Source organism: Arthrobacter rhizophilus (assembly GCF_026241105.1).
Taxonomy (GTDB): domain Bacteria; phylum Actinomycetota; class Actinomycetes; order Actinomycetales; family Micrococcaceae; genus Arthrobacter.
Genome location: NZ_JAPFFT010000007.1, coordinates 1 through 114,669, shown reverse-complemented (window position 1 = coordinate 114,669; position 114,669 = coordinate 1). Strand labels below are relative to the sequence as shown.

At 63.0% G+C, this 114,669-nt stretch carries 112 protein-coding genes (1 of these 112 only partly in view); 49 read left to right on the top strand and 63 right to left on the bottom strand.

What is annotated here, in order from left to right:
• From OOZ51_RS08315 to OOZ51_RS08275, 9 genes are all read right to left on the bottom strand, one after another.
• Positions 1-947 carry the 5' portion of an iron-containing alcohol dehydrogenase family protein gene (locus OOZ51_RS08315; RefSeq protein ID WP_265978863.1) on the bottom strand. Its footprint begins 241 nt before the window's first position, so only the first 947 of its 1,188 coding nucleotides appear in the window; it begins with the start codon at positions 945-947; its stop codon lies beyond the left edge, outside the window.
• A 1-nt stretch (position 948) separates the two neighbouring features.
• On the bottom strand, positions 949-1,950 hold the full coding sequence (locus OOZ51_RS08310; RefSeq protein ID WP_265978862.1) for an NAD(P)-dependent oxidoreductase: 1,002 nt from the start codon (positions 1,948-1,950) through the stop codon (positions 949-951).
• A gap of 21 nt (positions 1,951-1,971) precedes the next feature.
• Entirely contained in the window at positions 1,972-3,492 is a 1,521-nt protein-coding gene (locus tag OOZ51_RS08305) for an aldehyde dehydrogenase (protein WP_265978861.1), read from the bottom strand.
• A gap of 10 nt (positions 3,493-3,502) precedes the next feature.
• Positions 3,503-4,606, bottom strand: a complete 1,104-nt coding sequence (locus tag OOZ51_RS08300; RefSeq protein WP_265978859.1) for a mandelate racemase/muconate lactonizing enzyme family protein — start codon at positions 4,604-4,606, stop codon at positions 3,503-3,505.
• Between the two features lie 5 nt (positions 4,607-4,611).
• On the bottom strand, positions 4,612-5,199 hold the full coding sequence (gene fae / locus OOZ51_RS08295) for a formaldehyde-activating enzyme (protein WP_265978857.1): 588 nt from the start codon (positions 5,197-5,199) through the stop codon (positions 4,612-4,614).
• Complete coding sequence (locus OOZ51_RS08290) at positions 5,196-6,137, bottom strand: glycine betaine ABC transporter substrate-binding protein (protein ID WP_265978856.1); 942 nt, start codon at positions 6,135-6,137, stop codon at positions 5,196-5,198. Before OOZ51_RS08290 ends, fae begins: the two co-directional genes overlap by 4 nt.
• A gap of 126 nt (positions 6,138-6,263) precedes the next feature.
• A complete protein-coding gene (locus OOZ51_RS08285; protein WP_265978854.1) occupies positions 6,264-7,049 on the bottom strand; it encodes an ABC transporter permease in 786 nt (261 codons plus the stop codon).
• Positions 7,046-8,080 (bottom strand): ABC transporter ATP-binding protein, encoded by a 1,035-nt coding sequence (locus OOZ51_RS08280; RefSeq protein WP_265978853.1) that lies wholly within the window; start codon positions 8,078-8,080, stop codon positions 7,046-7,048. Before OOZ51_RS08280 ends, OOZ51_RS08285 begins: the two co-directional genes overlap by 4 nt.
• A complete protein-coding gene (locus tag OOZ51_RS08275; protein WP_265978852.1) occupies positions 8,073-8,738 on the bottom strand; it encodes an ABC transporter permease in 666 nt (221 codons plus the stop codon). The genes OOZ51_RS08280 and OOZ51_RS08275 overlap by 8 nt, the downstream gene beginning before the upstream one ends.
• A gap of 140 nt (positions 8,739-8,878) precedes the next feature.
• Between OOZ51_RS08275 and OOZ51_RS08270 the strand changes: the two genes are divergently transcribed.
• The 4 genes from OOZ51_RS08270 to OOZ51_RS08255 all read left to right on the top strand — a co-directional run bounded on the left by OOZ51_RS08270 (position 8,879) and on the right by OOZ51_RS08255 (position 13,572).
• The gene (locus tag OOZ51_RS08270) at positions 8,879-9,742 is read left to right on the top strand and encodes an IclR family transcriptional regulator (protein ID WP_265978850.1); all 864 of its coding nucleotides are present in this window, start codon (positions 8,879-8,881) and stop codon (positions 9,740-9,742) included.
• 223 nt (positions 9,743-9,965) lie between these two features.
• The gene (locus OOZ51_RS08265) at positions 9,966-11,675 is read left to right on the top strand and encodes an alkaline phosphatase family protein (RefSeq protein WP_265978849.1); all 1,710 of its coding nucleotides are present in this window, start codon (positions 9,966-9,968) and stop codon (positions 11,673-11,675) included.
• 102 nt (positions 11,676-11,777) lie between these two features.
• Entirely contained in the window at positions 11,778-12,119 is a 342-nt protein-coding gene (locus OOZ51_RS08260; RefSeq protein WP_265978847.1) for a hypothetical protein, read from the top strand.
• A 76-nt stretch (positions 12,120-12,195) separates the two neighbouring features.
• Positions 12,196-13,572, top strand: a complete 1,377-nt coding sequence (locus OOZ51_RS08255) for an MFS transporter (RefSeq protein ID WP_265978845.1) — start codon at positions 12,196-12,198, stop codon at positions 13,570-13,572.
• Positions 13,573-13,913: 341 nt separating this feature from the next.
• Here OOZ51_RS08255 and OOZ51_RS08250 read toward each other — a convergent pair whose 3' ends face one another.
• On the bottom strand, positions 13,914-14,408 hold the full coding sequence (locus tag OOZ51_RS08250; protein ID WP_265978844.1) for an ester cyclase: 495 nt from the start codon (positions 14,406-14,408) through the stop codon (positions 13,914-13,916).
• A 293-nt stretch (positions 14,409-14,701) separates the two neighbouring features.
• Here OOZ51_RS08250 and OOZ51_RS08245 point away from each other — a divergent pair, with 293 nt between their 5' ends.
• Complete coding sequence (locus OOZ51_RS08245) at positions 14,702-16,240, top strand: CYTH and CHAD domain-containing protein (RefSeq protein WP_265978843.1); 1,539 nt, start codon at positions 14,702-14,704, stop codon at positions 16,238-16,240.
• A 40-nt stretch (positions 16,241-16,280) separates the two neighbouring features.
• On the opposite strand, the gene OOZ51_RS08240 is transcribed toward OOZ51_RS08245, so the two are convergent.
• Together OOZ51_RS08240 and OOZ51_RS08235 are read right to left on the bottom strand one after the other, a co-directional pair.
• Complete coding sequence (locus tag OOZ51_RS08240) at positions 16,281-16,583, bottom strand: DUF4193 domain-containing protein (protein WP_265978842.1); 303 nt, start codon at positions 16,581-16,583, stop codon at positions 16,281-16,283.
• 118 nt (positions 16,584-16,701) lie between these two features.
• Positions 16,702-17,214 (bottom strand): MarR family winged helix-turn-helix transcriptional regulator, encoded by a 513-nt coding sequence (locus OOZ51_RS08235; protein ID WP_265978841.1) that lies wholly within the window; start codon positions 17,212-17,214, stop codon positions 16,702-16,704.
• A gap of 64 nt (positions 17,215-17,278) precedes the next feature.
• Between OOZ51_RS08235 and OOZ51_RS08230 the strand changes: the two genes are divergently transcribed.
• From OOZ51_RS08230 to OOZ51_RS08210, 5 genes are all read left to right on the top strand, one after another.
• The gene (locus tag OOZ51_RS08230) at positions 17,279-18,022 is read left to right on the top strand and encodes a hypothetical protein (RefSeq protein ID WP_265978840.1); all 744 of its coding nucleotides are present in this window, start codon (positions 17,279-17,281) and stop codon (positions 18,020-18,022) included.
• Complete coding sequence (locus OOZ51_RS08225; protein ID WP_265978839.1) at positions 18,019-18,831, top strand: SDR family NAD(P)-dependent oxidoreductase; 813 nt, start codon at positions 18,019-18,021, stop codon at positions 18,829-18,831. Before OOZ51_RS08230 ends, OOZ51_RS08225 begins: the two co-directional genes overlap by 4 nt.
• Complete coding sequence (locus OOZ51_RS08220) at positions 18,828-19,220, top strand: nuclear transport factor 2 family protein (RefSeq protein ID WP_265978838.1); 393 nt, start codon at positions 18,828-18,830, stop codon at positions 19,218-19,220. Before OOZ51_RS08225 ends, OOZ51_RS08220 begins: the two co-directional genes overlap by 4 nt.
• A gap of 425 nt (positions 19,221-19,645) precedes the next feature.
• Positions 19,646-20,023 carry a hypothetical protein gene (locus OOZ51_RS08215; RefSeq protein ID WP_265978836.1) on the top strand — a complete coding sequence of 126 codons (378 nt, stop codon included), beginning with the start codon at positions 19,646-19,648 and terminating at the stop codon, positions 20,021-20,023.
• Positions 20,020-20,256 carry a hypothetical protein gene (locus OOZ51_RS08210; protein ID WP_265978834.1) on the top strand — a complete coding sequence of 79 codons (237 nt, stop codon included), beginning with the start codon at positions 20,020-20,022 and terminating at the stop codon, positions 20,254-20,256. The genes OOZ51_RS08215 and OOZ51_RS08210 overlap by 4 nt, the downstream gene beginning before the upstream one ends.
• 96 nt (positions 20,257-20,352) lie before the next feature.
• Here the strand turns inward: OOZ51_RS08210 and OOZ51_RS08205 are convergent, their stop codons facing one another.
• The gene (locus tag OOZ51_RS08205; RefSeq protein WP_265978833.1) at positions 20,353-20,970 is read right to left on the bottom strand and encodes a DnaJ family domain-containing protein; all 618 of its coding nucleotides are present in this window, start codon (positions 20,968-20,970) and stop codon (positions 20,353-20,355) included.
• Between the two features lie 160 nt (positions 20,971-21,130).
• On the opposite strand from OOZ51_RS08205, the gene OOZ51_RS08200 reads away from it, so the two are divergent.
• A complete protein-coding gene (locus OOZ51_RS08200; RefSeq protein WP_265978926.1) occupies positions 21,131-21,382 on the top strand; it encodes a DUF2630 family protein in 252 nt (83 codons plus the stop codon).
• 98 nt (positions 21,383-21,480) lie between these two features.
• Here the strand turns inward: OOZ51_RS08200 and OOZ51_RS08195 are convergent, their stop codons facing one another.
• The 4 genes from OOZ51_RS08195 to OOZ51_RS08180 form a co-directional block, all read right to left on the bottom strand.
• Positions 21,481-22,380 (bottom strand): NAD(P)-dependent oxidoreductase, encoded by a 900-nt coding sequence (locus OOZ51_RS08195; RefSeq protein WP_265978832.1) that lies wholly within the window; start codon positions 22,378-22,380, stop codon positions 21,481-21,483.
• A gap of 3 nt (positions 22,381-22,383) precedes the next feature.
• Positions 22,384-24,303, bottom strand: coding sequence for a TRAP transporter large permease (locus tag OOZ51_RS08190; RefSeq protein WP_265978830.1), 1,920 nt, complete (start codon positions 24,301-24,303; stop codon positions 22,384-22,386).
• Positions 24,304-24,401: 98 nt separating this feature from the next.
• A complete protein-coding gene (locus OOZ51_RS08185; RefSeq protein ID WP_265978828.1) occupies positions 24,402-25,439 on the bottom strand; it encodes a DctP family TRAP transporter solute-binding subunit in 1,038 nt (345 codons plus the stop codon).
• Between the two features lie 58 nt (positions 25,440-25,497).
• Complete coding sequence (locus OOZ51_RS08180; protein ID WP_265978826.1) at positions 25,498-26,853, bottom strand: NAD(P)H-dependent oxidoreductase; 1,356 nt, start codon at positions 26,851-26,853, stop codon at positions 25,498-25,500.
• A gap of 240 nt (positions 26,854-27,093) precedes the next feature.
• On the opposite strand from OOZ51_RS08180, the gene OOZ51_RS08175 reads away from it, so the two are divergent.
• Together OOZ51_RS08175 and OOZ51_RS08170 are read left to right on the top strand one after the other, a co-directional pair.
• The gene (locus tag OOZ51_RS08175) at positions 27,094-28,128 is read left to right on the top strand and encodes a LacI family DNA-binding transcriptional regulator (RefSeq protein WP_265978824.1); all 1,035 of its coding nucleotides are present in this window, start codon (positions 27,094-27,096) and stop codon (positions 28,126-28,128) included.
• Between the two features lie 9 nt (positions 28,129-28,137).
• Positions 28,138-28,449, top strand: a complete 312-nt coding sequence (locus OOZ51_RS08170) for a putative quinol monooxygenase (protein WP_265978822.1) — start codon at positions 28,138-28,140, stop codon at positions 28,447-28,449.
• A 97-nt stretch (positions 28,450-28,546) separates the two neighbouring features.
• On the opposite strand, the gene OOZ51_RS08165 is transcribed toward OOZ51_RS08170, so the two are convergent.
• The 3 genes from OOZ51_RS08165 to OOZ51_RS08155 all read right to left on the bottom strand — a co-directional run bounded on the left by OOZ51_RS08165 (position 28,547) and on the right by OOZ51_RS08155 (position 31,118).
• Positions 28,547-29,461, bottom strand: coding sequence for a nucleotidyl transferase AbiEii/AbiGii toxin family protein (locus OOZ51_RS08165; protein WP_265978820.1), 915 nt, complete (start codon positions 29,459-29,461; stop codon positions 28,547-28,549).
• Entirely contained in the window at positions 29,458-30,150 is a 693-nt protein-coding gene (locus OOZ51_RS08160) for a type IV toxin-antitoxin system AbiEi family antitoxin domain-containing protein (RefSeq protein ID WP_265978818.1), read from the bottom strand. Before OOZ51_RS08160 ends, OOZ51_RS08165 begins: the two co-directional genes overlap by 4 nt.
• 188 nt (positions 30,151-30,338) lie before the next feature.
• Positions 30,339-31,118, bottom strand: a complete 780-nt coding sequence (locus OOZ51_RS08155; protein WP_265978817.1) for an SDR family NAD(P)-dependent oxidoreductase — start codon at positions 31,116-31,118, stop codon at positions 30,339-30,341.
• Between the two features lie 81 nt (positions 31,119-31,199).
• Here OOZ51_RS08155 and OOZ51_RS08150 point away from each other — a divergent pair, with 81 nt between their 5' ends.
• Together OOZ51_RS08150 and OOZ51_RS08145 are read left to right on the top strand one after the other, a co-directional pair.
• Positions 31,200-31,832: a TetR family transcriptional regulator gene (locus OOZ51_RS08150; RefSeq protein WP_265978816.1), complete on the top strand. Its 633-nt coding sequence runs from the start codon at positions 31,200-31,202 to the stop codon at positions 31,830-31,832.
• 19 nt (positions 31,833-31,851) lie between these two features.
• Positions 31,852-32,322 carry an NUDIX hydrolase gene (locus tag OOZ51_RS08145; protein WP_265978815.1) on the top strand — a complete coding sequence of 157 codons (471 nt, stop codon included), beginning with the start codon at positions 31,852-31,854 and terminating at the stop codon, positions 32,320-32,322.
• Here OOZ51_RS08145 and OOZ51_RS08140 read toward each other — a convergent pair.
• Positions 32,319-32,750 carry a YybH family protein gene (locus OOZ51_RS08140; RefSeq protein WP_265978814.1) on the bottom strand — a complete coding sequence of 144 codons (432 nt, stop codon included), beginning with the start codon at positions 32,748-32,750 and terminating at the stop codon, positions 32,319-32,321. The two genes, OOZ51_RS08145 and OOZ51_RS08140, sit on opposite strands and share 4 nt — an antisense overlap.
• Before the next feature lie 216 nt (positions 32,751-32,966).
• Here OOZ51_RS08140 and OOZ51_RS08135 point away from each other — a divergent pair, with 216 nt between their 5' ends.
• Together OOZ51_RS08135 and OOZ51_RS08130 are read left to right on the top strand one after the other, a co-directional pair.
• Positions 32,967-33,323, top strand: a complete 357-nt coding sequence (locus OOZ51_RS08135) for a VOC family protein (protein ID WP_265978813.1) — start codon at positions 32,967-32,969, stop codon at positions 33,321-33,323.
• A gap of 127 nt (positions 33,324-33,450) precedes the next feature.
• Positions 33,451-35,841, top strand: coding sequence for an excinuclease ABC subunit UvrA (locus OOZ51_RS08130; protein ID WP_265978925.1), 2,391 nt, complete (start codon positions 33,451-33,453; stop codon positions 35,839-35,841).
• A gap of 9 nt (positions 35,842-35,850) precedes the next feature.
• Here the strand turns inward: OOZ51_RS08130 and OOZ51_RS08125 are convergent, their stop codons facing one another.
• The 5 genes from OOZ51_RS08125 to OOZ51_RS08105 all read right to left on the bottom strand — a co-directional run bounded on the left by OOZ51_RS08125 (position 35,851) and on the right by OOZ51_RS08105 (position 41,433).
• Entirely contained in the window at positions 35,851-37,251 is a 1,401-nt protein-coding gene (locus OOZ51_RS08125; protein WP_265978812.1) for an MFS transporter, read from the bottom strand.
• A gap of 143 nt (positions 37,252-37,394) precedes the next feature.
• On the bottom strand, positions 37,395-38,054 hold the full coding sequence (locus tag OOZ51_RS08120; protein ID WP_265978811.1) for a GntR family transcriptional regulator: 660 nt from the start codon (positions 38,052-38,054) through the stop codon (positions 37,395-37,397).
• A gap of 123 nt (positions 38,055-38,177) precedes the next feature.
• Positions 38,178-39,185, bottom strand: a complete 1,008-nt coding sequence (locus tag OOZ51_RS08115; RefSeq protein ID WP_265978810.1) for a transketolase family protein — start codon at positions 39,183-39,185, stop codon at positions 38,178-38,180.
• Positions 39,182-40,045, bottom strand: a complete 864-nt coding sequence (locus OOZ51_RS08110) for a transketolase (protein WP_265978924.1) — start codon at positions 40,043-40,045, stop codon at positions 39,182-39,184. The genes OOZ51_RS08115 and OOZ51_RS08110 overlap by 4 nt, the downstream gene beginning before the upstream one ends.
• 50 nt (positions 40,046-40,095) lie before the next feature.
• Entirely contained in the window at positions 40,096-41,433 is a 1,338-nt protein-coding gene (locus tag OOZ51_RS08105) for an MFS transporter (protein ID WP_265978809.1), read from the bottom strand.
• Positions 41,434-41,626: 193 nt separating this feature from the next.
• Here OOZ51_RS08105 and OOZ51_RS08100 point away from each other — a divergent pair, with 193 nt between their 5' ends.
• The 13 genes from OOZ51_RS08100 (at position 41,627) to OOZ51_RS08040 (ending at position 56,250) form a co-directional block, all read left to right on the top strand.
• Positions 41,627-42,451 carry a sugar phosphate isomerase/epimerase family protein gene (locus OOZ51_RS08100; protein WP_265978808.1) on the top strand — a complete coding sequence of 275 codons (825 nt, stop codon included), beginning with the start codon at positions 41,627-41,629 and terminating at the stop codon, positions 42,449-42,451.
• A gap of 29 nt (positions 42,452-42,480) precedes the next feature.
• Complete coding sequence (locus OOZ51_RS08095) at positions 42,481-43,257, top strand: SDR family NAD(P)-dependent oxidoreductase (protein WP_265978807.1); 777 nt, start codon at positions 42,481-42,483, stop codon at positions 43,255-43,257.
• A 32-nt stretch (positions 43,258-43,289) separates the two neighbouring features.
• Complete coding sequence (locus OOZ51_RS08090; protein WP_265978806.1) at positions 43,290-45,074, top strand: dihydroxyacetone kinase family protein; 1,785 nt, start codon at positions 43,290-43,292, stop codon at positions 45,072-45,074.
• A complete protein-coding gene (locus OOZ51_RS08085; RefSeq protein WP_323054711.1) occupies positions 45,071-45,562 on the top strand; it encodes an RpiB/LacA/LacB family sugar-phosphate isomerase in 492 nt (163 codons plus the stop codon). Before OOZ51_RS08090 ends, OOZ51_RS08085 begins: the two co-directional genes overlap by 4 nt.
• A gap of 363 nt (positions 45,563-45,925) precedes the next feature.
• Positions 45,926-46,951 carry a LacI family DNA-binding transcriptional regulator gene (locus OOZ51_RS08080; protein ID WP_265978804.1) on the top strand — a complete coding sequence of 342 codons (1,026 nt, stop codon included), beginning with the start codon at positions 45,926-45,928 and terminating at the stop codon, positions 46,949-46,951.
• A gap of 139 nt (positions 46,952-47,090) precedes the next feature.
• A complete protein-coding gene (locus OOZ51_RS08075; protein WP_265978803.1) occupies positions 47,091-48,401 on the top strand; it encodes an extracellular solute-binding protein in 1,311 nt (436 codons plus the stop codon).
• Between the two features lie 13 nt (positions 48,402-48,414).
• Positions 48,415-49,380 carry a carbohydrate ABC transporter permease gene (locus OOZ51_RS08070; RefSeq protein ID WP_265978802.1) on the top strand — a complete coding sequence of 322 codons (966 nt, stop codon included), beginning with the start codon at positions 48,415-48,417 and terminating at the stop codon, positions 49,378-49,380.
• 1 nt (position 49,381) lies between these two features.
• Positions 49,382-50,353, top strand: coding sequence for a carbohydrate ABC transporter permease (locus OOZ51_RS08065; protein WP_416346361.1), 972 nt, complete (start codon positions 49,382-49,384; stop codon positions 50,351-50,353).
• 5 nt (positions 50,354-50,358) lie between these two features.
• Complete coding sequence (locus OOZ51_RS08060; RefSeq protein ID WP_265978800.1) at positions 50,359-51,441, top strand: glycoside hydrolase family 130 protein; 1,083 nt, start codon at positions 50,359-50,361, stop codon at positions 51,439-51,441.
• Positions 51,442-51,532: 91 nt separating this feature from the next.
• Positions 51,533-53,608 (top strand): hypothetical protein, encoded by a 2,076-nt coding sequence (locus tag OOZ51_RS08055; RefSeq protein WP_265978799.1) that lies wholly within the window; start codon positions 51,533-51,535, stop codon positions 53,606-53,608.
• Between the two features lie 83 nt (positions 53,609-53,691).
• On the top strand, positions 53,692-54,789 hold the full coding sequence (locus OOZ51_RS08050) for a glycoside hydrolase family 130 protein (protein ID WP_265978798.1): 1,098 nt from the start codon (positions 53,692-53,694) through the stop codon (positions 54,787-54,789).
• A gap of 101 nt (positions 54,790-54,890) precedes the next feature.
• Complete coding sequence (locus OOZ51_RS08045) at positions 54,891-55,775, top strand: N-acetylglucosamine kinase (RefSeq protein WP_265978796.1); 885 nt, start codon at positions 54,891-54,893, stop codon at positions 55,773-55,775.
• A 262-nt stretch (positions 55,776-56,037) separates the two neighbouring features.
• A complete protein-coding gene (locus OOZ51_RS08040; protein ID WP_184741564.1) occupies positions 56,038-56,250 on the top strand; it encodes a hypothetical protein in 213 nt (70 codons plus the stop codon).
• 197 nt (positions 56,251-56,447) lie between these two features.
• Here the strand turns inward: OOZ51_RS08040 and OOZ51_RS08035 are convergent, their stop codons facing one another.
• From OOZ51_RS08035 to OOZ51_RS08020, 4 genes are all read right to left on the bottom strand, one after another.
• On the bottom strand, positions 56,448-57,281 hold the full coding sequence (locus tag OOZ51_RS08035) for a DUF559 domain-containing protein (RefSeq protein ID WP_265978794.1): 834 nt from the start codon (positions 57,279-57,281) through the stop codon (positions 56,448-56,450).
• A gap of 172 nt (positions 57,282-57,453) precedes the next feature.
• Positions 57,454-59,424 carry an ABC transporter ATP-binding protein gene (locus OOZ51_RS08030; RefSeq protein ID WP_323054710.1) on the bottom strand — a complete coding sequence of 657 codons (1,971 nt, stop codon included), beginning with the start codon at positions 59,422-59,424 and terminating at the stop codon, positions 57,454-57,456.
• On the bottom strand, positions 59,421-61,154 hold the full coding sequence (locus tag OOZ51_RS08025) for an ABC transporter ATP-binding protein (protein WP_265978793.1): 1,734 nt from the start codon (positions 61,152-61,154) through the stop codon (positions 59,421-59,423). The genes OOZ51_RS08030 and OOZ51_RS08025 overlap by 4 nt, the downstream gene beginning before the upstream one ends.
• A 190-nt stretch (positions 61,155-61,344) precedes the next feature.
• Positions 61,345-62,385: an LLM class flavin-dependent oxidoreductase gene (locus OOZ51_RS08020; RefSeq protein ID WP_265978791.1), complete on the bottom strand. Its 1,041-nt coding sequence runs from the start codon at positions 62,383-62,385 to the stop codon at positions 61,345-61,347.
• A 144-nt stretch (positions 62,386-62,529) separates the two neighbouring features.
• On the opposite strand from OOZ51_RS08020, the gene OOZ51_RS08015 reads away from it, so the two are divergent.
• Positions 62,530-63,366, top strand: coding sequence for an alpha/beta fold hydrolase (locus OOZ51_RS08015; RefSeq protein ID WP_265978790.1), 837 nt, complete (start codon positions 62,530-62,532; stop codon positions 63,364-63,366).
• Between the two features lie 156 nt (positions 63,367-63,522).
• On the top strand, positions 63,523-63,996 hold the full coding sequence (locus OOZ51_RS08010) for a sensor histidine kinase (RefSeq protein WP_265978789.1): 474 nt from the start codon (positions 63,523-63,525) through the stop codon (positions 63,994-63,996).
• Positions 63,997-64,058: 62 nt separating this feature from the next.
• Here OOZ51_RS08010 and OOZ51_RS08005 read toward each other — a convergent pair whose 3' ends face one another.
• The 5 genes from OOZ51_RS08005 to OOZ51_RS07985 all read right to left on the bottom strand — a co-directional run bounded on the left by OOZ51_RS08005 (position 64,059) and on the right by OOZ51_RS07985 (position 69,639).
• A complete protein-coding gene (locus OOZ51_RS08005; RefSeq protein WP_265978788.1) occupies positions 64,059-64,808 on the bottom strand; it encodes an HpcH/HpaI aldolase family protein in 750 nt (249 codons plus the stop codon).
• 143 nt (positions 64,809-64,951) lie between these two features.
• The gene (locus OOZ51_RS08000; RefSeq protein WP_265978786.1) at positions 64,952-66,304 is read right to left on the bottom strand and encodes a formimidoylglutamate deiminase; all 1,353 of its coding nucleotides are present in this window, start codon (positions 66,302-66,304) and stop codon (positions 64,952-64,954) included.
• The gene (locus tag OOZ51_RS07995) at positions 66,301-67,515 is read right to left on the bottom strand and encodes an allantoate amidohydrolase (protein WP_265978784.1); all 1,215 of its coding nucleotides are present in this window, start codon (positions 67,513-67,515) and stop codon (positions 66,301-66,303) included. Before OOZ51_RS07995 ends, OOZ51_RS08000 begins: the two co-directional genes overlap by 4 nt.
• 585 nt (positions 67,516-68,100) lie before the next feature.
• Positions 68,101-68,247 carry a hypothetical protein gene (locus tag OOZ51_RS07990; protein ID WP_265978783.1) on the bottom strand — a complete coding sequence of 49 codons (147 nt, stop codon included), beginning with the start codon at positions 68,245-68,247 and terminating at the stop codon, positions 68,101-68,103.
• A 705-nt stretch (positions 68,248-68,952) separates the two neighbouring features.
• The gene (locus OOZ51_RS07985; protein WP_265978781.1) at positions 68,953-69,639 is read right to left on the bottom strand and encodes a serine hydrolase; all 687 of its coding nucleotides are present in this window, start codon (positions 69,637-69,639) and stop codon (positions 68,953-68,955) included.
• On the opposite strand from OOZ51_RS07985, the gene OOZ51_RS07980 reads away from it, so the two are divergent.
• Positions 69,605-69,856: a hypothetical protein gene (locus OOZ51_RS07980; RefSeq protein ID WP_265978780.1), complete on the top strand. Its 252-nt coding sequence runs from the start codon at positions 69,605-69,607 to the stop codon at positions 69,854-69,856. The genes OOZ51_RS07985 and OOZ51_RS07980 overlap by 35 nt on opposite strands.
• 223 nt (positions 69,857-70,079) lie before the next feature.
• Here the strand turns inward: OOZ51_RS07980 and OOZ51_RS07975 are convergent, their stop codons facing one another.
• Positions 70,080-70,385, bottom strand: a complete 306-nt coding sequence (locus OOZ51_RS07975; RefSeq protein ID WP_265978779.1) for a putative quinol monooxygenase — start codon at positions 70,383-70,385, stop codon at positions 70,080-70,082.
• 28 nt (positions 70,386-70,413) lie between these two features.
• A complete protein-coding gene (locus tag OOZ51_RS07970; protein ID WP_265978777.1) occupies positions 70,414-71,151 on the bottom strand; it encodes a glutamine amidotransferase in 738 nt (245 codons plus the stop codon).
• A 384-nt stretch (positions 71,152-71,535) separates the two neighbouring features.
• Between OOZ51_RS07970 and OOZ51_RS07965 the strand changes: the two genes are divergently transcribed.
• The 4 genes from OOZ51_RS07965 (at position 71,536) to OOZ51_RS07950 (ending at position 74,898) form a co-directional block, all read left to right on the top strand.
• Positions 71,536-72,930, top strand: a complete 1,395-nt coding sequence (locus tag OOZ51_RS07965; RefSeq protein ID WP_265978776.1) for an ammonium transporter — start codon at positions 71,536-71,538, stop codon at positions 72,928-72,930.
• Positions 72,931-72,977: 47 nt separating this feature from the next.
• Entirely contained in the window at positions 72,978-73,301 is a 324-nt protein-coding gene (locus OOZ51_RS07960; protein ID WP_265978774.1) for a DUF6221 family protein, read from the top strand.
• Between the two features lie 203 nt (positions 73,302-73,504).
• Positions 73,505-73,702 (top strand): helix-turn-helix transcriptional regulator, encoded by a 198-nt coding sequence (locus OOZ51_RS07955; protein ID WP_265978772.1) that lies wholly within the window; start codon positions 73,505-73,507, stop codon positions 73,700-73,702.
• A complete protein-coding gene (locus OOZ51_RS07950) occupies positions 73,702-74,898 on the top strand; it encodes a type II toxin-antitoxin system HipA family toxin (protein WP_265978771.1) in 1,197 nt (398 codons plus the stop codon). Before OOZ51_RS07955 ends, OOZ51_RS07950 begins: the two co-directional genes overlap by 1 nt.
• 25 nt (positions 74,899-74,923) lie before the next feature.
• Here the strand turns inward: OOZ51_RS07950 and OOZ51_RS07945 are convergent, their stop codons facing one another.
• Positions 74,924-76,729: a molybdopterin-dependent oxidoreductase gene (locus OOZ51_RS07945; RefSeq protein WP_265978769.1), complete on the bottom strand. Its 1,806-nt coding sequence runs from the start codon at positions 76,727-76,729 to the stop codon at positions 74,924-74,926.
• Between the two features lie 159 nt (positions 76,730-76,888).
• On the opposite strand from OOZ51_RS07945, the gene OOZ51_RS07940 reads away from it, so the two are divergent.
• The 3 genes from OOZ51_RS07940 to mctP all read left to right on the top strand — a co-directional run bounded on the left by OOZ51_RS07940 (position 76,889) and on the right by mctP (position 81,595).
• Positions 76,889-79,402: an alkaline phosphatase family protein gene (locus OOZ51_RS07940; RefSeq protein ID WP_265978768.1), complete on the top strand. Its 2,514-nt coding sequence runs from the start codon at positions 76,889-76,891 to the stop codon at positions 79,400-79,402.
• Between the two features lie 217 nt (positions 79,403-79,619).
• A complete protein-coding gene (locus tag OOZ51_RS07935) occupies positions 79,620-79,901 on the top strand; it encodes a DUF3311 domain-containing protein (protein WP_265978767.1) in 282 nt (93 codons plus the stop codon).
• A complete protein-coding gene (gene mctP, locus OOZ51_RS07930) occupies positions 79,898-81,595 on the top strand; it encodes a monocarboxylate uptake permease MctP (RefSeq protein ID WP_265978766.1) in 1,698 nt (565 codons plus the stop codon). Before OOZ51_RS07935 ends, mctP begins: the two co-directional genes overlap by 4 nt.
• Before the next feature lie 60 nt (positions 81,596-81,655).
• On the opposite strand, the gene OOZ51_RS07925 is transcribed toward mctP, so the two are convergent.
• The 20 genes from OOZ51_RS07925 to OOZ51_RS07830 form a co-directional block, all read right to left on the bottom strand.
• Complete coding sequence (locus OOZ51_RS07925) at positions 81,656-81,853, bottom strand: hypothetical protein (RefSeq protein WP_265978765.1); 198 nt, start codon at positions 81,851-81,853, stop codon at positions 81,656-81,658.
• 28 nt (positions 81,854-81,881) lie between these two features.
• Positions 81,882-82,517, bottom strand: a complete 636-nt coding sequence (locus OOZ51_RS07920) for a hypothetical protein (RefSeq protein ID WP_265978764.1) — start codon at positions 82,515-82,517, stop codon at positions 81,882-81,884.
• Positions 82,518-82,598: 81 nt separating this feature from the next.
• Complete coding sequence (locus OOZ51_RS07915) at positions 82,599-83,348, bottom strand: hypothetical protein (RefSeq protein WP_265978763.1); 750 nt, start codon at positions 83,346-83,348, stop codon at positions 82,599-82,601.
• A complete protein-coding gene (locus OOZ51_RS07910; RefSeq protein WP_265978762.1) occupies positions 83,345-84,055 on the bottom strand; it encodes an ABC transporter ATP-binding protein in 711 nt (236 codons plus the stop codon). The genes OOZ51_RS07915 and OOZ51_RS07910 overlap by 4 nt, the downstream gene beginning before the upstream one ends.
• Positions 84,052-85,752 (bottom strand): daptide biosynthesis intramembrane metalloprotease, encoded by a 1,701-nt coding sequence (mpaP, locus tag OOZ51_RS07905; RefSeq protein WP_323054709.1) that lies wholly within the window; start codon positions 85,750-85,752, stop codon positions 84,052-84,054. Before mpaP ends, OOZ51_RS07910 begins: the two co-directional genes overlap by 4 nt.
• Complete coding sequence (locus tag OOZ51_RS07900; protein WP_265978921.1) at positions 85,749-87,005, bottom strand: YcaO-like family protein; 1,257 nt, start codon at positions 87,003-87,005, stop codon at positions 85,749-85,751. Before OOZ51_RS07900 ends, mpaP begins: the two co-directional genes overlap by 4 nt.
• Positions 86,993-87,817, bottom strand: a complete 825-nt coding sequence (gene mpaM / locus OOZ51_RS07895) for a daptide-type RiPP biosynthesis methyltransferase (RefSeq protein ID WP_265978760.1) — start codon at positions 87,815-87,817, stop codon at positions 86,993-86,995. Before mpaM ends, OOZ51_RS07900 begins: the two co-directional genes overlap by 13 nt.
• A gap of 85 nt (positions 87,818-87,902) precedes the next feature.
• Entirely contained in the window at positions 87,903-88,040 is a 138-nt protein-coding gene (locus OOZ51_RS07890; protein WP_265978759.1) for a daptide-type RiPP, read from the bottom strand.
• Between the two features lie 52 nt (positions 88,041-88,092).
• Positions 88,093-88,218, bottom strand: a complete 126-nt coding sequence (locus OOZ51_RS07885) for a daptide-type RiPP (RefSeq protein ID WP_265978757.1) — start codon at positions 88,216-88,218, stop codon at positions 88,093-88,095.
• 51 nt (positions 88,219-88,269) lie between these two features.
• Positions 88,270-88,413: a daptide-type RiPP gene (locus OOZ51_RS07880; RefSeq protein WP_265978756.1), complete on the bottom strand. Its 144-nt coding sequence runs from the start codon at positions 88,411-88,413 to the stop codon at positions 88,270-88,272.
• 4 nt (positions 88,414-88,417) lie between these two features.
• Complete coding sequence (mpaC, locus tag OOZ51_RS07875; RefSeq protein WP_265978755.1) at positions 88,418-89,581, bottom strand: daptide-type RiPP biosynthesis dehydogenase; 1,164 nt, start codon at positions 89,579-89,581, stop codon at positions 88,418-88,420.
• Between the two features lie 47 nt (positions 89,582-89,628).
• On the bottom strand, positions 89,629-90,918 hold the full coding sequence (mpaD, locus tag OOZ51_RS07870; RefSeq protein WP_265978754.1) for a daptide-type RiPP biosynthesis aminotransferase: 1,290 nt from the start codon (positions 90,916-90,918) through the stop codon (positions 89,629-89,631).
• Positions 90,919-90,972: 54 nt separating this feature from the next.
• Positions 90,973-91,995: a daptide biosynthesis RiPP recognition protein gene (gene mpaB, locus OOZ51_RS07865; protein ID WP_265978753.1), complete on the bottom strand. Its 1,023-nt coding sequence runs from the start codon at positions 91,993-91,995 to the stop codon at positions 90,973-90,975.
• A gap of 264 nt (positions 91,996-92,259) precedes the next feature.
• The gene (locus OOZ51_RS07860; RefSeq protein ID WP_265978752.1) at positions 92,260-93,039 is read right to left on the bottom strand and encodes a hypothetical protein; all 780 of its coding nucleotides are present in this window, start codon (positions 93,037-93,039) and stop codon (positions 92,260-92,262) included.
• The gene (locus OOZ51_RS07855; protein ID WP_265978751.1) at positions 93,036-93,959 is read right to left on the bottom strand and encodes an ABC transporter ATP-binding protein; all 924 of its coding nucleotides are present in this window, start codon (positions 93,957-93,959) and stop codon (positions 93,036-93,038) included. The genes OOZ51_RS07860 and OOZ51_RS07855 overlap by 4 nt, the downstream gene beginning before the upstream one ends.
• Positions 93,956-94,591, bottom strand: a complete 636-nt coding sequence (locus tag OOZ51_RS07850) for an ABC transporter ATP-binding protein (protein WP_265978750.1) — start codon at positions 94,589-94,591, stop codon at positions 93,956-93,958. The genes OOZ51_RS07855 and OOZ51_RS07850 overlap by 4 nt, the downstream gene beginning before the upstream one ends.
• Before the next feature lie 11 nt (positions 94,592-94,602).
• On the bottom strand, positions 94,603-96,123 hold the full coding sequence (locus tag OOZ51_RS07845) for a hypothetical protein (protein ID WP_265978749.1): 1,521 nt from the start codon (positions 96,121-96,123) through the stop codon (positions 94,603-94,605).
• Between the two features lie 9 nt (positions 96,124-96,132).
• The gene (locus tag OOZ51_RS07840) at positions 96,133-96,621 is read right to left on the bottom strand and encodes a hypothetical protein (protein ID WP_265978748.1); all 489 of its coding nucleotides are present in this window, start codon (positions 96,619-96,621) and stop codon (positions 96,133-96,135) included.
• 466 nt (positions 96,622-97,087) lie between these two features.
• Entirely contained in the window at positions 97,088-97,660 is a 573-nt protein-coding gene (locus OOZ51_RS07835) for a stage II sporulation protein M (RefSeq protein WP_265978747.1), read from the bottom strand.
• 29 nt (positions 97,661-97,689) lie between these two features.
• A complete protein-coding gene (locus tag OOZ51_RS07830) occupies positions 97,690-97,965 on the bottom strand; it encodes an uberolysin/carnocyclin family circular bacteriocin (RefSeq protein ID WP_265978745.1) in 276 nt (91 codons plus the stop codon).
• Positions 97,966-98,376: 411 nt separating this feature from the next.
• Here OOZ51_RS07830 and OOZ51_RS07825 point away from each other — a divergent pair, with 411 nt between their 5' ends.
• From OOZ51_RS07825 to bcp, 7 genes are all read left to right on the top strand, one after another.
• The gene (locus tag OOZ51_RS07825) at positions 98,377-99,180 is read left to right on the top strand and encodes a hydroxypyruvate isomerase family protein (RefSeq protein ID WP_265978743.1); all 804 of its coding nucleotides are present in this window, start codon (positions 98,377-98,379) and stop codon (positions 99,178-99,180) included.
• Positions 99,181-99,300: 120 nt separating this feature from the next.
• Positions 99,301-100,179, top strand: a complete 879-nt coding sequence (locus OOZ51_RS07820) for a 2-hydroxy-3-oxopropionate reductase (RefSeq protein ID WP_265978742.1) — start codon at positions 99,301-99,303, stop codon at positions 100,177-100,179.
• 129 nt (positions 100,180-100,308) lie between these two features.
• Complete coding sequence (gcl, locus tag OOZ51_RS07815; protein WP_265978741.1) at positions 100,309-102,087, top strand: glyoxylate carboligase; 1,779 nt, start codon at positions 100,309-100,311, stop codon at positions 102,085-102,087.
• Between the two features lie 22 nt (positions 102,088-102,109).
• Positions 102,110-103,333: a glycerate kinase gene (locus OOZ51_RS07810; protein WP_265978740.1), complete on the top strand. Its 1,224-nt coding sequence runs from the start codon at positions 102,110-102,112 to the stop codon at positions 103,331-103,333.
• Positions 103,326-104,687: an allantoinase AllB gene (allB, locus tag OOZ51_RS07805; protein WP_265978739.1), complete on the top strand. Its 1,362-nt coding sequence runs from the start codon at positions 103,326-103,328 to the stop codon at positions 104,685-104,687. Before OOZ51_RS07810 ends, allB begins: the two co-directional genes overlap by 8 nt.
• Positions 104,688-104,697: 10 nt before the next feature.
• Positions 104,698-105,411: a winged helix-turn-helix domain-containing protein gene (locus tag OOZ51_RS07800; protein WP_265978738.1), complete on the top strand. Its 714-nt coding sequence runs from the start codon at positions 104,698-104,700 to the stop codon at positions 105,409-105,411.
• Positions 105,412-105,478: 67 nt separating this feature from the next.
• On the top strand, positions 105,479-105,946 hold the full coding sequence (gene bcp, locus OOZ51_RS07795) for a thioredoxin-dependent thiol peroxidase (protein ID WP_265978736.1): 468 nt from the start codon (positions 105,479-105,481) through the stop codon (positions 105,944-105,946).
• Between the two features lie 197 nt (positions 105,947-106,143).
• Here bcp and OOZ51_RS07790 read toward each other — a convergent pair whose 3' ends face one another.
• From OOZ51_RS07790 to OOZ51_RS07770, 5 genes are all read right to left on the bottom strand, one after another.
• Complete coding sequence (locus OOZ51_RS07790) at positions 106,144-107,763, bottom strand: zinc-binding metallopeptidase family protein (RefSeq protein ID WP_265978735.1); 1,620 nt, start codon at positions 107,761-107,763, stop codon at positions 106,144-106,146.
• A gap of 184 nt (positions 107,764-107,947) precedes the next feature.
• Positions 107,948-109,546 carry a thiamine pyrophosphate-binding protein gene (locus OOZ51_RS07785; RefSeq protein ID WP_265978733.1) on the bottom strand — a complete coding sequence of 533 codons (1,599 nt, stop codon included), beginning with the start codon at positions 109,544-109,546 and terminating at the stop codon, positions 107,948-107,950.
• Positions 109,547-109,568: 22 nt separating this feature from the next.
• Positions 109,569-110,327 carry an amino acid ABC transporter ATP-binding protein gene (locus tag OOZ51_RS07780; RefSeq protein ID WP_265978732.1) on the bottom strand — a complete coding sequence of 253 codons (759 nt, stop codon included), beginning with the start codon at positions 110,325-110,327 and terminating at the stop codon, positions 109,569-109,571.
• A 5-nt stretch (positions 110,328-110,332) separates the two neighbouring features.
• On the bottom strand, positions 110,333-111,229 hold the full coding sequence (locus tag OOZ51_RS07775) for an amino acid ABC transporter permease (protein WP_265978731.1): 897 nt from the start codon (positions 111,227-111,229) through the stop codon (positions 110,333-110,335).
• Entirely contained in the window at positions 111,226-112,170 is a 945-nt protein-coding gene (locus OOZ51_RS07770; protein WP_265978730.1) for an ABC transporter substrate-binding protein, read from the bottom strand. Before OOZ51_RS07770 ends, OOZ51_RS07775 begins: the two co-directional genes overlap by 4 nt.
• Before the next feature lie 186 nt (positions 112,171-112,356).
• Here OOZ51_RS07770 and OOZ51_RS07765 point away from each other — a divergent pair, with 186 nt between their 5' ends.
• Together OOZ51_RS07765 and OOZ51_RS07760 are read left to right on the top strand one after the other, a co-directional pair.
• A complete protein-coding gene (locus OOZ51_RS07765) occupies positions 112,357-113,037 on the top strand; it encodes a TetR/AcrR family transcriptional regulator (RefSeq protein WP_265978729.1) in 681 nt (226 codons plus the stop codon).
• 58 nt (positions 113,038-113,095) lie between these two features.
• Positions 113,096-114,307 carry an aminotransferase-like domain-containing protein gene (locus OOZ51_RS07760; RefSeq protein WP_265978728.1) on the top strand — a complete coding sequence of 404 codons (1,212 nt, stop codon included), beginning with the start codon at positions 113,096-113,098 and terminating at the stop codon, positions 114,305-114,307.
• The last annotated feature ends 362 nt before the right edge of the window (positions 114,308-114,669 follow it).

Sequence of the window (114,669 nt, the reverse complement as noted above, 5' to 3'; positions counted from 1 at the left end):
GCCAAGCGGGCAGTGCGGTCCAGGCGGTTACGGAGGTTCAGCCGGAGCACGTCCTCGATCACCAGGCACAGCGCCAAGCCGTGCGGGATGTTGAAGCGGCCGCCCAGCGGGTGGGCGATGGCGTGGACCAAGCCGAGGCCGGTGTGCGAGAAGCCGACGCCGGCAATGTGCGAGGCCAGGAGCAGCTGAGAGCGGGCCTCAAGGTCCGATCCGTCAGCCACAGCGCGGGGCAGGAACTCGGCCACCATGGACACCACCTGGAGGGCGATGCCGTCCGAGTAGGGGTTCCGTCGGATGGAGGAGTAGGACTCGATCGCATGGGTGAGCGCATCCATTCCCGTGGCGGCGGTCGCCTTCGGCGGCAGTCCGAGCGTCAGCTCGGGGTCGAGGACGGCGGCCTTGGGCAGCGCGGATTCGTGGCCGACGTAGAACTTCCGGTGGGCCTCGACGTCGGTGACCACACCGAAAGCGTTGACTTCGGCGCCGGTGCCGGCCGTCGTCGGGACCGCCACGATCGGCAGCGCCGGGTTGGCGAAGTGGTTGCTGTAATCCAGCCCTGCACCGCGGGCCGGATTCACGGCGCCCAGCGAGATCCCCTTGGCCGCGTCCATGGACGAGCCGCCGCCAACAGCCACGAGGACGTCCACTCCGGAGGACGCGGCCAGGTCCGAGCCAGCATCGACGCAGGTGGTGGTCGGGTTGGGGGTGACGCCGCCGAATACGGCGACGCCCAGTCCGGCTGTCTCAAGCGAGGCCCGGACGGCTGCCACGACGTCGGTGGTCGCGAGGAACGGGTCCGTGACGATCAGCGCCGACTTGGCACCGAGCGCGGCCACGATCCCGCCCACCTCGGTGACCTTTCCGCGGCCGAAGTAGGCCGTTGGTTTGGGGTCCAGGGTCAGTTCGGTGGAGGCCAGCTCCGCATGGATCTGCATCCGAGTGTGCATATCAGGCTCCTTCTGCTGCAGTTGCGGGGACGGTTGTCGGGACGGTCCGCAGTTTTACGCCGATGGCGTCTTCGTAGAGTTTCACGGGGGTCATTTCGCCGGCTTTGTCGCCGTAGAGGGCCTTCGCCCGGCGGTAGAGCTGTTCCACGAGCGAAGACAGCTCCACGGGGACCCCCACGGAACGGGCCAGGTCCACGGAGAGGCCGAGGTCCTTGCAGGCCAGGGCTATCGCGAAACCTTCGTCGTAGTCGCCGTGGTTCAGGATGGACAGGACATCGTTCTGGACGAAGTTCGAGTTGGCCGGACTGGCAATGAGGGCCTGCCGCAGGACTTCCAAGTCCACGCCGGCCTTCACTCCGATGCTCAGGACCTCTGCGGTGGCTACGAGGTGGGAGAACCACAGCTGATTGATCATGAGCTTCACTGCGTAGCCTGCTCCGTGGCCGCCCACGTGCAGAATCCGCTCGGGATCGCCCATCGCTTGGAACACGGGGCGGAGGCGCTCGACGTCGGCAGCCTCGCCGCCGACGAAGATCTGCAACATGCCATTCGCGGCCCCCACGGACATACCGCTCACGGGCGCGTCCAGGACGCGGACGCCACGGGCCTCCCCGGCTTCGCGGACCCGGTTGGCCACCTCCGGAACAGAAGTGGACATGTCCACCCATGTCCCGCCGTCGGGCATTCCATCAAGGATGCCTTCCGGGCCCATGGCGACGGATTCAACGTGCTTTGGCGTGGGGAGCATTGTGATCACGACGTCGGAGCCGGCGGCGACTGCCGCTGCGGTATCCGCCCATTCGGCGCCATTGGCGAGGAGCTCGGTTGCGGATTCCTTGCGGACGTCGTTGACAACCAGGTGGAAGCCGGCGGCCTGGAGGTTGCGGGTCATGCCGGAGCCCATGTTGCCGAGCCCGATGAAGCCGATGCGGGCGGTTCCGGGGATGAAGGGCACTTCAGGCGAGGCCGCGCCAGCGGCACGGGCGTGGGTTGTTGCTGTCATATCAAGTCTCGATTCCGGGAGTCAGGCGTCATCCAGGGCTGCGTCGCCCAGGTTGATCCATGTTGTTTTCAGGGCGGAATAGGCGTCCAAAGCATGCAGGGAACGGTCCCTGCCGAAGCCGGATTCCTTGAAGCCGCCGAAGGGCGTGATGATGTCTGCGACGTCGAAGGTATTCACCCAAACCGTGCCGGCGCGCAATTCTCGGGCCACGGTGTGTGCCCTGGTGATGTCCTGCGTCCAAACGCTTGCGGCGAGCCCATACTTACTGTCGTTCGCCATCCGGACTCCCTCCGCGGCGCCGCGGAACGTGCTGACGGCCAGGACCGGCCCGAAGATTTCCTCCTGGCCGATGCGTCCGGAGTTGTTGACCCGGTCCAGGACCGTGGGCTCCAGGTAGTAGCCGTTTTCGACGCCGGCCGGACGGATCCGAGTGCCTCCGCTGGCGATGGTGATTCCCTCGGATTGAGCGATGCCGTAATAGCCCAGGATGCTCTCCAGCTGCCGGTCGTCGACGATGGCGCCGACCTGTGTTGCAGGGTCCAGTGGGTCCCCAAGCTGCAGGGAACGGCCTACCTTGATGACCTCTTCGAGCAGTTCGTCATGCACGCGCTCGTCCACGAGGAGGCGGGAGCCGCCGTGGCAGGTCTGGCCGGCGTTGTAGAAGATGCCCCATGCGACGGCGGACGCGCACGCTCCGATGTCGCCGACGTCGTGCAGCACTACTTGAGGCGACTTTCCGCCCAGCTCCAACGCCACCTGTTTGCCGTTGGATTCGGAGGCGTAACGCTGGAAATACCTGCCCACCTCCGGGGATCCGGTGAAGGTGATTTTGTCCACCAGCGGGTGGCGTCCCAGGGCGGCTCCGGCCACATGTCCCAGGCCGGGAACCACGTTGAACACACCGTCCGGGACGCCGGCCTCGGTGGCCAGCTCGGCCAAGCGCAGGGCGCTGAGGCTCGTCTGTTCGGAAGGCTTGAGGACCACGGAGTTGCCGGCCGCCAAGGCCGGGGCCACCTTCCAGGCGGAGATGATCAACGGGTAGTTCCAGGGAACCACCGCGCCGATCACGCCGAGCGGTTCCCGCGAGATGATGGCGAGCGCGTTGCGGGGTGTGGGCGCGACGTCGTCATACACCTTGTCGAGTGCTTCCGCGTACCAGCGGAAGGTCCGGGCGCAGCTTGGAACGTCGACGGCGAGCGCATCGCCGATCGGGTGGCCGCTATCCGTGGACTCCAACAGGGCGAGTTCCTCGAGGTTCTCCAGGATGAGTTCGGAGAGCCGCGTGAGGACCTGTTGGCGGTGGCGCCGGTCCGTCCTGGACCACACGCCGGCTTCGAAGGCGCGGTGGGCGCCCGCGACGGCGTCGTCAACGTCCTGCTCCCCCGCGGCCGCTACGTGGGCGCTCACCGAGCCATCTCGCGGCAAGACCGTGGGAAACGTTTCGCCACCGCGGGCGTCGCGGAAGCCGCCGTCGATGTACAAACCAGTTGATGGGCGCTGGGCGCCCGCCCGCTGGATCCAGTCGTTCTTTGTTGCTGTCATTGCGGGTTCCTTAGACCGAATACTTCTTGACGGCGTCGTAGTCGATAACGGCGCCCAGGCCCGGAAGGTCGGGCACCCGCAGCGCACCGTCGGCGTCGATGTCCAGCGGCTCCATGAAGAAGTCGCGGCGTTCGGGGGTCCAGCCCGGCGGATCGTACGGGAATTCCAAGTATGGCCCCGCGTCCACGCCCGCGGCCACGTGCAAGTTGGCCAACAGGCCGAGGCCGTTGCTCCACGTGTGCGGGGTGAAGAAACGGTGCTTGAGGTTGGCTGTCTCGGCTACCTGCCGGGCCCGGTACATCCCTACTGCCAGGGCGACATCCGGCTGGTAGATGTCGTAGGCATCGGCCTCAATGAGGGCCATCATCTCGGGCATGCTGCGGACCATTTCGCCACCAGAAACCTGGATGCCGGTCTGCTCGCGGACGCGCTGGGCACCCTTGATGTCAGCCTGCGGGAGCGGCTCTTCGAGCCAGCGGACGCCCAGTTCAGCCAGTTGTGTTGCGAGCTTGTGGACCTTGGCCAGCTCCAGCGCCGGTTCGATGTCCCCGCTCATGCGCCACATCTGGTTGAGGTCCACCATGAGGTCGAAATCGCTACCGACGGCTTCGCGGGCCGCACGGACGGATTCCACGCCTTCCTGGAGGTGGTCCCGGGCGATCCTGATCTTCATCGCCTTGAAGCCCCGGTCCTTGGCAGCGAGCGCGGATTCGGCCCGGGCTGCCGGGGCCTTCAGTTCGCCGGAAGAGGCGTAGGCCAGCAGCTTGTTGCGAGCTCCCCCGAAGAGTATGGCCACGGGCAGCTCGGCCACCTTGCCGATGATGTCCCAAAGCGCCGCTTCCAAGGGCCAGTAGCGGCCGCCATGGAAGTTGATGGTCTCGATGCGGCGGACCTGGTTGAGGATGGCCAGCGGGTCCGTGCCGATGAACAGGTGCTCGTAGGCCTCGAAGCCGTCCATAGTGTCGCCCGAGCCGACGCCGGTGATGCCCTCGTCCGTTTCCACTTCCACCAGCGTGGCCGGGAAGGAAGTGCGCGGTACCGGGTCCCACGCGGCGTTGAAGGGCGGGTCGAGGGGCAAAACCATGCGGGTCAGCCGGATGGCGGTGATCTTCATTGTGGTCAGCCTCGCGGAGTGAAGAAGGGATTGGACGGGGAGTTGCGTGCCTCGATCACGGCCGCTGTTGAAGGCAACTGTTGTGCCCCGTTTTCCAGGGCGGTGCGCGCGGACTCGCGGTTGTTGCGGTAGACGGCGTCCTCGCTGTCCGCGCCCGGGTTGACCCAGACGGCGGCGATCACCACATGGGAATCGGCCTGTTCTGCCGTGACGGTGCCGTTCGCCAAGGCATCCGCGACGCCGGCGGCGATGCCTGCCTGTGCGGCGCCCCAGATGAGGTTGCCGTGTTGTTCGTTGGCGGGCGCAGACTTGGTGACGAACAAGGTCAACGGCTTGACCGGCAGGGAGGGCCGGAGGACGGTGACGAAGGGGACATGCCCGGCGCTGGGTGTTGCCAGCGCCGTAGCCCAGGCGGTGCCGGCTGGGCCGGCCCTGTGACCGAGGACCGTGTTCACGTGGGCTGCGTTGACGCCGTCGCCGATGAACGATTCCCCGATCTGTACCGTGTGTGCCTGTACTGAGTGCGTCTCTGCCGCGTGCATCTCTACCGCTTGCACCGGCTGATCGTGCAGGTCGACGTGTTCGGCAGTCATTCCGAGATCAGTCCTTCCGACTTCAGCCATTCGGTGGCGATCTTGTCCGGATCGTCTCCGTCGACGTCGGCCTTGGCATTGAGCTTCTGCATGACCTCAGTGGTGAGCTTCGGGGACACCTTTGCCATGATGTCCGCGACGGCGGGGTACTTGGCGAGCATGTCTGCCTTGATGGTGAGGGCGCCCTGGTAGATCGGGAAGAACTGCTTGTCGTCCTGCATGACCTGGAGCTTCAGCGCCGAGATGCGGCCGTCCGTTTCGAAGACTTCACCGAAATTGCAGTCCTGGCCCTTCTGGGTGGCGGTGTAGATGACGCCGGTGTCCAGCATGGAAACTTTCGCGTCGGGGCTCAGGCCGTAGGCCTTCTTCAGTCCGGGCCAGCCGTCGTCGCGGGTGGAGAATTCACTCTCCATGCAGAAGGTCTGCTCTTTTGCCGGGAGTTTGGCGATGTCGGAGAGGGACTTGATGTTCAGTTCTTTGGCCTTGTCCTCGCGGATGGCGAAGGCGTAGGTGTTGTTCAGCGGGGCCGGGTCCAGCCACGCGATGCCCTTCTTGGCATCGGCGGCCTTCACGGCGTCGAACATTTCTTTTTTGTCCTTGATCGGCTTGGTCTGCTTGTTGTAGGTGATCCAGGACGTACCCGTATATTCCCAGTAGCCCGCGAACTGGCCGGTTTCGAAAGCGGTGCGGACGTTGGCGGAGCCAACCACCTTGGTATTGGTGGTGGTTTTGGCGCCGTGGGCGTTGAGCACCTGGCTGGTGATGTTTGACAGGATGAATTGCTCGGAGAAGTCCTTGGCGCCGAAGACTCCTGTCAGTCCGTCGAGCTCTTTGCCCTTGGCCGTGTCCGTGGACGAGCTGGCGGAGCCACCACATGCGGTGAGGCTCAGGGCGGCAACGACGCCGGTGGCCAGGAGTGCGAGTACTGGTTTCTTCATGTTGGGTCCTTTTGCTGAAGTGGGCAGGCGCCACTGGGGGAACGCTTGGAGGGTTTGGGGTGTGGTTCTTGATGGGGGACTCGGATGCCTGGAGGCTCAGGGCCCCGCGGTTCACGGCGTGGAGGCTCAGAGGCCTTTCGGCTTGAGTAGGTCTTCGGCCAGCCCCGCGATCCAGTCGATGGCCAGCGCGATGCAGGAGACCACCACGGCTCCGGTGATCAGCACTGGCCAGCGCTGGAGTTTGAGGCCGTTGACGATCATGTCGCCCAGTCCGCCGGCGTTGATGAAGGTGGCAACCGTGGCCACGCCGATGCAGAACACCAAGGCGGTGCGCAGGCCGGCCACGATCACCGGGATTGCCAAGGGAAGTTCGATCCGGGTGAGGACTTGGAGGGGGTGCATGCCCATTCCCCTGGCTGCTTCAGTGAGGCTCGAATCCACTTGTTCCAGTCCCACCAAGGTGTTCCGTAGAACCGGTAGGACCGAGTAGGCCACCAAGCCCACCAGGGCCACTTCGAAGCCGAGCTTCCAGACAATGGCCAACAGGATCACAAGGCCGATTGCCGGAGTGGACTGGCCAATGTTGGCGATGCCGAAAACCACCGCATGGACGGTCCTTGAGTGGATGCGGCTCAGCGCGATGCCAGCCGGGATGGCAATGACTGCAACGATCGCTGACGCCACAACGGTCAACCGCAAGTGCTCGAAAGTCCGGTCCTGGAGGTATTGCCAGTTCAAGGTCCGTTGTTCGATCGAGTCCAAGGAAAGCGATCCGAGCCACAAGAACAAGGCCAGCAGAGCGAGGACGATGACAACCGGGGTCCCGAAGCGCTTGACGGAGAAGTACTTCCCGCGTCGGTTGGATGCTGTTCCGAAGGCCGTAGAAAGATCCAGGGTGGCTTGGGCCGTCATGGCCGGACTCCCCTCAAAGTTCCGCCGGCCAATGCGTCCGGCAGAACGTCGGCGCCCAGGACGGCGGATATCTTCTCGATGTCGATGGAGCCGACGGCCCGGCCCTGCCCGTTGACCACGGCCACCGGGCTTCCGCCGGAGAGGACCAAGGCATCCAGGGCATCGCGGAGCGAGTCATTGAGCCTGATCTCGAAGGCACCGTGGGCGGCGACGCTCGGGCCTAGCGTGGCCTGGTTCACCGGAATCAGTCCCAGCCGCTTGAGGGCCGCGCCGTGTCCGACAAACTGCGAGACATAGTCGTTGGCGGGATGTGCCAAGATGTTTGCCGGCGTGTCGAATTGCTCAATCTGCGAGCGTTCGGACAGGACCGCGATCCGGTCGCCGAGCCGGACCGCTTCGTCGAAGTCGTGGGTGACGAACACGATCGTCTTGCTCAGCTTTTCCTGCAGGCGGAGGAATTCGCTCTGCAGCTTTTCGCGGGTGATGGGATCTGTTGCACCAAAAGGCTCGTCCATGAGCATGACGGGCGGATCCGCCGCGAGTGCCCGGGCAACGCCTACCCTCTGTTGCTGGCCGCCGGACAGCTGGCGCGGGTAACGGGAGGCGAACACTTTGGGGTCCAGTTCGACGACGGAGAGCAGCTCTTCGACGCGGGCTTGGGTCTTGTTCTTGTCCCAGCCGAGCAGCTTGGGGACCACGGAGATGTTCTCGGCGATGGTCATGTGCGGGAACAGGCCGATTTGCTGGATCACGTAGCCGATCCGCCGGCGGAGCTCGTTGGGGTTCAGGGAGAGGATGTCTTCGCCGTCGATGGTGATGGATCCCGACGTCGGCTCAATAATCCTGTTGATCATCTTCATGGTGGTGGTCTTGCCGCAGCCGGAAGGGCCAACGAACATGATCAGCTCGCCGGGGGCGATGTCCATGGAGAAGGAATCGACGGCGGGTCCGGCCTGGCCGGGGTAGGTCTTGGTGACGTCTTTGAGGACGATCCGGGCGCCGGCGGCTGGACGCGAGATTGTTTCAGACACGAAGTCCCCTTGAGGTAGTGAGGCGGCGGATGAGGACGAACGCTGCATCCAGCAACAGGGCGAGAATAATGACACCGACGGTTCCGACGACGGCGAAGTTGAGGGCATTCTTGGAACCGAGGCTGGACAGGCCTTTGAAGATCATTTCGCCCAGGCCTGGTCCGCCCACATAGGCGGCGATGGCGGCGATGCCCATGGAGAGCTGCGCTGAGACGCGCACGCCGGTGAGGACCACAGGCCACGCCATGGGCAGTTGCACTCGGAACAGCGTCTTTACTGTTCCCATTCCCATTCCGAGGGCGGATTCGGAGACGGCGGGCGGAACCTCGCGCAGCCCCACTACCGTGTTGCGGATGATGGGCAGCAGCGCGTAAAAGGCCAGTCCCACAATGGTGGGGGTCCAGCCGAGGCCCAACACCGGGATGAGCAGTGCCAAGAGGGCCATTGAAGGGATAGTCAGGCCGACGCCGGCGCCGGCAATGGCTACCGAGCGGCTGATCGGTTTGTTCCAGACAAGCACGCCGATGCCGACGCCGACAACCGTGGCAATCAGCAGGGAAACCAAAACAACCACAAGATGCTGGGTGGCGGATTCGGCGATATCTGCCGATCTCTTGGTGAGGAACAAACCGAAGTCCGAGAAGAACGAGTCGTTCAACGTGATCCTCCTTTTCACTTCGTCGGGTCAAGGATGGGGACTCACAACTGCGTGAGCCATGCCACAACGGTAGGGGGTTGGTTCCCTTTTGCGCAATGCGAGTTGTTGATATGTCAACTCGACATTGCTATGGTCGTTTTGTGAATGACTCAAATGCCTCAGCGGCCGCCCGTCCTGCGCGGCGCAATTCATCGGGCCTGCGGCGCGATCTGGAGCTCCTGGAAATCCTGGGATCACCGGAGTCCGTTGCCGCCTCTGGATTAGGCGTCAGCAAGGTGGCGGAGATTGCGGGCCGGGACAAAGCCCAGGTATCCCGGACCCTTGCCACTCTTGCGGAAGCCGGCCTGGTCGACAGGGACCCGGACAGCCTGCTCTACAGCCTCGGATACGGGCTCTATGCCCTGGCAGCCCGGACCGCCGAGGCCCGGATGGTCAGCGCCTCGACGCCGTTCCTCAAGCGAGTATCGGCGGCAACCCACGAAACCACGCACCTCTGCGTCCTGCGTGGCGGCACAGTGCTGACGCTGAAGAGTGAGATGTCCAACCACACCTACAGGGCACTCGGCTGGGAAGGCGTCAGCGTGGACGCCTGGGGCACGTCCTCCGGGCGGGTGCTGGTCAGTGACTGGGATGCCACAGCCCTGCGCGATTGGTACAACACCAACGCCGCCAAAGCCTCGGAATTGCAGGATCTCTCCCCCTTGGCACTGGAGGCAGGACAGGGCCAGCCCTGTCATCGGCCCAACAAAATCCAGACTTTCGAGGACCTCTGCGCCGAAATTTCCCTGATCCGCAGGCGCGGCTATGCAGTGGTGGACGAAGAATTCGAACTCGGGGTGGTGGGCGTTTCGGCCCCTGTGTACGACTTCAAGAAGAGAATCGTGGCGGCATTCAATGTCAGTGCCCCGAAACAGCGCTTCGGCCGCCATCTGGAGCAAGCCGGGGCGCTGGCAGCGAAAGTGGCAATGGAGTTCTCGGCATCACTGGGTGCGCCTGTCGGGTAGGCGTAGGCTCCGTTCCATAAAACCGCGTACCCCCGGTCACCCCGGGGGTACGCGGTTTTTCCTGTGAGTTCCGGAAGAGTTCGGCTACTTCTGATTGAACCTGTCGTGAACGTTTCAGCGGTGACGCGAAAACCGCGGGACGGGCACCCCTCCGCGCGGCAAGAATCGTCCGGGGACTCACTTTCAGTCGATAAAGCAACGCATAGCGAAGGGTCTAATTCCGATGAAGACAGCCAAGAAAAACGGGCTTGCCGCGGCAGCGGTTCTAGGGGCCGTGCTGATGGCCGGATCCGCAATGGTGCCGGCGGTTGCCGACGACGCTTCCCGCGGCCAGGACGCCCAGGGCCAGCAGGGATCCGATGGCAACAACGGCCAAGACGGGCAGGGCGAAACCTCAAAGCATGTCCTGCTGCTTTCGGTGGACGGCCTCCACCAGAAGGACCTGGATTTGTACGTGAAGAACCACCCGACGTCGGCCCTTGCATCGCTCGTCAATCACGGCACCAGCTACACGCACGCGCAGACCCCGGTGCCCTCGGACTCCTTTCCCGGCATGGTCGGCCAGCTGACTGGCGGCAATCCCGGAACCACCGGCGTCTACTATGACGACACTTTCAACAGGACGCTGCTGCCTGCAGGCACAACTGACTGCAAGAATACCGCGCCCGGCGCCGAGGTGGCATTCACCGAGGCCGCAGACAAGAACCAGAACGCCCTCGACGCCGGCCAGGGCCTGCCCGGGCTTCCGGCCAGCATCCTGAACATGACGGGACAGCCCGGTACACTCCTTGACCCGGCAGCCCTCCCGGTTGACCCGGCGAGCTGCAAGCCGGTCTACCCACACCAGTATTTGAAAGTCAACACGGTTTTCGAAGTGGCGAAGAGCGCTGGGCTGACCACTGCGTGGTCGGACAAGCACCCGGCCTACGAAATCCTGAACGGCCCTTCAGGCAAGGGCCTGGATGACCTGTTCACCCCGGAAATCAATAGCAAGGCCGCCGCTCCGTTCACCGGCGACTGGACGCAGGACAACGCCGCGACCCAGCAGTACGACGGCTACAAGGTCCAGGCAGTGCTCAACGAAATCGGCGGCAAGGACCATTCGGGCACCAAGGCGGCCGCCGTGCCGGCCATCTTCGGAATGAACTTCCAGTCCGTCTCGACGGCACAGAAGCTCCCGACGTCGGACGGCCTCAGCGGGGGTTACCTCCAGGGCGGCGTCGTTCCGGGCCCTCTGCTTAGCAAGGCACTTGACTTCGTCAACGCTTCGGTGGGCAAGCTCGAATCCGCGCTGGCCGCTTCGGGCCACGCAAAAGACACCACCGTGATCCTCTCGGCCAAGCACGGACAGTCCCCGATGGACTCTTCGACACTGACGAGGGTGCCTGACAGCGCAATCGTCGATGGCCTGAACGCAGCTTGGAAGTCCGCCCACCCCGGCTCCGCAGACCTCGTGGCGTTCTCCACCGACGACGACATCATGCAGCTGTGGCTTTCGGACCACTCGCAGGCAGCGGCGCAGTTCGCCAAGGACTACCTGGCAGCGCACTCGGCCGCCGGGAACGACATCAACGGTGCTGCCAAGACCGTGACAGGATCGGGACTGGGCAAGATCTACGCGGGCAGCGAGGTTGCTGGCTACTTCGGCACCCAAACCAGCGATTCCCGTTACCCGGACATCCTGGGCATCGCCCAGACCGGCGTGGTCTACACCGGCGGAAAGTCCAAGATCGCCGAACACGGCGGAACCAGCGCGGACGACCGCGATGTGCCGCTGGTGGTCTCCGGTGCCAATGACGAACACGCCCGGACAGTGACCAGCACCGTGGAGACGACACAGATTGCGCCGACCATCCTGAAGACGCTTGGACTGGATCCGAACAAGCTGCAGGCCGTGCAGATTGAAGGGACCAAGGTCCTCCCCCGGCGCTAATCCGGCGCAAAACAAACGCTGGAGGGGTCCGGCCGCTAAATCCGCATTGGGCGCCACGCGAGGTCTGCTTACAATCAAACGTCAGCAACTACTGAGGGAACCATGAAGAAAATCACCACAACCCTGCTCGCGGCCGGGCTCCTCCTCTCCGCTTCAGCCTGCTCCGCACCGCAGCAGCTGAGCACCGCGGACACGTGCAGCCGGGTCAAAACCGTCATCTCGAACCCCACGAACAGCACCGACAAGACCGGAATGATCCGGTTCGCCAACCAGATCCGCCCCATTGTGGCCGTTTCCTCGGATGAGCTGAAGCCCACGCTTAAGGCAATCGTGGACTATCTGGACGAGTCCGTAAAAGACAACCCGGATGCCGCGAAGCTCAACACGCTGAAGGCCGACTACCAAAACGCGGGCACCAACTACGGCAAGTACTGCGGCAGCTAAGGGCAGTTTGCGCTCCGTACCCGAGGGCTGGCCGTGGACGCCCAGCCCTCGGGACGTTTTCCGGATTCCCGGCTACGTGGCTTTTTGGTCGGCGTACACGGTGTCGGGTTTCGGAACCTACATCACCACGTTGGCGCTGCAGGTCCTGGTGGTGGAATCGCTTCACGGCACTGCCACTGACGTCGGCCTCCTGAACGCTGCCCGGTGGCTTCCTTATCTCTTTTTCGGGCTAGTCGCCGGCGCGCTCGTCGACCGGCGGCGACGGAAGCCCATACTCGTGGGAACAGACCTCGCACGGGGCATCCTGCTGTTGGCCATTCCGCTGCTCTACGCGCTCGGATGGCTGAACCTTGTTGTCCTGATCGTCTTCGTTGCCTTCTTCGGCGTGTTCTCCCTCTTCGGTGACGCCGCGTCCCAGTCGTTCCTCCCAAGGATCGTGGCTAAACAGGATCTGCTGGCAGCCCACGCCAGGGCCGACCAAAGCGATGCCGTCGCCCAGACCTCCGGTCCCCTCGTAGCTGGCGGACTGGTCACGCTTCTCGGAGCTCCCGTGGCGGTCCTCGCCGACGCCGTGTCCTATCTCTTTTCCGCGCTGGCGATCTCCCGGATTCGCGTTGCGGAGCCCGTGGAGAGATCCGACGCGTCCTTGCGAAGTCTTCGTGCCGAGATCGCCGAAGGACTCCGGTGGGTCTACAGGCACCGGGTTCTCGCACCGATGGCGATCGGATCCCACGTGTGGTTCCTCTCCAACAGCATGCTCGGAACGGTGTTCGTTGCATTCGTCCTGCTGGAACTGAGGTTGTCCCCGTTCGAACTGGGCATCACCCTGGCCGCAGCCGGCGTCGCCGGGCTGCTCGGAAGCAGCTTCTCGACCCGGTTCGGGATGAAATGGGGAGCCGGACGGGCGGTGATCATCTGCAATTGCCTCATGTCGATCGCTTGGGCGATCATCGCCGTCGTGCCCACCGGTAGCGGGCAGAAGTGGTTCGTGATTCCCGTGTTGGCCGCGGGCCAGGCCCTCTACGGGCTCGCCCTCGGGCTGAGCAATGCGAACGAGATGGGTTACCGGCAGGCGGTTACTCCGGACCACCTCCAAGGACGCATGAACACCACCATACGGTCCGCGAACCGGGCGATGATCGTGGTCGGCGCGCCCGCCGGGGGTCTACTCGCGGTATCAATCGGGTATCAATCGGGTACCAACCGACGCTGTGGATCGCTATCGGGGGATTCGCGGCTGCTGCGCTTTTCCTGGCAGCCTCGCCATTTCGATCGGCCCGTCACGGAGACGCTGCTCAGGGCGGCTTCCACTAGGGACTGCGGCTCTATGACCTGCAGTCCGGCGCACGTTACAGCGCGGTGTGTTTCCCGAACGGATGATGGCCGGTGGCCGGCTGTCCGTGACTTCCCAGCCATTCGGACAGGGCCTCGCGCAAGATCTCGCTGGGCGTAAGGCTGAGCGTTTGGGAAGCCGACTCCAAGGCGCGGTCCAGTTCCTCAGGGATCTGGAAGTCCAAGGGCGACGGACGGCTGGCTTCCCGTGCATCGGAAGGCATGTCATCGCCACGCAAAAGCTTGCGAGCGGCCGGCTTCATGTCGTTTTCGGTCCACGCCGAAAGGCGCTCGAAATGAGTCACATCTCGTGTCATGATTTTCCCTCCCAACAATCAAGCATCCTCCGTTGTCGGGTTGCCGTCACCCATCTACGAGTAATTACTCTGTAACTATCGGGGCAATCGCCCCACACGCCCAGCGGTCGACGGCGCCGCGCCCAATGAGTGCACCGCCGAGGGCTCACGTCCCGCTTCGGCGGCCCGCCAGGCGCTGGATCATCGCGACGATTTTCGGCGGACCGGGCTGTTTGACGACGCCCAACTGGAGCATCGCCGTGAGGTCATCACGGGTGGCCCAATGCTCAGCCAGCTTGCCGTCCTCGATCCTGAACCAGTGCGATTGACGGGCCGACATGCGTTTTCCAGTGGCCGGGCCCCGCCCGTTAAGCCGCCCGAGATTGGTGCCTTCGGACAAAACGCGGACCGCGACGGTATCGCCGTCGGCGGCAATCGCTTCGACCGTCATGGTGATGTCGGGGAACTGGGCAAGCAGCCACTGCACCGTTTCGCGCATTGCGCGGGGACCGACGACGGCGCCCGGCTCGGTAGTCCCGAAAGGAGCCTGTGCGTGTTCAACGTATGAGTCCGCCATGATTTCATCGCAAACGTCCAGCTGCCTCTGGTTCCAGATCTCCTGGAAGTGCCGCCTCACGAGTTCTTTGTTCGCTTCGCTCACGGGAGAGCCTCCTCGGGATAACTGGACCAGCGGAGGTCCACCGGGCCCGTCCACGACCTTTGGGAGTCGCGGAACGGGCCCGGCGCTCACACTTAAGGGTGAGACCGTGACGGACATCGCTCAGCGCAGGGCTGGTGCCGTCAGAGTGATCTTAGGGCCTGAGCCGGTTCCGGTCTAGAGACAGGATGCAGCGTCATGCCCACGTTCTCTCCCGAATCGTTGCACCCGAAATGCCTGCCGCGGGCGCCAGCGCAAGTCTTTTCCCGCAAGAGGGGCGGTGGGAGGATGCCTATATGTACCACAGCGACGAGAAGGGCGGAAGCGACATGTCGACCCAGGAATTCGTGGAAACCGAACGCAAGTATGACGCGGACATTGAGACGCCCCTTCCCGCTTTCGGGGACATTACCGGCGTCGAACAGGTCGCTGACCCCGCCGATCATCAACTTGAGGCGGTTTACTTCGACACGGAAGGCCTCATCCTCGCCCGGCATCGCATCACCTTGCGGCGCCGAACCGGCGGCGCAGATTCGGGCTGGCATTTGAAGCTCCCGGCTGACAAGGATAGCCGTGTGGAGATCCACGCGCCGCTTGGACAGCCTGAGACCGTTCCAGAGGAACTGGCCGAGAAGCTCCTGGTATTCACGCGCGGCCATGAGCTTAGGCCGGTAGCGCGGATCCATACCCGCCGCACCTTGCTCCGGCTGCACGGAAGCGAGGAAGAGACCTTGGCCGACTTCGTGGATGACTACGTGACTGCCGAGACCTTGCACCCGGCGCAACTGGAGAGGCAATGGCGGGAGTGGGAAATCGAACTTGTCCACGGCGACGAAGCCCTCTTGGAGAGCGCCGAGCACGTCCTGTCGCAGGCCGGCGCCACCCGTTCAGGACATCCTTCCAAACTGGCCCGTGCGTTCGGGACTGCGTGGCCTCCCTCGGTGCCTTTACCGCCAAAGGCCCGCCCGAAGGGTTCCGCGGGGGACGCAGTGGTAGCGTACATCGCCGCACAGATCGCCGAAATCACGGCGCAGGATCCCGGAGTCCGGCAAGGCGCCGACGACGCCGTTCACCAAATGCGCTCGTCTTGCCGCCGGCTCCGCTCCGTGTTGTCCGCCTACGGCAGGTTGTTCGACGCCGACGCGACGGCTCAGCTTAAGACGGAACTGAAATGGCTGAGCACGGTCCTGGGCAAGGCCCGTGATGCCGAAGTGCTACGGGACCGGATCGGGGAACTGCTGAATGACCAACCCGATGTCCTCTTGTCCAGTCCGGCTGCCACCAAGATCACGGACGAGCTTGAGGCCGCCTTCAACTCGGGATATCGCGAAACACTCCGCTCCCTGGGAACGGAGCGCTACTTCCGGCTCCTGGAGGAGCTGGAGAAGTTCCGCGACGAGCCTCCAACAAGACCACGCGCTGGAAAGAAGGCCCGTCGTGTCACGGCCAAGCTGGCCGGCAAAGCGATCAAGCGGCTGCGCCGGTCCCAGAAGGCAGCGGCCCGGCAGACCGGCGTCGAACACGACACCGCGTTGCACCAGGTCCGCAAAGACGCCAAACGGCTGCGCCACGCAGCCGAAGCGCTACGGGACGTCCACCGGAAACCCGCCGTGAAGCTGGCCCGTGACGCCCAGGAGCTTCAGAAAATCCTCGGGGAGCACCAGGACAGTGTTGTGGCCCGCTCGGTGCTGCTTCGCCTTGCAGGTGACGCCAATGGACCGCTGGAGGAAAATTCGGCCCTTGGCCGCTTGCTCGCTGCCGAAGAGCAGCGAGCAACAGACTCCGAGGCCCGCTATGAAAAGGTCGCCAAGAAAAATCGCTTGAATCCCCTGTGACGAGCGGGACCGGGTGGCAGAGGCGCAGAGCGGCGGAGGCTTAGCCTTCGCACTCTACGCAGTAGGCGTGGCCGTTCTTCTCAAGGGCAATCTGGGAGCGGTGACGGACAAGGAAACACGAGTAGCATGTGAACTCGTCTTCCTTCTGCGGGATCACCGCAATGACCAGTTCTTCGGCAACGAATTCGCCGCCGGGCACCTCGTTGCCTTCGAAAGCATCGGCCTCGTCCAGCTCCCGTACTACGCTTCGGGCGTCCGGGGCGTTGGCAGACTGCAGGGCCTGAAGGGACGTGCTTTGGGATTCCGCGACGTCGGAGCGGAGTTCGTCGTAATCGGTTGCCACTAGGGGTTTTTCTCTTCTCTTGTGTATTGACTGGCGAATGTGCAACATACACCATGTGGCTGTTATTCCCCACAATGGGAAGAAATCAGTACGTGCGCATCGCTGCCACTTTAGCCGGTCAGGCGTTGCGCCCGGCGCCGCGAGGGACGTCCCGTCCGACGTCACGGTGCAGGTCCCTGTCCAGCCCGTGGCCATTTGCGAGCTGCGCGAGCAGCTCGCCAAGTTGCGCGCTCTGCTCGCCTGTCAGCGGGGCCAGGACCTCCACTTCATGTTGTTCGGCAATCCCGCGCAGTTCACGCAATACCCCGTTGCCCGCTTCCGTGAGGTGGAGTTCATAGTTCCGCCGATCCGTGCTGCTGCGCACCCTCTCCACGAGCCCGCGTTCCTCGAGGGAATCAATGAGTGAAACCACGCGGCTAGGGACGGCACCCAGCCTGTCCGCGAGCGAACGCTGGCTCAACCCCGGCGAGCGCCCGAGCAGGCGTATGACGCCGGCGTCGCTCGGCGTGAGGCCGATCTCCCGCGTGCGGTCAGCAAAGCGGGACGACGCCACGGCGCCAAGCTGCGACAAGAGAAATGCCGTCCGTTTCGGCTGGCTGGGCGTGGCTGAATCCATGAACTCAGAATACATGCTTGACAGAACAATTCTAGAGGTGAACTATTTCAGTAGTGACGTAATTACGAAAGGTTCAGCCATGAGCAGTCATTCGATTCCCGGCGAAGGCCGTCCGGCCCGGTCGGGCGGTCCGCATCCGGGCATTCTTGCCTTGGTCAGCCTGGGCATTTTCCTCGCCAGCCTCATCACGTCCGCAATCCTCACAAGCGGCCAAGCGTTCGTTTCGCCATTCGCTGCTGAAGGGCAGGTTGCCGCATTCTTCCAGCAAAACGTTGCGGCGACGCGCCTCGGCGGCATGCTGCAGTTCGGCTCAGCGGTCCCGTTGGGAATCTACGCGGCCACGGTCTACGCGCGGCAGCTTCGGCTCGGCGTGCGCGTTCCCGGACCGGCCATTGGTTTCTTCGGCGGCGTCAGCGCAGCTATCTTCCTCATGCTCTCGGGTTCTGTGACCTGGCTGCTGAGCCGGCCCGAAATCACCACGGATGTCACGCTCACCCATGCACTCGCGTTTCTTGCGTTCATCACCGGAGGGGTGGGCTTCGTGGTCGGGATCGGACTGCTGGTGGCGGGTATCGCCGTCCCTGCCCTGATCCTGCGCTTCATGCCCCGCTGGCTGGCCTGGACCGGCCTCGTCATCGCTGCCCTATCGGAGTTGAGCTTCCTTTCGATGGCGATCGAACCCCTGCAGTTCCTGCTGCCGATCGGGCGGTTCGGTGGCCTCTTGTGGCTTGTAGCCGCCGGTTTCCTGCTGCCGCGCACCCGGGCGGCCGCGAACCAAGAGCCCCGCGCAAACGCGCCTCACGCAAGCCGGGCTAGGCCATGACGACGGCGGATCCCACCCTGCCGCTGTCCGGCAAGCTCGCGCTCGTCACCGGGGCCAGCCGCGGAATCGGTGCGGAGATCGCGGCTGAGCTGGCTGCCGCTGGCGCACACGTCGTTCTTGCCTCGCGGGACAACGCGGGCTTGTCCCGCCAGGTTTCCGCCATTGCTTCTGCTGGCGGGAACGCCGTGGCCATGCCTGCGGATGTGGGCAATGAAGACTCGGTGAAAGCCTTGCTGGACCAGATCCGGGACCGCTTCGGCCGGCTCGATGCCGCGGTCAACAATGCCGCAGGCGGAGGGCGAATCCCGGCGCCCCTGGCCGAGTGGGCCAGCGAGGAATTTGACAGCGCAATCTCGGTGAACCTGCGGGGAGTGTTCCTCTGCCTGAAATACGAAATCGAGCTCATGCTGGCAAGCGGGAACGGTGGGGCGATCGTGAACATGTCCTCCACCGCCGGCGAACAAGGCGTCGCTGGCATGAGCGGCTACGTGGCGAGCAAATTCGGCGTCGGCGGCCTGACCCGGGTGGCTGCGCTGGACTACGCCTCGCAAGGTATCCGGGTCAACGCGATCGCTCCCGGCCCCATTCTTACCGAGCGGCTTGCCGGGGCGGGCCAATCCGCCCAGGACCGCGTCGCAGCAGCTGTGCCGCTGGGGCGGATCGGCTCCCCGGCCGAAGTCGCTGCAGCGGCCCTCTGGCTCTGCTCCGAACAGTCTTCGTTCGTCACCGGAACCGTCCTCGCCGTCGACGGCGGCCGGCTGGCGGGAACGCCCGCGTTCAACACCAGCAGAAAGGGAACCCAGCCATGAATGATCTGCATTCCGACATCGAAGAGCTCAGCTTTCTCTGGGCAAGCGCGGAGCGAAACACTGACGCGGCGGCGCTGGACAGGCTGCTGGCAGAAGACTTCACCGCCGTCGGCGCCCGCGGATTCGTACTCACGCGAGCCCAGTGGCTCCAGCGCTACCAGGAAGCGGCCCTCGTCAACGAACAGTTCGAGTGGAGCATCAACACCGTCCGCACCTACGGAGACTCGGCCGTCCTTATTGGGATTCAGAACCAGACGGCCGCTTATCGCGGACATCCTTCCAGTGGCCAGTTCCGCGTTACGCAGATCATGATCAGGAGGGGAGAGCGGTGGCAGCTCGCAGGCCTGCATCTGTCCCCGATGGCACAGCCCGAGGAGCCTGCCAGATAAGGGCACGCTTGACTAGGATGACTTGATGCACAGGCCGCCTTCCCATCCATGGACCTCCGGCCAACTGCGCAAGCTTGGCTACTGCCTGCGCGACGGGCTACCCGTTCCATCGCACCTTCCCCAGTACGAGGATGTGATGGAGTACTACAACGACGTCGCGGTTTTCGTGCAGGAAAAGCTCGATTCCCTTGACTGGGACAGCTTGCTCACCGGCCGTCCCTTCAAAGTGACTTCGCGCCTAAAAACCCTCGACACCCTGACTCAGAAATTGAACCGGGATGGGGATGTTCAATCAGGACCCCGGATGCATCCACGACCTTCGGTCAGAACCGCACAGTGGATACCGCGCCGTTCACGTCTGGCTCCGCCTCCCGGTCAGGGTGGAGGTCCAAGTACGCACTCGGATACAGGGACATTGGGCCAACATGTATGAGTCCGAAGCCGACGTTCTTGGGCGGGAAATCCGTTACGGAGAACTGCCGGCGGATGCCACCCTGCGCGCGCTCATCACAACGATGCAGGACATTTCAGTGACCAAGATCGCTCTGCTGGAGGTGTCGCGGAATGAAATCATCCGGATGGGCGCGCAGACGGCGGCCAACCTTGCCACACTCCGCAGGTTGGAAGCCGAGGGCTTGGACTCATCAGCGGAAAAATTCCGGCACGTCCTTGGGCAACTCGAAAAAAGCGACCTTGACGCAGAAGCGGTCCAGAAGGGCATCGATGCGGAAGAAGCCGAAGTCAGAGCCAGCCTTGATGAATGGAAGAGTCTTTTTGATAGCATTCGAGAAGAGAGAGGGTGAGTACCATTTCAGGATTCCTGATTGTGTATAACCGGCGGACATTCGACCGCCAGGTAACTGAGTTCCCCGGAGCCAACGGGCCCCGCGAAGCGCTCAAGCAGCGCCTTCTCCTTGAACGCGAACGCCACGACCAAGAGATCGAAATCGCATCATTGAACAGCGATTCCATCGAAACCATCCAGCGAACGCACTCCCGATATTTTACGGGCAACGAACGCCTCGTAGCCATCTAGGTCAATAGCTTTATAAGGGGCAGCCAGGGCGCAATGGCTGCCCCTCTCCTTTTTGTGCGGTGTCAGAACCGCAGTTGTTGGACCAACGGTCCTCGCCTAGCCGGAACCGCTCCAGATACGACGCCACCACGGCGGCTTGCTCACAAGTTCTTGCTTCGCCGCATCCCGCGCAGCAGCAGCTGCTGCCCCAGCGGCCGCTGCCCGGCGTTCGCGCCAGCGTTCCAACTCGACGTCGACGTCGCGCGGCTTCGTGATCACCGGAGGCCCACCCTGAAGCTGGCGCCGCGCGTCAATGACCCGGGCGTTGAAGTCCTCCACCAGCTCGCGCACTTGCTTCTCCGAGTAGAGTGCGTCGAGCTTCGCATCCAATCCGGCATCCTCGGTCCGGAGCAGAATGGCCTTCGGGCCAAGGCCGCTGAGATGCTCGCGTTGAATGAGGCCTTTGACCCACCAATCAGGGTCATAGCGCTCCCCCAGCCCGGGAATCGGTTTGCCTGAGTACTTCAGGTTGTCGAACTTCCCTTGCGCCATCGCGTCGCGGATCAGGTATTCCACCCGCGCGGCATCGTCGACTCTCTTGCGCTTCTGCCGCTCTTCTTCCTCGGCGGCGAGAAGTTCGGACTCTTCCTCGGCCGTCATCCCAGTGGCGCGGACATTCCGCAGCTCCACGGCTCGCTCCAGCCGGCGCTTGAACGCACTGTTTTCGCCGTTCACGGTTCCCCACCGCCCTCACTCGCGGAAATCCTGGATCTGCATCCAAGTATTCCGCAAACGGGAGACTGCCGGGATGGCCCTTGGAAAAGGCCGCCTCTGGCCACGCCCAGTGCACGTCATTACGCTGACTGGTAACGGCTACGTCAGGAAGAGGGGCACCATGGACGAACAGGGCATTCTCCACCGCATCCAATCGCTCGTCGAAGAGGAACGGGAGCTCCGCGAAGAGGCAGAGGCGGCCCCGTCTGGTCCCGCACATGCTCCTGACCGGGCAAGGCTGGAGCGCATTGAGCAGGACTTGGATCAGTGCTGGGACCTCTTAAGGCAACGGCGCGCAAAGAGGCAGTACGGGGAGAACCCGAACGAGGCCAAACCACGGCCCCCCAAGCAGGTGGAGGGCTACACCGGCTGAAGCCGTAAGGAACGCAGGACGACGACGGCGGGAGGCTCCCGCCGTCGTCGTCCTGCGTTGAGAGGGCCTACCGACCAGCCGCCGTCGGCGGATAACTGCTAGGCGCGAATGCTGAGAAAGATGCCTGTATGGTCCAGTTCGCCAAGTCCCTGCGAGATCATTGTTTGAAATGCTGTGCGGACGCTGCCCGAAACCGGTAACTTCAGCCCGGCCTCTGCTGCGGTTTCCGCGATGAAGGTCAAGTCCTTCAGTTGGTTTTTTGCCGATCCGCCGCCTTCGAAATCGGTCTCGATCCAGCGTTGGCCCTTTTGCCGCAGGACTTCGGAGTTCGCCAAGCCGCCGGCAAGTATTGACTGCACGTCCCCAAGATCGAGCCCGGAAGCCTCGGCTAGCGCCATGGCCTCCGAAATCGCAGTGACTGTTGCAGCCACCACGATTTGGTTACATGCTTTGGCGATGGAGCCGGCACCGGTGTCCCCGAATCGCAGAACGGTGGAACTGTAGAGCCCGAAGAGAGGCTCGAGACGTTCGACGACTTCGACAGGGCCGCCAACCATGATGCTGAGCCGCCCCTCTTCGGCGCCAATAGTGCCACCGCTGAGCGGGGCATCAATGACTGCTACGCCATGGATCTTCAGGCATTCGGCGGCGAAGGCCGCGACAGCGACGGGTGACACCGTGCCGTGGACCACCAGGACCGGGTTGGCGATGCTGGCGGCCTTCCACCCCGCAAGGAGCCCGCCGGGTCCGTGCAGTAACTGCTCGACTTGGGGCAGGTCGGGCAGGACGGTCAGCACCACCTCGCTGGCTGCTTCCGCCGGGGAATCGGTGGGCTGCCCTCCGGGGATCGCCTTGGCCTTGTGGGCCGTGCGGTTCCAGAGTTTCAACGGCATGCCGGCAGCGATGAGGTTCCGGGCAATGGGGGCGCCCATCGGTCCTGTGCCCAGCAGGGCAACCGACGAGGGAACGTGAGACTCAGCATTGGTTCTCTGCGTCATGGCTTAGAACGGAATCAGTCCGGCAAGGGCGGGCAGGAAGGTACTGAACCACGGCACCGCCGCGAGCACCAGGAGCCCGACGAAGAGTGCAAGCAGATACGGCCAGAAATGTTTGAGGCTGTTTTCCACGGTCTCCCGGGCGGTGGCGCACGCCACGTAGAAGCCGACGCCGGCCGGAGGGGCGAACGAGCCTATGCCCATGGAGATGATGAGCACCATAGCGTATTGGACGGGGCTCACGCCGAACTCGGTGGCGATCGGCAGCAGCAACGGGGCGAAAATCAGCACCGCCGGCAGGCCTTCGAGCAGTTGCCCCATGATGACGAGCAGGATGACGGTGCACAGCATGAAGAGGATCGGGGAATCCCCCAGGCTGGACATGAGGTCGTGGATTTGCTGCGAGACACCGGCGAGGGCAAGGGTCTGGGCCAGCGGAGACGCGGCAGCGATGATGAACAGCACCATGCCCGCCGTCGTCGTCGTTTCCCGCAACGTGTCACCGAGCAGCCGCTTGCTGCCCCGGCGGTAGGCGGCAGCCAGGACGAACGCGTAGGCGACGGCCACGGAGGAAACTTCCGTCGGCGTCGCGAAACCTGTCAGGATCCCGGCCACCATGCCGACGGGCAGGAGGAGCGTGGGAAGGGCGAAGAACGTAGCGGAGCCGCGTGCCCGCCAGCTTGCCTTCGGGCTGGCCACTCCCCCTTGCTTGCGGGCCCGCACGAACACGAGCGCCATGACCACGAGCGCCAGGAACGCGGCGGGCAAAAACCCGGCAAGGAAGAGTGTGGTGGTCGAAATCGTGGTGATGGAGCCAAGCACGAGAAGCACGATGCTTGGCGGGATGGTTTCACCCATGATTGCGGACGCCGACAGCACGGCGACAACTTCGCCGCGCGGATATTTGCGCTCTTCAAGCATGCCGCGCATGGTGGTGCCGACGGCCGCGACGTCCGCGACTTTGGACCCCGAGATGCCGGAGAAAATGTACATGGTCACGACGACCACCTGGAGCAGTCCCCCGCGCAGGTGCCCGATAAGGGCGTCGACGAGCTTGGCCAGGGGCAGCGTGAGTCCGGCCGAGTTCATGATTGTGCCGGCGAGGATGAAGAAGGGGATCGCCAAAAGCACGAATCCTTTTGCCCCCGAAGCCATGCCGATCGGGATGGCGCTGACCTCGGAAATCCCTCCGAGGTAGAGGTAGATCCCTGAGGCGAGGGCGAGCACGAACGCGATCGGGAGACCGAGGAACAGGAGGATGAACAGAATCGCGAGCACTGTGCCAAGGAGGACGTTCGGCGAGGCATAGTAGAAGAGCGGCGGCGCCAAGAGCACGACGACGACGAAGGCTGCCGCGATCCCGGCCGCTACCAGGACTGCCCGCTTTTGCTGCCGCCAAAGCTTGACGAGCGCGAACCAGGCGATAAGGACCATGCCCACCGAAAACGGCATGGATACCCAGAACACCGGGAGCTGGAGAATTGGGGTCTTTTCCTCGATTTGCTGGACGAGCGTGGGAACGAAAAGCGCGAAGGAACCCGCGCTCATCACGAAGACAAGCCAGTCCACCAGCGCGGCCAGATAGGGCTTCCACTCGGCGGGGAGCCTCATGATCAAGGCCTGCACGGACATGTGTGCGCCCTTGGGATACGCGATTGCCCCACCCATGAAGGCGATAGTCAGAAGTGCTATCTCGGAGACTTCCTGGGTCCAAAGAACCGAATCGCCAGTGATCATACGGACCGTGATATTCAGCAGGATGACGACGAGCTCGGCAAGGATCGCGGCTCCCACAATCCACTCCAAAGTCCGGTCCAGCCAAATCGCACCGCTCCAGCCCGAAGCGACGTGACCCGAGTGCAGGATCTCCTCGGCATCAGGCGGGAGGACCTCTTCCAGGTCGCGGGAAGTGAGGGTGTGTTCCATGATGGTCCAGACTTTCGACATTGAGCGCGGAATTGGTGTGCGGGAGGGGTGAGTCTGTGAGGTGGGAGCCCGGGAGGGCTCCCACCTTGGGTTGAGGATTACTTAGCGGGAGTGAATGCGACCGCTTGGTCGAAGAAATCTTTTCCAATGAGCTTCGAGAAATCCGGGTACAAGCTCTTCGAGACGGCCTTGAACTCTTCGATGCTGGCTGCGCTTAGCTCGTTCGCTTTCATGCCCTTGGCCGTCAGCTCATCCAACTGCTTCTTTGCCTGCTCGGTGTCGTAAGCGGTTTTGAACGTGGAGGTTTCAGTCGAAGCGTCGGTGAGCGCCTTTTGCTGGTCCGCACTGAGCGTTGCCCATTTCTTCGACGACAACGCGAGAACCCAGGCGTCATTGATGTGGTTGGTCAGCGACACATACTTCTGTACCTCGGAGAACTTGTTGGTCCACGGCACTTCGATCGGATTCTCCTGGCCGTCGATGGTACCGGTCTGCAGGCCGGTAAAGACTTCAGAGAAGGCCATGGTGGTGGGGCTGGCACCCAGCTTGCCAAAGAAGGCCGTCCACAATGTGTTGCCGGGTACGCGGATCTTTAGTCCCTTGAGGTCCGAAGGCTGGGCAATAGGACGGACCGAGTTGGTGATTTCCCTGCCCGTCCTGGTGAGGAGGCTCAGCGCGACAGTGTCCTTCTTGGCCAGTTTGTCCTTCAGGTCCTGCCCTGGCTTGCCCGCCAGGAAGGCTGCCTCTTCCGTAGTGTCCTTGAAGAGGTAGGGAATGCTGATCGCGTTCATTTCGGGCACCACCGAGGCATACACGGACGTTGAAAGGATCAGTGCGTCCAACGAGCCGCCCTGTAGGCGGGTAACGGCGGCGTTCTGGTCACCACTGAAGCTGGTCCCGTTGGGGACAACCGTGACAACCACCGATCCGTTGGAGGTCTTCTTCACCTGGTCCGCGAAGTGCTGGGCAGACACACCTACTGAGGAGGTGAGCGGATCAGGAATCGACAATTGGATCTTGGCCACCGGTGCGGCCTGGCCGCCGCTGGATGCGCCGGCGGCGGCACATCCAGCAAGGGCAGTTGCAGCCAAGCTGCAGGCTAGCACTCCGGTGATGGCGCGGGACTTGGTATTCATGCGATGCCTTTCTTCATTGGAAGGATGCGATCCGGATGACGGAAGCAAGGGAGTTAGGTCAGGCGCCCACGGGGGCGGCCTGGGCGATGAACGCTTCGGTTTCGCGGCGCAGCTCGAGTGCCTGGGACAGCGAGTCATCAATGATGACGTCGTCCCAGCCGACGATCGCTCCCTTCGCGACGTCATTGCGCAGTTCCACGTGGTGGGCCAAGGCCACGGGCAAGGCTCCTGTCGCCACCGAGTGCTTGGCCGAAACCAACTTGCCCCACACCGTGAATCCACCCTCGCCGTCGAGGAATTCGCCGGCTTTGAGGTCCTTCTTCGCTGTGGCGACCACGTCGCCGAAGAAACCGACGGGTGCGCCCGTCGCAATTCCCCGAAGCGCCGCATTTGCGATCGATACGTTCAGCTCGAGACCGACATAGTGATACGGGCGGTACAGGGCTGCGTACTGGCCGGTTGGGTCCGGGTGCCACGGATATTCGTTGAAGCAGCCGGAAACGTAGGCGTTTGTGGCCTTGACGACGACGAAGACGCCCTCCTGGGTGTTGTGGTTGATCCAGCTGCCATCGCGGTTCACGCTGGACATGACGTCCACGCTGCCTTCATGGACGAGCGCGCCCCCGAGGTCGCTCGGCCGGCAGATCGTGGCGATCTCTTCGACGTTGCCGGGCGTGAAGCTGAGCCCGGAGTCCGACGGCTCCAGTCCGGCACCGTTGGCGACGGCGGCCATCTCGATTGCCGCTTTTGTGCCGTCGCGGAACGAGGTGTGCATGTACGGGTTGAGCTGTCCGGAGTCCGTGAGTTCCTTCGAGAATTCCCAGTTCTCCCAGACGTTGTCCGGATTCATCTCGTGGTAGTGCTCAAGGTACTTGGCACCCTTGCCCGCGCAGACCACGTCGAATCCGGAGGTCCGCGCCCAGTCGACGAGTTCCATGATGAGGGCTGGCTGGTCGCCGTAGGCCATCGAATAGACGACGCCAGCCGCTTCTGCACGCTTGGCCAATGCCGGCCCTGCCAGGGCGTCCGCCTCGACGGTGACCATGATGATGTGCTTCTTGGTTTCGATGGCGCGCAGGGCGTGCTTGATTCCCACGATGGGGTTTCCTGTAGCTTCTACGATCACGTCAATGTCTACGTCGAACAATTCATCGGCGTTGGCCACAATTGCCGTGGTGCGGTCCTTGAGTGCGGTGGCAATGTCCGGGGCGATCTGCTCGGCCGGCCATTCGACAAGAGCGAAAGCCCCTTCAGCACGCTTCACGTTGATGTCTGCGATGGCCACCACGTGGATCCCGGGAATGTTGTTGGACTGGGCAAGATACATGGTGCCGTAACGCCCAGCGCCAATGAGGCCGACCCTGATCGGACGGCCTTCCTGCTCGCGGTCGACAAGGAGTTTGTGAAGGTTCACTGGAGTCTCTCTTCATAGGTGTGCGATGCGAAGGAAACCCGGCCGCTTGGGTGGAGGGACAACTTCCTTGTCGCGCTTTTGGCTTGAAAACTATCCGGAGTGGAACCGGTTCCACTTTTGTACCACCCGGTGCTAAGCTGTGTCAACGGCCCCAAGGCACGTGCAGTCATAAGGATGACGCCGGCCACAAGGAGCCGAAGCACAAGACTTACGCCCAATGGATTCCCTCAAGGAGGAGCGGTGAAGAAGGCCCCGACCATTCGCGATGTCGCGGCGACCGCGGGAGTTTCGGTCTCTGTGGTGTCCCGGGTGCTGAACCCGGACTCAGGACCCGTGGCGCCGGCAAAGCGTCAAGATGTCCTCAGGGTCATTGATGAACTGGGTTACCGCCCCCGGGCAGCAGCCCGCGAACTGAGCGCAGGACACGCGCTCACCATTGGCCTGGTGGTTACAGATCTGTCCAACCCATTCTTTGCCAGGCTCGCGGACCGTATTGTCTGGGAGGCCCGCAGCCACGGGGTCCAGGTGGTGTTGATGACAACGCAAGAGGACCCGCACCTGGAAGCCGATTCGTTGGACACCCTCCTCGACCGTTCGGTCAGCGGGGTCATCGCAACGCCCACCGGAGGAAACATCGAAAAGTGGGCGCGCCTGCAGGACCTGGGCGTGAATGTGGTGTTTGTTGACCGCACCATCGAGGAACTCGCCGATGTGGACGTTGTCAGCATTGAGAACTTCGACTCAGCCCGGCGCTCCACGGAGTACCTCATTGGCCTCGGTCATACACGGATAGCCCTGGTGACGGGTCCACGGCAAACGTCGACCGGCCGGGCGAGGATCAACGGCTACCGGGCCGCGCACGAGGAAGCGTCCCTCGCCGTCGATCCACTCCTCATCCGCGACGTGCCGTTCCGCGGCGACTCGGGCGGCGACGCCGTGGGATCCCTTCTCGCGATGCCGCAGCCCCCGACGGCTCTCATCGTGGCCAACACAGCCCAGGTTCAGAGCTCGGTACGGAGGCTGGTCCAAGTCGGGATCCGGATCCCGGACGAGCTCTCCGTGATCGTCTTCGATGACAATCCATGGACCGAACTTATGTCACCACCGCTCAGCGTCATCAGACAGCCCTTGGACATGCTCGCGGTACATTCCCTCGAACTAGTACTGGGCAGGATGCAGGGCAAACTGCCCGACGGCCCCCGCTTCATCGAGGTCAAAGCAGACTTCCTGGCCCGCAACAGCTGTGCCCCGCTCGCCCAAACCGCAATTCACTAAGGAGAACCCATGCCCGTCGTCGTCACCGCCACATTCACCCCCAAGGAAGGATCGTTCGACCAAGTCGTCGCCGCCCTGTCTCCGGCCATCGCGGAAGTACATCAGGAGCCCGGCTGCCTGCTGTACGCCATCCACGACTCACCGAACGGCCAGATCCTCATGATCGAGAAGTGGGAGTCCGCCGAATTGCTCGACGCCCACGGCGACGGCCAGCCGGTCAAGAGGCTTAACGCAGCCCTTGACGGTCTTCTTGAACGCCCGGTCGACGTGATGCGCCACGAGCCGATCCCTGCGGGAACTCCGCTCCAAGGCGCACTCTAGAAACAAAACCAAAAGCACAGGACGACGACGGGAGCGCCGGCGGTTTCGACCACGGTCCCGATCGCGGACTTGAACCTTCCACGCCCCTTATACGTAGTTAACGGTCGGCCCAGCCATCCGTGGGATGCCATTTCCCGCTCGTCCTCTCGCCGGAAAGGACTGGGCTAAGGCAGGCGCTAACAAGGGCAAGGGCAGTTCCGATGTCACGGAATTTCCGGGCAGCTTTTTCTCTGCGAGCTATCGCCGCGTAGCCGGCCATCCAGTTAGGGCCCGGCTGCTCCAGCTTCGCGGGCAGCTCTATCCTTCTTCGTTCGCGTTCCAGTTTGAGAGCCGATCGGAGGTGTCTGGCGTCGAGGCTGCTGGTGGTGACGATAAGGGCAAGATCGATGAGGTCGCGGTACCTGGTGGAGACAGCCGCTTGCCGCCCGTGGAGTTCGTACATCGCGCACACTTTGTCGGCGACCTGGTCGGCCAGCGGGTAGAGAACGAATTCCGGGATGGGGCCAAGGCCAGGGACGTCGACCACAGGATCCGGGCGGACCGTCTCAAGCGTGGCCACGAGTTTAAGATCGAGTGCGAGGTCCACGGGGAACGCTCCGTACATACTGCCGATATAGGCCGTGATCCTTGCCTGCGCGAGTCGATTGTCCTGGCCGGAGGCCACGGGCCCGTCCACGGTGAACTCGAGGTGATCGCCGTCCCGTGGCACGGTTAGTTCCCGGAGCTCCGCCATAGCCTCTGCTGCGTCGAGCCCGCCACTTCGGTACAGATCGAGGTCTTTTGAGAACCGGGCTTCGGGCAGGCGCATGAGCAGCCCCGCTCCGCCCTTGAGGATCCACGCCGAGCCGGGGTACTGGAAGACCAGAGCGAGAAAGCGCTGGAATAGGAACTCTCGGCGGAGTTCCTCGAGCGGGCGGCCGGTCTCCTTGGACCGGGCCTTGAGCCTGTCTTCAAGGGCCCGTCGGAACGCCGTCGTGGTCGCGTACTCGGAAGAACCGTTGATCGCCGTCACGCCGTGGGTCCGTGTTTGAGGTCCGGAAGCGCGAAGAGCCTGGCGAGGGCTTCGGGGATATCCGCCTGCTCCAGCAGAAGGACAAGCGCTCCTTCACCGTCCCCGGCTGGGGCGCCGTAACGGTGTGCGTAGGGCGCCAGCGCGTGGGCAAGCCGTGCGCCGTCGGTGTTTCCACGGATGATCGCGCTCCTGAGGATGCCGGCAAGGTGGCCTCCGTCCACGTGTTCGGCCGCGAGATCGGCCACGACCCTGGAGGGTGAGGCGACGGGCAGCCCGTCGATGAGGATCCAGTCGTCCTTGTCCAGGTTTCGGCGATGGATCCTCACGTCCGGGTCGCGGGGCTGTTTCCTGGCCGGTACCGTGAACTCGAGCTCGTCGGCTGCGGTGTCCCCGAGGCCCTGGATATCGGCGGCTGAACGGTGGGAGACGATGGCGGGTGCAGGACCGCGGCGTCGTTCCGCGGCAGTGCGTGCCGGGTCGAGGGCAAGCCACGCCGCCCGCAGCCTGTCCTGGGGTGTGGGCGGTGCGCCGGCGACACGATAAACGCCGTGCTGCAGGCGCTCCAGACGACCCTGGTTGGCCATCCGCGCCATGTCCTGCGCGCTGAACCCCAGGCTGCGGGCCTGTGCCGTCGTGATCATCCCCCACTGCTCCGAGGCAAGATCCGCAACATCAGTCGAAGCAACCACAGTAGACTCCTTCCACCTACTGCAATAATACACGTAGGACTTACTTTTGCAGTATGTGATCGCCGCGGCACTCGCCGGCAATTGAGACGCGGGTCGACCCGGTCGTTGCAACTCCCAAAACTCGGGGTGTTGCAACGACCGCCAGAACTCCAGCGTCCCGCCGCCGTCGTCTTGCTTTAAGACACCCCCTACAGCGCCGACCAGCCGCCGTCGGAGGCGAGGATGGCGCCGTTGACATTGGTTCCGTCGTCGCTGAGCAGGAAGGTGATGGACGCCGCCAACTGCGCGGCTGTCGCGGGGGTGGGAACAGTGGCCTGCATCAGCGGACCGAGGCGTTCGGCAGCCAACTGGGATCCCCATGTTGCCTCGATGTTGGTAATGGTGGCTCCGGGGGCAACCGCATTGAAGCGGAGCCCCTTCGGCCCGTACATCACCGCCGAGTTCTTGGTCAGGCCGACCACGGCGTGTTTCGACGCCGTGTAGGTGGCGCCAGCGGCGGAACCTCGCAGCCCGGCCTCGGAGGCGACATTGACCACGGAGCCCGTGCCGGCGTCGAGCATCAGCGGCACCACAGCGCGGGTCAGACGCATGAGGGCGGTGACGTTGATGCGGAAAACCCGCTCCCACATGGCGTCGTCCACCTCGTGGATCGGAGCGAAGTTGTCCATGATGCCGGCGATGTTGGCCAGGGCGTCCACGCGACCCCCAGCGGCAACCACGACGGCGGCAACGGTCTCCTCGGTGGAGATGTCGCCGGCCAAGGGCACCAGATCCAGGCCCACGTTCTCCTCCACCAACGCGTCCAGCCTCTCCTTGCTGATGTCGGCGGCAATGACCCGGCCACCTTCCTTCGCGACGCGCAGCGCCGTGGCCTTGCCGATGCCCGAGCCCGCGCCCGTCACGATGACGGTCTTGCCAGCAAAGCGGCCGTTGATGGTGGCTTCTTGCCATGAAGCTTCGTTGCCCATAGTGTCCTCCTGAACGTGGTGGTGGCGTGATACTCACCTTATGACACTCTGTGTCATTATGTAAGAGTGGATACTGGTGAGATGCCCTCAGACGATGCGAAGCCCGCCGTCGGGCGCTCCACCGGGCGCCCGGTGACGATTGATCCGGACGCCGTGGCCGCCGTCGCGCTCCGGCTTTTTGCCGAGCACGGCTACGAACAGACGTCGATGGAGGACATCGCGCGCGCGGCCGGAATCGGACGGAAGAGCCTGTACCGCTACTTCCCCGGCAAGGCTGACCTCGTCTGGGGCGGCATGGAACCGGTGGTCCAGGCTTCGGGCCGGGTGCTGGAGGAGACTCGCGTAGTGGACGCGCACGACCGCGACGCTGACGACGGCGGCATCCTGGCGGGACTGCGGGCGGCCGCCATCGCCGGGGTTTCCGCCATCCCGGATCTTTCCGTCACGCGCGGGCGCCTGCGCCTGATTGCCGAGCATCCCGAGCTGGCAAGCCGGAGTTTTGACGCCTTGGCTCCCCAACGGGAGCGGGCGCGGCTTTACCTTGTTGCCCTGGGCGTCCGCGAAAGCGCAGCGCGGTACCTCTGCGCCGCCTATCTGGGCGCGACATTCGAGGCATGGATGCAGTGGGCCGCGGGGACCGACGCGGATCCCGTGCCGTACCTCGTAGAGGCCGTGGGAGTGCTGCGGGTTCCTCCGGCCGGCGTCCGCGGATAACCTATGCCTGGGAGGGCAAATGACAGTTCGGAGCGCAGGAATTCTGCTGTACCGTCGAACCTCCGCGGCGGAATTGGAAGTGTGGATAGCCCATATGGGCGGACCGTTCTGGGCCCACAAGGATGCGCGCGCCTGGTCCATTCCGAAGGGGGAATACCTCGAAGACGAGGATCCGCTGGTGGCCGCCAAGCGTGAGTTCGCGGAGGAAATGGGGACCCCCCCACCCGCCGTCGACTACTTCCTGCTTGGCACTTTCCGGCAGCCGTCGGGCAAGCTCATCACAGTCTTCGCTGCGGAATCGGAGTTTGCTCCTGAGAGAATTGAGAGCAACAACTTTGACCTGGAATGGCCGAAAGGATCCGGCGTGGTCCGGAGCTACCCGGAGATCGACGACGCGGTCTGGGCCACGGAAACCGTTGCCCGCACCAAGTTGGTAGGTGGCCAAGTGCCGATCCTCGACGCGCTGATCCGGTACCTTGGACCCCGCTAGGCCTGGACGATCGACTCGATGGGCCGCGGCGAAAGTATGGGATCCGCGTGACGGTGGAGGACCTTCCACTCCCCCTCTTCCCAGCGGAAAATCGTCGTCACCCGAAGGGGGATCGGGGACACTTCATCAGATCCGCCAACCTTGGCCCGTGCCCATTCAATTTCGACTATGAATGCAAGCTCCGTCCCGGTGTACCCGGAGATTCGCTCGAACCTGATCGGCTCGCCCTCCCTCAGCCCGGAAGACGCCCGATCCATGGTCGCCTCGACCGCACTCGAGCCCCGCGCAGGCGGGCCTAGCGGATTAGCGAGCGTGACGTCGTCGTGCCTTGAGAACAGCTTCTTTTGCTGCTCCGGGTCTCCCTTGACGAACGCATCGAGCGCTCGATGGTACTTCTCCACCATCAGATCGAGATCGGATTCCGGCATTGGTTCCTCCAGCCTCGCTTTTGAGCCGGCGCGACGTGCCAGTGCTCGTATTCGGCCATAGTGGCACCGTTCACGAATGGTGTCTACGCATATCGAATCAGGCTCCCAGACCGGTCAGGAATGGAGAAGCGCCGCTCACGGCCCACGCCTAGAATGGCGGTCATGGACAACACAAGTCCACGCCAGCTTCGTCCCCTAACGACTTCAGGAGTGATCATGAGCGACTCTTCCACCGAGGGAATCAAGACCGTGCTGCATCCCGTTTCCGACCTCGCCGCGGCGAAAGCCGTTTACGCCGCCTTGCTCGGCGTGCAGCCGCAGGCCGACGGGCCGTATTATGTCGGCTTCGACGCCGCTGGCCAGCACATCGGACTCGTTCCGGGAGGCGGCCCGCAGGCCATGACCTCGCCCGTGGCCTACTGGCACGTTTCGAACATCCAGGCGAAGCTCGCGGACGTCACCGCCGCGGGTGCCACCCTGAAGGAAGCAGCCCACGACGTCGGCGGCGGCCGCCTCGTAGCCACCGTCACCGACCCGGACGGCAACGTCCTCGGGCTGCTTCAGGACCCTTAATAGCCCACGCGCATAGGCTTCCGCCCGCGCGCGCGGCCTACAAGACTTACTACATAAGGCTCCTTAGATAGAGCCAGACTTGCCAACGGAGGCTGCGAAGGCCGCCCGCGTACCAGATGGAGACATGATGAGCACGGCCACGAGCACGGACACGCAGTCGCCTGAGCTGCACACTGCCGACACCCACGATCTGATCCGGGTGCAAGGCGCGCGGGAGAACAACCTCAAGGACATCACCATCGAGCTGCCGAAACGGCGGCTGACGGTGTTCACGGGCGTCTCCGGATCGGGCAAGAGCTCCCTCGTGTTCGCCACGATCGCCGCAGAGTCGCAACGCATGATCAACGAGACGTACAGCACCTTCGTCCAGGGGTTCATGCCGACCATGGCGCGGCCGGATGTCGATCTGCTCGAAGGACTCACGACGGCGATCATCGTCGACCAGGAGCGGATGGGGGCGAACCCGCGCTCCACCGTGGGTACCGCCACCGATGCGAACGCGATGCTGCGAATGCTCTTCAGCCGGCTTGGCCAGCCCCACATCGGATCTCCCCAGGCGTTCTCGTTCAACGTCGCCTCGATCTCCGGCGCGGGAGCGGTCACCATCGAGCGCGGTGGCAGCACCACGAAGGAGCGGCGGAGTTTCAGCATCACAGGCGGTATGTGCCCACGCTGCGAAGGGCGCGGCTCGGTCACAGACTTCGACTTGACCGCCCTGTACGACAGCAGCAAGTCGCTCGCCGAGGGTGCGCTCACCATCCCCGGCTACAGCATGGACGGCTGGTTCGGCCGCATCTTCAGCGGCTCCGGCTTCTTCGACATGGACAAGCCGATCAGCAAATACACCAAAAAGGAACTCCACGACCTGCTCCACAAGGAACCGACCAAGATCAAGGTCGAGGGCATCAACCTGACCTACGAAGGCCTGATCCCGAAGATCCAGAAGTCCATGCTCTCGAAGGACCCGGAGGGAATGCAGCCGCACATCCGCGCCTTCGTGGAGCGGGCGATCACCTTCACAATCTGTCCCGAATGCGATGGCACCAGGCTCACCGAGGCGGCGCGCTCGTCAAAGATCAAGGGGATCAGCATTGCCGACGCGTGTTCGATGCAGATCAGCGACCTCGCCGAATGGGTGAGGGGTATCGACGAACCGTCGGTGTCGCCGCTGCTCAAGGGGCTACGGCACCTCTTGGACTCGTTCGCGGAGATCGGCCTTGGCTATCTCTCGCTCGATCGGCCGGCAGGCACGCTGTCCGGCGGTGAAGCGCAGCGGACCAAGATGATCCGGCACCTGGGCTCCTCGCTCACCGACGTCACCTACGTCTTCGACGAGCCCACCATCGGTCTGCACCCGCACGACATCGAACGCATGAACAAGCTGCTGCTGCAACTGCGGGACAAGGGCAACACGGTGCTGGTCGTCGAGCACAAGCCGGAAGCGATCGCGATAGCCGACCACGTGGTCGACCTCGGCCCTGGTGCGGGAACCGCCGGTGGCGAAGTGGTCTTTGAGGGCACGCTCGAAGGGTTGCGATCCAGCGGCACCCTGACCGGCCGTCACCTTGCGGATCGCGCTGCCCTCAAGAAGACCGCGCGGAAACCCGCAGGCGCCCTGGAGATCCGCGGCGCGGCCGAGAACAATCTTCGCGACGTCGACGTCGACATTCCGCTTGGAGTCCTGGTGGTGGTCACCGGGGTCGCCGGCTCCGGCAAGAGCTCCTTGATCCATGGCTCGTTATCCAAGCGGGACGGCATCGTGTCGATCGATCAGGCGGCGATCAAGGGCTCGCGGCGGAGCAACCCCGCGACGTACACCGGGCTGCTCGAGCCGATCCGCAAGGCGTTCGCGAAGGCCAACGGGGTGAAGCCGGCGCTGTTCAGCGCAAATTCCGAGGGCGCGTGCCCCACCTGCAACGGCGCGGGCGTCATCTATACCGACCTCGGATTCATGGACACCGTCTCCACCCCGTGCGAGGAGTGCGAAGGCAAGAGGTTCCAGGCTTCGGTGCTCGAGTACCGCCTCGGCGGCCGCAACATCGCGGAGGTGCTGGAGATGCCGGTGAAAGAGGCCGAGGAATTCTTCTCGGCGGGCGAGGCCCGGATCCCGGCAGCACACGCGATCCTCCAGCGGTTGTCCGACGTCGGACTCGGTTACCTCAGCCTCGGCCAGCCGCTCACCACCCTTTCCGGCGGCGAGCGGCAGCGAATCAAGTTGGCCACCCACATGGGCGAGAAAGGCGGGGTCTACATCCTCGACGAGCCGACCAGCGGCCTGCATCTCGCCGACGTCGAACAACTACTCGGCCTGCTCGACCGGCTCGTCGAGTCCGGCAAGTCGGTCATCGTCATCGAGCACCACCAGGCGGTCATGGCGCATGCCGACTGGATCATCGACCTCGGCCCGGGCGCCGGGCACGACGGCGGAAAGATCGTTTTCGAGGGCACGCCCGCCGATCTCGTCGCCGCGCGTTCAACCCTTACGGGCGAGCACTTGGCGGCCTACGTCGGCGGGTGACGTAGCCGGCTAACTTTTGGTGGCGGCCGGCGAGTGGATGAAGAGGCTGGCAAGGGCGGTGAGAAGAAGCAGGGACGCCGCGATGATGAAGCTGGTCTGCATTCCATGGACGAAGTTGGTGCGATCGGCGATGAGCGCGCCGAAGACGGCGATGGCGACCGCCCCGCCCACTTGGCGGAAGGTATTGAAGACTGCGCTTGCCGTGCCTGCCTTTTCGCTCGGTACGCTCGCGAGCACGACGGCGGTGACTTGCGGCATCGCGATCGATCCACCGGAACCTGTGAAAACCAGGAAGGTACCAACGAGTAGCGGCGATCCCAGCGGTGCTGTGAGGAGCATCGCGGTGAGCCCCACCACCATGGACGTCAATCCGACGACCACCGGCACCCGCGTCCCGAACCGATTGGACAGGCTTCCGCTCACGATGTTGCCGACGATGCTGAATGCCGCGGAAGGAAGGAAGGTGAAACCGGCCTGAAGCGGCGTCAGGCCGAGGTGTTGTTGGAGGAAAAGGCTGACGACAAAGACCGTGCCGAAGTGGCCCACCATGAACGCGAATCCCACCGAGAGGGAGATTCGCATTCCTGTGGAGCGAAACAGCTCGAGAGGCATCATCGCGTGCCGGCAGCGCGCCTGGATCAGGAGGAAAGTTGCCAGGCTGACTGCCGCGAGGGCCAAGCTACCGATGACGGGCACGGAGCCGAAGCCCTCTGTTCCTCCCGTGATGAGGCCGTACATCAACGCGGTAAGGGCAACGATCGCTGCGGCCTGGCCTGCCCAGTCGAACGGAGTTGGCCGTCGGGGCGATGTGGCAACTGAGGCCAGGAGCACCAGCATCGCGATGCAGACGGGAAGGTTGATGCCGAACACGAGCCTCCAGTCCAGCGTGGTGAGGAGGCCGCCGACAAGCGGTCCCACGGCTCCAGCGACAGCCCCTCCGACTGCCCAGATCCCCAGGGCGTGCGCGCGACGGCGGGGATCGGGAAAAGCCTGGCGAATCAAAGCCATCGACGCCGGCAGCATGATCGATGCCGCGCCGCCTTGGAGGAAGCGGGCGGCAATCAGGACCCCCGCGGTCGGCGCGAGGGCGCAGGCGACGGACGCCACGAGGAACAGAGCGATACCCCATCCCAGCGCCCTTTTCGCGCCGATCCGGTCCGACAGGTTCCCCGCGAACAGCAACAACGCGGCGAACATCAGGGTGTAGCCGTCAATCACCCACTGCAGCCCGGCTGTTCCGCCCCCGAGCTCCCTCCCGATGCTGGTGAGCGCGACATTGACGATCAGGATATCGAGAGTGATCAGGAAAAACCCAAGCGACGCAATCACGAGCGTGAGCCGTGCCCGTGGCGCGTCAGCCATGGCCGACGGAGGAACCGGAGCCGGCAAAGTGGTTTCGGGACGAGTCATGGTTTAAGGAAACAGCCCTTAGAGAAGATGAGGGAGTCTCTATCGTGAGGGGTACTGGCAGTGACCCCCAACAGAGGTTCCGTTACCGCGAAAGTTGAGCGCCGTCGTCGGGCACCCGTCGTCGGACACCCGCCGTCGAGCCCTTAAGCGACCAGCACCGCGGCGGCGCTGTCCATGTGCTCGAGGATGGTCTTGCGGGCCAAGGATGCATCCCCGGTTTCGATCGCGGCCACGATGTCGTGGTGGCGCTCGACGCTCATGTTCTTGACGCCCTTTTCCAGCCCGGCGAACATGATGGACATCCGGATGGATCCCTCCAGCGATTCCCAGGAATGGAGCAAGGTTTCGTTGCCGGTCAAACGGCACATAGTGCGGTGGAACTCAAGATCGGACTCGATCCGTTCCTCAAGGCTTCCCTTGGTTGCGGCGGCCATGGCGTCGATGGCAGAGCGCAGCGACGTGATGACCTGTTTGCGGTCTGGCAATTCACAGAGCGTGCGCGCGGCGAGGGATTCCAGGGCCGCTCGCACCGAGTAGATATCGCGGATTTCCTTGGCATCGAGGTGGCGGACGGAGAGCCGTCCACGGGGCCCCGCAGACAGCAGGCCCTCCTGCTCGAGTTGCCGCAGGGCCTCCCTGAGGGTGCCGCGGCTGATCTGGAGCATGTCCGACAACTCGGTCTCCACCAAGTGCCTGCCTGGTTCCAGTTCGCCGCTGGTGATGGCGGTGCGCAGCGCGGAGAGCGCCTGTTCGCGGAGGCTTTTCTTTTCCAGTCCCAGAAGGGGTGCTGTTGCTCCGGCCATCGTGTCCGTCCTCAATGTCAGTGGTCGACTGTTTACAGTCGGTGTGTTAACTGTTGATCTTACGGCAGGAGCGCGGAACCGGCTCCTGCCTGCTCCGCGCTCCTGCCAAACGAATAGCCGGGCTCAGCCCAGTTCCGCCAGGACCTTCGCCACGATCCGCTGCACAGACAATCCGTACCGCTCGTGCAAGGTAGGCAGGGCACCGGCGTCGAGGAACGCATCCGGCAGCGCCACCGGAACCACGCGCTTCCCCAAGCCAGCCGTGACCACGGCCGAGGCCACAGTTTCGAACAAACCGCCCACCACGCTGTGGTTCTCCAGCGTGACGGCAAGGCGGTCGGTGTTCAGTTCCGCGAGGACGGTAGCGGCGTCGAACGGTTTGATGGTGGGAGCGTGCACGACGGCGACGTCCACCTTGTGCGCGGCCAGCGCCTCTGCGGCCTGCAGCGCGCGCATGGTCATCAACCCGCTGGAGACGAACACGACGTCGTTGCCGCCGCGCAGCACCTTCGCCTTGCCGAGTTCAAACGTGTAGCCGTACTCGTCCAGCACCGTGGGGACGTTCCCGCGAAGGAGGCGCAGGTACGTAGGGCCGTCGCTGGCTGCCAGCTGCGGCACGGCCTGTTCGATGTCCACGGAGTCGCATGGATCAACGATTGTCAGATTGGGCATGCCGCGGAATATCGCCATGTCCTCCGTGGCCTGGTGGCTGGGGCCGTAGCCCGTGGTCAGGCCCGGTAGTCCGCCTACGATGTTCACGTTCAGATTCGGCTCGGCAATGTCTAGGCACAGGAAGTCGTAGGCCCGCCGTGCGGCGAACACAGAGTAGGTGGAGGCAAACGGCACCAAGCCGGTCTCGGCCAAACCTGCGGCTGCGCCGAAGAGCAACTGCTCAGCCATGCCCATCTGGAAAAACCGCTCCGGGAAGGCCTGGGCAAAGATGTGCATGTCCGTGTACTTGCCCAGGTCGGCGGTGAGTCCGACGATTCGCGGGTCGGCCTCGGCTGCCTTCACCAACGCGTGGCCGAAAGGCGCCGACGAAGTCTTCTGGCCGGGGTCCGCGAAGGACGCGATCATCGCCGACGTTTTCAGCTTCGGTGCTGTCCCCTTCGAAGCGGTGACTGTGGTCATCGGCCGGCCTTCCCGTTGGATCCTGCGGTCAGCTGCTTTCGGCAGAGCTGCCATTCATGTTCTTCGATGCGCATGAAATGCGCCTTTTCGCGTTCTTCGAGCAGCGGCACGCCGCGCCCCACCTTCGTGTCGCACAAAATGACGGAAGGACGTCCGACGGCGGCGGCCTGGGCGGCTGCGTTGTCGAACGCGGCCAGCAGCGCACCGACGTCGTTCCCGTCCACCCGCTGCGTGTACCAGCCGAAAGCCTCCCACTTCTCCGTCACGGGTTCGGTCCGGAGCACGGTGTCCGTCTTGCCGTCGGCCTGCAGGGCGTTGATGTCCACCATCGCAGTGAGGTTCCCCAGCTGGTGGTGGTGCGCGCCCATGGCGGCCTCCCACGTAGATCCTTCGTCCAGCTCGCCGTCGGAGAGGAAGTTGTACACCCTCGCGCTGGAGCCCTCCCCCACATGAGCACGGTGCCGGAGGCCCAGGGCGATTCCCACCGCGATGGAGAGCCCGTGGCCAAGGGATCCTCCGGAGATTTCCATGCCCGGGGTATACGTTGACATTCCGGACATCGGAAGCCTGGAATCGTCCGAACCGTAGCTTTCGAGCTCCTCGACGGGAATGATCCCTGCCTCAGCCAGTGCCGCGTAATGGCCGATTGCGTAGTGGCCGGTGGAGAGGAGGAAGCGGTCGCGCCCCTCCCACTCCGGGTCATCGGCGCGGTAGCGGAGCTGGTCCGCATAGACCGCGGCGAGCATGTCCGATGCTCCGAGTGCCTGGCCGACGTAGCCCTGGCCTTGGACTTCGCCCATGTTGAGGGCGTGGTGCCGGATCCGGTTGGCGGCTGCACCCACCCGTTCGATGCGTCCCATGGCGGTTTCTCCGATTCGTCCTGCCGTGCGCTGGTCCTGTGCCACCGTCACTAGACATTCACCGACTGGGGAGTGCTTTTGGTGGCCTCATCCGCCAACTGGCGCTCCCGCTTGCCCCAGGTTTCGCGGGTAACCAAGGCCGCCCAGAGACCGATGCCTGCGTACAGGCCGAAGAGAACTGCCGGGCCCATCCAGCCCATAGTGACGAAAAGCAGCGTGGTGATGAAGGGCGTGAAGCCGGACACCATGGCCGAGATCTGGTAGGCCAGCGAGGCACCGGAGGAACGGGTCTTCGCCTGGAACAGCTCGGGGAACCAAGCCCCTTGGGCGCCGGCGAGGGAGTTCTGGCAGATGCCGTAAGAGACAGCGATGGTGGCAATGATGAAGATGAACATACCCGTGTTGACCAACAGGAACATCGGGATAGCGAACAGCACGGCAAAGGCGCAGGACCAGATGTAAACGGGACGCCTGCCAATCTTGTCCGTCAGCCGCGCCCAGGCCTGGGTTGCGAAGATACCGATGGCCGAGGCGATGCACAGGGCCACCAGGGTCTGGGTCTTATCTGCCAGATGCTGGCTGTTCAGGTAGGAAATCATGTACGTGATGGAGACGGCGTAGCCCGCGGTCTCGGCAATGCGGAGGCCGATGCCCTTGACGATGTTGCGCCAATCGGTCTTCAAGACCTCCACGATGGGAGACTTTACGATCGCGCCGCTGTCCTTGACCTCGTCGAAGACAGGCGATTCCGGCACCTTGGAACGAATGATCAAGCCCACAACAACCAACACCATGCTGGCGAGGAACGGAATGCGCCAAGCGAGTTCACCCCCGAGTTGGACGCTGACAAGGAACGTCAGGTTGGCCAGCAGGAGTCCCACAGGGAATCCGGCCTGGACGATGCCCGTGAACTTGCCCTTGGATTTCCATGGTGCGTGTTCGTAGCTCATCAGGATGGCGCCGCCCCACTCGGCTCCGAAGGCCAGGCCTTGGACGATGCGCACGAATACCAGCAAGGCCGGCGCCAGGAGTCCTACCTGGCTGTAGGTGGGAAGGAGGCCGATCAGGAACGTGGCCACGCCCATCAGGATCAAGGAGGCTACGAGGACAGGCTTGCGTCCCAGCTTGTCGCCCAGGTGTCCGCCGATGATGCCGCCGATGGGACGGGCGGCAAAGCCGACGCCGAGGGTGGCGAAGGCGGCAAGGGTGCCGGTCACGGGATCGCCTGTGGGGAAGAATGCCGTGCCGAAGTACAGGGCAGCCGCGGTGCCGAAGCCGATGAAGTCATAGGTTTCGATGACTGCGCCAACACCGGAGCCGATGGCGACGCGCCTGGCGTCCTTGGTGCCGTGTACCGGCCCGCGCATGGTCAGAGCTTCTTTGCTCATTGGTGAATCCCTTTCGAAGAGCGACTGAGGCAAGGTGCTTCAGCACTGTCGACTGTTAACACATGATATGCCAGTGTGACCTGCGCCATCTAGTCCTGTCAACAGTCAACTTCAAGGGTTGACTGTTGACAGTTAACGTCTGTACTGTGGTTCCCATCACTACTGCCCTCGGGCACGACTGGAGGAAACGAAGATGTTCAACTCCCGACTCGGTTGCTCGTCCATCAGCTTCCGGCACCAGGATCTACCCGCGGCATTGCGCACTATCAATGGCTTGGGCTTTGAGGAAATCGACCTCGGCGCGCTGCCGGGCGTCTGTGATCACGTTCCCTATGAGCTTGATTCCGACGCCGTCGCCGCCGTGACCACGGAGGTCGCCGCCTCAGGATTGCGGGTCCGCTCCGTCAACGGCGATATCGGCGACCTGAACGCAGTGCTCGACGCCGGTCAGCTCGGCGCCCGCCACAGGCACCTCGATGCACTGCTCACTCTCACCGCAAACACCGGTGCGAAGGCGCTGGTCCTCCCGTGCGGAGCCCTTGGACATGATCCGGTCCGCAGCCTCGACGAGGACCTGGACACCATCGCAGCCCAGCTCATTGGCGCCGGACAGCGTGCGGCGGAGTTCGGCGTCGAGCTCTGGACTGAATCCCTGCACTTCCTCCGGTTCTGCTGGAACCTGGACCGCGCCGAACAGTTGGCCGCGCGACTGGCGGGCTCCGGCGTCGGGATTGTCATGGACTTCAGCCACAGCGTCGCAGCGGGCGAAGACCCGCTGGAGTACATCCAACGCCATCAGGGCCGGATAACGCATGTCCACCTCAGGGATGCGGTTCCGGGCAACATCAACCTCAGCATCGGAAACGGCCAGGCGGACTTTGCCGCCGGCCTCAGCTCCCTTGCAGCCACCGGCTACAGCGGCCACTTCTCGCTGGAGCTCGAAACCCGCGATGTCACGCACGACGAACGCCCTGCGGCCACAGCCAAGGCCGCCAGCTTCATCACAGACCTCATCTGAGATTCACGCCAACAAACTCAAGGAGCATCATGACCACCACCATCCAGCGCACCGCCGTCCTCACCGGGGCTACCTCGGACCGGGGCATCGGCATCACTACCGCACGCCGCTACGCCAACAACGGCTGGGCAGTGGTGATCCTGGACCTCGACGGCGAGAAGTCAGCCAAGGTCGCAGCCGAAATCGGCAACCAGTTCAACGTCCCCGCATTCGGCTACGAGATCGACGTCGCCAACGAAGACTCCGTCAATGCGGCATACAAGGCAGTTGCCGCGGAAATCAGCGCAGGCACCCTCCCCGCCGTCGGAGCCCTGGCCAACATCGCGGGCATCACCTCGCCCGTGCCGTTCCTCGAAACCACGCTGGAACTGTGGCACAAGATCATGGACGTGAACGCCACCGGCACCTACCTGGTGACCAAGGCTTTCCTGCCTGACATGATCGCCAGCGGCTGGGGCCGGATCGTCAACATGTCTTCCGTCTCCGCCCAGCGTGGCGGCGGCGTCTTCGGCAAGGTCCCCTACTCCGCAGCGAAGGCTGCTGTCCTCGGCTTCACCAAGGCGTTGGCACGTGAAATCGGCGCCACCGGTGTCACCGTGAACGCCATCACCCCGGGCGCCGTGGACACAAACATCCGCGTTGGCAGCACCGATGAGCAGGAAGCCGCCATCAACGCCGGCATCCCCCTGGGCCGCAACGCGAGCACCGAGGAAGTCGCCGCCGTCATCACGTTCCTGTCTTCCGAGGAATCCGCGTACCTCACAGGAACCACCATCGACATCAACGGTGGAAGCCACATCCACTAGCAGCCCCCCATCCGTAGCCGAAAGAGCCCACGATGACCAGAATCTTCAACGATCCCGCCGATTTCGCCGAGGAAGCCCTCGCCGGTTTCTGCGATCTTCACTCCGGCCTGGTGCGCCAGGTTCCCGGCGGCGCAGTCCGCCGCCACCGTCCCCAGCAGCCCAAGGTGGCCGTCCTGGCCGGCGGCGGATCCGGGCACTACCCGGCGTTCGCCGGGCTCATCGGCGCAGGACTGGCCGACGGCGCGGTCGTGGGCAACATCTTCACTTCGCCTTCCGCGCAACAGGCATACTCGGTGGCCAAGGCCGCTGATTCCGGTGCCGGTGTGGTTTTCACCTACGGCAACTACGCCGGGGACGTCCTGAACTTCGGCATGGCGAGTGAGCGCTTGGCCGCAGAAGGCATCGCCGTGGAAAACGTGCTGGTGACGGACGACATTGCCAGCGCACCGCCGTCGGAATCCGCCAGGCGCCGCGGCATCGCGGGTGACTTCACCGTCTTCAAAATCATGGGCGCCGCAGCCGAAGCGGGGGCCGGGCTGGCCGACGTCGTACGCTTGGGCCGGAAGGCAAACAGCCTGACCCGCACTATCGGCAGCGCGTTCCACGGCTGCACGTTCCCGGGCGCCGAAGCGCCGCTTTTCACGCTCAAGGACAAGCAGATGGGGCTCGGCCTGGGTATCCACGGCGAGCCCGGATTGTTCGACACCGAACTCCCGCCCGCCAAAGAACTCGGCCAGGAATTTGTCGCCCGGCTGCTGGCAGAGACGCCGCACGCAGCGGGCAACCGCCTCGCAGTGATCCTCAACGGACTCGGTTCCACCAAGCACGAGGAACTGTTCGTCTTGTGGCTGACTGTGGCTCCGTTGCTGCGCGCGGCCGGCTACACCCTGGTCATGCCGGAGGTCGGCGAATTGGTCACTAGCCTGGACATGTCCGGCGTCTCCCTCACCATCACCTGGCTGGACGAGGAACTCGAGCCGCTCTGGACGGCCCCCGCCGAAACGCCGGCCTACCGTCGCGGGACTGCCGCCCTGCTGACCGGTCTTGCCTTCACCGAAGACGCGTTCGAGGGCGGCCCGGAAGCTATCGCGTTCGCGGCCACCCAGGACTCACGCGACTATGCGGCGAATTGCGCAGCCGCGCTGGAAGCGGCGCGGGATGCACTGCACGACGCCGAATCGCAGCTTGGCGACATGGACGCGGTAGCGGGCGACGGCGACCACGGCCGCGGGATGGTCCGCGGAATTGACGCTGCCACTGCGGCCGCCGCAACGGCTCTTGCCAGTGGGGCCGGGGCCGGCGATCTATTGGGGGCAGCCGGAGACGCATGGGCGGATAAGGCCGGCGGAACGTCGGGCGTTCTGTGGGGTGCAGGCCTCCGGGCTCTCGGCGAATCGCTTGGCAATGACCAAACACCGGGACCCGCTGAACTCGCCGCTGGCGTGACCGCGTTCGCTGCTCGGATCACCTACCTGGGCAAGGCCGAGCTGGGCGACAAAACCATGGTGGATGCACTGCTCCCCTTCACCGAAACGTTCGGCAAGCTCGTGGCCGAGGGCATCCTTCCGGATGCTGCCTGGGCGGACGCGGCTGCAGCGGCCACCTCCGCAGCGCAAGCCACGGTCTCGCTCAGGCCCCTCAAGGGACGGGCACGCCCGCTCGCGGAGAAGAGCGTGGGCACAGCCGACCCCGGAGCAACTTCGCTGGCAATGATCTTCACCGTTATGGGCCCGCACCTTGTGAGCCCTGAGGGCGCGAGCGCCGAGAACACGACAACGGGCGCGACCACCGGCAAGCACGCCGGAGCCATCGCATGACCGCGGAAGGACAAACCATGGGTTTTCGACTCATCCTGGGCGCCGATGAAGCAGGCGTCGACTATAAAGACCGAATCATGGCCGATCTGCGGGACGATCCGCGGATCAGCGAAATCATCGACATCGGCGTCAACCGCAACGACTCCTTGGAAGACTTCACCAGGCCATACCCGTACGTCGGGATCAAGGCGGGCGAACTCATCCGGGACGGCCTTGCAGACAGGGCCATCCTGTTCTGCGGCACTGGAATCGGCGTGGCTATCGCAGCGAACAAGGTAGACGGGATCCGCGCCACCACGGCCCACGATTCCCTCTCCGTAGAGCGTTCCATCCTGTCCAACGACTGCCAGGTGCTCACAATGGGCCAGCGCGTGGTTGGCGTGGAGCTGGCCAGTCGGCTGGCCAGGGAGTGGCTCGGCTATGCCTTCGACCCGGCATCGGCGTCAGCTGACAAAGTGAAGGTACTCACGGATTTCGAGGGCTGCTGAGTCCTGCTGCCGTCTCCGGATCCCAACTGGCTAGGAGTTGTTGTCGTTCTGGAGGCTCAAAACGACAACAACTGCCAGCTACTTGGGTTTGGCAGACCGGGTTAAGGAAAAGGGCGCGATCCATGTCTTCGCCGATGTCTTCGCGGAGAAAGTCCCGCAGCCACTTACACTGGCGGCCTTCCCGACGACGGGGCGGCCGCCAGTCTCGTCTGGGCGGTCGCCAGTGAGTATGCACCGCTAACGAACGGCCCACAAATACCTGCAATTTCTCATTTGCTCTTGACAAGCGCTCACTAAACCGGTTCAGTAGACATAACAAAACCGGTTAAGTGATCCCTATCACCGAGTGGCAATGAGGAAATCATGACAGTGACCATCAACGACGTTGCGCAGGCAGCCGGCGTGAGCAAGGGTGCCGTCTCGTACGCGTTGAATGGGCAGCCCGGCGTCAGCGATGACACCCGGGAGCGCATTCTCAAGGTAGCCCGGGAACTGGGGTGGAAGCCAAATCTTCGCGCCAAGGGCCTGTCGTCAGCCAAGGCCTTCGCCGTCGGACTCGTGGTGGCAAGGGATCCCAAGCTCTTGGGAACGGACCCCTTCTTCCCCGCGTTCATCGCCGGGATCGAGACCACGTTGGTTGAGCACGAATACGCACTGGTCCTCACCGTTGCCGCCAGCGCCGATGCCGAGGAACTGGGCTACCGGAAGCTGGCTGCCGACGGGCGCGTGGACGGGATCATCCTTACGGATATGAGGGTTGACGATTCCCGTATCGCGTTGCTGCAAAGTCTCAAGATTCCCGCCGTCACGCTGAATCGACCCGAAACCTCCTCGCCGTTCCCCGCTGTCTGCATGGACGATACTGAAGGCATTACGGCCGCCGTCGAGCATCTTGTTTCCCTGGGACACACCAGAATTGCGCACGTGGGCGGACCACAGAGCTACATTCACGGCCGAAGCCGGCGGTTGGCTTGGCAAAACGCCCTGTCAAAGGCCGGGCTCGAAGCCGGTTCCTTCATCGAAGCGGACTTCACCGCGGCCGGCGGATTGGCGGCTACCGCAGAACTGCTTCGCTCGGCGCAACGACCCACCGCAATCATCTACGCGAATGACCTCATGGCGACGGCCGGCCAGTCATACGCGCAGTCACTAGGAATGGCCGTTCCCGGCGATCTGTCCATCACGGGCTACGACGACACTGAGCTCGCGAAGTACCTCAATCCGCCGCTGACCACGATTCCGGCCGATCCGATGCTTTGGGGTCGTGTTGCCGCCCAGAAGTTGCTGAGCCTCCTCGGCGGAGCTCCGGCCGAGGACGTCTACCTACCCTCCCCCAAACTGGTGGTCCGCGCCTCCACCGGGCCTGCCCCCACCATCCGGCACAACTAGCCATGCCGTACAGCTAGCTGCCTCCCACGCCCAGTCCTCACAAATACCGATTTACCCGCAAAGGGTGGGGCTATTTGCCATCCCATCTGAAGGCAATGCCGCCACCGCATGTTAGTTTTCACCCGCAAAAGGAGTTGCAATGAAGCACGGAAAAATTAGTTCAAGAATTCTCTCCCTTACCGCTATTGCTGTTGTCGGAGCCGGCTTGGCCGCGTGCGGTGGAGGCGCCTCAAACAGCACAGCTACCGGAGCGAACTCTGCCACCACAGCCAAGGGCCCCATCAAGATCTGGTACTCCAACAATGAGTTCGAGGTGAAGTGGGGCAAGGACATGGTGGCGGCATGGAACGCTGCTCACCCGGACCAGCAGGTCGACGCCCAGGAAATCCCCGCAGGCAAGAGCTCCGAAGAGGTCATCGGGGCAGCAATTACCGCCGGCAACGCCCCGTGCCTGGTCTTCAACACGGCCCCAGTGGCTGTCCCGCAGTTCCAGAAGCAAGGCGGGTTGGTCCCGCTGGATTCCTTCCCGGATGGCGCCCAGTACATCAAGGACCGCACCGGCGATCTCGCCAACCAGTACAAGTCCTCCGACGGCAAGATGTACCAACTGCCGTGGAAGTCCAACCCCGTGGTCCTTTTCTACAACAAGGACGTTTTCGCGAAGGCGGGCCTGGACCCGGAAAAGCCGAAGATGGCCACACAGTCGGAGTTCCTTGACACGGCCCGCACCCTCGTGAAGTCCGGCGCCGTTGCCAATGCCGTATGGCCGTCGCCCGCGAGCGACTTCTACCAGTCCTGGTTCGACTTCTACCCGTTCTACGCAGCCAACTCAGGTGGCACCACGTTGCTCAAGGATGGCAAGTCCACCTTTGACAGCGAGCAAGGCAAGCAGGTCGCCACCATGTTCCAGACCCTCTACAAGGAGAACCTGGCCTCCAAGGAAGCCTATAAGGGTGATTCCTTCGCCGAGGGCAAGGCCGGCATGTCCCTCGCAGGGCCTTGGGCTGTCGCAGCATACAAGGGCAAGGTGAATTGGGGCACGGTTCCGGTACCTGGTGCACAGGCCCAGACCAACGGCTCTACCTTCTCTGACGCCAAGAACGTTGCCATGTACTCCTCCTGCAAGAACCAAGGCACCGCTTGGGAGGTCATGAAGTTCGCCACCAGCAAGGAACAGGACGGCAAGCTCCTTTCCTCGACCGGCCAGATGCCGATGCGCAAGGACTTGACCACTGCCTACGCGGATTACTTCACGCAGAACCCCGCCTACAAGCAGTTCGCAGATCAGGCCGGCCGCACCGTGGAAGTACCCAACGTCTCCAACTCAGTCCAGATCTGGCAGACCTTCCGTGACGCGTGGGGCAAGTCCGTGATCTTCGGCAACCAGAGCATCGATGACGCATTCAAGGGTGCTTCTGACAAGATCAACCAACTGGCAAGCCAAAAGTAGCAGGCGAATCCCCATGTCACTTCGCTCAGCTGACGGCGCCCCCTTCGCGGGAGACGCAGCCGGGCGGGCCGTGGACCAGCGGCAGGCGCCCAGGAAACGTAAGAACTTCCTGGGCCGCCAGCCGCTGGGACTGCTGTTCAGCGCCCCCTACGTCATCTATGTCCTAGGAGTGCTGGCGTTTCCTCTTGGATACGCCGTGTACATCTCCTTCCACCAGTTCTTCTTCACCGCTCCCGGCGTCCAGGCTGACCGTCCCTTCGTGGGGCTGGACAACTACATCACTGTCCTGTCCGATCCGGAGGTACAGCGTTCCTTCGCCAACATCGGCATCTTCCTGGTCATCAATGTGCCGCTGACCGTGGGGCTGTCATTGGTCCTGGCCAACGCGTTGAACCGCGTGACCCGGCTCAAGACCTTTTTCCGGGTCAGCTACTACGTCCCATACGTCACGGCGAGCGTCGCCGTCGTCGGGGTCTGGCTGTTCCTGTTCCAACAGAACGGGCTGGTCAACTCCCTGCTGGGGCCGCTGGCCCCGAACCCCTCGTGGTTGACGAACTCCTGGCTGGCAATGCCAACCGTGGCGCTGTACGTGACCTGGAAGCAGTTGGGCTTCTTCATCCTGCTGTACCTGGCTGCCCTGCAGAACATCCCGGACGAACTCTACGAGTCCGCCTCGGTGGACGGCGGGAACAAATGGGTCCAGTTCTGGAACATCACCGTTCCGGGAGTGCGCTCAGCAAGCGTGCTGGTGACCCTGCTCGCCACCATCACCGGGGCAAACCTGTTCACCGAGCCCTATCTGCTCACCGGCGGAGGCGGCCCGGACGGAGCCTCGACATCGCCGGTCTTCCTGATGTACCAGAAGGGCATCCTGCAGGGGAACCCAGACGTGGCCGCCGCGCTGGGCGTGGTGCTCGTGATCGGTGTCCTGCTCATTGCCTTGATCCAGAAACGCCTCGTGGGCGGGAAGGAGGACTGACGTGTCGATTTTCAATAAGGCAACTCTCAAGAACGACGACGACGGCGCCCGCCAGCCAGGTGCCACCGGTCCCGGAACGGCCGCTTCCGGAGCCAAGGGTTCCGGATCCGGTGCCTCCCGAAAGGACGGATCCGTCGAGAAACGAAGGAACCTGGGCGTGGGTAGCTTCGTGCTGCTGGCGCTGGGAGCCTTTGTGTTCCTCTTCCCGTTCTACTACATGTTCGTCGGCTCGCTGCAGACCTCCCCGGACACCTCCGTGACCGGCGCGTTCCCCAGCCCGGCGAACATCACCGGCGAGAACTACAGCAACATCAACAACTCCATCGATCTACTGAAGGGCCTGGTCAACTCGGGCATCTTCACCGGCGGGGTCATCTTCTTCACGGTGGTGTTCGGGCTCCTGGTGGGCTACGCGCTCGCGCAGATGCAATTCCGCGGCAAGGGCTTCGTCTTCGGCATGATGCTGCTGGTCCAGATGATTCCGTTCCAGCTGCTGCTCATCCCGCTGTACGTCATGATCGTGCGGGACTACGGTCTCGCCGACACCTACCTCGGCATGATCCTGCCGTTCGCCATCAATTCGACGGCCGTCTTCGTCTTCCGCCAGTACTTCATGCAGTTGCCTTCCACCCTGTTCGAGGCCGCCCGCATTGACGGAGCCAGCGAGCTGAGGATCCTCTGGCAGATCGCGATTCCCTTGGTCCGCCCAGCCATTGTCACGGCAGTTCTGCTGACTTTCATCGGCCCGTGGAATGAGTTCCTGTGGCCGTTCCTCGTCACCAAGGACCAAGCCATCCAGCCTCTCGCCGTCTCCCTGGCGAACTACATCTCGAACATTGCCGCCACGGCATCCAACCCGTTCGGCGCCATCCTTGCCGGCGCCTGCGTTCTCGCGGCCCCCGCCGTCGCACTGTTCATCTTCTTCCAGCGCCAATTCATTTCCACCAATATCGGATCAAGCGTAAAGGGCTAAGCTCTATGACTTCCTCAACTTCAGCACTCCCCACGGTCCCGTTCACCCTCACCCGCGCCGGCGTCATCATGACCCCGGAGCCCGGGAACGAGTTCGAAGCCGAAGGCGTCCTCAACCCGGCCAGCGGCCGGGGACCCGACGGCGAACTGTACCTCCTGCCACGCCTCGTAGCGAAGGGCAATGTCTCCCGCGTTGGACTTGCCAAGGTGATAATCGGCGACGACGGCGTCCCGTCCGGCGTCGAACGCCAGGGCATCGTCCTGGCACCGGACGAAGGCTGGGAACGGGGCCTGAACAACGCCGGAACGGAAGACCCCCGCATCACTTGGGTACCGTCTTTGGGCCGGCACCTGATGACCTATGTTGCCTACGGGCCGCTTGGTCCCCGCCTCGCCTTCGCCCACTCGGAAGACCTGCGCACGTGGGACCGCCTGGGGCCCTGCCATTTCGAGTACCAGGCCGACTTGTCCATGGACCTGAACCTATTCGCCAACAAGGACGCCGTGTTCTTCCCGGAACCGATCAATGATCCCGACGGCGTCTCTTCCTACGCTGTGCTCCACCGCCCCATGTGGGACCTCGGCTGGATCCGCGAGGGCGAGGGCGAGCACCTGCCGGCCGGCCTCGATGACAACCGCCCGGGTATCTGGATTTCCTACGTCGCAGTTTCCGACGTCGAGAAGGACATCCGCAACCTCGTTCACCTGCGCAAGCACAAGCTCGTAGCCCTGAGCGAGTTCCCCTTCGAACAGCTCAAGATTGGCGGCGGACCCGCACCGATCCGCATCGACGAGGGCTGGCTCCTGATCTACCACGGCGTCACCGGATCGATGGAAAAGTCTGCCTTCGATCACCAGCAGAACGTCAACTACACGGCCGCCGCGATGATCCTCGACAGTGACGATCCGTCCATTGTGATCGCCCGCAGCGACAAGCCGCTTCTGGCACCTGAAACGGAAGACGAGATCTCGGGCATCGTCCCCAACGTCGTTTTCCCCACCGCAATAGAGAAGATCGGCGATCAGCTGTTCGTCTTCTATGGCATGGCTGACTCGAAGATCGGTGTGGCACGCCTCGACCGCGCCTAGGACAGCACCGCGCCTAAACGCAGCACGGCGAATAAGGCGACACCGCGCCTCAGCAGTCCAGCCCCCTCTTCCATAGCCATAGGAGTTAGACATGACCCGTTTTACTGTTCATGCACGACTGAAATCCGCCCCGGTCGCGGTCGTTGCAACACTGTCGATGCTCCTGACCGGGGCAGGGTTGGCCTCGGCGACGCAGCCTGCCCCGGCCGCGACGCAGGCACCGGCGACACAGGCGCCGTTGACCAATCTGTCTCACCTGAATTTCCTGCTGGACACTGTTCCGCTCCGCGCCGCGGATGGCCACACGACGTACCAGATCGGTGAACATCCCACGGCACAAGCGCCGTGGACGTATGCCGGCAAGAACGCCGACGGCAGCTATACCCGGGTAGGAGGAGGGTCCAAGGACGCAACCACGGGTTACTGGAGCCAGGGGGCCTTCAACGCGGACGACATTGCACGCACCGCCGTCGTCTACTTGCGCCACTGGCAGCAGACCGGTGACGCCTCGAGCCGCACCCGCGCTTTCGACGTGCTGCGTGAGCTGATGTACTTGCAAACAACTACCGGCCCCAACGCCGGAAACGTTGTCCTGTGGCAGCAGTCTGATGGCACGCTGACACCGAGTGCCAAGCCCGTGGAAAAGCCCGACCCCAGCGATTCAGCCGAGTCGTACTGGCTGGCCCGGACCGTGTGGGCACTAGGGGAAGGGTATGCCGCGTTCAAGTCGGCCGACCCCCAATTTGCCGCCTTCCTGCAGACCCGGCTGGACCTCGCCGTCGGGTCCCTGAACAAGCAGTCCCTTGCGAAGTACGGAAAATACGACATCGCTGATGGCGCCAAGGTTCCTGCGTGGCTGATCACCGGAGGGGCGGATGCCTCGGCGGAAGCCGTGCTCGGACTCTCCGCATACTCAAAAGCCGCGCCCGACGACGGCGCTGCTTCTACCGCGCTGAGCCAACTCACCGAGGGTATCGCCGCGATGTCCTCAGGGTCCGTTCAACAATGGCCCTTCGGCGCGATTCTCCCATGGAACCAGTCCCGAACCCTGTGGCACGCTTGGGGTGGCATGACCGCGGCCGCAGTCGCCAACGCTTCTCCGTTGCTGCATCGCCCTGACCTGCTGACCGCGGCAGTGAAGGACTCCGCCCAATTCACTCCGCAACTCCTCGCTGCGGGCGGACCGGACAATGCGTGGAGCCCCACCCCGGGTGAGGCACAGATAGCCTACGGCGTGGACTCGCGGGTTGAAGGACTCGTGGCGACCGCCAAGGCTGCCAACGCTCCCGGCCTGCTCGACGTGGCCGCAGTGGCTGCCGGCTGGTACTTCGGCGCAAACCGCAGCGGAAAGCCCGCCTACAACCCGGCGACCGGGACCGCGATCGACGGCATCGAAACCGACGGCCGCGTCAACCCCAACTCCGGGGCGGAATCCACCATCCACACCCTCCTGTCGATGCTCACTTTGGACGCCAATCCGGAGCTCAAGGCCAAGGCCCTGGGGATCAGCAGTACCGTGGGGACGGACGGGCTCAAGGTGGCCGAGGCCGAAGCCGGAACCATCACGGGCGGCGCGGTGGTCAAACCCGCTTCCGCATGGACCGGTGAGGCAAACTGGTCCGGCGGCGCATATGTCGCGCTCAACGCGGGCGGCACCCTGAAGATCCCGGTCCCGGCCTCGGACCAGGCACGGAACGTATATCCGATCGTGAACCAGCGCCCCGAAGCCGCCGGAACCACGTCGTGGAATTCCGGGAGCACTTTCCTCGGCACCACGCCAAACGGCGGGGCAGGCGAGCAAGGCATCACGGCAGCTCCGGGCAAGCTCTTCCCGTTCTCCCTTGACCGGGCCATGCCAGCGGGACAGGACAGCGTGGCCGCCAAGGCCGGAAGCGATGCTGCGATCGATGGAGTGCTGCTGCAGCCGCAGATTTCCTCGGTCTCCGTCTCAGGCTCCGGTGGCCAATCAACCCTGTACATTAGCGCGGCCCCGGGAAGCATCGAACGAAAAGTGGACATGCCCCAAGGCTTCCATCTGAGCCAGCAGGCTTTTGATGCTTCCGGCCAGCCCGTCAAGCCAAGTTCCGACCAGAACGGGGCAGATCATTCCGGCCGCGTCGCTGTAGCGCCGGGTGGGTTCACCTGGGTGACCTTGGTCCGCAACTAGTCCCCACCGGCTCCCAGCCTTCGCAAGCTCAGGCCGGGGCCCTCGCCGGCGTGGGCCCACCCACCGCCACCACAGGAAGAACCATGCAGAAGATCACCACAGAAGCCCTGCTCCACAGCTACGAGGGAGCACTCACGTTCGGCAATCCGCTGACGGACACCATTTCCACCGACCAGTTCTCCGCCGAGTACCCCGAACACCCCGAATGGGCTGTGGGCCCGTTCCGCAAGGACGATTCCCTGACCTTCCGGCAAGTCGAGGACTGGTCGGATCCTACCGGCATCGGCTGGACCGCGGATTCGATCTTCAATCCCTCTGTCATGGAGCGCGACGGCAAGCTCTACCTGTTCTACCGCGCATCTCCGCGTAAGGAGTCGGTCTCGAGCCGCATCGGTGTTGCCGTCTACGATCCCGCAACGGGCTGGCAGGACAGCCCCTCCAATCCGGCGATCTACCCCACACAGGACAATGAGATCCTCGGCTGCGAAGATCCCAAGGTGTACCAGGCCAACGGCCGGTACTACATGTTCTACAACGGGATCTGGACAATTGATCGCAGCGAGGATCAATCCGGCCAGGATCCGGATGTCTATCCCCTCGGCGACGTTGGCTGCGACATCAATGTTGCAGCGTCCGACGACCTCATCCACTGGGAAAAGCTCGGTTTGGCAGTCCCCCACCAGGTTTCGAAATTTTGGGCCAAGGGAGCCGTCATCCCCCGGAACGCCCGCGGCGAAGCCGTCAAGATTGGCGGCCACTACCTGATGTATCTGTCCGAGGGCTGCGGCGGAACCACCCATGTGGGACGGTCCGCCGACATGGTGAACTGGACGTTTGAGCCGCAAGAGTATCTGGACCTCGGGCCGCTGGGTGGCTCACTGCACGAAGTGGCGTGCGCCATTGTCGACGACGGCGGCGAGGGCGACGGCGCTGGCGCTGGTGCTGGTGCTGGCGGCAAGCTGGTCCTCGACTTCTTCTACGGCGACGCAGACGGCCAGTTCTCCGCAGCGCAAGCGCTGTATGACGTGAACCACCCCTTCACCCAGAAAGCGGTGCACAGGGGAGGGTCGCTGGCATGGGGAGGCCTGCTTAGATTCGGCGGAACCTGGATGTTCGCACAAGGCTGGGATGCCCCCTCCGGATCCCGCGAAATGTACTTCTACCGCGCAGACCAAAGCTAGCAACCGCTGCGACCAACCAGCGCTTTTGATGCTCGGCGCAGGCCCCCTGCGCCGAGCATCTTCATGCGGCGCCAAGCATTCTCACGAAGTAAGGAATATCAGTGAAGACCCCAGTCGACGGTGCGGTCGTAGGTTTGGACATCGGTGGTTCAAAGACGCGCGGGATCAAATGGATCGATGGAACCGCTGTTGCCGATGTTTCCGGTGGCAGCGCCAATGTGCAGAACGTGAGCCGAGCCCAAGCCCGCAGCAACCTGGAGGGCGTCTTTGCCGAACTCGGCGGTGAGACCGTTGCGCGCGTCGTGGTTGGCTCCGGAGGGATTGACACCGCTGACGATGCACAAGCGCTGACGGTACTGATTCAACCGTTGGCTCCCTCCGCCGTCGTCTCCGTTGTCCATGACACGCGCCTTCTGCTGGCTGCTGCTGGATACAGCACCGGAATTGCGGTGATCGCGGGCACTGGGTCCGCGGCCTGGGGCACTAACGGTAAGGACCAGGCGCGTGCGGGGGGCTGGGGCTACTTGCTTGGCGCCGAAGGCAGCGGATACTGGTTCGGCCGTGAAGCAGTGAGGTACAGCCTTGAGCGCATGAACCACGGGCTACGCCCCGACGAACTGACGCAAGCGCTCCTGAAGTCTTGCGGCCTCACCGGCCCCGAGGGTTTGATCGCCCTTTTCCATGGCGACGCCGGGCGCGAGTTTTGGGCTGCCAAGTCGCCCTTGGTCTTTGAGTGCGCGGCCTCGGGACATACGGCGTCGTTGGACATGATCCTCCAGGCAGGGGCCGATCTTGCCACGTTGGCGGCGAAATGCGCTGAGCAACTGAACATCGAGGGGCCGATCGTCCTCGGTGGTGGCCTCGGCATGAACCAGCCCACTTTGCAGGCGGCCATGCGGATTGCGTTGGCCGCTCGGGGCTTCCACACTTTGCAGGTCCTCACCCAGGATCCGGTCTTCGGCACTTTGTGGCTCGCGTCGAACTAACGCTCCGGCTGTGATGAGACTCACTAGCAACAAACGCCTTCTTGGCTTGAGCCATCTACGCCTCACTGTGCACTATGGAAAGGCAGGGCCAGGACACAATGTCCCGGCCAAGTTTTTGCCCATCCTGGTGGACGCAATGAGGCCAAACCGGTGAGCTTGTAGAGCCCGCCTGGAGTCTCAGGCGTTCATGGATAGGTCATACCGTGGCTTCGCACTGGCGCGATAGCCGAATATCCGGATTCATGAATGGAAGCACTGAACAATGACGTTTGAAACTGCCGACTCCGTAACCCTCAAAATTTGGGACCGTTCGACCACCCACCACACACTGGACGCCCTGGTACACGATTTCTCCGTGCGCCACAACACTTCCAAGGCAAGCATCGCGGTTACGTGCAGCGGGCCGAACACCTTCACGGTCAGCCTGAACGGCAGCGCAGCGAAAGCCACGGCATTCGACGCACACTCCCTGTAACAACACCTTTTCGGACGCAATGAAACGACGACGGCGGGGGGCACCTCCCGCCGTCGTTCGTGTCCGCCTCTTCACCCCTCCCTGTAACGGCGAGTGTCACACGAGGCAGGTTTTTGGCCGCGGCTGGCATCCAAGCTCCTGGATTTCTGGGCTTCTCCCTGACCCAAGGCGCCAAAAAGTTGCCTGGCGTGACACAGCTACGCTGCCGGACGGGCAATTTTCCCGCGCCCAAGCACCGCAAGAACCTCCGCGACCATGGTTTCTGCTTCATAGACCACGTCCGAGTAGTAGTAACGGAGCACCGTATAGCCCTGAACCACGGACGAGTTGTTTCGGCGATGGTCTTTCTTTACCTGCCGCCAATCCGCATGGTGGCGGCCGTCGAGTTCCACCAACAGCCAACCGTCCAGCAACAGATCCATGTAGCCCACGCCGTCGAGATAGAACTGTGGCTGGACGTGTATTCCGGCCCTCCGGAAGTAGGTCCGGGCCAGCGTCTCCAACATCGATTCAGCCCCGCGATCCACCCAACGAAGAACCTGGCGCGCCTTGCCGTTGCGCTTTCCCGGCAGCCGCTCCCGCAGGAAACCCACTGTCATGTCACCCCGGGCCACTGCACACTCCACCATGACCAAGGATTCATGCCAGGGCAGGCAGCGCAATGCGTGGATCAGGACATCTGCCAGGGAAGCCACTGGTCTGTGCGGATGCGCGGGGAGCAGCAAACCACCGTGATGTAGGACGTCGCGGGCCCCTCGGTTGCGCCTGTGGTGCACGTGCAGCGGGCCGGACCGGTCAATGACCCACAACCCGTAGAACTGGGCCGCACTGGCGCAGGTCCGTATTTGGTGGTTCCGAACCAGGGCCACATCGGCGACGGATGCCGAAGCGAGCGCGTAGACGCCCCGCGCCGGTTGTTCCACACCGCTGCGAACCGCCCTCCTCAGCTGGCCGTCGGTGATGCCAAGACGCGCCAGCACCGGCCTTCGCGCCACACCCCCGCAGAGGTTAAGCGCCTTTTCAACATCCACATGGCCATCGTGCCGGGCCGCGGCGTGTCTGCGTCACCCCCGGCATCTCCCATGTGGACAACCAAGCGTCACGCCTGTCACATTTTTAGCGGCCGGTTAGCACCAAGACCCCGGATTTCCGGGCTTCTCCCTAACCCAAGACGCCAAAAAGTTGCTCGGTGTGACAGACCCGCTAAACCTCCGCCACCGGCGCCGCGAACTGGGCCTCGTACAGCCGCGAGTACGCGCCGCCAGCAGCCAACAGTTCCGCATGTGTTCCTTGCTCCACGATCCGCCCAGCCTCCATCACCAGGATGAGGTCGGCGTCGCGGATCGTGGAGAGGCGGTGCGCGATTACAAAGCTCGTGCGGTCCGAACGCAGGGCACTCATGGCTTTCTGCACCAGGACCTCGGTCCGGGTATCCACAGAGCTCGTGGCCTCGTCCAGGATCAAGACTGAAGGACGCGCCAAGAACGCCCGGGCAATGGTGAGCAACTGCTTCTCACCTGCAGAAACGTTGCTTCCTTCGTCGTCGAGCACTGTGTCATACCCTTCCGGGAGCGAGTGCACGAAGCGGTCCACGTATGTCGCCTGCGCGGCCTCCAGAATCTCGGCTTCGGTGGCATCCGGCCGGCCGTAAGCGATGTTGTCCCGGATGGTGCCGCCGAACAGCCATGTGTCCTGCAGCACCATACCCATCCGCGAGCGCAGCTCGTACCGCGACATCGAGGCGACGTCCACGCCGTCGAGCGTTATCCGCCCCGCGTCGAGCTCGTAGAAGCGCATCATCAGGTTCACAAGGGTGGTTTTGCCCGCCCCGGTGGGCCCGACGATCGCCACGGATTGCCCGGGCTCTGCCACCAGGCTCAAGTCCTGGATCAGCGGCTTGTCCGCCGAGTAGGAGAAAGAGATGTTCTCGAACACCAAGCGCCCACGCGTCACCTGCGGAACGGCCGAGGGCTCAGGGTCCGGGCTCTGCTCTTCGGTGTCGAGCAGCCCGAAGACGCGTTCGGCGGATGCCACGCCAGACTGAAGGAGATTGGCCATTGAACCAAGCTGCGCGAGCGGCTGGGTGAACTGGCGCGAGTACTGGATGAAGGCCTGGACATCGCCCAGCTGCATGGCGCCGGAGGCCACCTGCAGGCCACCCACCACGGCGATCCCGACATAGACCAGGTTGCCGATGAATGTCAGTGCCGGCATGATCAGGCCGCTGATGAACTGCGCTCCGAAACTGGCCGAGAACAACTCCGCGTTCTTCTCGCTGAAGCGCTGTTCCACCTCCCGCTGCCTGCCGAACACCTTCACGAGGGCATGGCCGGTGTAGGTCTCTTCGATCTGCCCGTTCAGCTCGCCGGTGTTCTTCCACTGAGCGACGAACAGCTTCTGTGAGCGCTTGGCGATCAGCATGGTGGTCACGAGCGTCAGGGGCACGGTGACCAGGGTGATGAACGCCAGAATCGGCGACAGCAGGAACATCATGAAGATGACTCCCGCCACGGTGAGCAGCGAGGTTACCGCCTGGCTGATGGACTGCTGGAGGCTTTGCGAGATGTTGTCGACGTCGTTGGTCACACGGCTGAGGAGTTCACCGCGCTGCACGGAGTCGAAGTAGCGCAACGGAAGGCGGTTGATTTTCGCTTCGATCTGCTCGCGCAGCCGGTACACCGTGCGCTGCACGACGCCGTTGAGCACGTACGCCTGGATCCAGCCGAACGCTGAGGCCAGGACATAGAGGACCAGCACCCACAGCAGGATCGAGGACAACGCCCCGAAGTCGATCCCGACGCCGGGGGTCAGGTCCATGCCCCTGAGCATGTCCGCTTTGGAGTTCTGGCCGGAAGCGCGCAAGCCGTCAATGAGCTGCGCCTTGCTGATCCCTGCAGGAAGTTGCTTGGATACGACGCCGGCGAAGATCAGGTTGGTGCCTTGGCCCAGAAGCCGGGGGCCGATCACGGACAGGGTCACGCTCGCGACAGCCAGGACAAGAACCAGGGTCAGCCACATGCGCTCTGGCCGAAGGGTGCCGAGGAGCCGCTTGGCAGATGGCAGGAAGTTCATGGCCTTTTCGGCCGGGACGTTCATGCCGGCGAAGGGTCCGCCACGGCCGGGCCCCATCGGAGGGCGGGGCGGGCGGCTGGTGGTGCTGGGTGCGCTGCTCATGCCGCCTCCTCCGCTGCCAGTTGCGAGGAAACTATCTCGCGGTACGTTTCAGACGTCTCCAGCAACTCTTCGTGGGTTCCACGCCCCACCAGCCGCCCGTCGTCGAGCACTAGAATCTGCTCGGCGTCGGCGATGCTGGACACCCGCTGCGCGATGATGACCATGGTGGCGCCGGACGTGTGGCGTTTGAGGGCTTGCCGCAGCCTGGCATCGGTGGCGGTGTCCAGGGAGGAGAAGGAGTCGTCGAAGATGTAAAGCTCGGGCTGTTTCACGAGGGCCCGGGCGATGGCGAGGCGCTGGCGCTGGCCACCGGAAACGTTGGTGCCGCCTTGCGAGATCGGAGCATCCAGCCCGCCTTCCATTTCCTCCACGAAATCCTGCGCCTGGGCGATGGAGAGGGCCCGCCAAAGTTCTTCCTCTGTGGCGTCGGGCTTGCCGTAGAGCAGGTTGCTGCGGACCGTGCCTGAGAATAGGTAGGGCTTTTGCGGAACCAGCCCGATGTGCCCCCACAGGAGGTCCGGGTGAAGCTCGCGGACGTCGACGCCGTCGATCCTCACCGAGCCGCTGCTCGCGTCGAAGAGCCTGGGGAACAAGTTAACCAGGGTGGTCTTGCCGGCGCCGGTGCTGCCGATGATCGCCGTCGTCTGGCCCGCACGGGCCTGGAAGCTGATCCCGTTGAGGACCGGCTGCTCGGCACCCGGGTAGGCGAATCCGACGTCGAGCAACTCCAACTCACCGCGCCCGGCGGTCTCCGTGACCGGATTCTTGGGAGGCCGCACGCTCGATTCGGTCTCCAGCACCTGTCCGATGCGGTCAGCCGAAACGGCCGCACGCGGGATCATCACGGCCATGAATGTGGCCATCATGACGGACATCAGGATTTGCATGAGGTAGCTCAGGAAAGCGATCAACGTACCTACCTGCATGGACCCGTCGTTGATCCGGAAGGATCCGAACCAGATCACGGCCACGCTGGAGACGTTGAGCACCAGCATCACTACCGGGAACATGAGGGCCATCAACCGACCGGCCCGCAATGCCATCTCGGTGACGTCCTGGTTGGCTGAGGCGAAGCGTTCCGTCTCCATGTCCTCACGCACGAACGCACGCACCACACGGATGCCGGCCAGTTGTTCGCGGAGCACCCTGTTCACGGTGTCGATCCGGACCTGCATCTTGCGGAACAGGGGAACCATCCGGGTCACAATGAGGCCGACGGCAACAAGCAACACCGGGACACTCACAGCGATCAACCAAGACAACTGGGCATCCTGCCGGACGGCCATGATCACGCCGCCGATGCTGAGTATGGGGGCCGCCACCATGAGGGTGCAGGTCATCAGGACGAGCTGTTGGACCTGCTGCACGTCGTTGGTGGAGCGCGTGATCAGGGACGGTGCTCCGAAGCGGGTGACCTCCTGCTCGGAGAACTCCCCCACTCTGGTGAAAATGGCGCCACGCAGGTCCCGCCCCAATCCCATGGCCGCTTTCGCGCCGAAGTACACGGCAGTCACCGAACAGGCGATTTGCACGAGGGTGATGAGCAGCATGAGACTGCCGGTTCCAAGGATGTACCCGGTATCCCCCTTGGCCACGCCTTCGTCAATAATGTCCGCATTCAGCGTGGGCAGGTACAGCGACGCTATTGACTGCGCCAACTGGAAAATGACGACGGCGATCAGCAGCCGCCGATGTGGCCGCAGGTACTGAATGAGAAGTTTCCAGAGCATCGGTCTCCAACTCACGTAGTGATTCGAAGGCCAGTCTACGACTGGTTGCTGGGGGCAACTAGGGCTTTCCCTCAGGGCGAAGCGTGGCTGGGCGACCGTGCGCGACCGTCCTGCAGAAACAAGGGCCATTTCCCCAACCCTCGCTCACCTATCGGGCTCTTTTCCCCAACCCTCCTGCACATGGTCGGGTTTACCGCGCAAAAGCGACGCCGATCTCGCGGTTCACTGCAGGGATGATTTCGGTAGCCAGAAGCTCAATGGACCGCGCCGTCTCAGCGAAGGGCAAGCCGCCGAGACCGACCTGAGCCAGATACCGCGTGTTACCGAGGACGCTATGGATTTCCAATAGCTTTTCGACGACCTGTTGTGGGCTTCCAACTAGCAGGCCCCCACCCGGTTCGGTCCATTCGTCGAAGGTGCTCCGCGGGAAATGGTCAACTGGCCGGGGCATGTTCTGCTCAAAGTAGGCGCGATAGTAAGGGTAGAAGGTGTCCCGGGCTTGCTGCGACGTCGGCGCCACGTAGAAATGGCCACCAGCACCGACTGGCAGGGCGGCAGCGTCGTGTCCTGCGTTTTCAGCGGCCTCCCGGTACAGCTCCACGAGCCGCCTGAATCGTGCCGGTCCGGACAACAGAGCAATGAACAACGGCAGACCCAATCGCCCCGCCCGGACGAAACTCTGCGGAGTACCGCCCACGCCCACCCAGATGGGCAACTTTTCCTGGACCGGACGGGGCGCTATGTCCATCCCGGAGACGGTTTGGGTCAGGTTTCCCTCCCAGTGAAGGTTGCCGTTGTCACGCAACGCGAGCAGCATCTTCAGCTTCTCTTCGAACAGCTCGTCATAGTCCTCTAATCTGTGGCCAAACAAGGAGTACGACTCCACAAAGGCGCCACGGCCAGCGATAATCTCTGCCCGCCCGCCCGAAATGAGATCCAGCGTGGAGAACTGCTCAAAGAGCCGGACAGGGTCCTGGGTGGATAAAACCGTGACGGCGGTGCCCAGCCGAAGGTTGGTGGTTTCTCGAGCGATGGCCGCGAGCACGATTTCCGGGGCCGAGAGTGCGAAATCGTGCCGATGGTGCTCTCCCAAGCTCAGGGACGAAAGCCCTGCCTGCTCGGCGAGCTTCGCCAGCTCAATGATGTCTTTGAGCCGCTGCTGCGGTGACGGGGAGACGCCGGTCCTGATGTCGCGGGATAGCTCTCCGAAAGTGAAGATTCCAAAGTCCATAATTCATTGAACATTCAAGTATTTGGATTCATTCCCAAGGGCCGCCTGTGAGCGAGCGTTCCAAGCGGCAAGGGGGTGCCGCCGTCGTAACCGGACAGTAGGCTGGAAACGCTCGGCAAGATCCGCTACGAAAGGACCGTAGTCATGGCTTACATCACCGTCGGAAATGAAAACAGCACCGAGATCGAGGTTTACTTCGAGGACCACGGGACCGGCCAGGCAGTGGTCCTGATCCACGGCTACCCCTTGGATGGTTCGTCCTGGGAGAAGCAGACCGCAGCACTGCTCAACGCCGGTTACCGCGTCATCACTTACGACCGCCGCGGCTTCGGCAAGTCCAGCAAGCCGACCGTCGGCTATGACTACGACACCTTCGCCGCTGACCTCAACACTCTACTGAACACCATCGACGTGAACGACGCCGTGCTGGTGGGTTTCTCGATGGGCACCGGCGAAGTGGCCCGCTACATCAGCACCTACGGCTCGGCGCGAGTGGCGAAGGCCGTTTTCCTTGCATCCTTGGAACCGTTCCTCCTGCAGACCGAGGACAACCCCGGAGGCGTCCCGCAGTCCGTATTCGACGGACTTTCCGAAGCCGTTATTGCCGACCGCTACGCTTTCTTCACCGAATTCTTCAACAACTTCTACAACGCTCCCAATTTCCTCGGAACGCACCGCCTGAGCCACGAAGCAGTTACTGCCAGTTGGAACCTTGCAGCCCATTCAGGCGCCTACGCCTCAGTGGCCGCGCAGCCCACGTGGCTCACGGATTTCCGCGCCGACATCCCCAAGATCGATGTTCCCGCCTTGATTGTGCACGGCACCGCGGACAACATCCTCCCCATCGACGCCACCGGCCGGAGGTTCGCCGAAGCGCTCCCCAGCGCCGAGTATCTCGAGATCGACGGCGCCCCGCACGGCTTCCTGTGGACGCACGGCGCCGAGATCAACCAGGCTTTGCTGGGCTTCCTCGCGAAGTAGCGCCTGCGGACCTTGAAGATTCCTGACAAAAAATTAGGACGAAACTAAGCAAATATCGCGGGAACCTTGAGGCCCAGGGTCCACTCTTAATCCAAGCAGAGGCGGAACCCATTCGCCGGCGAAAGCACCAAGGCTGCAAGGGGAGCAGGACCGGTCATGAAGACATCAACAGCTCTGGACGAGGTTACCGCCATCAACGGCGTTATCACCGATCAGCAACCCGTTGACTTCCACGCCTTGGGGCTCGCCGGCTGCATCGACCGCTTGGCCGCACCGCTCCGCCGCCAAGGGACCGAGGTCCACTGGGAGACGCCGCACCATGGGATTGAAATCTCGTCCGGCTCGGCGTCCCTCCTCTACCATGCAGCCAAGGAAGTCCTCAGCAACGCGTTCAAGTACGCGCACGCCCACGACATCACCGTCCGGCTTGCCGCCGTCTATCACGGGATCCGGCTGACCGTCACGGACAATGGCGCCGGCTTCGATAGCCACGCCACTGCCGCTAGCGGGAACCACGGATTCGGACTCCGCCTCATGTCCATCGCCGTCAATGAAGTGGGCGGCGAGGTCTCCATCGCCTCCAAGCCAGGCAACGGTACTTGCGTTACCGTCACGCTGCCGCTCGACTGACGTTAGGTCCAGTGCCCGACGGCGGCGGGCAGCACCCGCCGTCGTCATCGGTTTCAGCGCTGCTAGCCCCGCGCGGCCGAAAGTGCCGCACGGGTGGCCGCCAGCTTGGCTTCGGCGCCGGACCTCAGGAAGGCGAGGTCCGAGTCGACAGCCAGCAGATCGGCGTCGCGCAACGCACCGCTCAACTCGACTGAGCCACTGAACGCGCCGGTCAGCTTCCCATGATTTCGGGCCACCGCCAGAACGTGGACGATCGCGTCGAGGGTCCTCGGATCCGTGACGCCGCTGGCGCCGAGGGACAGGGCCAAATCGTAGGGCCCCACGAAGATCCCGTCGATGCCGTCGGCCTGGGCGATGGCCTCGGCATTGGTCAGCCCCGCGGAGCTCTCAATCATGGCCAGGCACAACACTTTCCCCTCGGGCTGCAGCAGCAAAGGAGTAGCGAAAGCGGATCGTGAAGCCCCGGAACTGCGGACACCCTCCGGCGGAAAAGTGCAGGCGGCGGCGATCGCCGCGGCTTGGGCCGCGGACTCGACCATGGGGACCACGACGCCGGCCGCTCCGGCGTCGAGGGCACGGCCGATCTCCGCCGCGCTGTGCCCGGACGTGCGCACCAAAGCAGGCGTTCGGTTGAGTTCGCAAGCGCGGAGCAACCCGGGGAGTCCGTCCAGGGTGGCGGTGCCATGTTGCAGGTCGATGCCGATCCAGTCGAATCCACTGCCGGACAGGGCCTCTATGCCATGCGCGTCCAGAAAAGTGACCCAAGCGCCAAGGCGGGTTTGCGGTTGGCTGTGCGTAGGGATCGGCGTCATGGATTCTCCTGGTCAGATTCGGGGGGAGGGCAGTTCAAGGGTCGGGGTCGACCAAGGCAAATCTACGGCAGGAGCGCAGGAGGAGCCTTGGGCAGACCGCCCTTCTGCCTGGCGGCCGATGGACGGATCGTGGGCGCCGTCCTTCAGGAAAACTCCTTCAACGCCTCCGTGAGCAACCTGCCCGGCGTGCCGAGCCGTACGTGGACTCCGTGTGAAGCCACCAGTTCCCCGGCAATGACGACGCCGATGACGTCACTCGCCGTCGCGCTGAACGCGAACTGCTGCGGCATGGAACCGGCAGTTCGCACCGAGTCCGGGGCCACAGCCATAAGGTCGCAGACTGCGCCTACTTCCAGCGCCGACGCTATGGGCGTGCCCATGGATGCCGCCGCACCGACCGTGGCAGCGCGAAGCAGTTCCTGCGGTGAAAACCTGCCCCGCTGACCGGAACCAAGGCGTTCTCCGAGCTCCAAGGTGCGCATTTCGACCCAGGGGTCGATCACGGCGTGCTGGTCCGTGCCGAGCGCGATGGTCGCTCCGGCGTCGGACAATGCGCGGGCCGGCCCGATTCCATCGGCGAGATCGGCTTCGGTGCTTGGACACATCACCACTGTGGCTCCAGCGTCTCCGAGGAGCTTGATGTCCTCCGGTGTCAGGTGAGTGGCGTGGACGGCGGAGAGCCGCGTGGACAACAGGCCATGCCGGGCAAGGAGTCCAGTTGGGGTGACGCCATAGGCCTGCAGGCAGGCCTCGTTCTCGGCCGGTTGTTCGCTCAGATGGATGTGGAGCGGAATGTCCGCGGGCAACTGCCGGGCGACCGTCTTGAGAGCCTCCTCGGGCACGCCGCGGACGGAATGCAGGGCGGCCCCCACGCTGACCATGTCCGGCGGAAAGGTCCGCGCGATTTCGGCCCTCAGCGAGGCGAGCCGGTCCAGCCAAGCCTGGGCGTCGGCGTCGCCGAACCGCGCCTGTTCCGGGCTGAGCGGCGTTCCGATGCCTCCCGCGAGATAAAGGGTGTCCAGCAAAGTGAGCCGGATCCCGGCCGCAACGGCAGCCCTTGCCAACGCCAGTTCCATGGCGTGCGGCTCCGGATACGGCGTCCCTTCGGGCTGGTGGTGGACGTAGTGGAACTCCGCCACGCTGCTGAAGCCGGACACCACCATTTCGGTGAAGACTGCTGTGGCGAGCTTTTCGTATTTCTCGGGCGTGAGTTCAGCGGCGCTCCGGTACATCTGCTCTCGCCACACCCAAAAGTCACCACGCCCATCGTGCGTCCGTCCGCGCAGGATCCGGTGGAATGCATGTGAGTGGGCGTTGGCCGCCGCCGGGAAGACGACGCCATTCAGGATCTGGTCAGAGGCTTCGGGCTGGACCCCGGTGGTGATTCCGGTGATTCGGCCGTCGCGTACTTCCAGCCGAACGCCCGTGGCAACCTCCGAAACCCCGGCCGAGGCGTCCGCGTTTACCAGCGCCGCCTCGCACCAGAACCCGTTCACAGAAGTCCCTCTAATACGTCGGCGAGCGCAACGGCGCCGGCCGAGGCGTCCTCGTCAGCCACGTATTCTTCCGGGGAATGCGAGATTCCGCTGGGATTGCGGACGAAGAGCATCGCCGAGGGGACATGTCCAGCCAGCACACCGGCGTCGTGCCCTGCGCCGGTCGCCAGAACCGGCGCCCCGGGCAGAAGATCGGCGAGGCGTCGGCTCAGGCCCGGATCGAAGTGCACGGTGTCGCTGTAGGACTCCTCCGTGAGGGTTACCGTACATCCTTCGCTCGCCGCGATTTCCCGGGCTGCGCCGTAGATCGATTCGATCAGTTGCGCCGTGACGGCGTCGTCGGGATGGCGGGCGTCAAGCCACAGGTCCACACGGGAGGCAATCACGTTGGTACCACCCGGAACGGGCGTCAAGCGCCCGACGGTGGCCCTCGCATCCGGCTGTTTGGCCGCGGTGTCGCGGACGGCAACGACGATCTGCGCGGCCGCGACCATCGGATCGGCACGGTCGGCCATGAGGGTTGTCCCGGCGTGGTTGCCTTGGCCGCTGACGCTCAGTTTCCAGCGGCCGTGGCCCAAGATTGAGCTTCCGACGGCGATGGCCGGCCCGCTCTGGCCCAGCCCCTTGCCTTGTTCGACATGGAGTTCGACGAAGTCGCCGATTCGCGCAAGCGCCTTCGGATCGTGCCCGACGTACCGGGGATCCAGTCCGTGGCCCCGCGCGACGTCGGCGAAAGTGTTGCCGTCGACGTCGCGCAGGTTCAGCGCCTTGTCGACGTCGATCGCGCCGGTCAGGATCCTCGAGCCCAGGCACGCCACGCCAAAGCGGGATCCTTCCTCTTCCGGGAAGACCGTGATGGCCAGGGAGCGCGTCGGCGCTGCGGCATTTGAGCCAAGGCTGCGGGACTTGAGGATATCGACGGCGGCCAGTGCGGAAGCGACGCCGAGCGGCCCGTCAAAGGCCCCTCCTCCGGGGACGGAGTCGAGGTGGCTGCCGGTGACAAGCGCACCGTTCTGGGGCTTTCCCCACCAAGCCCAGATGATGCCGTTGAGGTCGGTCTCGACGTCGAGGCCGCGCTGCTGGGCTTGTTCGATGAACCACTGCCTGAGGTCGAGCTCGGGGGTCGAGTAGACGGCCCTGGAGTATCCTCCGCGCACCGCATCGCGGCCCACGTCCTTGATTGAGTCAAGGAGCTGATTGACGGTTTCCACGTGTTCCTCCGATTAATGAAGACTGCCACCAAGTAAAACCAGATGCCATCCCACGACAAGACACTTGGCGTAAGAACCCTCACAATAGACAGAACGGAACTCCGCCGAAACCGCTTGTTCCGACGAGGAGTCTCAAATCCCGGAATCGTCCGCACACCGCGGCCACGGCTCCGCCATCGTGCGAAGCGGCGCTGAACGCGTGGAAAAGAAATAATCAAGCTTGAAAACTACCTGACGATGCTTCCTGAATTCGGAAACTAAGCATGCTTAGCTATGGACTACCGCCGAGGACGAGCGTAACCTAGCGTGCAAACACCGCACTGGGGAGGTGGAGTGTTTGGACGGGTATCTGGGACCCCGTGGCATTTCCTTATTACGCCCTGTTCTTGTCGCGACTTTTGGCGTAACCGCGTGGCTGGTGTGGCTTGCCGGTCCGTCGCAAGCTACTGACCTCCTGCCGTCGGTTCCGTCGGTTTCCATAGTCCCCGGTCCCCTTCCCGATCCCCTGCGGTCGCTGGTCGGTGACGTCCCTTCCGCCATTCCAAGTCCGAGCCAATTGGCGGGGATTCCCAAGACTTTGGTCAATCAGTTACCGAACAACGCCGCGCCACCCGCCGTTGTTGGAATCATCGATGCCGTGACGCCCCCCGTTGACAGCGCGATCGGGGAACTCCTGCCACTGCCAAAGCCGGCTTTGCCGCCAAAGCCGGCTTTGCCTTCAGTGCCCGGCATCCCGCCTCCTTCGGGAACAAGCGTTCCAGCCGTCCTCCCGGTCCCGGTGCCCGCAGGGCCTCCGACCAGCGCGCCGACCCCACCCGACCCCACCACGATTCTCCGTACCAGCGCTCTTTCACCAGCCGTCCAGACCGGACCGTCAGCCAACAAAAATATCCTTCGCTTCATTCCGGACAGGCCTGCTCCAATGTTCCCTGCCGAATTGGCGATGACGAACTCATCGGCAGGGGCTGTGGATCCTCCGGCGGACACGCCCGCTCCCGCGGCGGCGTCCCCACGCGAGTCGGGATCGACGTCGGGACCACAGGGAGGATCCGCCCATGGGGCGGCAGATCTCCCGGAACAGCGCGCGTTGGCACCGCCCTTCCACGACGGCCGGCTCCCTGAGGGCCGTGAGAACCCCGCTGCAGAACCCGCGTTCGATCCGGGGTCTTCCCCCGACTGACCAGGCCGCACCTGCCCCATGGCAGGCACGACCCACCTGCGCCACACCGCGCAGGGACAAGCCTCAGTCAGGAGAAGACCATGCAGGACCACACGAGTTTCATCGGAAATTGGCCCGACCCTATGCGGAGAGGAGGCAAATAACCAGCAATGCGACAGGCGCTCAGCGCCCATAAGGAAACAACGACGCCGGCCGTGCAGTCAGACTGACTCCACGGCCGGCGTCGTTGTGCTGGAGCTGTTGAAGCCGAAGGCTCGCTAGAACAGGCCAGTAACCACAGCCTGGGTGAGTTGGTGGAAGACGTCGGTGCGGGCCGGTATGTCGCTCTCGTTCTGACCTTTGGTGTAGACCACGAACACATAGGAACTGGTGCCCTTGGTGAGGACGCTGGCGTCGTGGAGTTCGTCGTCGAGCAGCCCGTACTTGTGGAAAACGCTGATACCGGCCGGTACCGCGGCGGGGATGAGGAATTCGTAGTTCGTGTTCTGCATGTAGGACAGCAGTTGCGCGGTGTCCTGTTGGTTCAAAAGCTTTCCGGTGTAGAGGTCAGCCAGGATGCTCGCCATCTCGCTTGGAGTCAGGGTGTTGTTCAAGGGGTCATAGCTGACGCCGATTGAGGCGGCATACGCCTGCAGTTCCGAGTAGCCCACGGCGTCCATGATCAAGGACCAGGAATCGTTGTCGCTCTCTTGGATCATGTCCTTGATCTGGAGTCCGGATGTGTAGTCCCCCAAGGGATCGTCAAGCGAAACTTCGCCTGTCTCGACAAGGTGATAGTAGGCTGCGGCAGCCAGGACCTTGGCCGTGCTTGCTGCCTCGAATGGCGCCTGGACCCCGTACTGATGGCTTGAGCCATTGGACAAGTCGATCAGTGTGACACCGATCTGGTACTGGTTGTTGGCGTCGAGGATGCCGTTGATCTCCGCGTCCAAAGCAGGAGTCACGCCTGGCGCCGGTGCAGCGGGCACAACCGGCGCCACCGCCGCGGGAGCAGGAGCCACTGCGGAGGCAGTCGGAGTCTCGGGCGCGACAGAAGTGGTCGACGACGGCACGGGGGCCGCCGCCGTCGGGGCCGCCGCCGTCGCGGTCGCGGACGATGTCGCAGTGGCGATCGCCGACACGGCACGGGCGGCGGATGAACGCGCATGTGCGGCGGAGTAGATCGTTGCCGTAAGGGCCGGCGCCAAGACAACCGCGCAGACTGTCAGCAAGGCCCATCGATATCGGAGGGAACTCCAAAAGTTCCGCCGATTTCGCTTCCGTCCACCCCCAAGACCGGAACCATGGGGCTCTTGCTTTTCCATAATGAACCAACCGTAGCTATGGCAGCTATGTAAGGGCTATGAAAATCCTGTCCGTCAGCCATATGTCGGCTGGGTGAATTTCAGGCGTCACGGAGCGGTGAGCCCAGCACGGTGAACCGACTGCCGCCCATCTCACCGGAAAGCAGCGGCATTGCCTCACCAATGGCGGCCCTCACGCTGTCCAGATGCAGCGATCCTTGATGCGCTTCTGCGGACTCCCACAGTTCGCAGACAAAGACCGTGTCCGGCGCTTCGTCGTTGACGCCCACCTCGTAGAGCAAGCAGCCCGCATCCCGCAGCTCCGGCTTCGGTCTGAGCAGGATGGAGACGACGGCGTCGCGTTGGCCAGGTTTCGTGCCGAGACTTCCCACGTTTGCAAAGGTCATGGGCCCATTGTGCTTCATCCCTCCGACTCTATCGAGGACGCGAGTACCGCAGGACAAAGTTCTTGAGGATCTTCATCGGTTCGGTCGCCGTGAACTTTCGGGCGTCCGCCATCAGCTGTTCCGCGGCATCGGGCGGGAAATATCCGGCGTAGCGATAGGTGCCGATCCGCGTAACCAGACCATCGGCATCGAGCTCCGGATGGAACTGAGTGGCGTAGAGGTTCCTCTTGATGCGGAACATCTGCACAGGGCAAGCGGCCGAGCCGGCCAGCAACACGGCGTGTCCTGGCAGGACCGTGCAGGCTTCCTTGTGGCCGGTAAAGGCTACAAAGCGCTCGGACATGCCTTTGAGGAGCGGGTCTTGGAGGCCATCCGCTGTCAGTTTGATGGTTACCCCGCCGAGTCCTTCACCGTAGGTACGGTCAATCACAGCCCCCTGGTGAAGTCCCAGGGTTCCGACGCCGTAGCAGGCCCCTAGAAAGGGAAAGTCGGCAGCAACAATCCTGTCCAGCAGCTGCGCGAGCTCCTTCTCCACCCGTTTCTGGACCGGACTCTTGTGCCCAGGCGGATCGCTCGAGGTAAAAGGGCTGCCACCCACAATCACGCCGGAATAGTCGGAGAGCTCAAGCGCCGGCAGGGGCGCCGCTTCCAGCCGGATGCGTATGAGCTGCTCGGGAGCCAGGCCTCCAAAACGAAGATACGCCTGGTACTCTTCCTCGGCGGCGGCGTCTTCGGCACGAGATGCGAGCAGGAGAAACGGCTTCACAGGCTAAGTGTGCGCTTGGCGGGTGTGACGCGCCAGCGGATGCCTCAAACATCCCCTTAGGGAGCAGTGAGCCGCCGTTCACGTGGAAGAAATGTCCGGATTTCTGCCGTCATGGCATGATTTCACCTCCAACCGGCCCAGAATCCGCGGAAACACAACGATCCTGCACCCCTGTTCCGGGCGACCCGACGCCCTCACGGTAACGGCGTTAACATTCCCGAAACATGCCCGTCATGCGTTCTTCACGCCAGTCCCACTTATGTAACGTCCCCGCAATTTTTCCTCGCATTGCCGGAAACACGGAACCGGAAATATTGAGCAGGGGAAGAACGGGGCCAGCAACGGCGGCCCTCCTACGGCACTCCGATAAGAAGGGAAACGCACGTGAATATCACTGCGGAAAACGTTTGGGTGATGGTGTCAGCGGCACTTGCGCTGCTCATGACTCCAGCGCTCGGCCTCTTCTACGGTGGCATGACCCGGGCCAAGGCCTCCCTCAACATGATCATGATGAGCTTCATCTCCGCAGGCATCGTAGGTGCCGTGTGGATCCTGTGGGGCTACTCGATGATCAGCGGCAAGAGTGTCCTGGGGATTTTCGGCAATCCGTTCAGCAGCTTCGGTTCGGCGGACCTGGTTGGCTCCACCGATCTCATCAAGCTTGGCTTCAGCGCTACCTTCGCTATCGTCACCGTTGCCCTCATCAGTGGGGCGATTGCCGACCGTGCCAAGTTCACTTCCTGGGTTATCTTCGTCCCCATCTGGATCACGCTGGTGTACTGCCCCTTGGCTTTCATGGTCTGGGGCGGCGGCCTCCTGAGCCCCGGCGGAGCCATCAGTTCCGTCTTTGGCCAGGTGATTGACTTCGCGGGAGGCACGGTTGTGGAAATCAGTTCCGGCGCCGCCGCCTTTGTCCTGGCGTTGATCCTGGGCAAGCGCCACGGCTTCGGGAAGGACTCGAACCACCGCCCGCACAACCTCCCCTTCATCATGCTTGGCGCTGGCCTCCTGTGGTTCGGCTGGTTCGGCTTCAACGCCGGCGCTGCCACGACGGCGGCGCAGGCCGGCTTGATCTGGGTCAACACCCTTGTTGCCCCAGCCGGGGCCATGCTCAGCTGGCTGGTGACGGAGAAGATCCGGCACGGCCACCCCACATCCTTGGGTGCGGCATCCGGCGTCGTTGCCGGCCTCGTGGCCATTACCCCGGCCTGCGCCAACGTCGCTCCGGCCGCAGCCCTTGGCCTGGGCCTTGTGGCCGGTGCCGCCTGTGCCGTGTTCGTGGACCTGAAGCACAAGTTCGGATTCGATGACTCGCTCGACGTCGTGGGCGTCCACCTTGGTGGCGGGCTTGTAGGCACCCTGGCGCTCGGATTCATTGCGCTGCCGGTCAACGGCAAAGGTGGAGGATTGTTCTACGGCGGAGGGCTCCAGCAGCTCGTGGCGCAGATTGTCGCCATTCTTGTCACCCTTGCAGTATCTGGAGTCATGACGGCGATAATTGCCCTGGTCATCCACAAGACCGTTGGATTCCGGGTCAGCCAGGAGGCCGAGCTTGCCGGCGTGGACCTGTCCGAGCACGCCGAGACCGCCTATGAGTTCGGCGGACTGTCCCGGAGCCACTTCAACGCCCTTCCCCACGCAGTTGCGCTCCCCCACGTCAACATCCCGGTTGCCGCCGCGTCCGTCCCGGTTTCAGCCCGTGCCGCTGACGCCGCTTACGCCCCCGCGGCCAGTGCCGCCGTCGAACTCCAGCGCGAAAAGCAAGCCGACCCGGCATAGCGGAAGCAGGCATTTCCGCGGCCGCAGCAGGCGCGTACGCTCGTTTTGTGGATATCGTCGATTTCCTGTCCGAGCGCCTGGACGAGGACGAGGCCGCGGCGCGCAAACTCCTGGGCGACCGTTCCGTCTCCGAAGCGGGCAAATGGTACGAGCGCCGCCTTCTTTTGGAATGCGCGTCAAAACGAAGACTGCTCAGCATTGTTGAATCTGCACGGCAGACGGCCTTGGCAACCATGGTCCACCACGCGCTTGGAGATGACCCGCGGTGGATTCCGGAGTCGATCGAATGGACCACGAAATCGTTGAATGCCCTTGCACTGCCCTACTCGGACCATCCGGATTTCGATCCGGAATGGCTGGCGGAGACGTAGCTGGCGGGGTGTGCAGCACTCCTTTCCGCGAGCCGGGCTCCCCGGGGGAAATCGGCAGGATCTTGCCGAAATTTGGTTTTGGTGACCTCACAGCAGTCTAAAGGATCGATTTCGGCAGCATCTTGCCGATTTAGGCAAAATGGTTCAGAATGGACCTAGGAAATTGCCAAATCGGCAACATCATGCCGAATCCGAGGAGACTCGTGGAAGACCTTGCGGCCATCGCGGCGAGCATAAGGAAAGCCCGCAAAGAGGCCGGAATCACTCAAGCGGACCTTGCCGACCTTGCTGGAACCTCCGAAAGGACCGTTCGGGCGATCGAAACGGCCGCGGGCAATCCTTCGCTGACGGCAGTCGTGGCGGTGGCGAACGCCGTCGGCCTTCACATGGCGGCCAGCTGATGGCCGACGATCTCCAAGACCTGAAGTTCGTCCGCGCGGCAGACGTTCATAAGGGCGGTGCCCTCGCTGGCCGCCTCGTCCGCACGGTCCACGGTGGGGTGAATTTCTCCTATACAGCCGAGTATCTGACCTCCGGTTTGCCCGCGGTTGCCAGTTCATTGCCCCTGGCAGACCTTGCCGTGGAGACGCCCGCTGGCGCTCTTCCGCCATTCTTCGCCGGCCTGCTGCCGGAGGGGCACCGACTGAGCGTGCTCAGGGACGCCACCAAGACCAGCCTCGACGACGAACTCACTCTCCTGCTCGCTGTCGGAGCCGATGCCCCCGGAGACGTCCAAGTGGTTCCCGCCGGGGAAATCCCCGTGGAGCCGGCACCGCTGGCCGACATCTCCAGACCCGAGGAGCTGGACTTCACTGCCTTGGCCAACGCGGTGGACCGTCATGCAATCCCTGGCGTCCAAGACAAGGCAAGCGCTTCCATGCTGACCACGCCCCTGTCATTCAAGGGGCAGCGGTATCTACTCAAACTTGACCCGCCCAATCATGCCCACTTGCTGGCGAACGAAGCGGCACACCTCTCCGCGGCCAAGGATCTCAAGATCCCGGTAGCCAAGAGCCGCATCATCACGGACATGCACGGGCTGCCGGGGTTGTTGGTGGAACGCTTCGACCGCGTCCGGGACGAGGACCGCACTTGGGTGCGCTTGCCCATGGAGGACGGAGCCCAAGTCATGGGCCTGCCACCGGCTTCCAAATATTCTGTGAAATCCGAGGACGTGGCCTCTGCACTGGCCGGGATGTGCAAAGCCCCACTCGTGGCAAGCCGCAATCTGTACCTCCAGCTTGTTTTTGCATGGCTGACCGGGAACGGCGACCTGCACGCGAAGAACCTCTCGGTCCTCGGGGGCCAGCACGGCGAATTTGTCATGGCTCCGATCTACGACATTCCGTGCACGCTGCTGTATGGAGATGACTCGCTCGCGTTGCCGGTATCCGGAAAAACCAAGAACCTCAAAGCAAGGCACTGGGCCGATTTCGCGGCGTCCATTGGCTTGCCGCAGCGAGCAGCTGCCACGGCCAATGCACTGGCCCTGTCAGCTTCTGGGAAGGTCAGGTTGGAGGACCTGCCGTTTACGGGGTCGCCGCTCCGAGGCGCCCTACGGGAGCTGCGATTCCGGCGCGGAGAGCTGGACGGCTGACTGCCGCGCCCGCGCTCGAGGACCTTTAGATCGACTGCCGGTATCCGAAGAACTCGTGGTCTTCGTTGTAACCACCGAAGCCGCCACCCACCTCGGAGAAGTCGGCTACAAATTCGATGCCTTTGATCCACTTGACCATCTTGAAGCCGAGCTGCACCTCGTTGCGCAGCCGGAGCGGCGCACCGTGGCCATACGACAGTGGAGTACCGTTCATGTCGTAAGCGAGCATCGTGAGCTGATAGCCCATCTGCTCGATCGGATGCGCGTCGTAGTAGTCGCCCTTATCCGGTCCATCGCCCAACGAATAGAGCACCACCCACTTTGCCTCCGGCGTCGGCTTGACCAAGTCGAGGATGGCCTGCATCGATACCCCGCCCCACTTTGCCACTCCTGACCAGCCTTGGATGCAGAAGTGCTGCGTGATCTGCTCGTGGTAATCCATTGACCGCAGCTCGGCGAGGCTCAACTCGACTGGATTGCCCACGAGCCCGTTGACGCGCAACCGGTAGTCCAGGAAATCGTTGTTGAACAGGTTCTTGTACTCTTCGGATACAGGGTACTGGCCGTTGAGCCACAGGTACGGCGAGATGTCCTTCTCGGTGTACTGCCCCGGGCGTGAGTCGATGTGCTCGAATAACCGCTCTGCCGGGCCGATCAGCGCGGAACCGGCCCTCTGGATGAGGCGGGGATGCCGGAAGGTAAACGGTGTGGCGGCAACCCACCCCAAAATGATGACCACCATCGACGCAGCAAAGATCCAGAACCCGATCCAGGATTGGTCGTTGCGTCCCGCGTACATGTGGTTGAGATTCTCCAGCGCCCCGGTGGTTAGCACCAACGCCACGTGAAGGACGATGAACAACAAGAACCAGCACAGCACCAGAAAGTGCAAGGACCGGGCCATCTGAATGTTGAAGACCGAGCTGATACGACGAAAACGCGTGGAGAGCGCCGGGGACATGCCCAGCCCGGTGACCAGCGCCAAGGGTGCGGCGATGAAGATCGTGACGAAGTAAGCGATCAGTTGCAGGCTGTTGTAGTTGGTCCATCCGCTCTCGATCGGCCAGTCCAAAGAGAGGTATTGGATGACCACCGAGATCGAGTTCGGGATGACGTCCCAGCTCAGCGGGACCACGCGCATCCATTGGCCCGTCGCGAACAAAAGCACAAAAAAGACGATTCCATTGACCAGCCACAGCGTGTCGATCCCGAGGTGCCACCAGCGTGCCAACCCGATGGAATGCCGCAGCCCAGGCAGGCCTACCTGCTGCGGCAGGCTGATCGAATCCTTCTTAGCCGTCCACATTGGATCTTCCGGCACTGGCTTCTGTACCCGGAACCAATCCCGTCCCGGCGTCGAATGCCGCGTCCAATACAGTCGCGGGTGATCCGTGAGTATCTGTGCACCCGAACGGATGATGAAGATCAAGAGGAACATATTGAGGAAGTGTTGCCACCCCAGCCACGCCGGAAAGCCCACGGGCGCGCCCACCGGCAGCTTTGAGGCTCCCGGATAGGTCTTCAGGAACGACTCGACGGGAGGCAATCCCCGTATCCCCTTCGCGACGGCGACCGCGACGATGAGCAGTACGAAGCCGATCGGGAGCAACCAGAGCAGATTGAACCACTTGCTGTGGCTGATCCGGATGCGCGGGGCGATGCCGCGATCCTGCGGAAGCGAATCGGCGAAAGTCATCGGATCGATGACGTCCTCTCCGCGTTTCAACTCGCTCCGGAAGCTGCGCCCGGCACCAGGCTCGGCGTGCGCCGTCGGGTCCCTCGGCGCCGGGTCCTGAATCGGATCCCGCGGCGTCGATCTGTCGGCTGTCATGAGGCCGAGCCTAGACCCCGGCTGGGGTTTGAACTACCAAACCGGGTGGTTCATGGAGCAAGCGGTACCGACCGACCCACTTCATCAGTTCACTGATGATTTAGCTGACGGTTCCCTGTGAGTCGGACCAACGTGTTTCGCGGCTCCTAGCTTTGGATCATGAAATTCAAAACAATCCCGGTCATCATCGGAACATTGTCTTGTGTGCTCGTCGGCGGAGCTGCCTTTGCGGCCGTTTCCACGTTCGCCGGCCCTCACGAGGACGGAACGGCCGTCACGTCAGTAGGCATGCGCGTCACGCCAACTGGACAGCAGACCTCACTCGGAGACCTCCCGTTGAACTCCGCCATCTCCCCCGACGGCAAGAGGCTCGCCGTCACCAACAACGGTCAAGGTACCCAGTCCCTGCAACTCGTCGATCTCGCAGATCACGAGGTAGACCAGACCATCTCCTACAAGTCTCCAGAATCGCTCTACATGGGCTTGGCCTGGAGTCCGGACGGCACCAAGCTTTACGCCAGCGCGGCCGCGAACTCCAAAATCCGCACCTACAGCTACTCCGGCGGCAAACTGGCGGAAGGTGCGCCCATCCAGCTGCCCACTACGACCCCCGCGGGCAAGGCACTGAACCTCTTCCCGGCCGGATTGGCGATCACGCCCGACGGTAAGCGGCTGGTAGTTGCAGACCAGCTGGCCGACGCCGTGTCCATCGTCGACCTCGCCACTGGCACCGTTTCGACGACGCCGGCCGGTCACCGGCCACTTTCAGTTGCCGTTTCGCCAGACGGTACGACGGCGTTCGTCACCAACCAGGGCGCGTCCGATCTCTCCGCGGTGGACATCTCAGGCGCAGAACCGAAGGTTTCCCGCACCGTCACCGTGGGTCTCCACCCCAACAAGTCCGTCCTCTCGAAGGACGGACGTACGCTTTACGTCGCCAATGGCGATGACGACACCATCTCGGTGGTCGATACCGCCGCCGGCACAAGCTCGAGTATCAGCGTCGCGCCTGAGAAGGGCGCACCAGTGGGAACCAACCCCACGGGGCTGGCCTTGGACGAAGCCGGGCACCGCCTCTTCGTGAGCAACTCCGGGAACAATGACGTCGCCGTCGTCGACCTTGCCCACAACGCAGTTGCTGGCAAGGTGCCTGTCGGCTGGTACCCGAGTTCATTGGCCTTCAGCGGCGGGACCCTGCACGTCACCAATGCGAAGGGGCTTGGCGCCGGGCCGAACAACGGCGCTGGCCACCCGAACCCTGAGTCCACTGCACCGACCGCCGAAAACCAGTACAGCGGATCCATGATCGTTGGCACTCTGAGCAGCTTCAGCATTCCGGAAGGCGGCCAACTGCAGAAGGCCACCGAGCAGGTCAAAAACAACAACCGCCCGGACACCGCTGGTGGCAACATCATCCCGCGCCAACCCGGTCAAGAGAGCCCCATCAAACACGTGATCTACGTGGTCAAGGAAAACCGCACCTATGACCAGGTGCTCGGCAGCCTCGGCAAGGGCAACGGAGATCCCTCGCTGAATCTCTTCGGCGACGAGTCTGCCCCGAATATGAGAGCCCTGTCCAAGAAGTTCACCACGATTGACAACTTCTATGCCGATGCTGAAGTCAGTGCCAACGGTTGGAACTGGGTGGCCTCGGCCAACTCGAACCCCTACGCCGAGCAGATGTGGCCGGCCAACTACTCGGGCCGCAAGGCACCGTATCCCAGCGAAGGGAACGCCCCTGAAATCGCGGCCCAGCAGCCTGACAACACGTATGTCTGGCAGCGGCTGGCCAAGGCCGGCGTCAGCTTCCGCAACTACGGCTTCTACGTTTCCAACAACGCCGGCACCTCCAACGCCGCAGACCCCGTTCTGGATGCGCAGACCGACCACAACTACCACGGCTACGACCTGAACTGCCCTGATTCCGCGGGATCGTTCGCACCGCTGAAGCCTAACTGCGGTACTCCGCGTGTTGAGGAATGGGCCAAGGACTTCCAGTCCCAAGTGGCGTCCGGAACTGTTCCCACGGTCCAGTTCGTCCGGCTGCCCAACGACCACACCCAGGCCACCCGTGTTGGCGCCCCCACGCCGAAGGCATACGTCGCGGACAACGACTACGCGCTCGGCAAGCTGGTGGACACCGTGTCCCACTCCTCCGCCTGGAAGGACACTGCCATCTTCGTCACCGAGGATGACGCGCAGAATGGCCCGGATCACGTGGATTCGCACCGCACCTTGGCGCTGGCCATCAGCCCCTACACACAGACCGGGAAAGTCGATTCAACGTTCTACAGCACGGCTTCAATGGTCCGCACCATCGGCCTGATCGCCGGCATCGCCCCGCTGACCCAGTTCGATGCGTTCGCTACTCCCATGAACGCCTCGTTCACGGCCAAGCCGGACAACACCCCGTACACCGCGCTTAAGCCCAGCTACGACATGACCACCGTCAACGGGGCAAACGCTCCGATGGCCCCACAGGTAGCCACCCAGGACACCGCTACCGAAGACAAGATCGATGAGCAGCTCTACAACAAGGCCATCTGGCAGTCCGTGAACGGTGCTGACTCGAACATGCCCGAACCCCAGCACAGCGTGATCGGTTCCGGGTCGGGTTCCGGTTCCGGCCCTGGTTCCAACGGCCAGCCGACTGCGAAGGATACTGACGGCTGACCAAATCCAGTTTTGGCAGGGCGGTCACCGGCATCGGTGGCTGCCCTCTGCTGTTCTAGTGCTGGCCCCGCCGCAAAAACGGGGCGCACTTCCCCTGTCGGAGAATTAATCCAGAATCTATTCTGTTGGTGGACCGTTATATTCACGGTCCTCAGGCCACCGGCACGTCCCGGGAAGCTCATCCCGCTCCGGGGGCCGTCTCTTTGAGGAGGCGTCCATGTCAACTCCCGACGTGCCAACCCGGGGGCCTGCAAGGCCCGGTCCGTATATTGTGGCCGGAATCCTGCTAGCCATCGCTATTCTGGTTCCGTTGTTTGTCCCCTTGTATTCGATCGACAAGCCGCGGTTTGCCGGTATGCCGTTCTTCTACTGGTACCAAATGCTCTGGGTTCCGGTCACCGCAGGCATGATTGGCATCGCCTACTGGCTGGTTAACAAGGAGGACCGCCGCCGCCGCGAGGCCGCGCGGGGCCCACGCACCGAGGAGCAGGAACAATGAGCGGGCTCGCCGTCCCGCTGGCGACCACAGCGGATAGGCCTGTCAACGGCGTCGCGCTCACCGTCGTCGTCGTCCTCTTTGTCCTGGTGGCGGTGTTGGGCTTCTTCGCTGCGCGCTGGCGCTCGGGCAAAGAGACGGGGTTGCACAGCCTCGATGAGTGGGGGCTCGGTGGCCGCGGTTTTGGAACCTGGGTGACGTGGTTCCTTCTCGGTGGAGACCTGTACACGGCCTACACGTTCGTGGCCGTCCCGGCGGCAATGTGGGCCACCGGAGCCGTGAGTGGCTTCTTCGCAGTGCCGTACACGATCGTGCTGTACCCGATCGTGTTCCTGCTGATGAGCCGGTTGTGGTCCGTCTCGCACAGGCATGGTTTCGTCACTCCGGCGGACTTCGTTGGCGGGCGATACGGCAGCAGGGCGCTGACGGTAGCGGTGGCCCTCACCGGCATTGTCGCGACAATGCCGTACATCGCGCTGCAATTGGTTGGCATCAAGGCCGTGCTCACGGTATTGGGCCTCGGCAGCGCGGAGAATGTGTTGCTGACTGACTTGCCGCTGATCATCGCTTTCGTGGTCTTGGCCGCCTACACCTACACTTCGGGCCTTCGCGCCCCGGCGCTGATCGCCGTCGTGAAGGATCTTCTGATCTATCTGGCGGTCATCGTCGCGGTGATCTACCTGCCGATCAAGTTCGGAGGCTGGGACAACATCTTTGGTGCAGCCCAGACGAAACTCGACGCCATCAGCCCGGCCACTGGCAAGCCAACCGGCGTCTTCATCCCGGGCGCGGCCAGCTACTCGGCCTACTGGACACTGGCTCTTGGCTCTGCGCTGGCCCTGTTCATGTACCCGCACTCGGTCACCGGGGTTCTGGCTACCAAGAGCAGGAACACGATCCGCAAGAATGCCGCGGTGCTCCCGCTGTACTCGCTGATGCTGGGTTTCCTTGCCCTCCTCGGCTACGCGGCCATCTCTGCGGGAACCAAGCCGATTGATCTGAACGGTGCCGTCAACCCGCAACTGGTGGTTCCGCAGTTGTTCCTGGACAACTTCCCCGCGTGGTTTGCAGGGATCGCTTTGGCGGCTATCGCCATCGGCGCCTTAGTCCCGGCTGCCATCATGTCGATCGCTGCCGCCAACCTGTTTACGCGAAATATCTACCGTGACCTGATCAGACCCGACGCCGATCCCCGGCAGGAAGCGAAGGTCTCCAAAATCGCCTCGCTCGTGGTGAAGTTCGGGGCGCTGATCTTCGTCATCGCGATGGACCAGTCGGCCGCCATCAACATGCAACTCCTCGGTGGTATCTGGATCCTGCAGACCTTCCCGGCGATCGTGGCCGGGCTCTACACGAGGTGGTTCCACCGCTGGGCGCTCTTCGCAGGCTGGGCCGCGGGAATCATCTACGGCACTATTGCGGCATACAACGTGGTCAATCCGGTGACGAAGGCCAACTTTGGCGGCTCCATCGCGGCCATCCCGGGCACCAACGTGCAGGTCTACATCGCCGTGGTGGCATTCGCGATCAACCTCATCGTTGCTGCAGTCCTGTCCCTGGTTTTCCGCGCGATGAAGCTCCCTGATGGAAAGGACATCACCCGAAACTCGGACTACGGAGCTGACGAGGACGATCCCAAGGTGGCCGAACTCCAGCGCGAGTACCCACTGGGCGAAACGGGAGGGGCCACGTTCTGAAGCCAACGACGGCGGACGCCGGGGTCACGGGGGAAAGTTTGCTGTAGCGGGGCACCCGCGTCACTCGCCGCTTCTTTGGTTCTTTGATGCCTTGACATCGCGCAGGAACTTCCAAAGCGAAGCCAGTGAACCCGCTACGAGGACCACTCCGGAAACGATGGCCCACAATGAATCTCCGGGTGCGGAGGAAAAGACGTAGATGGAGTAGAAACCAAAAATAAGGGTGAGTAATAGCCAAATGGCCGGATTACGCTTCACAGTAAATTCCCTAATGAACGGTAAATGGTTAAGTCAGGTCGCGCTTTAAAAACACCCAATATGCCCCGCCGAGCGAGCAGGCAAGCCAGGTAACTGCCCCCGCAAAGGAATCCAGCTTCACGCTTCCCAACGCCCATTGGTTCACCCAATCCGTGACCAGGTTCGGGAAGAGAAGATCGGCGAATTGTCCCAGCCGGCTGGCGAGAGCTGCCGGCAGAACAAGGCTCAGGGGTACAACAAAAAGGCTCAGGAAATGGTTGCGGATGAGGGAACCGATCGCGAAACCCCAGAGCGAACCGATTCCGGCCATCGCGGCGAAGGCCAGCACGGCGGGGGCGCTGACATGCCACAGGTTAGCCACAAGTTCCCCTGATAGCCCGAAAAACACCCCTACAATTGCGCCCGTCACGAGGGCAGCGACTGTGATGGAGGCCGCTCGTCCGGTGAATGCCGCGCCACGCTGGAACATCAAGATGCGTCGATGAAACGATCTCGTATCAAAGTCCGACGTGAATGAGAAAGAGCCCACCACGGCCGCTGCGGTAAGCATCAGCGACAAGCCGGCTTCCAAGAGAGTTCGATCTACGCCCGTCATCGCCTGGCCGCCGTCTTCTTTGGAACCGATTGCCGCGGCCACAACAAGGGCGCCGATCAGACCAGCCACGAGCAACGCACAGACCGCTGATCCTTTCCACAGCCAGGGGCGCCGCATGTCAGATAAGAAGGCAGGTGCATAGTTGACCAACTAGACCCCCCTGCTCCGCAGCACCCACATCGCACCTGCTCCTCCTGCAATCAGCCATCCCAGAGAGACCAGCCATGCGTGGAACGGTCCGAGCAGGCCCTCAATCGGCAGGTTTGCGATCCCTGCCAAAGCTCCCGACGGCAGCCACCGGGCGATTTCAGGAAAGTTCGCCATGAGGGGGAGTTCCAAAGCGAGGGGAATCAGCATGGTGACGATCGTGGTTGCATAGTAATGCCTGATGATCCAGCCGAGTGAACAACCCCACAAGCACCCGACCCATGAGGCGACGACGACGCCGAGCAAAGCTTGCCAGGAGGCGCCTTCCACAAGTTCAGAGCGCACTTCCGAGGACACTGCGAGCGCGGTACTGCCGCTCCAGAGAGCCAGGCCTGAAGCTGCCGTGAAAAGTCCGACAACCAGCGAGGCTGCGTACTTGGTCCTCACAAGCTGACTCATCCCGGAGATGGCAACGCTTCGTCGAAGAGTCCCAAAATAGGCTTCCCGGGTTATGAGGTAGCTTCCTGCGAAAGTGGCAACGATTGCGATCGTCGCGGCGAGGGCCCAAAACGTCTCGACGTTTTGGGCCGATGAAAGCTTGTCCGCATGATCGGGCCAGCCAAGGAAATTAGCCACGAACCAAGGCACCAGCCCACTGAAGGCCAGGATGCCGAGGGCGGAGTAACCGCTGAAGTATCTCAGCAGCTCGGACCGGAGGCCGCCGGCGAAAGCCGCATGGACTTCGTAGTTCATCGGGCTCCCTCCAGAATCCGGAAATATGCGGCTTCCAGATTCCCGCCACCAACAGCAGTGGCGTTCTCAACGGACCCACAGAACAACATCCGCCGCTTCAGGATGACCACGTCGTCGGCTATCTGTTCCAGTTCCGTCAGCTGGTGGCTGGAAATCAGCACGCTTCCCCCGGACCTGGCGAAGTCCCTGAGGAACGATCGCAGCCATTGAATGCCATCAGGGTCGAGCCCGTTGGCCGGTTCGTCGAGGACCAGGAGCTTGGGGCCACCGATGATTGCCGAGGCGATGCCCAGACGCTGTCTCATCCCGAGGGAGTAGTCCCGGACCTTTTTGCTCGCTTGGGCGGTCAAATCGACCAGTTCCAAGACGCGATCGACGCTCTCGGGCAGAGTCCCGGCGGCAAGCCGACAGATCTGCAGGTGACGCCGGCCGGTGAGCCCAGGCTCGACGTCCATTCCGTCCAGGTTCACCCCTACTTTGGTGACGGGTCTGTGCAGGGTCCGGTAGTCAGTTCCAAAGACCGTGGCACGCCCGGACGTCGCCTCCAACAGGCCGGTCAAGCCCGCCAGGGCCGTGCTCTTTCCGGCGCCGTTGGGTCCTATCAGTCCCACGATTCGCCCGGCCGGTACATCGAACGTCAAGTCTTCGACGGCGAAACTTGTGCCTCGTTTCTTGCTGAACCCGTCAAAGCTGGCATGGATTTTCACTGTTGCCCTTCCGTCGAGACTTTGGTGGCTTGTCCGAATTTCCCTGGCCATAGCGGAGAATTCGAGGCGGCATCCCAGAGCCACTCCCACAGCCGCATATCCCTCTGGCCCGTCACCTCGGCTCGTCCCGAGACCGGGAGGGACACCGAACCTTCAAGGCTTCCCGGGTATGCACGCACAGGGACATTCGTGCCCGGAAACGTCACCGGGACGATGGTCTCCACAGGTGCAATCGAGTTCGACGGCGGTTCTGCGCCGATGGTGGCTTGTCCCAGTTCTTCATGAACCACCATTCCTTGGGACTTCAAAGTCACCCTGTCTCCCGGGGCGATCGCTTGAGCGGGCGACTCGATGGGGGTCACGATCTTTAGTTCTCCGTTGATGTAGGTGTAACCGGCCACGACGACAGACCTGATCGGAATCACGACGAGGAGTCCTGCCGCGACAGCGGTTCCGAGGAGCAAGAAACCAATCCGCCGCCACGTCGGGCTGCCGCTCTTTGAGGCCGAATGAAAAAACTGGATGATTCCCCTGAAGGCCAACACAAGCAAAAGAACAAAGACAGCGAGGACCACAATGTTTCCCGCGTAGCCGAGTTGCAGGACGATCGGTGCGAATCTTTGGAAACCAATGACCATGAAGGCGATGCCTGACAAGAAGCTTGCAAGGCCGAACCATGCCAGGAGACCTTGGTTGCCCGTATTGATACGTGAACCAAGAAACCTGGAGCTGACCACGTCTGACAATGCGGCGATGGATTTTCGACGTAGGTGCGGAATATCCACAGCTGACATCAACGCCACGTAGCCATCCAGCTTGATGAACGGAAAAAGGTTCAAGACGGCTATTGCGTAGCAAATGATTCCGTAGAGGATGGCGGCGTCTTTAAGGGACGTCGCCGGCAGAATGCCCTGAAACACCAGCGCAAGGCTCCCAAGGCCGAGGTGAACCAAGGGCCCGGCCAGCGCCACCAGCACCCTTTGTTTGGGCGAACTGAGTCGCCAGCCGTCCGTCACGTCGCAAAAGAACGCCGGGGCCAGATAAAAGAGCATGATTCCGATGCGTCTGGGCGTGCCACCGAAATAGACGAGCGCCATTCCATGACCGAGCTCGTGCAGCAAAGTGGACGCGAACATCGCGGTGGCGACGTAAAGATAGGCCTCCAAGGGAAGTGGCGTTGCCAGTACCCGCCAAACGTTCGGGCCCGCCATGAAAGCACCGATGATGCCGCTGACGACGAGAACAGCCGCCGCAGCGATGAATCCGGGACGGGCCATTGCGGCAACCGCCGGGCGGAAGAAGTTGAGGAGCGGCGCGGGATTGAACAACGTAACCTGCACGGTGAGGGGCGCACGGAACTGGACTCGGCGAGATTCTGCCTGGTTTGCCGTCACATCGAAGACACCCGTGTGGACCAATTGGCGAGCGACCCCCATGACGTCCTCAGCAGTCCATGGACTGCCAAGGTGGTGAGCTACTTGCGCAGGTTCCTTCTTGCCGTCCAAAACTTTGAGCACATTGGCCACGTCCGCAGAGACCCTGGCTTTGGGCACGCCGTTCAGAGCCACGATCCATGGCCCGCCGGCCCGCAGGGGCTCATCAATGGACGCGGTTGGAGCCAGCTGTGCAGGCCATTGAATCGTAGTTCGAGAGTGAGAGGGTCGTGTCACCGTGTCGTCGTTCCTGTAGGGGCTCATATCAACGGATGTGGCGTTGAAGCGAAGGCGTTCCGACGTGGCGGGCCGTCAAAGCTGTTCGGCACCGAGGACAGTCGCTTGGATTCGTCCATGGTGAGTGGGAACGCACCCGGACAGATCGCCTTGCCCGCTTGCCAGCCGATCTCTTGTATCGCCGCAGGAAGCCTGTGAGTGAGGCTTACCCAGTGCGAAGTGATTCCTTTCCGAGCCAGATGCTGCACCAAATCGTCCACGTCGGGTTGGGGGTGGGCACGAGGCAGTGGCGCCTTCGAGAACGACTGCACCCATGCGCGAAGTTCATCGATTGCTGGGCGCGTCATCCAGAAGTCCGCTCTCGATTCGTCGTCTGTCACCGCTGCGTGGCTTGTAACCGGGGACAGCGATCTGGACAGGAGGAGTTCACGGATTTGAAGCCCTTCCTGGAGCGCGCCCCTCAATGCCGTAATAGGGTCTGCGGAAGCCTTGATTCCGACCGCACCGAACTGTCCATGCTTCGTGTCACCGATGATGACGCTGACCGCGATTTCCAATGGCCCGTCGTCGTTCGGGACAAAAGCAAGATTGGCGTTGATACCGGAGTCGAGGGCGATTCTGAAGAGCCGAGTGAGACTGCGAGTGTCCGGATTACCAGACAGTTCTGCCGGCAAGTCTTCCATGATGATTTTCTTGAGCTGTGTCCTGTTGTGCCAAGCCCACAAGAAGGCATCACGCTCAATGACTTCAGCCACGGCGGAAGTCATGGCGAAGTGTTCCGAGGGTCCGGCGGCGGCTCCGTTGGGAGATGGATCGAACAACTGACCAGCAAGACCTTCTTCCGGGAATTTGCAGGGGTTGTAGTCCACAACCCCTGCGGGAACATGTGACTCAGTCCCGGAAACCAGGTCCGTCGCCCGGTACCACGGGAACTCAAGGCCAAGGGCCGAGGGGTGCCCTAGTCCTGCTCCCACGAAGTCGATCCTCTTTTCGTGGCAAGGGTTGGCCACGATGAGGTGTTCCGAATCGGCCGGCACTGGAACGAGCGCGAAGCGCTCCACCGCCTCGCCGGATCCCCTGGTCACCGAGGATCGCCTGTTGACGTCGAATGCTCCGACGGCGGAAGAAAGCCTGGGATGTTCCCCGTCCCACGGGGCGTTGGCCAAATACGCCACCGTGCGCCATAGACCAACCTCATTCGGGACGTAGACCTGCGCGTCAGAAACCAGGCCGAGGGAGGGATCCAAGGTCCGTGCCGGGTCGATCATCATTTGCCGCATACCCACATCTCAACCTTGTTCAGGGAAGGGACCGGCGAGGCGATCCGGACAGCTCCTCTTTCGAGAACATGCAAGCCCCCAGCGGAGAGCTCGGCTTCAATGACCCCGTTCCGGACGTAAGCCACATCGCTGACATAGGCGGCCGTTCGGTATGACTTTCCCTCATCGAAATCGATCTTGATCATGGTCACGTGCCTTGCTCCGCTATCCGGGTCCCGGCGTTCAAGATTGAAGAGGATGGAATTGGCGTCGAGCACCGAGAATCCAGTAATCGAGCCCTCGTAATCCTCCGGCGACTGGTCAGATGAGTCGGCGTCGAGGACTGTGAGCACAAAGCGGCCTTCAGGGGCCAAGGAATCGCGGACCCGGCCGAAGAGTGCCCGTCGCTGGTCATGAGTCAGAAGGGTCACTGAGCTGGCACCCAGGACGATGCAGCCGTAGTTGCCGCCAATAGGCAGTTGGGACATGTCCGCCTCTACGACCTCCACTGCGACTCCCCGAGGATTAAAGGACCGGGTCTCAGCCCTTTGCCTGAGCATTTCAAGCATTTCCGGCGAAGAGTCAACTGCTGTCAGGGGACGCCCCAGAGCCAGGAGCGCCCGGGTAATCCTGCCGGACCCCGCGGCTAATTCGAGGATGGGTCCGGCTGTTTTCCGTGCAGCGCCCAGAATCTCGGGAAGCTCGGACAGATCGTCGGAAGTGAGCCTGTCGTAAAGGCGAGACCCTTCAATGCCGTACAGATCCTCAGGAAGACTCTCGTGGCCAATGGCGCGCAGGATGTCGGCAACGGTCTTGTCAATTGCGGTTCTCATCAACTCGTACTCTCGGGAGTCAGACGTGGGGAGGGGAGTTCACGCGGGTGGCGAACGCTAGCGCTTCACCACCCGCGCGTACTGGCTAGGTCGCAGCGATGCCGACGACGATGCCGGCGATAATGATGACGTCGCCAACGCGGATGTACCACGGTGTGTCGTCAGGTGTATCGAGGTTCTCCAGTTCTTCAATGGTCAGCTGAAGGTTTGATGTTGCGATCATTGCCCCTCCTCTCGATCGTCTTGGTGTCTTGGATAGTCGGCCTTGCTTCCGCCTAGGTGATGCTGACGGCAATGATGCCTATAGCCACCCCTTGGGACACGCCGATGAACCAATTGTTGAAGTCCGGTGTATCCATGGACTCAATTTCCTGGATTGAGATATTGAGCTGTTCCTGCATCGCTTTCACCTCCCCCTGTGTCGATTGACTGGTCTTTCGGCCGGCTGCTCATCACGTGATGGTGACGGCGATTCCGACCAAAGCAAGCCCTACGGTGATTCCGTGGATACGTTCGCTCCAGTCGTCTGGAACGTCGATGCTTTCCAGCTCCTGGATTTCGAGGTCCAGAAGCCTTGGCGCGATGGTGTTGTTCATTTGCTCACCCCCTCTCCCTTGCCGCTCGTTGGTCGCCCAAAGGGCCTGGCAAGACTGGCTGTTTCTTGACTGAGTTCAGGAGAACGTGCTGGATTTGCGCGGGGTCAATGCCGCGCAGCATGGGCAGCACCCCACCCCAGCGGCCGACTGCCAATTTGGCTGTTTTCACGGCAGTTTGTTCGCTCAGGTCATCGAGCCCTTGGACGCCCCATCGCTGCAGCAACTCCCTGATGCCGGAGGCGGCAGAGCGACCGAGCGAAGGGTCAACTTCTGCCACCACGGACCATAGTTCGGACAAACGATGAGGGTTGCCCCAGGCCGTGGCGCCGCCTTCGATTTCATCCCATATGGGTCCGATGACGGTGGCAGTTGCGGTCATCTTTCTCTCACCTGTCAGGTATGCCAATTCGTTCGCGACATACCAGTGCTTCGCCCCGTAAGGGTTTCGAGCCATGAGCGACCATCCGGTGTGGGTTTCCATGCTGAGCCGGGCCGCAACAAGCCGCAGCTCAGCGGAATCTTCGTGCTGCAAGCGATGGCCCAGCCGCACGATCCGCGCCAGAAGTGAGAGGGCGTCGTCGTCGAAAGTGCTCCGGCTGCTGCCGATCATCGTTCCGGCCACCCGGAGAAACGCTTCGAGCAGCCCTTCGAACACAAGGGTCCGGGGGAGGCTCGCGAAATGCGCGGCGTCGAGCACCGCTAGGTCACCCGACAGGTGAGGTGAGGCGATCAGGTGGCGTCCGACGTCGGTGTCCAGGCATGCTACAGCGCTGACTTCGGCGCCGGTCCCCACAGTGGACGGCATCAGGATGGTTCTAGGGCGCTCGTTTGGTTCGGTCCCGAAAGGTATGACGACGAGGCCCGATCGCTTGGCGTGGCGCGCCGCAAATTCAGCGAAGCACGGATCGGCGAAGAACAGCGCGGAAAGTTTCACCGCGTCGAGGACGGAGCCGCCGCCGAGTGCCACAACGGTCTCGAGACCGTGTGCTCGAGTGAAGTCGGCAACAACCGTCAGGGTCGCGAATGACACGGGTCGGGCGTCGAGTTCCAAGACGGCCGCTCCGTTGAGACCGCCGTCCAAGAGTCGATCTCGGTGCTCGGTGAGTGCGCTGTCCACCACGAGTCCGGCCCGTCCACGAATCAGTGTGCCAAGGTAATTGGCAGGCATCCCCCCATCGACAACGACGCAGCGAGTCTTCCAGGTCCGGTCTGCGATCACGCGAAGGCTCCGTCCCGACGGGCTGCGCTGAGCCCCGCTGCGATGGCCGCGTGGAGTTCCTCGAAGTTTTCCTTCGTGAATACCAAGGCCGGCAGGAGTTGGATCCGGCTTGGGCCGGGCTGCACGATCGCTCCGGCCTGGTGAATACGCCTGACAACGGCTAAGACACCGCTAGGTGACAATGGCAATCCGTCCACTGTTTCCAGCTTGATGGCCCGCATGCAGCCCCGACCGGTGGCCGTACCGACGCCGGGAGTGCCCTGGAGTCGGCCGATGAGATCATCGAGTCCGGCCGAGACGGCCGCTGTGAGGCTGCCATGATCCAGCCTTTTCATTTCGTCGATGGTCGAAAGAATGGCGGCGCACGTGGCCGGGGTTCCTGCTTGCGTCTCTCCATGGACAAAGACAGATTCCGTGGAATCGAACTTCTCCGTTACCCGCGCTCCGATCAGAAGTGCAGCGCACGCGCTGGTGCCGTTGGTCAGGGCCTTCGACGTCACGATGACGTCCGGAGCCGACGGCCACTCATCAGAAACGAACCAGGAATTCACCCGCCCGAATCCGGTGGCCACCTCGTCCGCGACAACCAGAAAGCCGTGCTCCTCCCGGAGTTTCAACAATGAGTCCAGAAAGCTTTCCGGCACAACGTCCGCACCGGATCCGAGGACCGGTTCGACGATGACCGCGGCGACCCTGCGCCCTTCCCTGAACATCAATTGCGCCAGTTCCGCGCCCCCGTCATCGAATCTGATGTGTCGGATATTGCGCCGGTCGACACCATAGACGGCCTGACCGAGGTCGTCACCGCTGAGGGCCTGGCTCCCGTAGGTGAGCCCGTGATAGCTGCCGGTCAGGCCTACGATGATTTTTCGCTCGGGTTGTCCGTCCAGGGCGAAGTATTGACGCGCGAGCTTCATGCCGGCGTCGTTGGCAGCTCCCCCGGAGGTGGAGAAAACCACCCGCTGAAAGCGGTGGGCGGGGAGTGAGAGAAGTGCGTTGGCCGCCTCGATCGCTTTGCGATGCGCCGTCCTGAACAACGGAAGGTAGGACGCAGCTTCAAGTTCCGTGGCGATTGCCTCGGCAATACGTGGGTTGCCGTAACCGAGGTTGGCGTTCCACAGTCCGCTCTTTGCGCAAAGGCGGCGTCGACCGTCTTCAAAAGCTACGTGGACGCCGCGGGCGCTGACAGCGGTGTAGCTCGCGACAGGGAAATCGTGCTGCGCAATCAGGGGAATCCAGAGCGGGAGCTGAGTGCTGGGTATGGCACAGTCAGGTGCTGCGATCATCGGTTGTTAGTCCTTTGAGTTCGACGGGTGGCCGGCAAAGTGGAGGTTCGGAATTCAGCTGGCGCCGAAAACGTCCACGCCTGCCTGCTCGAACTGCGCGAGAATCACTCGTGCGGATTCCTCGGCAACCGCTGCAGAAATGCCCAGCGGAGCTGCTACAGCGGACGCGGCGGCTTGGACATCCCGCAGATTCGAGAGTGCCTCGATGATCGCTGCGGCATCAGGTCCGAGTCTGAAAGTCCGTCCGGACGCAGTGTCTAGGAGCGTGTGCTCTCCTGCCCTGTGGATGATGAAGGGTGCGCGCGGTGATGGGAGATCATCAGTAGGCGATGCGCCGTAGAGACTGGCACCGAAACCGACCAGCGTAGTATCGGCGCGATTGCCCTGGGGAATGAACTTCCAAGCATCCAATGCCGCCAAATAGCGGGGAATCCAAGGCCTGGCGCCAAGGGACTTACGAATCATGTCAACGTCACAGACGGAAGCGAGCGAAGACTCCGGTTGGAGCGCGAGGCACCTTTTGTGAATGTCGGCCAAGGAGTCTCCGGCCCAACCGATCTGGGTTCCGTAGGGTCCGCTGAGTACCCTTCCGTCTCGTGTGATGTGGAGCCTTGCCAGCGAGGAACCGGTAGCTGGGCGGCCGTCCAAAAGGCCCCGCTCGGCAAGAACGGCGTTCACTTCGGTGAGCTGTCGCACAAAGTAGCCCGATCGTCGGGATTCTTCCGCGTCATCGAAGAAGGCCTGCCAGTCTTCAGCCGTGGTAATCCTGACTACCGTGACGCCGATGAGATTGACGAACGGAATGGCCACATAGTCCTGGATCTCCAGACTGAGGGTTCCACCAACCAAGAGTTCTTCACCTGCGACATCGAAGAGCCCGGAGACTGGGATGACCACATCATCTTCCCCGCCGCCGTCAAGCACAAGGACGATCGACTGCTCGCCGGCAAGTTCCTTTGCAAACGGCTCATGTCCGGGATCCTCAACGAAGATGGCATGATCCGGTATTCGCCCGGGAATGCCCGTAATCCACTGGTCCACAGCTGCTGCAATGGTCTGTTGCTGACTCAGCTTCAATTCCCAACCCCCAATAGTTGTCCGCTGCATACGTTCGTCACGGCGGCCCGCCAACATTCGGTCTGCCGGGTCCGTCCTCGTGAAGGAGACTATGACGCCAAAACGGGCCTAGGTGGTGAGATGGGTGAAACTAGGTGCCCGGAGACCGGAATTAGGGGTGGGATCGCCCAATCTAGGTGTGGCTGACGGCGGGCCTAGGTGTAAATCGACGGTTTGCACCTAGAAGGATTTTCATCCGACCGTGATGGCCGCCGGCGTTGATCCCTATTGAGCTTTCCCGAGACCCTTCTTGTACCCCGCCAGAAGGAGGGCCCCGACATAGAGGAAGAACACCCCTCCGCCGGTTAAGGCCGGCAGGCGAGGAGCAGTTTCCGCCACGACCGTCGCGAGAGCTGGGTCGGCAAAACTGATCAGCGACGATCCCGCCCGGAACGGGAGGAACGCTGCTGCAGACGTTCCCCACAGCTCGGTTCTTTCCACCAACTGGCCCAGCAGCGGCTCTACCAATGCAGATCCAGCTACCAACATGGCCACAGCCCCAGTTCGAGGCAAGAGCAGTCCCACGCCGATTCCAAGGAGAGCCCATCCGTTCGCGAGGATCAGACAGCCGATCAGAACCGGTGGGTCGGATTCGAACAGGTTCGAGCTCCCCAGGACAGCATTCGACACAATCACGGACATCATCATCGACACGGTCGTCCAAGTTGTGGCTGTCAGCAACGTCATCACCAACTTGGCCGCGAACAGGGTGCCCCGTTGAGGTATGGCCAGCAGTGCCATGGCTAGCGTTCCGTAACGCTTCTCCTGTCCAAAAGAGAAGATCCCAAGCAGGCCCGGGGCAAGGAGCACCAGGGGAGAACGGGTGGCTGCCACCGTGGCCGCCTCGCCAGCAGCCTGGGCGGTCATTTCTGGCGCCATGTTGGCGATCATCACTGACATCGCCCAACTGACTAGGACGGATACCAAGATCGTCATTGCTGTCAGAATGTGGAAGCCACGCGTCGTAGTCAGCCGGACCCGCTCGTAGCGAACCGCATCCCTCATGGCTTACCCCATATCCCCTGCTGATCATGTCCAGAGTCCCCGGCGCCTACAATCTCGTTGTAGCCGTCCTCCAAGGTGCGAAGCGTCGTTGATAGTTCAAAGAGGGTGAAGCCAAATTTGTTGGCCAGAGAGCCCACGTCTCTCGCCGTCATTCCGTCAATGACTAGAGACTCCCCCTGGAGGGTCACTGTCAGGCCATCCTCTGCGCCCAATCGAGCGGCAAACTCCGCGGGACGGTCCACAGTGACGTTGACCGTTGGACCTGAGGCCGTTGTCTTGAGTTCTTCCATCGGACAATCAGCCCGGAGACGTCCACCGTGCAGAACCAACACACGATCTGCGAGTTTCTCCAGCTCGCTCAAAATATGCGTTGAAAGCAAGATGGTCCTGCCCTCCCCCGCCAAGCTGCGGATTGTGTTTCGAAACCAATGAACACCGTCCACATCCAAGCCGTTGATCGGTTCGTCAAGGATCAGCACTTGGGGGTCTGGCATCAGCGCCGCTGCAAGTGCGAGACGTTGCTTCATCCCCATTGAGTAGGAGGCAGGTGACTTCGCCGCATACTCGCTGAGCCCTACGCGGGCTAGCGCGGACTCAGCGCTTCGTTTTGATATGCCGGAAGCTGCCGCGACCATCCGAAGATGGTTCATAGCGGACCGGCCAGGGTGAAACGCCTCCGTGGACAGCAGCGATCCCACCCTCAACTGTGGACGTGTCAGGGCACGGTAAGGCATTCCGTCAAAAGTGGTTTGACCAGTTCCCGTAATTAGGTCGAGCATCCGTTTCATCAATGTGGTCTTGCCATGGCCGTTGGGACCAACGAGCCCGACTATCTCTCCCGGGTTCAGAGCGAAGGAGACGTCCCGGAGCACCTCTTTTGCGCCGTAGCTCGCCCCGACACCATCAACGACGATTCTCATTTCGCGCCCATGCTTCCATCGCGCGACCCACTAGCGGTTTGCGACTTGAGATCTTCAAGACGGACCGTGATGGCTTCGGGGAGCAAGTCCTGAAGTGAATGGGTCACTATAACCACGAGTTTGGACTCGGCCCAGCGCCTGATCTCCTCAACCATGTAGGCCACGCCTTCGGCGTCAGTGCCGTTGAACGGCTCGTCCAGGACCACGCAATCAAACTGGCCAACGGTGTTCATGACGTACCAAAGTTTGCGCACATTTCCAGTGGACAGGTTGCCCGCGTTCTCGCCCAGCCACGGTTCGATCCCCAGCTGTGTCGCCCGGAGTATCTCAGGGCCAGGATCGACATCTCGGGCAATACAGGCGAAGACAATGTGGTCGCGGGCGGTCATCTGAGCGAACAGGGCAGCTTCAGATCGGCACACCCTCCGTCTGTTCCTAGTTCCAGGGTCATCGGCTCTCGTCTCGTTGACCAGAACCGTTCCGGCCCACGGAGACAGATAGCCACTTGCCAGTTCGACGAAGGTCGATTTTCCGGATCCGTTCTTGCCCTGCAAGTGAATCAAGGCAGGTCCGGTGAACTCGAAGGAGACGTTTTCGTAGATGGGGCGCTCAGCGGAGTATCCGGCAAACACGCGATCAAAAACTATTTCTGGGAGAGAATTCTGCGTTGCAGGCAAATCTTTGCACCTCCAGTGAGAAGAGCCGTGTAAACGACGGCGGCAATGGTTGCGGGGATGTTGCCCAACAGGAAAAGCCCGAGCACCGGAGCGGCAATCAGCAAGGCAATGAACGCTGCCGCGAGAGACACTTCCATCGAGCCGTCTGCTTGCCTGACTTTGACCTTGCTGTAGGCGTTTCCAACAATGTTGCTGGCGGCAATCGACCACGGAATCAGGAGAGTCGCCATGGGCAGGACGCCGGTTGCAGCCCAGACAACGACTCCCATCGCCGGTGCAGTAAGCAGCACCAGCGGCACAGACTGTGTCAGGATTACGCCCCACACCAGAGAATTGAGGCCGAACCCGGATTCCCAGCCGTACCTCAATTGCGGAAGAAGTCCGATCGGATTGTTCGCCTTGCACATGAGTTCATTCCCCACAACTCCCGCCATGAAAACGATGCAGGCAGCAACATTCTGAATTCCGGGGACCTCCCGAAGGAATTCCGGCCCGATCCCGCCCAAGCGAAAGCCGACCGCAGCGGCAGCCGCCAAAAGCAGGCAGATCCCGATTCCACGGAAAAGGGCAAACGACTTGTCCCTGACGAGATTCACTATCAGGGCCCGCCAGAGCATGACGACCGGCGTCGTCGTCTTCCATACGGAATCTCCCCCGCGCCGTCGCGGCACGCGCGCGCTCACGGGAAACGATTCCCTCCTGATCGCTCCAACGTTCCGGATTGCGAGGAAGGAAAATACGACGACGGCGATCGCCGCTGCGGTCGCGATCCAGTACCCCTCCGCACCGGTTGCGTTGAATGGCAGGTACGACCCAAGCGCTGCACGATTCAACGCAAGCAACCCTCGGGCCGCTCCGATTCCTAGGAACGCGGCAAGGAGCAAGCCGCCGGCGAAGGCAAGCGAGCCGAGGACCAGGCTCGGAATACGAGGATCACTTGCGGCTAGCTTGGAACTCAAGGCAAGCCAAGCCGCGGTCAAGGCGAACGGGGCAACCACGAGGGCCAGGGTCAGCGGACCGCCGCCTCCATGCTCCTCATGCACAACAACCCAGGCCGCGGTACAGACGGCGGCTGATAATCCAAACAAGAAGGCAGCTCGCGGACCTCCCTCGGCGAGGAAGACGTGGTGCATCGAAACATCTGTCGCTCGGTAGAGCTCTCGGTTCGGACTAAAACGCACCGCAAATCTCCGGCTGCTGAGTGCTTCGCGCGCGAGCGCACCAACGGAGATATAGAGGCAGACGGCGAGCGCCAACAGGACGATTGTCATCGTTGCACCGCTGCTCGCATTGGTTCCCGTGCCGTCGAAGGACAGGGCATCGCGAAGCAACCGCATCACAAATAGCGATCCGGCCAGAACAACACAGGTAAACGCAATCCCCATGCTCACGCCGAGGACCACGAGTGTGCGAATAGATATCGGCCATCCGGTTACCGCCAGCAGGCGCACCCCGGTGAATTTGTAAGCCGCTCTCAAACTTCCCATTGCCGACGCCTAGAGACGATTGACGGATTTGCTTTGAGCCGACTCGGCATCCACGATGATCGCCACGGTTCCGATAGACATTGTGCCGATCGTCCAAAGCCATATCGGAAGCGATCCGGGGAAGCCAACGGTCGAGGCCGCTATGAACACACCGCCACCCATCCCGCAAATCATGAATAGGACAGCATCGCGCTTCGGACTTCGTTTTGTAGCGAGCACTACCAGCAGGGCGACCGCGCCGGCGGCCAAAGATGCCCATGCAAGCACAGGAGTCTTCGGTTCGTTATGGAGCCCAACGACGATGCTGCCCTCGATGCACGCGAGCACAGAAACAGTGGCGATAGTTCGGACCGTTGATGAGTAAATCAATATCAGACCTCTTCTAGGTTTCAGAGAGCCAGAGAAACGGCTGCGGTTGCGATCGAGGCAGCGAAAATAGCCGCAATGGTTTTGGAGGAAGATCCCGACCATTGCTTTCGGAAATTGAAGGGAGCGCACGCGCCCACGAGAGCCACGTATAGGAAGGTCAACCAGTGGTCCTTCGGGGATGAGAGCGTCAACAGCAGGCTGACGAGTTGGACGCCAAGCAGGGACACGACCGCTGTGCAGCCTAATAGGCCAACTCGGAAACGGAGTCCTCCACGTTTCAGCCCGGGAAAGAAGCTGCTCTCAGCGGTGGATATCAACGAAAAGTACAGCGTCGAAAGTACCGTCGAGAGAACCACTCCGAGGTAGAACCCAACATTCACCGCGAGCTCGGTAACCGCCGGGTCGCTAATCGCCCTAGCCGCATCAGTCTGTGCAACTTTGACTGACACAGCCCCGTGAAGTTGTTGGCTCCTCAGCAGCAGGAGACCTAAAAGTGCCCCAGCGGAACAGATCCAAACAAAGGGTGCTGTGCTCCTTGACAACGTCCGGGAGGGCTTCCCTTCGGTTGCCTGTTGCACGCTCATTGAAGATGACGTCATGGGGCGAATCCTTTTGTGGCTAGAACCGTGGCTTCGAGGAGGGCCGCGGCTAGGAGTAGGACTGAAGCAATGCCCAAGATCTTGAGGGCAAATGGGAATGTGTGCAGATATTGCTGCAACGGCCTTGCGTGCTCAGAAGTGGAGAGGGCCGACCGGACGGCGGCAGTGAGGGGCATGAGCCCGGCACCGGCACCCAACAGAAGTGCTAGAAATTCGATCGGAGCATAAATCCAAATCGAGTCCACAACTTCACTTATTCCCAAGCGAGTTTGACCGATCCGCATTGTGGAGCCGATGTAGATGGCTGTAAGCGGCCACGCGATCAACGTCGAGATGCCCCCCGTAATGACGCCGGAGAATATAAGGCACAAGGCCGGTATGTTTGTCACGAGAATCCGTCCCAGGACAGACAGCCAGGTGAGCCCTGCTTCAGTGGGCGCCGGTTGATGCGGCTCGGATTGTGCCGCCAGATCCGTTTGGAATCCGATGATGAATCCGGCCAGCATGAGCGCCAGGGACAGCATCATCGCAATGAGGAGCAATGGCTTGTCGCCGTTCCTGACGCTCATGCGCAATTTAGGTACCCTCGTTGCGGCGGCTAGGCTACGGCCGCCCGCTTACCAAACTGGAAAATTGCCCAGCGCGCAGTCGCGATGACCCCCGCTGCCACGCCACCGGAAAGTACCCCCATCACGATTGCGAGGGCAATTCCACCGACTTCCACAGCATTTACGATCTGTGAGGCTAATGCGCTGGACAGGCCGAACATGCCGGCGATGTACATGACGCTCACACTGGCCAGGCCGAGGCCCGCAACGCTCACTGCGGTTGCGAGAGTCATTGCCTTCTTCGAGGGGCGGATCGTTGTTTCCATAATTCCTCCTTGGAGCTGGTTTGACTGGGACCGGATAACCCGATCCCGTGACCAATCCAAAGGCCTGACATGTCCGTCTAGGTGGTGAGACCATGCAAAATAGGTGGTCATTGCACCCCATCTAGGTGTCAGAAGACGCGAAATAGGTGGTCACTGAGTTGCGTCTAGGTGCAGCGGCCTTACCCAAGCCCGGTGCGCACGTTTGGATTGAGCGCCTCCCCCAGCTTGACCTCCAGGACGTGTTTGGTATCCCAAACCCACACCCCCTTGACTCGCAACCCCTCCTTCTCTAAACTTTTCATAAAGCAGAATCTAAATTCCACAAAGCGGAAACTTACTAACGGCCAATCAGCCAAGAGAACAAGCCAAGCGGAACATAGATCCCAAGCCCTCCCCGGAAGGACACCTACGATGACGTACACAGTGAACTGCTCCATCCTCCTGACGGAGCTGCCCCTGCTCGAGCGCCCCGCGGCCGCGAAGGCTGCCGGCTTTGACGCCGTCGAATTCTGGTGGCCCTTCGACACCTCCGTCCCGTCGGACGCCCAGGTAACCGAGTTCGAGAACGCCATCAAGGACGCTGGCGTTCAGCTCACCGGCCTGAACTTCAACGCCGGAAACATGCCGGGCGGCGACCGCGGGCTGGTTTCCTGGCCCGCCCGCTCTTCCGAATTCCTCGACAACATCGACGTTGTCGCAGGCATCGGCGAGCGGCTCGGCTGCAAGGCCTTCAACGCCCTCTACGGCAACCGCATGGACGGCGAATCCACTGAGAAGCAGGACGCCATCGGCGCCGAAAACCTGGCCAGCGCTGCAGAAGGCGTCGCACGCATCGGCGGCACCGTCCTTCTCGAGCCCGTCAGTGGCGCCCCCAAGTACCCGCTCCTCAAAGCCGCCGACGCCCTCAAGGTGATCGCCCGCGTCAAGGAAGAATCGGGCGCCTCGAACGTCAAGCTCCTCGCCGACTTCTACCACCTGGCAGTCAACGGGGACGACGTCGCAGCCGTCATCGAAAACCATGCCAAGGACTTCGGCCACATCCAGATCGCCGACAACCCCGGCCGCGGGGCTCCCGGAACCGGTGAGCTTCCCCTCGGCGAATGGATCGCCCGCAGCCGCGAACTCGGCTACAGCGGCTACATCGGCCTCGAATACAAGGAACCGCAGGAAACGGCCTTCAGCTGGGCCATCCGCCAGCGCGTCACCTCCCACTAGCCCCCACCCGCCCAACTGAGTAGCAGTTGATGTCGTTTAGAGCCCTCAAAACGACAACAACTGCGGGCTAGTTGGGTCCAGCACACCTGAGCTAGAACAAAGACTTCAGTAAGGAAAATCATGAGCAACGTTGCAGTCATCGGACTCGGAATCATGGGCCTCCCCATGGCCATCAACCTGGTCAAGGCCGGCCACGCCGTCACCGGTTTCAACCGCAGCCAGGACAAGATCGACAAACTCGTCTCCGAAGGCGGCAAGGGTGCCACGAGCATCGCCGACGCCGTCAAGGACGCCGACGTCGTCATCACCATGGTGCCGGACTCCCCCGACGTCGAAGGTGTCGTCAGCGGCCCGGACGGTGTCTTCGCCAACGCGAAGAAGGGCACCCTCTGGATCGACGCGAGCAGCATCCGTCCCGACGTCGCCGCCCGCCTCTCGGCAGACGCCGTCGCAGCCGGCATCCGCCCGCTGGACGCCCCGGTATCCGGCGGCGAACAGGGCGCCATCGACGCCGTCCTTTCGATCATGGTAGGTGGCGACGCAGCCGACTTCGAAGCAGCACAGGATGTCCTCAACGCCGTCGGCAAGACGATCGTCCACGTCGGTCCCTCCGGCTCCGGCCAGACCGTCAAGGCAGCCAACCAGCTGATCGTGGCCGTCAACATCGAGGTCCTCGGCGAGGCTATCGCCTTCCTTGAGGCCTACGGCGTGGACACCGACGCAGCCCTCAAGGTCCTCGGCGGCGGCTTGGCCGGCTCCAAGGTCCTCGACCAGAAGGGCCAGAAGATGCTCGACCGCAACTTCGACCCCGGCTTCCGCCTGGCCCTCCACAACAAGGACCTCGGTATCGTCACCTCCGCAGCCCGCGAAGCCAACGTCGCAATCCCGCTCGGCGCCGTCGTCGCACAGCTCGTGGCCGCCACTGTCAACCAGGGCGACGGCGGACTCGACCACTCCGGCCTCTTCAAGCAGGTCCTCCAGCTCAGCGGCCGCAAGTAAAGCATCCCGGCGACAGGCCGGAAACAAGCAAAACCGGGCAACCGCCGTCGTACTTCACGACGGCGGCTCCCCCACTACACCCAAAAACCGCCCGCAACGGGCACAAACAGACTTTTCAAGGAGCACACCATGACGAAGATGCGCACTGTAGACGCAGCCGTCGCCATCTTGGCAAAGGAAGGCGCCATCGAGGCGTTCGGCCTGCCAGGCGCGGCAATCAACCCCTTCTATTCCGCGATGCGGGCACACGGCGGCATCCGCCACACCCTGGCCCGCCACGTTGAAGGCGCCAGCCACATGGCTGACGGCTACTCCCGAGCAGCGGACGGAAACATCGGTATCTGCATCGGCACCTCGGGCCCCGCAGGAACGGACATGATCACCGGCCTGTACGCGGCTTGGGCAGATTCCATCCCCATGCTCTGCATCACCGGCCAGGCCCCCGTCGCCAAGCTGCACAAGGAAGACTTCCAGGCCGTGGACATCGAGTCCATCGCCAAGCCGGTCACCAAGATGGCCATGACCATCATGGAACCGGGCCAGGTTCCGGGCGCCTTCCAGAAGGCCTTCCAGCTGATGCGCTCCGGCCGTCCGGGCCCGGTCCTGCTGGACCTGCCGTTCGACGTGCAGATGGCCGAGATCGAGTTCGACATCGACGCTTACGAGCCAATCGCCGTCGAGAAGCCGAAGGCCAGCCGCAAGCAGTTGGAAAAGGCACTGGACATGCTCACCGCAGCCGAGCGCCCGCTGATCGTTGCAGGTGGCGGCATCATCAACGCCGGCGCCTCCGCGCAGCTGGTTGAGCTGGCCGAACTGCTGAACGTTCCGGTCATCCCCACCCTGATGGGCTGGGGCACCATCCCGGACGACCACCCCCTGATGGCCGGCATGGTGGGCCTGCAGACCTCGCACCGCTACGGCAACGAGACCATGCTGGCCTCTGACTTCGTGATCGGCATCGGCAACCGCTGGGCCAACCGCCACACCGGCGGCTTGGACACCTACACGGCCGGCCGCAAGTTCGTGCACATCGACATCGAGCCGACGCAGATCGGCCGCGTGTTCTCGCCGGACTTCGGCATCGCGTCCGACGCCGGTGCGGCGCTGGACGGGCTGATCGAGCTGGCCCGCGAGCGCCAGGCAGCCAAGTCCCTGCCGGACTACTCCGTTTGGGTTGCCGACTGCATCGCCCGCAAGGGTTCCCTGCAGCGCAAGACCCACTTCGAGAACGTGCCGATCAAGCCGCAGCGCGTTTACGAGGAGATGAACAAGGCCTTCGGCAAGGACACCACTTACGTGTCCACCATCGGCCTCTCCCAGATCGCCGGCGCACAGCTGCTGCACGTCTTCGGCCCGCGCAAGTGGATCAACGCCGGCCAGGCCGGCCCCTTGGGCTGGACCGCACCGGCCGCCCTGGGCGTTGTCCGCGGGAAGCCGGACGAGACCGTTGTTGCCCTGTCCGGTGACTACGATTTCCAGTTCATGATCGAAGAGCTGGCCGTGGGCGCACAGTTCAACCTGCCGTACATCCACGTGGTGGTGAACAACTCGTACCTGGGCTTGATCCGCCAGTCGCAGCGCGGCTTCAACATGGAACAGAACGTGTCCCTGGCGTTCGAGAACATCAACTCCCCCGAGACCAACGGCTACGGCGTGGACCACGTCAAGGTTGCCGAGGGCCTGGGCTGCAAGGCCATCCGCGTGGAGAACCCGTCGGACCTGCCTGCCGCGTTCGACAAGGCCAAGGCACTCATGGGCGAGTTCAAGGTTCCCGTGGTGGTTGAAGTGATCCTGGAAAAGGTCACCAACATCTCCATGGGTGTTGAAATCAACGGCGTGAACGAGTTCGAAGAGCTGGCCGAGCGCGGGGCAGACGCCCCCACCTCGATCATCTCGATGCTGGACTAGTAAGTACTGAAGGAGGTACGGAATGCGTGTGGTCATAGCCCCGGACAAGTTCAAGGGATCGCTGTCCGCTCCCGAGGTCGCCAGCCGCTTGAGCGCCGGACTGCAGGCAGGTTTTGCCGCCAGCCGCCCGGGCGAGGACTTTGAGGCCACGCTCATTCCAGTGGCCGACGGCGGCGAGGGGACTCTCGACGCCGCCGCCGGCTCCGGCTTCACCCGCCGCAGCGCCACGGTCACCGGCCCCACGGGCCAGCCGATCAAGGCAGAGTTCGCTGTCCGCGGCAGGGAAGCCGTCATTGAGATGGCGGCGGCCTCCGGGCTCGCGGTACTGCCAGGCTTCGGCGACGGCAGCGCCCCGAACCCCGAAACGGCCAAAAGCTCCACAAGCCTGGGCACGGGCGAACTCATCCGCGCCGCCCTGGACCTGGGCTGCCGGCACATCATCCTCGGCGTCGGCGGCAGTGCCAATACCGACGGCGGCGCCGGCGTCCTGCAAGGCCTCGGCGCTGTCCTCCTCGACGCTGACGGCAACGAACTCCCCGGCGGCGGGGCCGCTTTGGCCCGGCTGGACCGGATCGACTTCTCGAACCTGGACGTCCGGCTGGAGATCACCGAGTTTGTCCTGGCGTCCGACGTCGACAATCCCCTTTTGGGCCGCACCGGCGCCGCCGCGATCTTCGGACCGCAGAAGGGCGCGACGCCGGACGACGTCGCCTCGCTCGACGCCGCCTTGGCCCACTTCGTGCGGGTCCTCGCCAGCGAGATCGGCCCCGAAGCCCAGGACGCCGCACAGGCCCCGGGCGCGGGTGCGGCGGGCGGCGTCGGCTACATCGCCATCGCGGCGCTCGGCGCGGCACGCAGGCCGGGCATCGACGTCGTCCTCGAATTCACTGAACTCGAGCAGCGGCTGGCGGGCGCGGACCTGGTGATCACCGGCGAAGGCAGCCTCGACGAACAAAGCCTGCTCGGCAAAACGCCCATGGGCGTGGCGCGGGCAGCGGCGCGTTCCGGAATCCCTGTGATTGCCGTCTGCGGCCGCAGTACGCTGAGCCCGGAACAACTTTCGGAGTCCGGTTTCGAATCGGTCCATGCGTTGACCGGGCTCGAATCCAATGTAGAGAAATGTATAGCTGAAGCAGGGCCGCTGCTTGAAGAATTAGGTAAGCACATCGGCGTGCGCCTCTCTGAAAAATCGGCACTCACCCAAGATGCAGCGCGAACCGAGACCAAGGAGCAACTCCATGTCTGAAGAAACCACCACAGCACACGGCCCGTTTGACCTGGTCATCCGCGGCCAGCGCATCCTCACCACCGCAGGCATCACCGCCCGCGAAGTTGGTGTCCGCGACGGCGTGATCGTCGCGATCGAACCTTTGGGCAACGGCCTGCAGGGCACCGAGATCATTGAACTCGCCGACGACGAAACCCTCATTCCCGGCCTAGTGGACACGCACGTGCACGTCAACGAGCCTGGCCGCACCGAATGGGAAGGCTTCGCCTCCGCCACCCGCGCCGCAGGAGCCGGCGGCGTCACCACCATCATCGACATGCCGCTGAACTCCATCCCGCCCACCACCAACGTGGACGGCCTCAAGCTCAAGCGCGAAGTGGCCGAGGACCAGGCGTTCGTGGACGTCGGATTCTGGGGCGGCGCCATTCCAGGCAACAAGAAGGACCTCCGCCCCTTGCACGACGAGGGCGTGTTCGGCTTCAAGTGCTTCCTCCTCCACTCCGGGGTGGACGAGTTCCCGCACCTGGACGCGGACGAGATGGAAGAGGACATGGCCGAGCTCAAGTCCTTCGACTCCCTCATGATTGTCCACGCCGAGGACTCCCACTCAATCGACCACGCACCCCACCCCGGCGGCGCACACTACTCCACCTTCCTTGCCTCCCGCCCCCGCGGCGCCGAGAACAAAGCCATCGCCGAGGTGATCGAACGCGCCCGCTGGACCGGCGCCCGTGCCCACATCCTGCACCTCTCCTCCTCGGACGCGCTGCCCATGATCGCCACGGCAAAGCGCGACGGCGTGCACCTCACCGTGGAGACCTGCCCTCACTACCTGACGCTCATGGCCGAGGAAATCCCCGACGGCGCCACCGCGTACAAGTGCTGCCCGCCGATCCGCGAGGCCTCCAACCGCGAGCTGCTCTGGCAGGGCCTGCAGGACGGTACAATCGACTGCATCGTCTCGGACCACTCCCCCTCGACCCTTGACCTGAAGGACCTGGAAAACGGCGACTTCGCCGTGGCCTGGGGCGGCGTCTCCTCGTTGCAGTTGGGGCTCTCCCTGATCTGGACCGAAGCACGGCACCGCGGAATCTCCCTGGAGCAGGTGGTGTCCTGGATGTCCGAGAAGCCCGCAGCCTTGGCCCGCCTGCACAACAAAGGCCAGCTGGCGCTCGGCTACGACGCCGATTTCTCCATCTTCGCGCCCGACGACGCGTTCGTCGTCGACGTCAAGAAACTCAAGCACAAGAACCCGATCACGCCGTACGACGGCAAGGCGCTCTCCGGCGTCGTACGCAAAACCTACCTGCGCGGCAACGAGATCGACGGCCGGACGCCCAGCGGCAAGCTGATTCGCCGCGGCGGCGTGTAAGGCCACAGCCATGGCCGTCAACGTCCATGCCCCGTACGGGCAACTGCCCGCACGGCTCAACGCCTCGCGGCACCAAGCCACCCGGCCTGGTCTGGTTCAATCCGGCGCGCTTCGGCCCGCCCTGCAACCGCGCGGCCTGGCCCTGTGGGTGCAGCCCGGCGAAGGCCGCGAGATCGATCCCGAGGTTTGGACCCGGGCCGCTGAAGCCGTCCTGGCCCGGGCCCGCAAACTTGCTCCGGGGGCGGAAGTCCTCCTTTGGCCCGCCGCCGGAGCTGCAACGTCCGGTGGTTCCGGCGCGTCCGGCGGCGGCACTTGTGTTTTCGGAACGGAGGCGTCCGACGCCGGAACCTGCCCCGCCGCTCCGTCGCCGATTGTCCGGGCTAACGCCCGGGCGGGCCGGCGCAGCAGCGTGGCAGTGGACCTGGCCGCGGACACCGTTCTCCTGGACGGTGTCCCGGTCAGCTTCACGGCGATGGAACACAGCCTTCTTCGCTACTTGGTGGAAAACCTGTCCCGAGCCATCCCACGTGAAGAATTGCAACGTTTTTTGGAGTCACTTGACTGTCCCGGCGCGGCATTCCGGTCGATCGACGTGTATGTTGGACGCGTCCGGCGCAAGCTGGGCTCAGCCCGCCATGTCATCGCCACAGTGCGTGGAGGCGGCTACCAGTTCGTGCCCGGACCAGGCTCCACCGTCCGCGGACCCGCGGAATACTGCATCTAGGCAGCCCGTTACACCTTTAGATTGATCGCCGGCCACGGCGGTTGCCCGACAAGTCAAGGATCGAAACGTGACCCAGAAACTCCTCGCCGGAACCCAGGCCCCCGATTTTGCGCTGCTTAACTCCGAAGGCCAGAAGGTCTCCCTGTCCGATTACCGCGGACGCAACGTCATCGTGTACTTCTACCCGGAAGCCGCCACCCCTGGCTGCACCACCGAGGCCTGCGACTTCCGCGACAGCCTGTCCAGCCTTCAGTCCTCCGGCTACGAAGTCCTTGGCATCTCCCCCGACGCTCCGGAAAAGATCGCACGCTTCGCCGGCGACTTCTCCCTGACCTTCCCGCTCCTCTCCGACGAAGACCACGCCGTGGCGCTGGCTTACGGTGCCTGGGGCGAGAAGCTCGTGAACGGCGAAGTGGTGGACGGCCTGGTCCGCTCCACTGTAGTGCTCGACGGCGAAGGCAAGGTCAGGCTGACCCAGTACCAGGTCAAGGCCCAGGGCCACGTAGCAGCGCTGAAGGCCGAACTGGGGCTGTAACGCCCGCTCACATATAGGCCCCTCCAGGCGGACGCCCGCTCACATATACGGCCTTCCAGCCGGACGCCCGCTCACATATACGGCCTTCCAGCCGGACGCCCGCTCACATATAAGGCCAAACGACGGAACCCTCCTGCAGATCATGATCTGCAGGAGGGTTCTGTGTTTTTCCCCTATAGGTGGGGGGAGCGTCCGGGTTAGTTGCCGCCGGCGGTGTTCCATGCCTCTTCGGACACGGGGATCCACCACTCGCGTGTTTTGCCTTCCCCGATGTATTCGGGCCAGCGGAAATCCGTCGGCGCACTGAAATCGGCAGGAAGCAGCGGTGCCACGGCACCGCGGCGGCGCTTCTCGGCGTCGAACTCTGCGTTTGCCTCAGCCAGCACCTCCGGCGAGGTCAGCAAGTCCAGCACCATCCCCGCAATCATCTTGCCCGTGGCCGTGATGGTGGGGTCGATCGTCTCCGGTATTCCACCCATGGCGGTCATGGCCCAGCCCGGGTATGCGGTGCCTTTCGCGTCGGGCGCCAACGTAGGCCGCGCCGTGTAGAAGCGGATGGTGGGCGCGTACCAGGTCATTTCAACGTAGTCGTCGCTGGTCCAGTTCTGCTGTGTGGCCGGGATGTGCCGGCGCAACTCTGCCTCGGCGTCCTGCGGGCTGATGAGCTCCGCCGTTGCCGGATGGAACGGATTCTCCACGGGCCCCACCCCGCACGAAGCCTGGATTTCACGTCCGATCACCCGGGCCCGCTCATCCAAAACCGGCGCGCCCACGGCAGCGATGTTCTCCCACGCCACTTGGGCAACCGTATGGTTGGCGATGCCCGGCCGGTTGCGGGCCACCCAGCGGGAACTAACGTTGCAATGCGACGCAGCCGCGGCGAGTTCCGCGTTGCGATCGAGCACGGCGAGTACTGAATCGGCTTCGGCGAGGCTCGGACAACGCCAGGAGTACTGGATCTGGGCCAGTCCCGCAGGCTGATTGTCCGCCGTCGCCTGCCCAGCGGTAAGGATCGCTTCCGACAGCGACCATCCGCCCGCTTGCGGCAGCATGGAGTCCTGCGTGGTTTTAGTCAGCGAAAACATCGTGAACAGCGCAGCGTCAGCTCCCGGTGCCCGGGCGGCGGAGTGCGACGACGGGATGGGACTATCGCCATACGTATTGTTCCAGCCCTCGGGGTTGTCGCAGGTGAAGGTGTAGATCTTGCTGTAGTACGAGCCGCAGTGGGTGTCCCAACGCGCGGTGTTGCAGAGGGGCATCATATAGAACGGGTGGTACGAGATGATCGCGTCCAGGTTGTCGTAATAGCCGCGCAGGCCGTGGACCACCTTGGATCCTTGGACTTTTTCGGCTGGCTCACCCGTATAGACCAAGGTGCCCGGTATGTTGTGCCGTTCCATGGTGTCTTTAGCGGCGAGGAATCCCGCGAGTGTCGAGATGCCCAGAGCCGAATGTGGATCCGTGTGGCCCGGCGCGAAGCGTGACATACCGGCACGGGGCTCCCGTTTGGTTGATGCGGCTTGGCAATTTCCCGGAATTGCATCGTATTCGGCGTAGCCAAGGATCCTCGCGCCGGGTCCGGCGGGACTTGTCCACTCGGCTGCGAACCCGGTGGGCATGCCCCCGCTGCCCTCCTCGACCGTGAAGCCATGTTCTCGAAGCGTTCTCACATACCAAGCGCAGGACTCGTATTCACGCCAGGCCGGTTCGGCCAGTTCCCAAATATTCGTGTGCCAGGCGGAAAGCTGTTCCTTCTGCTGGTCCACCCACCCCCATGCCGTGGCCTTCAACTCGGCATTTTTGACCGTCCCGCTCATCGTGTTCCTTCCTAAAGTCATACTGTCCAAAGCTGTTCCCAGACACACTGCCCTCGCCCGGCTGATCCTCGCTCACTTATATGGGCTTTCCACCGGACGCTCCATCACTTGCTCCAAGAAAGTGATCGAGCGTCGGCCGGACGACCGCCACAACTGAGCGAGCGTCGGAGGGGCGGCGAGGCGGTTACTGGATGCTCACGTGGATGAGGCTCGGTCCTTTGACGGCAAGAGCCTTGATGACAACGCCGGCGAGCTCGTCGAGCGAATCAACGTTGAACGCAGTCAGCCCGAAGCCTTCGGCCAGGCGCACCCAGTCCGGTTGCGCCAGGTTCACGCCGACCGGAGCCAAGTCACGGTCCTCCATGTTCTGCCGGATTTCGCCGTAGCCGCCGTTGTTGATGCAGATGATGGGCAGGTCCACGCCCTGTTCCACGGCGGTGATCAATTCCTGAACGGCAAACATGAGCGCCCCGTCGCCGATCAGCCCCACCACCGGACGATCCGGATCCGCCACTTTGGCCCCGATCGCGGCCGGCAGTCCGTAACCCAGCGTTGCGTACGCAGGCGTGTACAGGAGCTGGTGCGGCCGCTGCATGGGGAAGAAGGACGTGGTCCCGAAGTACGTGATCTGCGAGGAGTCACCCGCAATGACGGTGTCCGCCGGCAGCGCGGCCGCGAGGATCTGGTTGATTTGTGACAGCACGGGCGCCATGGAGCGGGCTTCCTCCTGCAGTTCGCCGCGCAAAAGGTCCAGTTCCGGAGCGGAGGCCGGCTCATGCCCGGCGAGCGCCGCGAGCAGTTGGGGTACGACGGCGGACGCGTTGCCCAGGAGCTCGACGTCCGGCGCAAGATTGCACTGAAGTTGGGACGGATCGATGTCGATGCGGATGCAACTCCCTTGCGGAACGATCTTGCCGCCCCACAGCTCCGATTCGCCCACCTTCGAGCCGATCACCAGCAGCGCGTCCGAGGAATTGCAAAGATCCTGTGCCGCTGCGAGCCGGATTTCCGAACCAAGGGACAGCGGATGGGCTTCCGGAATTGCACCCTTGCCATTGATGGTGGTCACCACGGGGGCTTGCAGGAGTTCTGCAAGTTCGAGGAGCGCGCCGCCGGTTCCTAGCGAACCGCCCCCGGCCAGGATCACCGGATTCGACGCCCGGCGGAGGATGTCCGCGGCGGTGGCGACGGCGTCGTCGGCTGCTGCTTTCGGAGCACCCAAGGGGCGGGCCTCCAGAGCGGAAGGGTCGACGTCGGACGCGGCCTCCAGCACGTCCAGCGGGATCTCGATGTGGACCGGACGCGGCCGCCCGTGGGCGAAGAAGGCGAAGGCCTCGTGGATCAGCTCAACGGCTTCGCTGCCGCTGGACACACGCGTGCTGCGCCCGATCAAGGCACGCACAGCGCCAGTGGGGTCCTTGGTTTCGTGCAGCAGCCCGATATCCGAGAATTCACTGCCTCGTGGCGCGCCCGGGGACAGGATGATCATCGGCCGGGACTCGCAATAGGAAGTGGCCGCGGCTGACATCGCGTTGAGCAGGCCGGGTCCGGAAGTGGTGATCACGACGCCGGGAAGCCCCTTGAGCTGGCTCCATCCGTCGGAGCCGTACCCGGCTCCCTGCTCGTGGCGGGTGGTTACGGGACGGATGCCGAGCGGCTCCAGGTGCCGGTAGAACTCGAGGTTGTGGGTGCCGGGGATCCCGAAGATCGCGTCGATCCCATAGTTCCGCAGAGTGGTCATGACGGCGAGGCCGACGTTGTTGGTGGGGATGGAACTGGTCAAGGTTGGATCCTTTGATTGTGGCCTAGAGAACTTTGGAGAGGAACGCCTTTGTTCGCTCGTGCTGGGGGCGGGTGATGATCTCGTTGGGATCACCGGCTTCGACAATGACGCCGCCGTCCATGAACGCCACAACGTCGGCCACTTCGCGGGCAAAGCCCATCTCGTGCGTCACGACGATCATGGTCATGCCGTCGCGGGCCAGCGCCTTCATGACGTCCAGGACTTCGCCCACAAGTTCGGGGTCAAGCGCCGAGGTTGGCTCGTCGAAGAGCATGAGGTCGGGCTTCATGGACAGCGCCCGGGCAATGGCCACACGCTGTTGTTGGCCGCCGGAGAGCTGGGCCGGGTAGTGCCCCGTGCGGTCGGCGAGGCCCACCTTGGCCAGGAGTTCGCGGGCTTCGGCCTCGGCTTGGGCCTTGGGAACCTTGAGGAGTTTCACGGGGCCCATCATCACGTTTTCGAGGGCCGTCATGTGGCCGAAGAGGTTGAAGGACTGAAACACCATGCCAATCCTGGAGCGGCGCTTGTTGATGTCCTTCTGGTGTGCCTCGATCAGCCTGTCACCGTGAACCTCGTAGCCGATCATGCGGCCACCTACCAGGATGGTTCCGGAGCTGGTGGTTTCGAGGTGGTTGACGCAGCGGAGCAGAGTGGACTTGCCCGAGCCTGAGGGGCCGATCAAGCAGGCCACCTGTCCGGATTCGACCGTGAAGTTGATGCCTTTGAGGACCTCCATGCCGGAGAAATCCTTGTGCACGTTGAGGAACTGGACTTCAGACATTGCCGCTACGCCTTTCGTGCCTGGATGTTGTTGCCGCGGGAGTACCGCTTCTCAATGCGCGCCTGGACGAGCGAGAGGATGGTGGTGAGCAGGATGTACCAGAGGCTCGCCACGATCAGCAGCGGGATCTGCTGGAGATTGCGCGCGTAGATCTGCTGGGTGTTGTATAGCAAGTCCCCGACGCCGATCACGATCACCAACGACGTGGTCTTGAGCATGGAAATGGTCTCGTTGCCTACGGGTGGAAGGATGATTTTCATGGCCTGCGGGATGACTACGTGGCGCAGGGTTTCCATCCGGCTGAAGCCCATGGCGTGGGAAGCCTCGGACTGTCCCGCGGGAACACCCATCAGGCCGGCACGCACGATTTCTGCCATGTAGGCGCCTTCGTTCAAGCCCAGGCCCAGGATGCCTGCGACGAACAGCGGCAGGACATCGTTGGTGTTCCATTCCACCAACATGGGACCGCCAGGGATGCCGATGCCGATGGTGGGAAACAGTACGGCTGCGAAGCCCCAGAAAAGCATCTGCACCAAGAGCGGGGTGCCACGGAAGAACCAGATGTAGGCACCCGCCACGCCACGGAGGAGCGCGTTGTCCGACATCCTCATGACCGCGACCACCAGGCCGATCACGAGTCCGAGGACCATGGCTATGACCGTGAGTTCGATGGTGGTCAGAAGGCCGTTGAGGATGCGGATATCGAACAAGTATTTGGCCACGGTTGGCCAGCCGAAGCCGGGGTTGGTGACGATGACGTAGGTGCCCATGAGGGCGAACAGGCCCACTACCACCATGGCGACCAGCTGGCCGGGCCGCTTGCGCTTGAGGACAGGCCGCGACGCCAGCTCCGCGAAATCAGGCCGTGCCTCAGCCGTGATGGGCCGGTCAGACACGGTCATGACCCCGCCGTCGGGTTGATCTCAGACTTGGTGACAATGCCGGACTTGAGGTTCCAGGCCTCCATGATCTTGGCGTACGTTCCATCGTCCATGAGGGACTGGACCGCAGCCTGGAATGCCTTGGACAGGCCGCCGTCGTCCTTGGGGCTCACCACGCCGGACAAGGACGGTTCCACGAGAATGGAGTCCACGGAGGTGAAGGCGTCCGGCTGCAGCTGGGCGTAGTAACCGGTGAGGGCGTTGTCCGCCACGAGTGCCTGGGCACGGCCCGCGGCCACAGCCTGGTTGACGTTGTCTTGCTGGGGCAGCAGCAAGGAAACAGGCTTGTCCTTGCCGGCGTCCGCGCACTTCTTGTCGAAGGACGGGAGCACGCTTAGTGCTTGGGTGGTCCCTGTCTGGGCAGCCACGGTCTTGCCGCAGAGGTCCAGCTCCGATTTGATGCCCAGCGGGTTGCCCTTTTTGACCATGACGGACGTTCCGCCGCGCATGTAGCTGACCATGTTGACCTTGTCCATGCGCTCCTCCGTGATGGAGAAAGCTGCCCAGGAGGCGTCGTACCGCCGGGCCTCGATGCCGGCCAGGATGCCGTTGAAGTCGGCCTTTTCGATGTTGATGGTGACGCCCATCTTCTTGGCGACGGCGAGAGCCATGTCCGGCTCAAGTCCGACGATCTTGCCCTGGTCATCGGTGAAGTCGATGGGGGCGTAGGTGGGGTCCGTGACGAGGGTCAGCGAACCCTTGCTCTTGATGGCGGTCGGAAGCAGCGCCTGAACCTTGGAATCGGGTTTCACGGCCTGGGCGAGTTCCTGGCCGCTCTGGCTGCTTTGGCCGCCCGCCGACGCATTGCCGGATGCGGTAGCGGCCGCACCTTCGGTGTTGGAGCAGGCCGTCGTCAACGCCAAGAAACTGATGGCTGCCGCTGCAACGAGCGAGCTTTTCACGCCTTTGCGCATCATTTGTGGATCTCCGGTTCGAGTCGGGTTGAAATAACAATATGTTCAACTTATTGTGAGATGAGTAACAACGCGTGTCAAGGGACCATGGCAACATCATGGAGAGATGACTAAAGGGCACCCACAAGGCGCCCCGCCGGATCAGCGCGACCAGACAAACGAAGGAGCAACGGCATGAGCGAGACAAACCCGGGCCGCCGCACACGAAGCGTCACGGCCGAAGCCATGGCCGAGCGCCGGCAGAACATCCTGCACCAGGCCTCGCAGGTGATTGCCCGCCAAGGCGTAGAGGGTTGCTCCTTTGCCGAACTCTCCGAGGCCTCGGGCTTCAGCATCGGCATGATCCAGCACTACTTCCGGCACCGGGAGAGGTTGATCGGCGCAGCGGTGGAGTACCGCATCGACGAATCCCTCGCCGAATGGCAGCGCATCTACAATCAGGGCACCAACGCAGTGGAACGCCTCCACGACCTCCTGACTTTCTCGATCCAGAGCGACACCCCCTTCGAAGAAGCCTGGGGTTTCTGGTTGCAGATCTACGCTGCAGCACACAAGAACTCCGAGATCCGGGACAGCGTCGCAGCAGTCTGGACTTCATGGCGTGGCCTGTTCGTCCGGGCGCTCGAGGAGGCCGTGGACGAGAACTTGATCCAGCCAGCCATCGATATTGACGAAGTGGCCACCCTGCTTCTGGCCACGATCGATGGGCTCGCGATCCAGTCCCTGAACGGGGTCCACCGCTTCACACCCGCGGAGATGATCGAGACGCTGCACCGCTTTGCTGCGAGGGAGTTCGGCATCGACGCCGAAGAATTCATCCTCAAGAAGCGCTCCAAACTCGTGGACGCCCACTAGGACACGCGCGGGCCGCATCGAAGCAGCCCGCCAACAAACGATCAAACGAAGGACCACCATGACCACCACAACAGAGCTATCCCACGTCGACCGGATGGCCAAGCGTGCGGCCGGCTTCCAGCCCTCCCCCGTCCGCGCTGTCTTCGATGTGTCCATGCAGCCAGGCATGATCTCCCTTGCCGGCGGCAACCCCTACCTGCCCGTGCTGCCGATGGAGCGCATCGCCGCCATGGCGTCCGACGTCGTAACTCGCCGCGGGCTGGAGGCCCTGCAGTACGGCTCGGGTGCGGGAACCGAGGAGCTGCAAGCCCTGATCTGCCAGGTCATGGAGCTCGAGGGCATCAAGACGTCCCCCGAAAACGTGCAAGTCACCGCAGGCTCGCAGATGGCGCTGGAGCTCGTCACCAAGCTCTTCTGCGATCCCGGAGACGTGGTGATCGCGGAAGGACCAAGCTACGTGGGGGCGCTCGGCGTGTTCGAAGGCTTCCAGGCCGAGGTGGCACACGTGGCGATGGACAACGACGGCGTCGATCCCGACCGCCTCCAGGACGTCATCTCCGGGCTCAAAGCGGCTGGCAAGACCATCAAGTTCTTCTACACAATTCCCAACTTCAACAACCCCTCCGGCATCAGCCTTTCCCTGGATCGTAGGCAGCGTGTTGTGGACATCTGCCGCGCCGAGGGCGTGCTGATCGTCGAGGACAACCCCTACGGCCTGTTGAGCTTCAATGGCACGCTCAAGCCGGCCATGCACGCGCTCGACCCGGACAACGTGTTCTACCTGGGTTCGTTTTCCAAGATCTTCGCCCCCGGCTTGCGCGTCGGTTGGGTAGTGGCTCCCCGTGATGTGCGCAGCCGCCTCCAGATCGCCTCAGAGGCAACCACTATCTGCCCCTCGGTCTTGAGCCAGCTGGTTGTGGAGCAATACATCAGCAGCTTCGATTGGCAGGACCAGATTGCCGCATACAGTGGCGTCTACGCTTCCCGTTGCAAGGCAACGCTGGACGCCCTGGCGGCTCACATGCCTGAAGGGACCAGGTGGACCACGCCCACGGGTGGCTTCTTCACCTGGGTCACGCTGCCTGAGGGCATCGACACCGAGCAAGTCCTCACCGCGGCCATCGAGGCAGGAGTTGTGTTTGTGCCGGGCAGCGCCTTCTACGCCGACGGCGGTGGCAGCAACCAGCTCCGCATCGCCTTCTCCTACGCCCCGGAAGAGCAGCTCACCGAGGGTGTCAAGCGCCTGGCTGAGGCTATCCGCCGGGCCTAGGCCTCCCTGCCACCACCCAACCGAGCGAAATCGCCGGAAGGCTGCGGGATCGCCGGAAGGCTCCGGCGAACTGGCAGGTTTCCGGCGATCTGGTGCACGGCGCCCCTCATCCCGAGGGTGGCGGTGGGGACTAGCTGGGCACAGCCGGCCGGGCTGAGATACCCGTCACCTGATCGAAGCCGTCAGGCGCACCGGAGTCCAGGTCAGCTGAGTCTTCGAAACCCCGACGTCGGCACTCACCTTGAGTGCCGACGTCGGGGTTTAACCGTGCTTGCCCCTGCCCGTGGCGAATTCCAGGGGTCGATGCAACACCCGAGGTCAGCTGGCTATCAGTAAATCACGAAGTGACTCGGCAGGGGTTT

Coding starts and splice junctions, on each gene's coding strand:
- OOZ51_RS08310 (WP_265978862.1), bottom strand. CDS start 1,950: ATGACAGCAACAACCCACGCCCGTGCCGCTGGCGCGGCCTCGCCTGAA.
- OOZ51_RS08305 (WP_265978861.1), bottom strand. CDS start 3,492: ATGACAGCAACAAAGAACGACTGGATCCAGCGGGCGGGCGCCCAGCGC.
- OOZ51_RS08300 (WP_265978859.1), bottom strand. CDS start 4,606: ATGAAGATCACCGCCATCCGGCTGACCCGCATGGTTTTGCCCCTCGAC.
- fae (WP_265978857.1), bottom strand. CDS start 5,199: ATGACTGCCGAACACGTCGACCTGCACGATCAGCCGGTGCAAGCGGTA.
- OOZ51_RS08290 (WP_265978856.1), bottom strand. CDS start 6,137: ATGAAGAAACCAGTACTCGCACTCCTGGCCACCGGCGTCGTTGCCGCC.
- OOZ51_RS08285 (WP_265978854.1), bottom strand. CDS start 7,049: ATGACGGCCCAAGCCACCCTGGATCTTTCTACGGCCTTCGGAACAGCA.
- OOZ51_RS08265 (WP_265978849.1), top strand. CDS start 9,966: ATGAAGACAGCCAAGAAAAACGGGCTTGCCGCGGCAGCGGTTCTAGGG.
- OOZ51_RS08260 (WP_265978847.1), top strand. CDS start 11,778: ATGAAGAAAATCACCACAACCCTGCTCGCGGCCGGGCTCCTCCTCTCC.
- OOZ51_RS08245 (WP_265978843.1), top strand. CDS start 14,702: ATGTACCACAGCGACGAGAAGGGCGGAAGCGACATGTCGACCCAGGAA.
- OOZ51_RS08235 (WP_265978841.1), bottom strand. CDS start 17,214: ATGTATTCTGAGTTCATGGATTCAGCCACGCCCAGCCAGCCGAAACGG.
- OOZ51_RS08230 (WP_265978840.1), top strand. CDS start 17,279: ATGAGCAGTCATTCGATTCCCGGCGAAGGCCGTCCGGCCCGGTCGGGC.
- OOZ51_RS08225 (WP_265978839.1), top strand. CDS start 18,019: ATGACGACGGCGGATCCCACCCTGCCGCTGTCCGGCAAGCTCGCGCTC.
- OOZ51_RS08220 (WP_265978838.1), top strand. CDS start 18,828: ATGAATGATCTGCATTCCGACATCGAAGAGCTCAGCTTTCTCTGGGCA.
- OOZ51_RS08215 (WP_265978836.1), top strand. CDS start 19,646: ATGTATGAGTCCGAAGCCGACGTTCTTGGGCGGGAAATCCGTTACGGA.
- OOZ51_RS08200 (WP_265978926.1), top strand. CDS start 21,131: ATGGACGAACAGGGCATTCTCCACCGCATCCAATCGCTCGTCGAAGAG.
- OOZ51_RS08195 (WP_265978832.1), bottom strand. CDS start 22,380: ATGACGCAGAGAACCAATGCTGAGTCTCACGTTCCCTCGTCGGTTGCC.
- OOZ51_RS08190 (WP_265978830.1), bottom strand. CDS start 24,303: ATGGAACACACCCTCACTTCCCGCGACCTGGAAGAGGTCCTCCCGCCT.
- OOZ51_RS08185 (WP_265978828.1), bottom strand. CDS start 25,439: ATGAATACCAAGTCCCGCGCCATCACCGGAGTGCTAGCCTGCAGCTTG.
- OOZ51_RS08170 (WP_265978822.1), top strand. CDS start 28,138: ATGCCCGTCGTCGTCACCGCCACATTCACCCCCAAGGAAGGATCGTTC.
- OOZ51_RS08155 (WP_265978817.1), bottom strand. CDS start 31,118: ATGGGCAACGAAGCTTCATGGCAAGAAGCCACCATCAACGGCCGCTTT.
- OOZ51_RS08150 (WP_265978816.1), top strand. CDS start 31,200: ATGCCCTCAGACGATGCGAAGCCCGCCGTCGGGCGCTCCACCGGGCGC.
- OOZ51_RS08145 (WP_265978815.1), top strand. CDS start 31,852: ATGACAGTTCGGAGCGCAGGAATTCTGCTGTACCGTCGAACCTCCGCG.
- OOZ51_RS08140 (WP_265978814.1), bottom strand. CDS start 32,750: ATGCCGGAATCCGATCTCGATCTGATGGTGGAGAAGTACCATCGAGCG.
- OOZ51_RS08135 (WP_265978813.1), top strand. CDS start 32,967: ATGAGCGACTCTTCCACCGAGGGAATCAAGACCGTGCTGCATCCCGTT.
- OOZ51_RS08130 (WP_265978925.1), top strand. CDS start 33,451: ATGAGCACGGCCACGAGCACGGACACGCAGTCGCCTGAGCTGCACACT.
- OOZ51_RS08125 (WP_265978812.1), bottom strand. CDS start 37,251: ATGACTCGTCCCGAAACCACTTTGCCGGCTCCGGTTCCTCCGTCGGCC.
- OOZ51_RS08120 (WP_265978811.1), bottom strand. CDS start 38,054: ATGGCCGGAGCAACAGCACCCCTTCTGGGACTGGAAAAGAAAAGCCTC.
- OOZ51_RS08115 (WP_265978810.1), bottom strand. CDS start 39,185: ATGACCACAGTCACCGCTTCGAAGGGGACAGCACCGAAGCTGAAAACG.
- OOZ51_RS08110 (WP_265978924.1), bottom strand. CDS start 40,045: ATGGGACGCATCGAACGGGTGGGTGCAGCCGCCAACCGGATCCGGCAC.
- OOZ51_RS08105 (WP_265978809.1), bottom strand. CDS start 41,433: ATGAGCAAAGAAGCTCTGACCATGCGCGGGCCGGTACACGGCACCAAG.
- OOZ51_RS08100 (WP_265978808.1), top strand. CDS start 41,627: ATGTTCAACTCCCGACTCGGTTGCTCGTCCATCAGCTTCCGGCACCAG.
- OOZ51_RS08095 (WP_265978807.1), top strand. CDS start 42,481: ATGACCACCACCATCCAGCGCACCGCCGTCCTCACCGGGGCTACCTCG.
- OOZ51_RS08090 (WP_265978806.1), top strand. CDS start 43,290: ATGACCAGAATCTTCAACGATCCCGCCGATTTCGCCGAGGAAGCCCTC.
- OOZ51_RS08085 (WP_323054711.1), top strand. CDS start 45,071: ATGACCGCGGAAGGACAAACCATGGGTTTTCGACTCATCCTGGGCGCC.
- OOZ51_RS08080 (WP_265978804.1), top strand. CDS start 45,926: ATGACAGTGACCATCAACGACGTTGCGCAGGCAGCCGGCGTGAGCAAG.
- OOZ51_RS08075 (WP_265978803.1), top strand. CDS start 47,091: ATGAAGCACGGAAAAATTAGTTCAAGAATTCTCTCCCTTACCGCTATT.
- OOZ51_RS08070 (WP_265978802.1), top strand. CDS start 48,415: ATGTCACTTCGCTCAGCTGACGGCGCCCCCTTCGCGGGAGACGCAGCC.
- OOZ51_RS08060 (WP_265978800.1), top strand. CDS start 50,359: ATGACTTCCTCAACTTCAGCACTCCCCACGGTCCCGTTCACCCTCACC.
- OOZ51_RS08055 (WP_265978799.1), top strand. CDS start 51,533: ATGACCCGTTTTACTGTTCATGCACGACTGAAATCCGCCCCGGTCGCG.
- OOZ51_RS08050 (WP_265978798.1), top strand. CDS start 53,692: ATGCAGAAGATCACCACAGAAGCCCTGCTCCACAGCTACGAGGGAGCA.
- OOZ51_RS08040 (WP_184741564.1), top strand. CDS start 56,038: ATGACGTTTGAAACTGCCGACTCCGTAACCCTCAAAATTTGGGACCGT.
- OOZ51_RS08030 (WP_323054710.1), bottom strand. CDS start 59,424: ATGAGCAGCGCACCCAGCACCACCAGCCGCCCGCCCCGCCCTCCGATG.
- OOZ51_RS08025 (WP_265978793.1), bottom strand. CDS start 61,154: ATGCTCTGGAAACTTCTCATTCAGTACCTGCGGCCACATCGGCGGCTG.
- OOZ51_RS08020 (WP_265978791.1), bottom strand. CDS start 62,385: ATGGACTTTGGAATCTTCACTTTCGGAGAGCTATCCCGCGACATCAGG.
- OOZ51_RS08015 (WP_265978790.1), top strand. CDS start 62,530: ATGGCTTACATCACCGTCGGAAATGAAAACAGCACCGAGATCGAGGTT.
- OOZ51_RS08010 (WP_265978789.1), top strand. CDS start 63,523: ATGAAGACATCAACAGCTCTGGACGAGGTTACCGCCATCAACGGCGTT.
- OOZ51_RS08005 (WP_265978788.1), bottom strand. CDS start 64,808: ATGACGCCGATCCCTACGCACAGCCAACCGCAAACCCGCCTTGGCGCT.
- OOZ51_RS07990 (WP_265978783.1), bottom strand. CDS start 68,247: ATGCCGGGCACTGAAGGCAAAGCCGGCTTTGGCGGCAAAGCCGGCTTT.
- OOZ51_RS07980 (WP_265978780.1), top strand. CDS start 69,605: ATGCCGTTGATCTCCGCGTCCAAAGCAGGAGTCACGCCTGGCGCCGGT.
- OOZ51_RS07975 (WP_265978779.1), bottom strand. CDS start 70,385: ATGACCTTTGCAAACGTGGGAAGTCTCGGCACGAAACCTGGCCAACGC.
- OOZ51_RS07950 (WP_265978771.1), top strand. CDS start 73,702: ATGGCCGACGATCTCCAAGACCTGAAGTTCGTCCGCGCGGCAGACGTT.
- OOZ51_RS07945 (WP_265978769.1), bottom strand. CDS start 76,729: ATGACAGCCGACAGATCGACGCCGCGGGATCCGATTCAGGACCCGGCG.
- OOZ51_RS07940 (WP_265978768.1), top strand. CDS start 76,889: ATGAAATTCAAAACAATCCCGGTCATCATCGGAACATTGTCTTGTGTG.
- OOZ51_RS07935 (WP_265978767.1), top strand. CDS start 79,620: ATGTCAACTCCCGACGTGCCAACCCGGGGGCCTGCAAGGCCCGGTCCG.
- mctP (WP_265978766.1), top strand. CDS start 79,898: ATGAGCGGGCTCGCCGTCCCGCTGGCGACCACAGCGGATAGGCCTGTC.
- OOZ51_RS07915 (WP_265978763.1), bottom strand. CDS start 83,348: ATGAACTACGAAGTCCATGCGGCTTTCGCCGGCGGCCTCCGGTCCGAG.
- mpaP (WP_323054709.1), bottom strand. CDS start 85,752: ATGAGCCCCTACAGGAACGACGACACGGTGACACGACCCTCTCACTCT.
- OOZ51_RS07900 (WP_265978921.1), bottom strand. CDS start 87,005: ATGCGGCAAATGATGATCGACCCGGCACGGACCTTGGATCCCTCCCTC.
- mpaM (WP_265978760.1), bottom strand. CDS start 87,817: ATGAGAACCGCAATTGACAAGACCGTTGCCGACATCCTGCGCGCCATT.
- OOZ51_RS07890 (WP_265978759.1), bottom strand. CDS start 88,040: ATGATCGCAACATCAAACCTTCAGCTGACCATTGAAGAACTGGAGAAC.
- OOZ51_RS07885 (WP_265978757.1), bottom strand. CDS start 88,218: ATGCAGGAACAGCTCAATATCTCAATCCAGGAAATTGAGTCCATGGAT.
- OOZ51_RS07880 (WP_265978756.1), bottom strand. CDS start 88,413: ATGAACAACACCATCGCGCCAAGGCTTCTGGACCTCGAAATCCAGGAG.
- mpaC (WP_265978755.1), bottom strand. CDS start 89,581: ATGCCTGCCAATTACCTTGGCACACTGATTCGTGGACGGGCCGGACTC.
- mpaD (WP_265978754.1), bottom strand. CDS start 90,918: ATGATCGCAGCACCTGACTGTGCCATACCCAGCACTCAGCTCCCGCTC.
- OOZ51_RS07860 (WP_265978752.1), bottom strand. CDS start 93,039: ATGAGGGATGCGGTTCGCTACGAGCGGGTCCGGCTGACTACGACGCGT.
- OOZ51_RS07855 (WP_265978751.1), bottom strand. CDS start 93,959: ATGAGAATCGTCGTTGATGGTGTCGGGGCGAGCTACGGCGCAAAAGAG.
- OOZ51_RS07845 (WP_265978749.1), bottom strand. CDS start 96,123: ATGGGAAGTTTGAGAGCGGCTTACAAATTCACCGGGGTGCGCCTGCTG.
- OOZ51_RS07835 (WP_265978747.1), bottom strand. CDS start 97,660: ATGAGCGTCAGGAACGGCGACAAGCCATTGCTCCTCATTGCGATGATG.
- OOZ51_RS07830 (WP_265978745.1), bottom strand. CDS start 97,965: ATGGAAACAACGATCCGCCCCTCGAAGAAGGCAATGACTCTCGCAACC.
- OOZ51_RS07825 (WP_265978743.1), top strand. CDS start 98,377: ATGACGTACACAGTGAACTGCTCCATCCTCCTGACGGAGCTGCCCCTG.
- OOZ51_RS07820 (WP_265978742.1), top strand. CDS start 99,301: ATGAGCAACGTTGCAGTCATCGGACTCGGAATCATGGGCCTCCCCATG.
- gcl (WP_265978741.1), top strand. CDS start 100,309: ATGACGAAGATGCGCACTGTAGACGCAGCCGTCGCCATCTTGGCAAAG.
- OOZ51_RS07810 (WP_265978740.1), top strand. CDS start 102,110: ATGCGTGTGGTCATAGCCCCGGACAAGTTCAAGGGATCGCTGTCCGCT.
- allB (WP_265978739.1), top strand. CDS start 103,326: ATGTCTGAAGAAACCACCACAGCACACGGCCCGTTTGACCTGGTCATC.
- OOZ51_RS07800 (WP_265978738.1), top strand. CDS start 104,698: ATGGCCGTCAACGTCCATGCCCCGTACGGGCAACTGCCCGCACGGCTC.
- OOZ51_RS07790 (WP_265978735.1), bottom strand. CDS start 107,763: ATGAGCGGGACGGTCAAAAATGCCGAGTTGAAGGCCACGGCATGGGGG.
- OOZ51_RS07780 (WP_265978732.1), bottom strand. CDS start 110,327: ATGTCTGAAGTCCAGTTCCTCAACGTGCACAAGGATTTCTCCGGCATG.
- OOZ51_RS07775 (WP_265978731.1), bottom strand. CDS start 111,229: ATGACCGTGTCTGACCGGCCCATCACGGCTGAGGCACGGCCTGATTTC.
- OOZ51_RS07765 (WP_265978729.1), top strand. CDS start 112,357: ATGAGCGAGACAAACCCGGGCCGCCGCACACGAAGCGTCACGGCCGAA.
- OOZ51_RS07760 (WP_265978728.1), top strand. CDS start 113,096: ATGACCACCACAACAGAGCTATCCCACGTCGACCGGATGGCCAAGCGT.